The sequence below is a fragment of the Pseudonocardia sp. Ae150A_Ps1 genome (genome assembly GCF_001932315.1).
In the GTDB taxonomy this organism is placed as follows: domain Bacteria; phylum Actinomycetota; class Actinomycetes; order Mycobacteriales; family Pseudonocardiaceae; genus Pseudonocardia.
The window spans coordinates 1,992,369-2,105,639 of record NZ_MCIJ01000001.1 but is presented as its reverse complement, the minus strand read 5'-3'; the positions used below and the strand labels follow the sequence as shown (position 1 = coordinate 2,105,639).

Genomic DNA, 113,271 nt, shown 5'->3' with positions numbered 1-113,271 from the left:
AGCGGACGGGCGGCTCTCGGCGGCACCATCGGCGGTGTCGCCCTCCTGGCGCTGGTCGTCCCCGGAGTTCCCAGGACGCTGCTCGCTGCACTGTCGCTGCTGGTCATGGCCCAAGGGCTGGAGAAGTACTGCGAGACCAGGCTCGCGGTCGTCATCGCCGCCGACCTCGCCACGGCGGTCGCTACGTCGATCCTGCTCCGCCGTCTCGTGAGTTGCGCGGTGTTCCTGCTCCTGCTCGTCGCCGACGCGGGTCCGGGCACGATGCTGTACGCGATCGGTATGGCTTCGGGCGCCGCAATCGGATCGGTACACATCAGACAGCTGCTGCGGCGACATGGCGTCGTCGCTCGGCGAGCGACTGCCGTCGTAGACGTCTTGCGCAGATCGGTGCCCTTTGCGATCAATGACCTGTCCGTCCAGAGCCGTGCCCTGGACGTGTTTCTCGTGGCCGCACTGACCTCACCGGCCGGTGCCGGGTTCTACTCGGCCGCGTCGAAGCTGACGTCTCCGTTCCAACTCCTGTCCTCCACCTTGGCCGCGGTGGTGCTCCCGGCAACAGCGCGGGCGGACTACGGTGCTCGCCGCCGGCTGCTGCGCGCTGTCGTGGGACTCACCGCTGTGCTGACCATCCTGGCGGCACCTGTCGGATGGTTCGGCACCGAGGTGAGTGTCCTGCTGCTCGGCGATGCCTACGCCTCGGCCGGCCCCCTCGTCGCGGTGTTCGTCGTGACCTTCCCCGTCGTCGCCCTGGCCACTCCACTTGCAGCCTTGCTGCAGGGGATGGGGCGTGAACGATTCGTCGGGCTCCAGAGCCTTGTCAGCTCGGTCCTGCTCCTCGGCGCTGTCGCCGCTGGTGGATGGTGGTGGGACGAGATGGGCGCCGCGACGGGGTTCGCCGTCGCGGCGGTGGGGAAGTACTTGAGTCTCGCTCTGGCGGCCTTCGTCGGGACCCGTCGGGAGCGGTCCGTCGCCACACAGGCACGGGAATGACGTCGGTCGCTCGGAACTACCGGAGGCGCTCCCGTGCCAGAGCATCCCGCAGGCGCGACCACTGGCGGTCCGCATCGCCGACGCCTGCGCGGCTCCTCGCACGCTCTGCCGCGGATGAGCGCAGGCCGCGGAGCGCGGCCGGATCGCGGGCGAGCCGGCCCAGGATGCTCGCCATCGCGGCCGGCGCCGGCTCGATCAGGATCCCGCCGCCGTCGCGGAGGATCTCCCGCGTTCCCCCGAGGTCGTAACCGACGACTGGTGTCCCCACCAGGACCGATTCGATCGTCACCCTGTCTCGCGCCGGGTTTGATGGAGGGTGTCAAGCCAGGAGATGATGAGCAGCGATGGCAGCCCCACGGAAGCACCCCAACGAGCTGCGGGAACGAGCGATCCGGCTGGTCCTCGACGCCAAGGCCGACCCTGTCAACGCCGGCACGAACGTCTGCCGCCGTATCGGTGACCAGCTGGGAATCCTTCCGGAAACCCTGCGCGGCTGGGTGAAGCAAGCCGAGATCGACGCTGGATCCCGGCCTGGGACGACGACCGATCAGGCCGCTCGGCTGGCGGAGCTGGAGCGGGAGACCCGTGAACTCCGCCGGGCCAACATCATTCTCAAGTCCGCTTCGGCTTTCTTCGCGGCGGAGCTCGACCGCCCGCAACGGTAGTCACCGACTACATCGACAAGAACAGGAACGAGTTCGGGGTCGGGCCGATCTGTGCCGTGCTGAAAGACGCCGGTATCCCGATCGCCCCGAGTGCCTACTATGCGGCGAAGACCCGTCCACCCTCGGCCCGGGCGGAACGCGACATCCTCGTCTCCGCCGAGATCGCACGCGTGCACGCCGAGAACTACGGCGTCTACGGCGTCCGGAAAGTCTGGGCACAGCTGGGCCGCGAAGGCGGCGTGGACGACCGGCCGGTCGCGCGGTGCACCGTCGGCCGGCTCATGAAAGCCGCAGGCCTGCGCGGTGTCCGGCGGCAGCGGGTGCCGCGGACCACCATCCGTGCCGACAGCCCCGACCTGCGCCCGGACCTGGTCGAGCGCGACTTCACCGCGACGGCCCCGAACCGGTTGTGGGTCGCCGACATCACCTACATCTAGACGCATTCCGGTTGGGTGTATGCCTCGTTCGTCTTGGACGCGTTCTCCCGGAGGATCGTGGGTTGGCAGCTGTCACGTCATCTCTACACCGATCTCGCCCTAGACGCACTCAACATGGGGATCTGGATCAGGGAACGCAGCGGTGCAGATCTGTCGCGGTTAACGCATCATTCGGACCGCGGTGTCCAATACGTTGCCATTCGCTACACTGAGCGGCTCGGCGAAGCTGGTGTCGTCGCTTCCGTCGGGTCGGTCGGCGATTCCTATGATAACGCGATGGCGGAGGCATTCAACTCGTTGTTCAAGGCCGAATTGATCCGCAACAAGGGGCCGTGGGCGGGGATCAGCGACCTTGAACTCGCGGTCGCCGAGTACGTCGACTGGTACAACCACCGCCGACTACACGGCGAACTCGGCTTCGTCCCGCCGGTCGAGTACGAGATCCATAACGCCACCACCACGACCGCCCGGCAGCCCGCCGGAGCATGAGAACTCAGCCTCTACCAAACCCGGCACTTGACACCCTGCCGTATGCCTCGTTGCGTGAGCAGACCAGGCTGACGTCCACGCCGGCGAGAACACCGATCGGGTTGCTGCTCGCTCCCCGGTAGCGGAGCACGGACTCGACATCGGCATCCCAGATCATGTCGTGCAGTCGTGCAAGGTCGTCGGGGGCTGCGTCGCCGTACAACTCGATCCGCACCGGTGCACCGCTCGCGACGATTCGCCTCGCAGCCTCGACGAGATCGAACTGGCCTTTCTCCGTGGAAAGGGTGCCCAGTAGGACGGCCACCAGCATGTGCGGGGGCTCGTCGCGGACCTCGCTGACCGTCTCCGGGATCTCGATGGGCGGGTACTCGATCAACGTCGGCCGCCGGTACTGGGAGGCCGCATACTCCGACACGGCGATACTGACGTCGGACCAGGCATCGAGAGCGCGCACGATCAGAGCTTTCGGGATCAGCGAACGCAAGGTCGGGTTCGAGCGGATGCTCTCGCCGAGAATGATCGATCGGGGTGTGCCTGCGAGTACCGCAGCCAAGAGCGGCGCGGGGGTGACCGTCGACCCGATGACGACGACGGCGTCGGGTCTCGTCCGACGTAACAGCATGAGCCAGGGAACGAGCTGGGCTAGCGACTGGAGGGTCCGCAACGCCCCCGTGAAGGTCCGATGCCGGACTCCCATCCACCACTGGCAGGGCTGGACGATCACTTCCGCCCCCGGCAGCCGGTCACGGATCAACCGCTCGATGGGCCCCTTGCGTGGAATCGACACGGTGACCTGGTCTCCACATCGGACCGCGGCGGAGGCAAGGGCGACGAGTGTGCGTTCGGCTCCCGCCGTCGTCGACGAGTGAGCGACGAAGAGGACGTGCATGGGTGGTCCCTAGCCTGAGCTGATCTAGTCGGGCGGGCCGGACTGCGTGGGCGGCTCCGTGCATCTCATATCTGGTCGGCGACAGCCATGACGTATTCACCGTATCCGGATCCGGATTGTGCTCGGCCGAGGGCACGGCACTGTTCGGAGGTGATCCAGCCCATGCGCAGGGCGACCTCCTCGATGCACGCGATCCGGATGCCCTGGCGGTTTTCCAGGACCCGGACGTACTGGCCCGCCTCCATGAGGGACTCGTGGGTCCCGGTATCCAGCCATGCGAACCCGCGGCCGAGGTCGTGCAGGTGGGCACGACCCTGCTCGAGGTAGGCGCGGTTGACGTCGGTGATCTCAAGCTCGCCGCGGGCCGAGGGACCGATGCCGGCGGCGATGTCGACGACCTGGTCGTCGTAGAGGTAGAGCCCCGTGATGGCTCGGTCGGAGCGTGGCTCGACCGGCTTCTCCTCGATCGAGATCAGTGTGCCGTCGATGTCCGCCTCGCCGACGCCATAGCGTTGCGGATCCTTCACGGGATACCCGAACAGGACGCATCCGTACTCACCGGTCGCAACGCTGCGCGCAGCGCTCTGCAGGGTCGAGGAGAAGGACGGACCGTGGAAGATGTTGTCGCCGAGTACGAGTGCCGACGGGCCGCCGCGGACGTGGTCGGCGCCGATCACGAAGGCCTCGGCCAGGCCGTTCGGAGCGCGCTGCTCCGCATAGTCGATCTCGAGGCCGAACTGGCTCCCGTCGCCGAGGAGCCGCTGGAAGCCGGGCAGGTCGTGCGGGGTGGAGATGAGCAGGATCTCGCGGATGCCGGCCAGCATGAGAGTGGCCAGAGGGTGGTAGATCATCGGCTTGTCGTAGACCGGCAGAAGCTGCTTGGACACGGCCCGCGTGATCGGAAACAGTCGGCTGCCGGTCCCCCCGGCCAGGATGATGCCCTTCACGGTCGCGCGTTCCCTTCGAGTTCGTCCGAGGCTTCGGCGCGCTGCAGTCGAGACGGGACGTGTCTCGATGAGGTGGCGCGGAAGGGTCGTGGCTCAGCACGACCGGCTTCCCTCGTGTTCTGGCGACGAGTGTGCACAGGAGTGATGGTGTCGGGGCTCCCTAGAGCAAGTCGTCGATTGAGTCATGGAAAACTATCAGTAGTTCACCCGGCCGGGTGGATGAGCTCCACGATCGGCGAGGTGTGCATGCGACTGGTGGTCACAGGTGGTGCCGGGTTCATCGGCTCCCATTTCGTGCGAACCCTCGTGAATGGCGGCTATGAGCCGTTCACGGGTGCGGACGTGACGGTCCTGGACGCCTTCACCTACGCAGGTCGGGAGGAGAACCTCGACTCCGTCAGTGACTCTCCGCAGCTGCACGTTCAGCGAGCCGACATCCGTGACTCGGTCCGGGTCGCCGAGGTACTGGCGGGAGCGGACGTCGTCGTACACTTCGCGGCCGAGACCCACGTTGATCGATCGATCACCGGTGCCGCAGACTTCGTGACGACGAATGTCGTCGGGACTCAGGTGCTGTTACAGGCGGCGCTCGACCTGGGAGTGGGGCGTTTCGTGCACGTCTCGACCGACGAGGTCTATGGGTCGATCGACGAAGGGTCGTGGCCCGAGAACCATCCGCTGGAGCCGAACTCGCCGTACTCGGCGGCGAAGGCTGGAAGCGATCTCCTGGCGCGTTCGTACCACCGGACGCACGGACTGGATGTCGTCATCACCCGGTGCTCCAACAACTACGGGCCTTACCAGTTCCCCGAGAAGGTCATCCCGCTCTTCGTGACGAACCTGCTCGATGGGCAGAGGGTGCCGCTCTACGGCGATGGGCTGAACGTCCGGGACTGGCTACACGTCGACGACCACTGTCACGGGATCGCTCTCGCCGCAGCGAAGGGAGGGGCGGGCGAGATCTACAACATCGGCGGCGGCACGGAGCTCCAGAACCGCGAGCTCACTGCCCGACTGCTCACTGCTGTCAGCGTCGGCGAAGAGATGATCGAGCGAGTTCCGGATCGGAAGGGACACGATCGGCGGTACTCGGTGGACTGGTCCAAGATCCACGACGAGCTGGGCTACGAGCCGCGACGCTCTTTCGATGATGGGCTCGCCGAGACGGTCGCCTGGTACCGGGAGAATCGCGGCTGGTGGGAGCCGCTGAAGAGCGGGGTGGTCCGGTGAAGGCCACCGAGCTCGGTATTCCGGGGGCGTGGCTGTTCGAGCCGACCGTCTTTCCTGACCCACGTGGCAGGTTCACCGCACCGTTCCAGGGGCCGGTGTTTCGCGAAGCTCTCGGCTTCGACCTCTCCGTCATGCAGTCCAGCCAGTCGGTGTCGTCTCGCGGAGTCGTACGCGGCGTGCACTATGCCGACGTACCTCCGGGTCAGGCGAAGTACCTGTACATCGCGGCCGGCGCTGTGCGGGACGTCATCGTCGACATCCGTGTCGGGTCTCCGACATTCAGACAGTTCGAAGTCGTCGATCTGGACGCCGACTCGATGCGAGCCGTGTACCTGTCCGAGGGGCTCGGACACGCGTTCCAGGCGATGACCGACGGCACCGTTGTGGGATACCTGTGTTCCACGTCGTACGCGCCGGAACGAGAGCACGGGATCACTCCGATCGACCCGCAACTCGCTATCCCATGGGTGGCCGGTGTCGAGCCGGTGCTGTCGGAGAAGGACCGCGAAGCACCCACGCTGGCCGAGGCTGAGGCGGCCGGTTCGCTGCCGATCTGGGACGCCTGTCAGGACTGGTACGCCAGCCTCCGAGCGCCTCGCTGAATCTGGGTCGCGCCAGAGTCTGGTTGGTCCTGGAGTGACGGCCGGCATCGGTCGTTGAACTCGGGCGACGTGGTGGTCGGGTACCTGGACCGCCGCCGTACGGAATTCGGCGGCGTGGAGGCCGGTCCGGGCCTGATCGTCGTGGCGCCGAGGGTGTCGTGGGTCGCGATTCGGGACGGCGCTCCCGAGGGCGAGATCGGTCTTGCCTCCCATGCTGGTCGCCATGCCGTCGTCGAGGGAGGAACTCGGCGGCTCGGGCGCCTGGTCGAGCAGGCTCGTGCCACCCGGGCGGGAGGTCGGGACCGGTTCCGGCTGCTCGTGGCGCGCTACGGGCAGTACGTGTGGCTCGGCAGCTCCGGGAGTGGCGACGTCTGGCGGTCGGCGGGTCGGTGAGCATCCCGGGGAGTGGTGCTCCCGACGTTCCGGCTCAGGGCGACTCGTCGCGGTCGATGTACGGCCGGGCGAGCCCGTGAGCCGTCCCGAACGGGATGCCTGTCTGCTCTCCGAGTCGGGGCCAGGACATGCCTTCCCGCTGGTAGAGCGCCGCGAGCAGCCGCCCCAGCCGCTCCCGCGCCGCGTCCCGATCGGTGTCGGCGAGACGGACGGCCTGAATCAGTTCGTCGTCGCTCAGCTCGTCGGTCGGACGGGCGAGCAGGCTCGCGAGCTCGGCGAGCTGGTCCGGATCCACACCCCGAGTGTTTGCCGTGCTAGCTTTCGAGTATCCGAAAGCCGCATGGACGAGGAGTGCCACAGCAGTGACGGATGAGGTCTTTGCGGTTCACACAGCCCGACAGGGTTCGGTCGGTGCGGTCGAGGTCGTGTTCCGCTGCGAGCAGGAGGCGAGGAGGTACGCCGCAGACCGGTCGTGTGACCATCGGGTCCTGTCGGCGTCGGTGATGTCATTCAAGGTCGGGGTGCTCGGAACACGCTGGCCGGTGTGCTGGTTCCAGCTCGGCGAGGAGCAGGACATCAAGTTCGACCGGCCGGGGATGTTCGGCCGTTGACCGACCCCGCGATCGCCGCAGCGTTGCCGTTGAACGAGTTCCTCGCCGGCGAGGCAGACCGGTCCGTCCGGTCGGTGACATGCCCTGCCCGGCGGCGGTCGCGTGGTCAGTACGCGCCGCCGCCGCGCAGGACGGCGCCGACGGTGCGGAAGAGGACCTGCAGGTCGAACAGTGGGGACCAGCGGTCGACGTATTCGGCGTCGAGGCGGATCGACTCGTCCCAGCTCAGGTCGCTGCGGCCGGAGACCTGCCAGAGGCCGGTGAGGCCCGGCTTCACCGAGAGGCGGCGGCGGGCGACGGCGCAGTACTGCTCGACCTCCCGGCGGAGCGCCGGGCGCGGCCCGACGAGGGCCATCGTGCCGCCGACGACGTTGAACAGCTGCGGCAGCTCGTCCAGGGAGCACGTGCGGATGACCCGGCCGACCCGCGTGATCCGCGGGTCGTGCGCCATCTTGAACAGGGGGCCGGCGCCCTCGTTGCTCGCGGCCAGGGCGGCGAGGCGGGCCTCGGCGTCGACGCACATCGAGCGGAACTTGAGCATCCGGAAGTCCTGGCCGTCACGGCCGACGCGGGTCTGCCGGAAGAGGACCGGGCCTCCGTCGAGCCTGACCGCGAGGGCGACCGCCAGCATGACCGGCGCCAGCAGCACGATCAGCACCAGCGCGGCGACCGCGTTGAGGACCGCGTACCCGGTGCCTGCACGCCGGACCGCAGCCGCGTCGTCCGCGGTGACGGTCTCCGCCTGGACGCGACCCTCGGCCTCGACGACGGTCGAGACGGCGTCGGCGACGACGGCGGCGGCAGCGGCGGTGGCGCGAACGGCCTCGTCCACCGGGCCGGATGCCGTAGACGTCGTGCGCTGGGGAGCGGTCATGTCCCCTTCGTCGACGCCGCCGAACGGCCCATTAACGGGGCCGCGGGCGGATCGCCAAAGATGATGATCGGCCCGCCCCGGCCGGTTCGATCATCAACATTGGGGATGTGACGCGGTCGAGGCCGTTCGGCGGAAATGACGGCGCCTCCCGGTGCGACTGAACGGACGAGAGTCCGTGGTCGGGGAGGTTCGTGTGACGTCGTTGGTGGAGCGTGCGGTGCCGCAGCAGCGGGCGCAGCCGGTGCACGTCCCGGACCGGGCCGGGGTGCAGGCCCGCGGGCCGCGCCACGCCCGCCGGCCGGGACCGGACGACCGGTTCCGCGTGCTCGTCGTCTGCACGGGCAACATCTGCGGGTCCCCGGCCGGTGAGCTGCTGATGCGCCACCTGCTCGTCGGGCGTCTGGGTGGTCGTGCGGCCGGCCGGGTCGAGGTGTCGAGCGCCGGTGTCCGCGCCGTCGTCGGGCACGGGATGCACCCGCTGTCCCGGGCGCAGCTGGCGCCGTGGGGACTGGACTCCCGGGCGGACGGGTTCGTCGCGCGGCAGCTGGACGACGCCGTCGTCGACGGGGTGGATCTCGTCCTGGGTGCGAACGTCCGGCACCGCTCGGCCGTGCTGGAGCGTCACCCGCAGCTGCTGGACCGGACGTTCGCGCTGCGGGAGTTCGCCCGGCTCTCGGCCGCGGTGGACGCCGCGTCGCTCCCGGCCGACCTGGTCGGGCGCGGCCGGGCACTGGTCGAGGCCGCCCGTGCGCTGCGGGGCACCGTTCCGCCGGCGGACGACACCGTCCCGGACCCGATGGGTGAGCCGGAGCAGGCGCACCGCGACGCCGTCGGGCTGATCTTCGGGGCGATGCACGGGATCGTGGACGTCCTCGCGCCGCGGCAGCGGGTCGCCGCCGGCTGACGACGCCGCCGGGCCGTCGTTGGACGGGGGGTGGACCTTCGCGTCCGATGCTGGGCCCGGCATCGGACGTCGGGAGGACACCGGCATGGGCATCCCCCTCAAGCCCTCGACCAGCGGCCGGCAGTACGCGGGCTGGGAGCCGCGGGCCGCCGCGATGGAGGGGCTGGGCAACCGGATCCTGCCGGACCAGGCGATCCCGGTCCCCGGCGACGACGGCGCCGGGGTGACGCTGCACGCCGACGTCTATCTGCCGACGGCGCCCGGCCGGTACCCGGCGGTCCTGTTGTTCGGGGGCTACAACACCGACCTCGACACCGCGGGCGTCCCGTCCGGCGCCAACGAGATCGGCTCGCCGCCGGTGTTCACCGACCGCGGGTACGCACCCGTCGTCGTCGAGCGGCGGGGGGTGGGCCGGTCCACCGGTGAGCGGACCGACCTGTTCTCCGCCGCCGACGTCGACGACCACGAGCGGGCCATCGCCTGGGCCGCCGAGCAGCCCTGGTGCACCGGGGAGGTCGTGCTCTTCGGGACCTCGTACTACGCGATGACGCAGCTGATGGTCGCGGCACGCCGCCCGCCGGCACTGCGGGCGTTCTTCGCCAACGAGGTGACGACCGACCTGTTCCGGCACGTCCTCCGGTTCGGCGGGGTGCCGGGGAGCTTCTTCCTCGGGGTCTGGGTCGGCGCGAACTTCACCGACGCGGCGCTGGCCCGGCGGATGTCGCCGAACGCGCGGGCGGTCGCCAGCCACCTGACCAACGGCCCGCTGCACACGCTCCTGGAGAAGGCGGTGCACGGGAACGTCTCGCGGATGTTCGCGTCGTTCCTCCGCAACACCCCGGCCGCCGACGCCGCGCGGCAGTACTCGCGCTGGACGTACGACGACACGACCCGCGACGAGGCGGGTGTCTGGGAGACGACGCGGGAGATGCTCGCCGCGATCGAGGTCCCGTTCGTGACCGTCCAGAACCTCGGCTACCTCAACCTGCACCAGTTCGGCGCCTACGACCTGTTCGAGCACGCCGGTACGGCGGACGGGCGGAAGTGGCTGATCCTCGCCCCGCCGGCGTACGACCTGCCCGTGTACTCGTGGCAGGGCGAGGCGCTGGCGTTCTTCGACCACGTCCTGCGCGGCAGCGACAACGGCTACGACGGGCAGCCGCCCGTCCGCTACTGGGTCGACGGCGACGACGGCTTCGCGACGTCGGCGACGTTCCCGCCGCCGGGCGAGCCGCGCCGGCTGTACCTCGGTGACGGCACGCTCGGGCCGGAACCGGCGCGGCCGGGCGTCGTCAGGTGGGCGGCGGTGCCGTTCGGTGTGCCGGTCCTGCCGGGGACGGGCGACCCGCAGGTCGCGACGTTCGACCACCCGGTCACCGAGGACGTCACCCTCGCCGGGCCGGTGACGGCGCGCCTCACGTTCTCCTGCAACGAGATCGACAGCTACGTGCTGGCCCGGCTGTCCCGGGTGGACGCCGGCGGCACCGTCCACCCGGTGTCCCTCGGTGCGCTGCGGCCGGTCGCCCGCACCGAGGACGCGACGCGCGGCAGCGCTGTGGAGATCGCGATCGACTCCGGGGTCCGGGAGCCGCTCACACCGGGCGAACCCGTCGTCCTGCGGTTCAGCCTGACGCCCGGGCCGGTGCGGCTGCGTGCGGGCGAGACGCTCCGGCTCGACGTCGGCAGCCGCACCGATCTGCTGCGCAGGGACCCGGGCGAGGGCTACGTGCAGTTCGACATGCCGGTGCCGCCGTACCTGAGCCGGAACACGCTGCACGTGGGGGACGGGAGCTGGGTCGACGTCACCGTCGTCGCCGGTCACCGGGGTGCCACCCCGGGGTGACGCGCGGGCCCGGCTCAGCCGACGCCCGTCGGGAACTCCTGGGTGCCCAGCACCCGGAGCAGTTCGAGGCGCTCCCGCGTCGCGTCGTCGGCGGGGGTGAGGACCAGCAGCTGCTGCCCCAGGTCGGGGGTCACGAGCGTCTCGCAGTCCATCAGCAGCGCGCCCACGCGAGGATGCCGGAGCGTCTTGCGGTCGGCACGGCGGACCGCGACCTCGTGCTCGTCCCACAGCGTCCGGAACTCGGGGCTCGCGGCCGACAGACGGTCGACGAGCCCCTCGACCTCCGGGTCACCGGCCCGGCGGCCGGTCACGGCGCGTAGGTCCGCGACGAGCAGGCGGGCGTGCCGCTCCTGCTCCCCGGGAGGGTGGCTCGCCCGCGTCGCGGGCTCGGTGAACCAGCGGTAGGCGAGGTAGCGACGGTCGCCGGTGAAGCCGGTCTGGTCCCCCGCCACCAGCACCGACAACCGGTTCTGGGCGAGGACCTCGCCCAGGTCCGAGATCACCATCGCCACCGCGTCGTGGAGCAGGCCGAGCATCCGGACCAGGCCGGCACGGGCCAGGCGGGCCACCCCGTCGGCGGGCGTCGGCTGGTGTCCCGCGAGGTGGAAGAGGTGGTCACGTTCGTCGTCGGTCAGCGCGAGTGCCCGGGCGAGCGCGCCGAGCAGCTGGACCGACGGCCGGCTGCTGCGCCCCTGCTCGAGGCGGACGACGTAGTCGGTCGACATCCCGGCGAGCATCGCGACCTCCTCCCGGCGCAGGCCGGCGGTGCGGCGCCGGGGTCCTGCCGCGACACCGACCTCGGCGGGCCGCACCGACTCGCGGCGGCGGCGCAGGAAGTCGGCGAGCTGCTCGCGTTGCATGCGTCCATGGTGCTCGCGCGGCGGACCGCGAGCCAGGGAGCGGCTCTCCCACGATCGACGCTCCGTTCCGCCCGCGCCGGTCCCGGCGCAGGGTGGGGTCATGCAGACACGCACACTCGGCAGCACGGGCCCCACCGTCTCGGCCATGGGCCTCGGGGCGATGAGCATGTCCGGCTCCTACGGCCACGCCGACCGGGACGAGAGCATCGCGACCGTGCACGCCGCCCTCGACGCCGGCGTCACCCTGATCGACACCGGTGACTTCTACGCCATGGGGCACAACGAGCTGCTGCTGGCCGAGGCCCTCCGCGGACGGAACCGCGACGACTACCAGCTGTCCGTGAAGTTCGGCGGGCTCGCCGGCCCGGGCCTCCCGCCGCTGCAGCAGGACTGCCGGCCCGCGGCGGTCAAGAACTTCCTCGCCTACTCGCTGACCCGGCTCGGTGTGGACCACGTCGACGTCTACCGCCCGGCCCGCCTGGACCCCGAGGTGCCGGTCGAGGACACCGTCGGTGCGATCAAGGAGATGATCGACGCCGGGTACGTGCGTCACCTCGGCCTCTCCGAGGTCGACGCCGCCACCGTCCGCCGTGCCCACGCCGTGCACCCGGTCGCCGACCTGCAGATCGAGTACTCGCTGGTCTCCCGCGCCGTGGAGGCGGAGGTCCTTCCGACGCTGCGGGAGCTGGGCGTCGGGCTCACCGCCTACGGTGTCCTGGCCCGCGGTCTCCTGTCGGGCCACTACGTCCCCGGCAGGCCCGGCGACCACCGCGCGCACAGCCCGCGGTTCGCCGGCGGGAACCTGGACCACAACCTCGCCCTGGTCGAGCGGCTGCGCGCGGTGGCCGCGTCGGCGGGCTGCACGGTCGCCCAGCTGGTGATCGCATGGGTCGCCGCACAGGGTGACGACATCGTGCCGCTGGTCGGCGCCCGCACGCGGGAGCGGCTGGCCGAGGCGCTGCCCGCCCTCGACGTCGAGCTCGGGCCCGACGTGCTCGCGGCGATCGAGGAGGCGGTCCCCGCGGGCTCGGCCGCGGGTGACCGGTACCCCTCGGCGTTCATGGGCGCGCTCGGCGTGGGGAACTGAGACCCCGCGGAGGAACCGGTGCGCCGCGGCCTGCCGGAGCGGCCGGGACTGTCCCTCGCTAAGCTCCGGCCATGCGTGACGTGCCGCCGACCTCGCCGTCCATCGACCAGAGCGTGCCGAGCATCGCGCGGTGTTACGACTTCGCCCTCGGGGGCAAGGACAACTACGAGGTCGACCGGTCCGCCGTGGCCGCGGTCGAGAAGCTCGTCCCACAGGGCGGGGCGCTGGCCAGGGTGAACCGTGCCTGGCACATCCGCGCGACCCGGTTCCTGGCGACGCAGACCGGCGTCACGCAGTACCTCGACCTGGGCGCCGGCCTGCCCACCGTGGAGAACACCCACGAGGTCGTGCAGGCGATCGACGAGAGCGCGCGCGTGGTCTACGTCGACAACGACCCGTCGGCCGTCGCGTACGGGCGGGCACTGCTCGACGACGCCTCCACGGTCCGCTACGTCGAGGGTGACCTCACGCGGCCCGCGGACGTCCTCGGCGACCCGACGGTCAGCACCCACCTGGACCTGTCCGAGCCGGTCGCGCTCTACCAGAGCGCCACGCTGCACCACCAGACCGACGACGTCGACCTGCCCGGGATCATGGGCGCCTACGTCGACGCGCTCGCGCCGGGCTCGTTCGTCGTGCTGAGCCACTTCTGGGACCCGGGCGGCGAGGACGGGGCGCAGGTGCGCCGGATCCGGGACATCATGCTGGCCCAGGGGCTCGACGGGGAGCACTTCCGCAGCCTCGACGAGATCCGTGCCATGCTGCCGGGGCTCGACATCCTTCCCGGGAACCCGGGGGACACCGACGGGCTGATCCCGCTGCTGGACTGGTGGCCGGACGGGCCGGCCACCGACAGCGCGGTCGACCCGGTGCTGAGGTGCATCGTCGGGGCGGTCGGGCGCAAGCCCTGACCCCGGCCGCCGCCGCGCCTCAGCCGAACGGCTGGACCTTCTCCACCCGCGGACGGACGCGGCGCCATGTCGATGTCCGACCGTCCGTCGATGTGCCGGACCGGTCCGCACGTGCAGGGTCATGGTCGTGAACGAACAGGCAGACGGATCGCGGCGCACCGCCGGACGGCCGGATGTCTGTGCAGCGCAAGGTGTCACACCGGTCGCCGTGGTGGAGGTCCTCCGCTACGTTGCGCCGTGCACGCCTGCCGACCAGTGAGAGGATCTGTATGTCGATCGCGCGTTCCGTCGCCCGGGTCGTCGTCCCTGCGATGAGTGCCGTCGCGGTGGCCGGCGCCATGATCGCCGGGCCGGGAGTCGCCCTCGCCGAGTCCCCGGTCCCGCCGGGGAGCCCGGGCGACAGCAACGGCAACGGGATCCTGGACTCCAGCGAGCAGCCCGACAACCCGGACCTGCTGCCGGAGCGGCTGGGTTCGCCGGTCCTGCCCGGGAGCCCGGGGGACACCAACGGCAACGGGCTGCTCGACTCGAGCGAGCGCCCGGACAACCCCGACCTCTGAGGGTCGACGACGCGCCCCGGACCGGTCCGCCGGTCCGGGGCGTCGTCGTGTGTGCTGCGGATCGGCCGTCCGGCTGGTCCGGGCTCGTTCTTCGGGAGGAGGACGACGGGCCGGATATCGATCCGTACGGCGATGTGCGGGGCCGGGTGGCGCGGGCACGGTGATGGTCGTGGACGCACAGGCAGCCGGGTCGCTCCAGGGATTCCCGACGTCCGTCCGCTCCGCCGAGCCGTGCACGATTCCCGATCAGGAGAGAGGGCCAGCATGTCGATCTCGCGTTCCGTCACCCGGACCGTCGTTCCCGCGATGAGCGCCGTGGCGGTGGTGGGGGCCATGATCGCCAGACCGGCCGTGGCGAACGCCGCGACGCCGGTCCCGCCGGGAGGTCCCGGCGACGTCGACGGCAACGGGATCCCCGACCCGGGCGAGCGACCGGACACCCCCGACCTCTGAGATCGACTTTCCGCTGGTCGCACCCTTGTGGCCGGTCGTCGACGACCTCCACAGTTCGAACTGATGTTCGGATACTGTGGACCCCGTGGACGACGCCTGGGCGCACACCGACGAGGAGCTGCTGCTCACCGTCGGCTCGCTCCAGCGCGCGATCGACGAGGCGTCCGCGGCGCTGGTCCCGCTCGTCGCGGAGGTCGCGTCGCGCGGCCTGGCCGAGGCCCAGGGGTACCGCGACGTCGCGCACCTCCTGCGGTCGGTGCAGAACGTGTCGCTGCGGACGGCACGGGCGCGGGTCCGCGCCGCCGAGCAGCTCGCGCCGTCCGTGCTGATCACCGGGCAGCAGGTCGATCCGCGGCTGCCCGAGCTGGCGGCGGCCTTCGGGCGGGCGGAGGTGTCCGCCGAGCACGTGGACGTGATCCAGCGGGTGCTGGCGGCGCTGCCGCCGCACCTCGACGAGCACCGCGCGCCGCTCGAGGCCGATCTCGTCGAGCACGCGCGGGGACTGGACCCCGACGGCGTCGAGAAGCTCGGCCGGCGCGCACTCGCCCTGCTCGATCCCGACGGCCCCCGGCCGCGCGAGCCGCACCCGACCCGCAACCGGCTGACCCTCCGGCCGCAGGGGAGCGGGTTCGCGGCGCGTGGCTGGTTCGACACGGAGTCCGCGGCCGTGCTGCGGACCGCACTGTCACCGCTGAGCGCGCCGGTCCCGCCGGTCGAGGCCGGGTGCGACGACGCGGGCGAGCCGATCGGGCGCGACGAGCGCTCGGCCGCCGAGCGCAACGGCGACGGCCTGGTCGAGCTCGCCCGGATGACGATCGCGACCGGCGCGCTCGGCTCGGAGCGCGGGCAGGAGGTGCGGGTGACCGTCACCGTGCCGCTGGAGGCACTGACCACCGGCCGCGGGGCCGCACAGCTCGGGTTCGGCGACGGGCTCCTCACCGGAGCGGTCGACGCGGGCGCCGCGCTGCGGCTCGCCTGCGACGCGGAGGTCGTCCCGGTCGTGCTCGGCACGCACGGGGAGCCGCTGTTCGTCGGGCGGGGGAACCGGCTCGCGAACCGGGGCCAGCGCCGGGCGCTCGCCCAGCGCGACGGGGGATGCGCCTTCCCCGGTTGCGACCGGCCGCCGCAGTGGTGCTCCGCGCACCACGTCGAGCACTGGGCCGATGGCGGTCCGACCGATCTGGACAATCTGGTGCTCTTGTGCGGGCACCACCACTCGATGATCCACAAGGGCGACTGGACGGTCACGATGGACGGTGGGTTCCCGCTGTTCCATCCGCCGCCGTGGGTGACGGGTGGATCGCGACGGAACCCGGTGCACCGGGCGGAGCTGGTCGGGAGGGTGGCGGAGCTGTGTCCTCAGTAGGCGCCGCGGCCGCGCAGCACCGCGCCGAAGGTCTTCCAGACGATCAGCAGGTCCAGTGCCACCGACCAGTTCTCCACGTAGCGCAGGTCGAGCCGGACCGACTCCTCCCAGGTGAGCGAGCTGCGGCCACTGACCTGCCACAGACCCGTCATGCCGGGACGGACCAGCAGGCGGCGGCGGGCGTCGTCGGCGTAGGCGGCGACCTCGCGCGGCAGCGTCGGGCGCGGGCCGACCAGGCTCATCGACCCGTTCAGCACGTTCAGCAGCTGCGGCAGCTCGTCGAGCGAGTACTTCCGCAGGAGGGCGCCCACGGGTGTGACGCGCGGGTCGCGGCGCATCTTGAACAGCGGGCCGGCGCCGTCGTTCTGCCGGGCCAGGTCGGTCAGCCGGGCCTCGGCGTCGGTGACCATGGAGCGGAACTTGACCATCCGGAAGGTCCGGCCGTGGGTGCCCACCCGTTCCTACGTGAAGAACACCGGACCGCGGTCGTGCAGCTTCACCAGCAGCGCGACCGTGAAGAACACCGGGGCGACGAGCAGCAGGATCAGCCCGGCCGCGACCTTGTCCGTCGTGTGCTTGACCGCCTTCGCGATCCCGGAGAACCGCGGCTCGGACAGCCGCAGCAGGGGCAGCCCGTCGACCGGGCTGATGTGCATCCGAGGGCCGGCGATCTCCATCAGGCCCGGGTCGACGGCCAGCTCCGTCCGGCTGCCCTCCAGGTCCCAGGCGAGCCGGTGCAGCCGGGCCGGACCCCAGCCGGGCGCCCGGCAGACGGCGACGACGCCGTGCTCCCCGGTCGTGGCCAGCGCGGGCACCGAGTCCAGGTCGCCCACCACCGGGACGCCCTCCACGTCGTGACCGCCGCCGGTCCCGGTGCCGGTCGGCGTGCAGACCCCGGTGACGCGCCAGCCGAAGTACGGGTCCCGCCGGGTGCGGCGGATCAGGTCGGAGACGGCGTCGTCCGAGCCGACGGCGAGCACCGGCAGCAGTCCGCGGCCGCGTCCGCGCTGGTGGTGCAGGCACTTGCGCAGCACGAACCGGGACGCGAGCAGCGCCACCCCGGTGAGCGGGACGAGCAGGAAGACCCACTCCCGCGACGACTGCACCATCATCGACAGCCCGCCGAGGGCGAGGACGACGTCGGCCAGGACCACCGCGCGTCCCAGCCGGACGAACTCGGCCGAGCCCTGGCCGAGCACCCGGCCGTCCCACGCGCGGCAGACCGGCAGGGCCACCGCGAGCAGGCCCGCGGCGATCACCCCGCTCCACAGCCGGGCGCGGTCGGCCGCGTCGAGGCCGGTGAGCCCGGCGAGCACGCTGAGTGTGGCCGTCAGGGCGATCACCGCCAGGTCGCCGGACGCGACGGCGAGCGAGAACCGGCGCTGCCACCGCGGGGCGCCCGGCAGCACGGACGGGCGGCGCCGCTGCTGCGGCACCGTGATCCGGGTGACCCCGGGCCCGGGGGAGACGTCCGGAATCGCGCTCACGAGAGTCGGCTCCTCAGGGGCAGGGCCGGCGGCGCCGCTGGGGTCGGGCCGTCCGGCGGGCGCCCGTCCGCGGGCACCGTGACAGCCGGTCCATCGGCGTCCGGGATCTTCGCGTTACCCGGTCGGGTGATGACCGCGCGTTGCGCTCGTCACGATGCGGAGGGCGGATGCAACGGGTGGGTCCGGATGGGCGACGCTGAGGGTATGGACATCCACCCGACCCCGCTCCCCGGATCGGCGTTGATCGACCTCAAGCGCCTCGAGGACGACCGCGGGTTCTTCGCTCGCGCGTTCTGCGAGCAGGAGTTCCTCGACGCCGGGCTGGACCCGACGATCACCCAGTGCAACCTCTCGTACAACCACGAGGCGGGCACCCTGCGCGGCTTCCACTACCAGCTGGAGCCCAATGCCGAGGTCAAGGTCATCCGCTGCGTCCGCGGAGCCATCTTCGACGTGATCGTCGACCTGCGCCCGGACTCCGACACCTACCTGCAGTGGTTCGGGGCGGAGCTGTCCCAGGACAACTACAAGGCCATGTACGTGCCGCGGAACTTCGCGCACGCCTACCTGACCCTCACCCCGGACGCGACGACGATCTACCAGGTCTCGACGCCCTACACCCCGGGCGCCGAGCGGGGCCTGCGCTGGAGCGACCCGACGATCGGCGTCGAGTGGCCCGTCGAGGTCGCGCACATCTCCGACAAGGACGCCGCCTGGCCGCTCGTGTCCGAGAACCCGGACTTCGCCGGCACCCTGGCGGAGGCCCGCTGATGCTGATCCTCGACACCGCGCTCGCCCGCCGCGCCGCCGAGAACCGGCCGATCCGGGTCGGGCTGGTCGGCGCCGGGTTCATGGGCCGTGGCCTGGTCAACCAGATCGTCAACTCGACGCCCGGGATGGACGTCGTCGCGATCGCCAACCGGACCGTGCCGACCGCCGTCCGCGCCTACTCCGAGGCCGGGCTGGAGCCGGTCGAGGTCTCGACGACCGCGCAGGTCGAGGCCGCGGTCGCGGCCGGGACCCCGGCGGTGCTGGGCGACGCGTTCGCGCTGCTCGCGGCCGAGAACATCGACGTGCTCGTCGACGTCACCGGCGCGGTCGAGTTCGGCGCGCACGTCACCGTCGCCGCCATCGAGCGCGGGCTCCCGGTCGTCACCATGAACGCTGAGCTCGACGGCACCGTCGGGCCGCTCCTCGCGCACCGGGCGCGGGCCGCCGGCGTCGTCCTGACCGGGGCCGACGGCGACCAGCCGGGCGTCCAGGGGAACCTGCTGCGGTTCGTGAAGGGCATCGGCGTCACGCCGCTCGTCGCGGGCAACATCAAGGGCCTGCAGGACGAGTACCGCACCCCGACCACGCAGCAGGCGTTCGCCGAGAAGTGGGGCCAGGACCCCTACATGGTCACCAGCTTCGCCGACGGCACCAAGGTGTCGTTCGAGCAGGCGATCGTCGCGAACGCGCACGGCTTCACCGTCGGGCAGCGCGGGATGTACGGCCGCGACCACGCCGGCCACGTCGACGAGCTGACGCAGGTCTACGACGTCGACGAGCTGCGCGAGCTGGGTGGCGTCGTCGACTACGTGGTCGGCGCCAAGCCGGGCCCGGGCATCTACGTCCTCGGCACGCACGACGACCCGAAGCAGCGGCACTACCTGAACCTGTACAAGCTGGGCGAGGGCCCGCTGTACAGCTTCTACACGCCCTACCACCTGTGCCACTTCGAGGTCCCGAACACGATCGTGCGGGCGGTGGACTTCGCGGACGCCGCGCTGGCACCGACCGGCGGGCAGCGGGTCGACGTCGTCGCCACCGCCAAGCAGGACCTGAAGGCCGGGCACACCGTCGACGGGCTGGGTGGCTACGACACCTACGGCGTCGCGGAGTCCTCGCCGGTGACGCGGTCGGAGCGGCTGCTGCCGATGGGGGTCGCCGAGGGGTGCGTGCTCACCCGGGACGTCGCGAAGGACGCGGTGCTCACCTACGACGACGTGACGCTGCCGCCGGGGCGGTTGATCGACTCGTTGCGGGAGGAGCAGGAGAAGCTCTTCTCCTGAGTGCACGGTCAGTGGGTCCCCGGCCCGGCGCCGGGGACCTGACCAGCCGTCCCAGGGTCCTGGCGATGATCGTCATGTCGCCGCGGGCCGACCAGGAGCGGACGTAGCCGAGCTCGAGATCGAGCTTCGCCGGCAGCAGCTCGCCGAGGTAGTAGGCCTCGACGTCGTCCGGCCGGGCCCGTTCGATGAAGACCTGTTCGTCGCCGAAGTCGAGGTAGGCGACACTCGTCATGCCGGGGCGCACGGACCAGACGGCTCGGTGCCGCTCGGTGTAGGACCGCGCGTACCGCGGATCCTCCGGGCGCGGCCCGACAATGCTCATGTCGCCGCGCAGCACGTTGAGGACCTGCGGGAGCTCGTTGAGCTTCGTCGAGCGCAGGACGCGCCCGACCGGCGTGATCCGGGGGTCGCCCTCCCTCGTCACCCGTGGCCCCGAGTCGCCCGGCCGCATCGTGGCGAACTTGAACATGGTGAACCGGCGTCCGTGCAGCCCGACCCGTTGCGCACGGTAGAACACCTCGCTCCCGCTGACCGTCAGGACCACGGCGACCGTCAGCAGGACCGGCAGGACGAGTGGCAGCGCGACCACACAGAGCAGGACGTCCAGTGCGCGTTTGGCCGCTGCCCTGCACCGGTGGCGGAGCCCGGGGCCGCGGTGCCCCGGGACGTCGTGCGACCGGTCGGGCAGGTCGGCCGGGGCGAGCGAACGGACCAGCTCGGCGAGTGGCGGGACGACGAGGACGGACAGGCCTGCCGCGTCGGCGTCCGCGGAGACGGCCTGCACCGCGGTGTCGTCGGAGGTGGCCACGACCAGGAGATCGGCGCCGTAGCGCTCGGCCAGTGCCGTGGCGCCCTCACCCGAGCGAGCGGTGCCGAGGCCGGCGATCCGACGCCGCGTCCCGTCCCCACCGAGCGTGGCGACGGGGAGGATTCCCCAGCTCGAGTCGCGCAGCATCGACCGCACGAGGTAGTCGGCGTCGTCCCCGGATCCCACCACGACGGCTCGGCGCGTCCGGCGCGGATCGGTGGGATCGGGACGGTCGATCCGCGCGTGCAGCGCCGCCCTCGCCCCCACCAGTAGCAACGCCGCGATCGGGATCGCGATCAACGGTGTCGAGCGTGGCACGGGGGGGGGCCTGCAGCACCGTCAGGACGAACACGACGAGACCGACCGCGAACACCGACAGGATCAGCCTGCCGCCGTCGCCGGCGGCGGCGCGCCCCGCCGTGTACGACCGGCGGCAGACACCGACCAGCACCTGCACGCCGGCGGCCACCACCGACATCCACAGCAGACCCGAGAGGTCGATCTCCGCCAGCGCCAGCTCGTAGCGGAGGAGCACCGCGACCACGAGCGCCGCGCACCACCCGATCACGTCCGTGGCGACCGCCACCCCGACGTAGGCACGATCACCGGCGACGCCCCGGCGGGCGGGCGCGAGCGGTCCGATCAGGAGCTCGTTCGACATGACACCTCACGTACGGGCGTGCGATCTGCGTGACGGGAGGCGACTCGCTTCCCACGCATTCGTGTTACACAGTGGCCGGATCTGGATCGAAAAACCTCTCTCCCATGTCGACGAAAAGTAGTTGATCGACACTCGTAACACCTGCCGGTCAACTTTCGAGTGCCCCGTCGTCCGAGGATCCCCAGGGGAGGAAAGATGTCGAATCTCAGCGCCGTGATCCAGGCCGGTGGCCGCGGCACTCGTCTCGCTCCGTATTCGACCGTTCTGCCCAAGGCATTGATGCCGGTGGGGGACGGTTGTGTCATCGACAATCTGCTCGCGCAGTTCGCGGCTGCCGGGGTGAAGAGGGTGTCGATCACCGTCAGCGCCTTCGGGCCGCTGATCCGCAGCTACTGCGGCGACGGTGAGCGGTGGGGGCTGGACATCGAGTACATCTCCGAGGACGAGCCACTCGGGACCATCGGCCCGCTCAACGCATTGCGCCACACGGTCCAGGACCCCTTCTTCGTCACGAACTCGGACGTCTTCACCGACGTGGACCTCGATTCGGTGCTCACCGAGCACCAGAAGCAGGAATCCCCACTCACCGTGGCCGTGACGCGGCAGAGTGTGAACATCGCCTACGGGGTTCTCGAACACCGCGGCGGACTGGTCACCGACTTCCGGGAGAAGCCGACCGAGCAGTTCTCCGTCAGTACCGGCATCTACCTGATGGAGCCCTCCATCTTCGACTTCATCCCGGAGAGCGGACCGTTCGGCTTCGACGAGCTGATGCGGACCATGCTGACCATGGACATGCCGGTGCACGTCTACGAGCACTCCGGCTCGTGGATCGACATCGGACGGGTCGAGGACCTGCGCCGGGCGCAGGAGCACGCCGAGCTGATGATGCGGGCGCCCGCGTGACGTCCGTCGCCGACCTCCCGATGATCGAGCTCGGAGCACCGGTCCTGGGGGACGCCGAGAAGCAGGCGCTGCACGAGGTGATCGACGACGGCTGGCTCACGATGGGCGGCCGGGTCCGCAGATTCGAGCAGGCGTTCGCCGAGATGCACGGCACGGACGACGCGATCGCCGTCCACTCCGCGACGTCGGCACTGCAGCTGGCACTGGCCGCGGTCGGCGTCGGCCCGGGGGACGAGGTGCTCCTCCCGTCGCTGACCTTCGTGGCGACGGCGAGCGTGGTGCTGCACGCCGGCGCGACGCCGGTCTTCGTCGACATCGACTCGTCGGAGCGGCCGCACCTGTCGATCGAGGACGCGCGACGGCGGATGACGCCCCGCACCCGGGCCGTGATCGTCATGCCGTACGGCGGGTACGCGGTCGACGCCCCGGCGTGGCGCCGGTTCGCGGACGAGCACGGGGTGGCACTGGTCGAGGACGCGGCGCACGCGGCGGGTCTTCCCGGCCACGTCGCCCGCGTCGCCGACGCCTCGGCGTTCAGCTTCTTCTCGAACAAGAACATGACGACCGCCGAGGGTGGGATGCTCGTCGTCGCCGACCCCGACGCACGGGAGCGCGTGCGCCTGCTGCGCGCCCACGCGATGACGGCGAGCACCCTGGACCGGGACAAGGGTCATCGGACCGGCTACGACGTCGTCGACTGCGGTCACAACTTCCGGATGGACGAGCTGCGTGCTGCCCTGGGGCTCGTACAGCTCCCGCGGCTCCTCGGGTGGAACGCCACCCGGCGGGAGCTGACCGGGCGGTACCGCTCCGTCCTGGCCGAGGTCCTCCCGCAGTGCCGGGTCCCGTTCGAGCCGGACCATCCGACCGCCGCGCACCTGCTGCCGGTGCTGCTGCCACCTGGCACCGACCGGGCCGAGGTGGCCGCGGCGATGCGGGTGGCCCGGGTGCAGACCAGTGCGCACTACCCGCCCGTGCACCGGTTCTCGTACTACCGCGACCGCTACGGGGACGTGGTGCTGCCGAAGACCGAGGAGTTCCACGACCGGGAGCTGACGCTCCCGCTCCACCCGCGACTCACCCCGGGCGACGTCGAACGGGTCGTGGCGGCCCTCGCCGGGGCGCTCGACCCGGCGGAAACACCCGAGACACCCGGGACACCCGACCTGATCGGCACGACAGAGAGGAAGGCCGGATGACACCGGACCTCCACGACCGCACCGTCCTCGTCGTCGGCGGTGCCGGCTACGTCGGATCCGTCCTGAGCTCCCGGCTCCTGGACGCGGGTGCGCGGGTACGGGTACTCGACCAGCTGGTCTACGATAACGGGTTCGCCCTGCACCACCTGCTCGACCACCCCCGGTTCGCCTTCACCCGGGGGGACGTGCGGGACCGGGGAGCGGTGACCGCTGCCGCGACCGGGGCCACCGACGTGGTGCTGCTCGCGGCGCTCGTCGGGGACCCGGTCTGCAAGCGCTACCCCGAGCTGGCGGAGCAGGTGAACCACGACGCGGCGGTGCGGCTGCACGACTCGCTGTCCGATCTCGGGGTCCAGCGGTTCGTCTTCACCTCCACGTGCAGCAACTACGGGATCCACGACACGTCCACGTTCGCCGACGAGACCAGCGACCTCAATCCCCAGTCGCTCTACGCCGAGACGAAGATCGCGGTCGAGAAGCACGTCCTCGCGCGGGCGTCGCAGACGGCGACGACCGGCACGGTCCTGCGGGTCGCCACCGCGTACGGCCTCTCACCGCGGGCCCGGTTCGATCTGACGGTGTCCCAGTTCACCCGCGAGCTCGCCGCCGGGGGCGAGCTCGTCGTCTACGACGCCGACACGTGGCGCCCCTACTGCCACGTCCAGGACCTGTCGTCGGCGGTCCTGACGGTCCTCGACGCACCCCGGGACCTGGTGCACGGCGAGGTCTTCAACGTCGGGGACGCCGACCAGCAGTTCACCAAGAGGATGATCGTCGACGAGGTGCTCAAGCACGTCGACGGCGCGACGGTCACCTACCGCGAGGGCGACACCGATCCGCGCAACTACCGGGTCGCGTTCGACAAGATCTCCTCGACGCTGGGGTTCCGGACCCGGCACACCGTCCAGGACTACGTGGGTGCCCTCACGTCCGCGGTCCAGGCGGGCATCTTCACGGACGTGCGTGCCGGCGACCCGCGGTGCGGCAACTACGCCGTCGCGCACCTCGAGTAGCAGATCGCCGGCAGGGGAACGCGATGGGCGGGCGGGGTCACCGTCCGCCCATCGCCAGCTCCGCGAGGTCCGCGCGGGCCGCGTCCAGCGCCGCCGGGTCCCGGCTCCAGTTCCGCCAGTCCGGCGCCACGCGGCGTACGACGGCGTCCACCGCGGCGTCCCCGGCGACGCTGCGGGCCAGCTCGGCGTACCCGTAGTCCTCGATGCCGTCACGGATCCACTTGAGCCGCAACGACGGTGCGGCGCCGTCCGGGAGCCCGACCGGACCGCCGGGGTAGACCAGCATCCCGTCGCCGGGGTAGCGGCCGTCGTACATGACGGCCGTCTCCCACGGATCGCCGTCGCCCCAGTCGTCGACCCGCCAGTAGAGCGACCCCGTGTAGCCGAGGCCCTGGTTGAGGAACCCCGGCATCGCGCGGAAGCCGACGGGGTCCGCACCGATCAGCCATTTCGGCGAGTAGTCGTCCTGGGCGAGAGCGGTGTAGGACCAGACCTGCATGCCGCGGGCGACCGCCTCCGCGGCCGTCGCGGGGTCGTGGTCCATCGGCAGCGACGCCCACACGTCGACCACCGGTGAACCGGTGCCGTCGTCGAACAGGAGCGGGTCCGGCGCCATGGTGACCAGCTGACGGACACCCGCCCGGTGCACGGCCCGCGCCCAGTCGCGTAGCGCCGGGTACAGCGCCGCGACGTCGTCGCAGTCGTCGATCTCGTCCGCGGTGTAGTTGTAGAGCAGCGCCCCGGCGGGAGCCCGCCGTACGGTCTCGGCGATCTCCTCCGGCGGGGGCGGTGGCCGCATCGTGCACGTCTCGCGGTCGGCGCCGCTGTAGAACCCGGTGTTGGCGGCGTTGATCCGGCCCCCGTCACGCAGCGAAGGGTCCAGTTCGGTCACCGGGACTCCCGGCATGGCGCCGTGACGGAGCAGCTCCGCGTCGACCGACGCCAGCCCGCCGGCGCTGAGGAAGGCTCCCGCGAGCGCGGGCCGGGCGGGCAGAGTCAGGTCGAGGACGGTGAGCTCGACGTCACCGGTGCCGGTGCCACCGTCGGTCCGCAGCGTGTATCCGGTCCGGTAGACGCCCGGGGCCGCATCGCGGGGGACGGTGATGTCCACCCAGTACGGCTGGCTGCGGTGTGGCGGGACGGACACCCCCCGGGCGGGGACGTCCCCGCTCAAGGCCTCTCCGGTGACGGGATCGGTGAAGGGGACCAGACCGTCCGGGTACTCGCCGGGACCGTCGGTGCCGGACACCGGCAACGTGGCCGGGACGGTCACGAACTGCTCCCGGTACAGCGAGACCGACGTGTCCGGGAGCCTGGCACCGCCGGGGCCCGCCGGCGGTGCCAGCTCCAGATCGACCCCGTGCAGCGGCCGGCTCCCACCGGTGACGACGATCTGGAACGACTCGGTCTCACCGCGGGCCGCGGTCACCTCTGCCGAGGTCGAGGCGCCGGGAGGAGCATCGCCCGGCACCCGGGTGAGTGCGTCCTCCACCAGGCCGTGGGCGGTCCGGGTGGCGTCGGCGGTCCGGACGGGAGGGCCGTGACGAGTAGGACGCCGACGGCGCCCGCCGCGACCACTCCGGCACCGGCGATCAGTGACCGGCGCCGGACCGTCACCGGTCGATCTCACCGATGTAGACGATGCCCTCGGTCCGGCCGCCGGTCGCCCGCAAGGTCTCGTCCGCGCGCTGCAGCTCGTCGCGCCGGCTCCGCTCCGACACGACCAGGATGGTCGCGTCGGCCGACCGTGAGACCAGGGCGGCGCCCGGGTCCTCGCCGAGCGGGTCGCAGAGCAGGACCACCACGTCGACGGTCTTCTCGAGCTCCTCGAGCAGGCGGCCGAACGCCCGGCCGGACAGGAGGTCGACCGTCGAACCCGGGGCCTCGCCGGGGGAGAGGACCGACAGGCCCGGGGTGCCGTCCACCGGGACGAGAGCGTCCGCCAGGGTCGCCTGCCCCGCCAGCACGGTGGTGAGCCCCGGGGAGGATCCCTCCGTGCCGTCGAACTCGGCCCGCACCACGGTTGCCGTCGCGCCGGTGCGGGCGAAGCTGGTCGCGAGCCCGGTCGCCACCGCCCGCGCCTCGCTCCGATCGGCGGACCCGGTGGCGCAGACCAGCACGCTGCCACGGACCTTGTCCCGGTCGCCGGGCAACACGAGGGCGCGGATCATGGCGATGGACTCCCCACCGTCGGCCCGCCGGGGGCGCCGCCGACGCGCCCACCACCGGCCCGGCCGCCGTCCCGCGCCGGAGCCGGGGCCGGACGGCGGGACCGTCCCGAACAACGGGGCCCGCAGGCTGTGCGCGGCGTACGCCGCGGACGGCACGTGCGGGTCGAGGCCCGCCACCGCTCCGGCCAGACCGGCCCCTGCGACGAGACCGATCGCAGCAGCAGCGGCGGCGTACAGCCACACCATGGACGACGCAGGTGCATCCGCGACCACCGTGTCGAGCACGACCGGGCGGGGTCCGGACTGGATCGACGTCGACGTCGTCGCGGTCAGCGCGTCCTGATAGGTCGAGAGATCCTCCTGCAGCCGGGTCGCGGCCTGCGGAGGGGCCTGCGGGGAGAGGGAGTCCAGTGCGCTCCTGACCCCGGCGATCGACTGTTCCAGCTCCGCCTCGCTCGCCCGGCGAGCCGCCGACCCGGCCTGCTCACGCAGGCGCACGTAGGCGCCTGCATAGGTCGTCGCGACCCGCTCCGCCTCCTCGGGTGTCGGCGCCGACGCGGACACGGCGAGGACCCAGGTCGACTCGTCCGCCTCGACCGTGACGTCGGGCTGGTAGCCCAGCTCCGCCGCCACCGCCTCCTGGACGTAGCGGCTCTGGACGAACTGGACCTCGGGGCCGACGTCGGCTCCGGACACGAAGACCTCGGTCGAGGCCGAGTAGGCCGGTGGCCGCAGCAGGACGGCCGCGACCGTGACGACGACGAACAGGACCACCACGGCGGCGACGAGCCGGCCGTGCCTGACGAGCGCCCTGCGCCAAAAGGTGATCTCCAGCTCGTCGGGCGATGAGGTCGGGTTCATGCTGATCCGGATTCTGTGCGGTGGGTGGTGAGGATCTCGGTCGAGCGGCGCCGGCCGTTTCGGGTCAGGAGCAGTGACCAGGCGAGAACGCCACCGACCAGGTAGCCGCCGGCCAGGACGGCGGCGGTCCCGGTGGCGCCGTGTCCCGCGGCCACGACGAGCACCAGGACGAGGACGATCGGCACGGTCGTGGCCTGGACGAGCAGGGCCCGGCGCAGCAGGCCCAGCGCGGACGCGGCGACGACGGCCCCGACGAGTACCGCCTCGGCGACCAGCATCATCGCGAGGAAGAACCGCGGGCCGTACGTGCCGTCCCAGTTCGCCCCCAGGAGCCACCGCCCCACCGGGTCGGGCAACAGGACGATCCCGGTGCCCCAGGCCGCGGCGAGTGCGGCCTGGACAGCGGTGACACGGCCGACGAGCCTGCGGACCTCCCCGGCGGAGCCGAGCCGCGTCGCGTCGGGCAGCAGCATCGAGCGGGTACCGAGGATCAGCACACCGAGTGGCCCGAAGAACAGGAACGCCGCTCGCAGCGCGCCGACCTCGGGGAGGGTCGTCACCAGGGGCATCAGGAGGAACGACGCGTCCACCGGCAGACCCGTGAGCATGTGGGTGGCGAGCAACGGCGCGGCGACCGCGCGGTGGATCGCGAACCACCGGTGCGCCACACGGATCCGGAGCCGGACCCGGAGCCGGAACAACGCCATCAGCGCGGCGATGCTGCCGCCGGCACACCATCCGGCCACGGCCGCGATCTCGGACGGCCCACCGGACGCGGCGGCGGCGATCCCGATCGTGCCGAGCTGCAGCACCGCCCACAGGACGTCCGAGAGCGCGGCCTCCTTGGGGACGGCTCGCACCATCGCGATGCCGCGCAGCCCCTCCTGGAGCATGAGCAGCGGCATGGCGAGTGCCATGAGGAGGAACGGGCCCGTCCCGTGCCCGATGAGGAGCACGACCCCTGCGGCGACGAGTCCGAGCACCGTTCCGAACACGAGCGTGTGCGCGAGGGCTTCGCCCTCCTCCCTGCGACGGTCCGCGCTCCGGCGTCCACGCAGGACCGCGAGGACGTCGCTCGACGTGGCGCGCACGACGCCGACGCCGATCGTGTAGAGCACCATGACCACCGCGAACGCGCCGAAGTCGTCCGGCTCGGTCTCGCGGGCCACGAGCAGGGTCAGCAGGAAGTTCGTGCCGGTGTTGACCGCCTGCGACAGGAAATCCCAGTGGGCCTGGCGCAGGTTCGACGTGCCGCTCACCTGGCGGGAACCTCCACGGTCGCGGGCGCTGCGATGGGCGCGGTCGCCGCGGAACCGGTGGTCCGGGACCGCCGGGCGAGCACCGTCGCGACGCCCGCCGCGGCGAAGACCACCCACCAGTGCCGCTGGTAGAACGCCTCGATCCCGAGCGAGACGCCGACCATCACGGCATGCCCGCACAACAGCGCGAGCAGGATCGGCCGCAGCTCGACCGACGCGACGGGCACTGACGAGTACAGCCGCAGTGCCACCGAGACGATCAGCGCGAGGAACACCGCGAGGCCGGTCATCCCGAGGTCGGACAGGAACCACAGCGCCGTGTTGTGCACGACGATGCCGTAGTCGGAGACGTACACGCCGAGACCGATCCCGAAAACGGGGCTCTGGACGTAGTCGTGCAGGGCCTCCGCACCGATCACCAGCCGGGAGGAGATCTCGCTCGGCCGGGTCACCAGGGCACCGGCGTCGGGGATCTGCAGCAGCACCAGTGGCGCGAGCGCAGCGACCGGCAACACACCGAGTGCCAGCGTCCGGCCACCGAGACCCGGCCGGACCACGAGCAGGGTCAGCAGACCGAAGGTCAGCCCGATCCAGGACGAGCGCGAGAACGTCAGCAGCAACGTGGCCGGGAGGACCACGTACCCGACCGCCGCCCACCGGCCCGGCAGCAGGGCCGAGGGCGTCCGGGCCGTCAGATGGTGCAGCACCAGCGCCAGCGCGACGAGACCGCCGAAGGCGTTCGCGTCGAGCACCAGACCGGAGATCCGGTCGGCGGGCCACGGATCGTTCATCAGCGGGAGCACCGGCCCGCCGACCATGTTCAGCAGCCGTGCCCCGAGCGCGAGCGTCGCGTGCAGGAGCACGGCGGACACGAACAGCCGGAGGATCCGGTGGAGCCGCTCGGTGTCACGCATGTAGTCGATGAAGCAGGCTCCGGTGACGAGCAGGGCGATCAGCCCGACGTACTTCTGGAGCAGGGCGTACGAGGTCAGCTCACCGGTCCGGACGACGGCGACGAGGCAGCCGAGCCCGAGCAGTGGGACCAACGCCATGTGCCAGACGGTCCAGGCACCGCCCAGGTGCCGGAGCCGGCACGAACGCAGCACCACGTAGAGGGCGATGAACAGGTCGGCCGGAGCGATCTGGCGGTAGTCACCGACCTCGATCTGGATCGGCATCGTGAACAGGTAGGCCCCGAGCAGGATCAGGTCGGGGGACCACACCCGCCGTGTCGCCTGCGTGGTCCGGGCTCCGGCCTCATCCATGGACGTCGACGAATCGCAGCCATCCACCGGGGATCCGGTGGATGTCGGCATGGTGGCCCGTCCCGTCCGACCTACCGGACGGATGGAGCTGGATCTCGTCGGGCGACTCGCGGTACTCCAGCGGCCTCAGCGTCAGGATCGCACGGGCTCGGACGCCTGCGCCGTACGCCTGCTCGCACGACTGGGTCAGGCGGACCAGCCGTCCGTCCACCTCGACGACGCGGCCTGCCGGCCGGGCCGCGCCCGCGTCGTCCAGCACGATCGGGTTCGAGGGGTGCGGCCGCCAGGGGCCGCGCACCGACGGCGCGACGAACAGGTCCAGCCGGTCGTGGGTGTGGCTCACGCTGCTCTCGGTGAACAGGTAGTACCGGCCGTCGTGGAGCAGCACGGTGCTGTCCTTGTAGGGCTTTCCCTGCAGCAGGATCCGTTCGAGCTCCCAGGCGTGTGGGGTCCCCATGGCCCGGTAGAGCCGCACCGTCCCGTCGAGGCTGGTCTCCGGGATCATGACGATGTCGTCGCCATCGGCGAGGACGTGGGGATAGGACAGATGGAAGTCCTCGCTGAGCACCACACCCCGGTAGCGCCAGTCGGCGAGGTCGTCACTCGTGGCGAGCCCGATCTCCCCGCGCGCCTCGCCCCGCCGGACCTGCTCGAAGAAGAGGTGCCACGTGCCGTCCCGCTCGATCGCGAACGGGTCGGCGACCATGGTGATACCGAGCCGGTCGAGCTCCTCCTCGGAGAAGACCGGGTGCCTGTCCCGGCCGACCGGCGACAGCGGATCGGTGGTGCGTTCCACGGCGATCCGCCAGGGTGGGAGCCGGGTCGCCGGCCCGCTCAGCGCCGGGGGCACGACGCGCCTGGCGGTGGAGCGGAGCCGCGCCCTGGTGCTACGTGGGCGCCCCGTGTTCGAGGCCTCGATCCTGCGGTAGAGCGCGACGAGCGGGGCGACGGCGATCGAGGTCGCGTAGTGGTCCTCGACCCGGGCGCGTCCGGCGGCGCCGAGCCGGGCCCGCTCCTCGGGATCCGCGGCGAGCTTCCGGACGGCGGTGCTGAGCGCGGCCGCGTCCCGCGGAGAGACCAGGACGCCGGCCGCTCCACCCGCCACGGCCTCCCTGCTGCCCCGGATGTCCGTCGTCACCAGCGGGACCCCTGCCGACATGGCCTCCAGCACCGAGACCGGCATCCCCTCCCGGTAGGACGGCTGGACGACCAGATCGGCGGCCGCGAGAAGGTCCGGGACGTCGCGGCGCTGCCCGAGCAGCAGGGTCCGCGCGGCCGCCTCCGGGTCGCGCCGGTGCTCCTGTTCGATCCTCGCCAGGACGGACTGGTCCCGTTCGCTCGGCGACACGTCGCCGACGAGCACCAGCCACGCAGGTTGCTCCGCGAGCAGTTCGGAGAACGCGGTCAGGAGCTCCTGGACACCCTTCTCCGCGACCAGCCTGCCGACGAAGACGACGAGGAGCTCTCCGTCGGGGACACCGAGTTCGCGACGGACCGCGTGCCTCCGGGCGGACCCCGGGGCGAACCGTTCGGTGTCGATCCCGACGCCGGGGGTGGCGACGATCCGGGCGGGATCCCTGGCGAACCCGTTCCGGCGCGCGTGCTCGAGATCCTCCGAGTTGACGGTGACGACGTGGTCGGCCAGGTGCCGGTTCAGCAGGCGCTCCGCGGTCTGGTGCACCACCCGGGACGGTCGTGCCATGCCCTCGTGGAAGTAGAAGCCGTGCACGTGGTTGATGACGCACGGGACCGCCGCGAGACGGGCCGCGAGTCGTCCTTGGATCGACGCGAGCGGACCGTGCAGATGGACCACGTCGAAACGCTCTCGCCGCAGGTAGCGGGCCAGTGCGACGATCTCGGTGGTCAGGGCGCGCGCCGTGACCTTGCGGCTGACGCCGATCCTGTGGAGTTCGTGTGCGGTGCCGAGGTGGTGCCGTAGTACGTCGCCGTCGTGGTCCATGATGCTGGCCGCGACCACCTCGTGCCCGTCGCGGTCCAGGGCGTCGAACAGCGGGACCAGGAAGCCGAATGCGGACTCCACACTGGACAGCTGACAGATGCGCACCGGGACAGCTCCTTCGCTCCGGTTTCCGGGCCTGGACACCGGAGCGGCCCGTGCGCGGGCCGCGGCGTCGCCGGAACACTCGTCCCCCGGTGATCGGGTGTTAGCGACGGAGCGGTACGAAGCGGTCGGGGGTCAGCCCGAACCCGAGGTCGTCACCACCGTCGTCGCGGCGACCGTCGTCACCATCGCGATGACCGCCGCGTCGTACTGGGCCTTGACGACCGGATCGTCCTTCAGCCCCTTCGCGATCTCCTTCGCGCGCCGCTGTCTGCGACGTCGTGTGCAGGAGCGTGACCAGCAGCGCGTCGTGGGCGTCCGGGGTGCGGCCGGCGACGAGGATCCCCGCGAGCCGCTCCCGCAGTGCCCGCTCCGGGCCCGGGTCCGCCTCGGGCAGCTGGGTGGTGCGGAACAGCCCGAGGACCCGGCCCTCCTCACTGGTGAGGACGCCGTCGTCGACCAGTCTCGTGGCGACGAGCTCGCTGGGCTTCGTGTGCTTCCACGGCAGGGTGCTCACCCAGTGCGAGACGCTGCGCGGCTTCGCGTCGGCGGTGACCGTCTCCAGGACCGCCTGCAGGGCGGGGTGGTCGGACCGCTCGCCGGTCGGGACGACCTTCTTCGTCCCGTCGACGGTGACGAGGCCCCGTTCGATCAGGTCGCAGAGCAGCGCGCCGTGCAGCCGTCCGGGGTCGAACCACCCGTCGGGCTTGCCGGTCCCGTCGTGCAGGCCGATGAGCAGCAGTTCCTCGCTGAGCAGCAGATCCCCCATACCGGACGACCGTAGCGGGACCGGGCCTCCGGTACCTCCCGTGGCGGGGACGATCTCGTCAGGGCAGGGGCGGACCGACCTCCGGACGCCCCATCGCCTCGGGGCCCCGCCGGTCGGTCCGGAGCTCCACGCGCACCCGCCGGGCGCCGTCGGTGTTCCCGGCCGCCAGCGACGCGCGCAGGTGCAGCGACGCGGTCAGCTCGAAACGGTGCTCGCCGGGCCGGGCCAGCGACAGCAGCCCGATGCCCTCGGGGTTGCCGCGACCCAGGCCGGTCAGTGACACCGCGACCGGCTCGTCACCCGGTTCCGGCGCGCGGACGGCCCGGCTGCGCAGGTCCGGGATCCGGGCGAGCGGCGCGCCCGGCGCGTACTGGTCCCGGTGGGCCGAGCCCCCGGACATCGCGCGGAGCAGCTTCGCCGGCGCCGCGAACACCGTCTCGAACAGGGTCGAGCCGGCGACCAGCGACATCGGCGACGACACCACCTCCAGCAGCGGCAGCGACGGCGCGTGCCCCACGTAGCTGGAGTGGATGTCGCCGCCGACGGTGACGGTGGGGCGGCCGTCCCGGGCGGCGACGAGGCCGTCCCAGAACCGGGCGTACTGGTCGGGGTAGTCGGCGACCTGCAGGTCGATCGCCTTCTCCACCCGGGCGCCGAGCGGGCGCTCGCGCAGCCGCGTCCGGTACGGCGGCACCAGCATCGGCTGCGGGGTGACGAGCACGAGGACCGCGGCGTCGGCGGCGATCGCCAGCACCCGGTCGAGGTACTCGGCGTCGACGAACGCGGAGTGGCGGGGGTCGTCCGTGCGCCGGGTCCGGCGGGTGCGGGTGTCGAGCAGGACGATCTGCACCTCGTCGAGGTCGATGCGTTGCACGAGCTGGTTGAGCGGGCGGTGGACCTCGCCGGGCGGACCGTGCCGGGGCGGGCGGAGCGGGTCGGCGGCCGGGTCGTCGTCGAGCTCGCCGCGGGTGATCCGGCCGGTGTCGCGGTCGCGCACGCTCGGGGTCTGGAACGAGCCGTAGAGGTCGAAGGCGGCGCGGCCCCAGGTGTCCCACTCGTCGGGGTGCACCGGGTGGTAGCTCTGCACCAGCGGGTCCGTGGGCGGCGGGCCGGGATCGGCCGGGCAGGGCACCGGGGCGTCCGGTCCGGCGCGACGGTGCCGCCACACGGCGAGCCTGCGGAGCAGCCCGCCGCGACCGGCCCGGCCGATGTTGGAGTAGGAGTGCCGCGCGGTGACCGACGCGTGCGGCCAGTTGTTCCAGAACTCGTGGTCGTCGGGCAGGAACCAGTGCGGGCCGTGCCCCAGCAGCTCCCGCATGCCGAGGTGGCGGCGCTCGCCGTAGCGCTGCATGCCCCAGGACGTCCAGTACTCCAGCAGGCCGTAGGTGCGTGGCGTGCTGCGGGCCATCGTCGCGTAGAACTTCGCGGGCGCGTCGGCATAGACCTGGTCGCCGGTGAGCAGCGTGATGTCCGGCGCGGCGACGTGGTCGCGCAGGTGCCGGAACGCCGCGTCGAGGGCGTTCGTCGTGTCGGTGTCGGCGTCGTAGCAGGACCCGACGAGAGCGGTCAGCGACCCGCCGACGGCGATCCGCGACGGCAGCGTCCGCACCCGGCAGGACGCCCGGCGGTGCTCCTCGCGCAGCCCCGGCACCGGGGCCAGCTCGACGGCGGCCTCGCCCCACGCGTCGGGCGCCAGCCGGTCGACGACGACGTGGCCGTGGAAGAACCGGGTGCCCGCCCGCCAGCCGGAGACGGCGCGCTCGTCGTCGAAGCCGAAGCGCAGCAGCGTCGTCGTGACCCGGGCGTCGCCGGCCGCTCCGGAGACGGTGACCGTCGCGTCGAGCGTCTCGGCGTCGCAGCCGTGCACCAGCGCGCCGATCCACAGCCGGGCCTGCCGGGTCCCGGCGTCCTTGCCGACGACCGAGAGCCCCGGCTCGATGTCGTGCTCCGGGCCGCCGCGGTGCCCGAGCACCCACTGCCCGGCGCGGAACAGGGCGTGCTGGAAGCGCCGTACGGGCGTGGGGGCACCGCTCACACCCCCACCCTGTCAGCCCCGGCGGTCGAACTGCTCCGCCACGCCCACGACGTACTCGCCGTATCCGGAGCCGAGCTGGGCCTCGCCGAGCCGCCGGGCCTGGGCGGCGCCGATGTAGCCCATGCGGAGGGCGACCTCCTCGATGCAGGCGATGCGGACGCCCTGGCGGTTCTCGAGGACGCGGACGTACTGGCCGGCCTCCATGAGGGACTCGTGGGTGCCGGTGTCGAGCCAGGCGAAGCCGCGGCCGAGGTCCTGGAGGTGGGCGCGGCCCTGGTCGAGGTAGGCGCGGTTGACGTCGGTGATCTCGAGCTCGCCGCGGGGGGAGGGCTCGACGGCGGCGGCGATGTCGGCGACGTGCTCGTCGTAGAGGTAGAGGCCGGTGATGGCCCGGTCGGAGCGGGGGTGCTCGGGCTTCTCCTCGAGGGAGACGAGCCGCCCGTCCGGGTCGGCCTCGCCGACGCCGTAGCGGCGGGGGTCGCGGACGGGGTAGCCGAACAGGACGCAGCCGGCCTCGCCGGTGCTGACCTGGGCGACGCGGCGGCGCAGCAGGTCGCCGAAGGAGGCCCCGTGGAAGATGTTGTCACCGAGGACGAGTGCCGACGGGCCGCCACGGACGTGGTCGGCGCCGATGACGAACGCCTCGGCGAGCCCGTTGGGGTGCTCCTGCGGGGCGTAGGTGATCTCCAGGCCGAGCTGGGTGCCGTCGCCGAGGAGCCGCTGGAAGCCGGGCAGGTCGTGCGGGGTGGAGATCAGCAGGATCTCCCGCACGCCGGCCAGCATGAGCGTGGTCAGCGGGTGGTAGATCATCGGCTTGTCGTAGACCGGCAGCAGCTGCTTCGAGACGGCCCGGGTGATCGGCGACAGCCGGCTGCCGGTCCCGCCGGCCAGGACGATCCCCTTCACCGCGCCACCCCGAGGTACCGGTCCAGTCCGTCCCGCCAGGCCGGCATCGAGATCCCGGCCCCGGTCGCCCGGCTCAGGTCCAGGACCGAGTTCGCCGGGCGGCGGGCCAGGTGCGGCTTGTCCGCGGCGTACTCGGCGGTCGACACGGCGCGGACGTCGGCGGGGTCCCGGCCGCACCGGGCGAACACCTCGCGGGCCACGCCGTGCCAGCTGACCGGCTCGCCGTCGCCGGTGACGTGGTAGACGCCGTGCCCGTTCCCGGCCAGCGCGACCAGCGCGGCGGCGAGGTCGGGGGCGAAGGTCGGGCGACCGATCTGGTCGTCGACGACGGCGGGGGAGACGCCGTCGCGGGCCAGCCGGGCCATCGTCGCGACGAAGTTGCCGCCGTCGCCGGCCACCCAGCTGGTGCGGACGACGACGTGCCGCGGGGCGCCCGCCCGCACGGCCAGCTCGCCGGCGGCCTTGGAGGCGCCGTAGACACCCAGCGGCGCGAGCGGGGTGTCCTCGGGCATCGGGCCGGGCGCGGTGCCGTCGAAGACGTACTCGGTGGAGACGTGCACCAGCGTGAACCCGTACCGGGCGGCCGCCGCGGCGAGGTACGCCGGTCCGAGCGCGTTCACCCGCCACGCCGCCGCGGGATCGGTCTCCGCCCGGTCGACGGCGGTGTACGCGGCGGCGTCGAACACGACGTCGACGCCCGAGAAGTCGAACGCGGCGACGGCGGCGGCGTCGCCGACGTCCAGCCCGTCCCTGGTGAGGGCCACGGCATCGGGCAGCGCCGCCGTCAGTGCCCGTCCGAGCTGCCCGTTGGCACCCAGCACGCACGCGCGCACGCGCCCACCTCCTCGCCGTCCGACGGGGCGACTCTGACACGCTGACCGGGGCCGACGACGAGCGGGGAGGGCGTGTGCGGGTCGTGGTGACCGGCGGAGCCGGGTTCATCGGTTCCCATTTCGTGCGGAGCGCCGCCGCCGGGGCCTACCCGGCGCTCGCGGGCGCGGAGATCGTGGTGCTGGACGCCTTCACCTACGCCGGGCGGATCGAGAACCTGGCACCGGTGGCGGACCGGGTCACCGTCGAGCGCGGCGACGTCCGGGACCCGCAGCGGGTCGCCGGGGTGCTGACCGGCGCGGACCTGGTCGTGCACCTCGCCGCGGAGACGCACGTGGACCGCTCGATCACCGGCGCGGCGGACTTCGTGACGACCAACGTCGTCGGGACGCAGGTCCTGCTGCAGGCGGCGCTGGACCGGGGCGTGGGGCGCTTCGTGCACGTCTCGACCGACGAGGTGTACGGGTCGATCGAGCAGGGGTCGTGGCCGGAGAGCCACCCGCTGGAGCCCAACTCGCCGTACTCGGCGGCGAAGGCCGGGTCGGACCTGCTGGCGCGCAGCTACCACCGCACGCACGGCCTGGACGTCGTGGTGACCCGGTGCTCGAACAACTACGGGCCCTACCAGTTCCCGGAGAAGCTGATCCCGCTGTTCGTCACCCGCCTGCTCGACGGGAGGCGGGTCCCGCTCTACGGCGACGGGCTCAACGTGCGGGACTGGCTGCACGTCGACGACCACTGCCGCGGGATCGCGCTGGTCGCGGAGAAGGGCCGGGCCGGGGAGGTCTACAACATCGGCGGCGGCACCGAGCTGACCAACGCCGACCTGACGCGGCGGCTGCTCGCCGCGGTCGGTGCGGGCGAGGACATGATCGAGAACGTCGAGGACCGCAAGGGCCACGACCGCCGGTACTCGGTGGACTGGTCGCGGATCCGCGACGAGCTCGGCTACGCGCCGCGGTGGACCTTCGACGAGGGCCTGGCAGAGACCGTGGCCTGGCACCGGGACCACCGTGCGTGGTGGGAGGCGGTGCGGACGTGAAGGCCACCGAGCTGGGCATCGACGGCGCCTGGACGTTCGAGCCGGCGACGTTCCCCGACCACCGCGGGTCCTTCACCGCACCGTTCCAGGGGCCCGCGTTCCGCGAGGCACTCGGCTTCGACCTGACCGTGGCGCAGACCAACCGGTCGGTGTCGCACCGCGGCGTGATCCGCGGGGTGCACTTCGCCGACGTCCCCCCGGGCCAGGCGAAGTACCTGCACGTCGCCGCCGGCGCGGTCCGGGACGTGATCGTCGACCTGCGGGTCGGGTCGCCGACGTTCGGCCGGTACGAGGTCGTCGAGCTCGACGCGGCCGTGCCGAGGGCCGTCTACCTGGCCGAGGGGCTCGGGCACGCCTTCCAGGCGCTGGCCGACGGCACCGTCGTCGAGTACCTGTGCTCGACGCCGTACGCCCCGGACCGCGAGCACGGCATCAGCCCGCTCGACCCGGAGCTGGCGCTGCCGTGGGCCGACGGGCTCGAACCGGTGCTGTCGGACAAGGACCGGGACGCACCGACGCTGGCGCACGCGTCGGACACCGGTCTGTTGCCCTCCCGCAATCTGTGCGATGCCCGGTACGGCCGGCTCCGCACCACGGGTTAGCCTCCGCCCATGGCGGAGAGCGACCAGCCCCTGAAGATCTCGGTGATCGGTTGCGGGTACCTGGGTGCGGTGCACGCGGCGTCGATGGCCGAGCTGGGCCACGAGGTCGTCGGCGTGGAGGTCGACGCGGAGAAGGCGGAGGCGCTGGCCGCGGGCCGGGTGCCGTTCTACGAACCGGGATTCTCCGAGCTGCTGCGGCGGTCGCTGGACTCGGGCCGGCTGTCGTTCTCCTCGGACATGGCGACGGCCGCGGGTGCGGCGGTGCACTTCGTCTGCGTGGGCACCCCGCAGCGGCGCGGCGAGTACGCGGCGGACCTGACCTACGTGGAGGCGGCGACGGCGTCGCTGCTGGACGTGCTCGGCTCGGGTGAGCTGGTCGTGGGCAAGTCCACGGTGCCGGTGGGGACCGCGGCGCGGCTGGCGGAGCTGGTGGCCGAGCGGGTGCCGGGCGCGGGGCTGGCGTGGAACCCGGAGTTCCTCCGGGAGGGGTTCGCGGTGCAGGACACGCTGCACCCCGACCGCCTGGTCTACGGCGTACCGGGACTGTCCGGGGTGGAGACGGCCGTCGACGCCGAGGCGGTGCTGGACACCGTGTACGCGCGGATCGTCGCCGAGGACACCCCGAAGGTCGTGACGGACTACGCGACCGCGGAGATGGTCAAGACCGCCGCGAACTCGTTCCTGGCCACGAAGATCTCCTTCATCAACGCGATGGCCGAGCTGTGCGAGGCCACCGGTGCGGACGTGAAGCAGCTGGCCGACGCGATCGGGCACGACGACCGGATCGGCCGGAAGTTCCTCAACGCCGGGCTGGGCTTCGGCGGGGGATGCCTGCCGAAGGACATCCGGGCGTTCATGGCGCGGGCCGGTGAGCTGGGGGCCGACCAGGCACTGACCTTCCTGCGGGAGGTCGACAACATCAACATGCGGCGGCGGATCCGGATGGTGGAGCTGGCGCGGCAGGTGTGCGACGACTCGCTGCTGGGCAAGCGGATCGCGGTGCTGGGTGCGGCGTTCAAGCCCGACTCCGACGACATCCGGGACTCGCCGGCACTGAACGTGGCGGCGCAGCTGCAGCTGCAGGGCGCGAACGTGCGGGTGACCGACCCGCAGGCCGGGGACAACGTGCGCAAGCACTGGGCGCAGCTCGACTTCGTCGAGACCCCGGAGGAGGCGGCGGAGAACGCCGACGCCGTGCTGCTGCTGACCGAGTGGCGCCAGTACAAGCAGCTCGACCCGGCGGCGTTCGGGAAGGTCGTGCGCACCCGCCGCGTCCTCGACGGTCGCAACGCGCTGGACCGTGAGACCTGGGAGGCGGCGGGCTGGACCTACCGCGCGCTGGGGCGACGGAACGTCTGAGGCCGGCGCGATGAGCACCGACCTGCGGTCCCTGATCGACGACGCCCCGATGCGCCGCTTCCAGTGGCGCGCGGTGACCGTCTGCCTGGTCCTGAACCTGATCGACGGCTTCGACGTGCTCGTCATGGCCTTCACCGGCCGCGCGGTCGCCGCCGAGTGGGGGCTCGGCGGCGCCGAGCTGGGGCTGCTGTTGTCCGCCGGGCTGGTCGGCATGGCGCTGGGCTCGATCTTCCTCGCGCCTGCCGCGGACCGGATCGGCCGGCGCCCCGTCATCGTCGCCGGGCTCGTGGTGGCGGGCATCGGGATGCTGCTGTCGGCGGCCGCGCCGTCGGTGGTCGTCCTCGGTGCGTTGCGTGTGCTCACCGGCGTCGGTGTCGGCGGGGTGCTCGCCTGCAGCAGCACGATCGCCACCGAGTACGCCTCGCGCCGCTGGCGGCCGATGGCGGTGGGCCTGCAGGGGATCGGCTACGCCGGCGGTGCGACGCTCGGCGGGTTGCTGGCCGTCGCGCTGATCGAGGCGCACGGCTGGCGGACGGTGTTCCTGATCGGTGGCGTCGCCACCCTGCTCGCGGTCCCGCTCGTGCTCGGCGCGCTGCCCGAGTCGCTCGGGTTCCTGCTGACCCGGCGGCCCGCGGGCGCCCTGGACCGGGTCAACGCCCTGCTGCGCCGCCTGGACGCGCCCACCGTCACCGCGCTCCCGGATCCCGAGCCCGGCACCGAGCCCGGCACCGTGGCCGGCGGGCCGCGAGCCCTGCTGACACCCGCACTGCGCCGCACGACGGTCGGCCTCTGGGCGATGTTCGTGCTGGTGATGGCGGGGTTCTACTTCGTCACGAGCTGGACGCCGACGCTGCTGCTCGAGGCCGGCCTGTCGCCGTCGCAGGGGTTGACCGGCGGGACCCTGCTGAACGTCGGCGGGATCTTCGGGACGGTCGTGCTGGGCGCCCTGGCCGCCCGGTGGCCGCTGCGCGGCGTCCTGACCGGCTACCTGCTGGCGAGCGGCGCGCTGCTCGCGCTCCTGCTGCCCGCCCTGTCGGTGCTCGCCGTCGCGTTCGCCGTCGGGATGCTGGTCGGGGTCGTCGTGAACGGCTGCGTCGGCGGCCTGTACGCGCTCGCCGCGACGTCGTACCCGGACCGGATCCGGGCGACCGGGGTCGGCACGGCGATCGGCGTCGGCCGGATCGGGGCGGTGGCCGCGCCGGTCGCGGCGGGGGCGCTGCTCGACGCGGGGGCGTCCCCGCAGGCCCTCTACCTCGGCTCGGCGGTGATCTTCGTGCTGAGCGCGGTAGTGCTGCTGACCCTGCACCGCACGCCCGCGGCCCCCACGACGGCCCGTTAGCGGGTACAACACCGGGGTGACCTCGCATCCCGTGCTGGCCGGATCGGACCGGGAGTCCTTCGGCTCCCTGCACCGCCGCTCCACCCCGCGCGACGAGCGCTACCGGATCGGCAAGGGGCGGCGGGAGGCCGCGCCCCGGTCCACGCTCGCGTCGTGGTCGTCGGCGCTGCGGCGGGTCGACCCGGTCGATCTCGTCGAGATCACCAACTCCGGCCGGGTGCCCGAGCTCGTCCCGCTGCGCGTGCAGCGGATGAGCGCGTCGCCGCACGCGTTCCTGCGCGGTGCCGCTGCGCTGCACGCCGCCGACTTCGCGGTGCTGCCCGCCACCGGGATCCACCCGGTGATCTGCGGCGACGCCCATCTCGGCAACTTCGGCTTCTACGCCTCACCGGAGCGCGAGCTCGTCTTCGACCTCAACGACTTCGACGAGGCCCATCCCGGGGCCTGGGAGTGGGACCTGCGCCGGCTGGTCGCCTCCACCTGGGTGGCCGGGCGGGACTCGGGGGCGTCGGAGCGGCAGTGCGCCGAGGCCGTCGCCCGCTGCGTGCACGCCTACGCCGAGCATCTGCGCGCGCTGGCCGAGCAGCCGCTGCTGGCGCGCTCGTTCGACGTCATGGGCGTCGAGACGCTGCGCGACGACGCCGACCACAAGACCGCCCGCCGGGCCATCGACAAGGCCGCCGAGCGCGCCCGCAAGCGGACCAGCGACCGGGCCCTGCCCCGGTTCGTGAGCGAGGACGGTGGCGAGCGCCGGATCGTCACCGAGCCGCCGCTGATCACCCACCCCGACGACGAGCACACCGAGCGGATCCTCGCCGCGCTCGACGACTACCTCGCCACGCTCCCGCCGCACTGGGCGCGCATCCTCGGCGTCTACCACGCCACCGACGTCGCCCACAAGGTCGTCGGGGTCGGCTCGGTCGGGCTGCGCGCCTACCTGGTGCTGTGCGAGGGCTCCAGCCCGGACGACGTGCTGTTCCTCCAGCTCAAGCAGGCGCGGCGGTCGGTCGTCGGCCCGTACGTGCACGGCCACGAGGCGTGGCACTCGCACCAGGGACAGCGCGTCGTCGAGTACCAGCAGGCGCTGCAGACCGTCTCCGACCCGCTGCTCGGCTGGACGACGGTCGGCGGCCGCCAGTACTACGTCCGCCAGTTCCGCGACATGAAGGGCGCGATCGTGCCGGACACGCTGTCCGCGCCCGCGCTGGCGGACTACGCCGACATCTGCGGGAAGCTGCTCGCGAAGGGGCACGCCCGGACCTCCGGTGCGTCCATGATCGCCGGTTACCTGGGCAAGGGCGGCAAGGTCGCGGACGCGCTGTGCACCTTCGCCCGCGCCTACGCCGACCAGACCGAGGCCGACCACGACGCGTTGCTGCGCGCAATCCGGTCGGGGCGCCTGTCGGATCGGACACCTGAGCAGGTGCCCGGTGGGGCCATCGGCTAAATTCTGCCCCCGTGACCGTCGTCGAAACCCTGCTGGTCTTCGTGGTCGCGCCGGTGGTTCTGTACTTCGCGATCTGGACGTGGATCGCGCTGCGCAACCGGAGCGCCCGCCCCCGCTACAACGTGGGGGACCCGTGGACGTACGAGCCCCTGTTCTGGATCGCCAACCCGGCCGGCGCCGCGCACCACGCGGCACACGCCCCAGCCGCCGGCAGTGACGCACGAGGAGGTACCGGTGGCAAGTGGTAGCGGCGTCGCCGTCTTCCAGGGCAACGAGGAGGACCTGCCGGAGGGGTCGGTGGTCACGGCCTCCGGCCGTGTCTCCGTGGCCGAGCAGTTCCGCGAGCCCGACCGGTCCGACCTCCCGTTCTCCCCGGTGCAGCTCACGCGTCTCGACGACGCGCTGACCCTCACCAGCCGGGAGACCGGCCTGCGGTTCGCCCTGTACCTGGGTGACCTCGGGTCCGACGCGCGGGCGACCGCCGTCGACCTGCACGGCCGGATCGAGGGCTACGACGACGCCGTCCTGGTCGCCGTGAGTCCCGGGCAGCGGCTGCTGGAGATCGTCACCGGCGCCGAGGCCGCGGTCCGGCTGACCGACCGCGGTGCCAAGCTCGCCCTGATGAGCATGGTGGCGTCCTTCAAGGAGGGCGATCTCTTCGGTGGCCTGCTCTCCGGGCTGCGCATGCTGGCCGACCAGGCCGGTACCCGGGGCTGACCGGCCCCGACCGGGCGCGCGGCCGAACGGACCAGCCGCGTGTCCGGTAAGTGCACGACACCACGAACAGCCGAACGGTTTTAAGGTGTCACTATAGTGCATTCCCGCGAGGCGGTCCCGGAATGACCGGGGCGAGCCCGATCCTGATCGTCGACGACCACGAGCTGGTCGGTTCGGCCCTGGCGCTGAACCTGCGCGCCGAGGGTGAGGACGCGACGTTCCAGCCCGTGCGGTCGGCGGCCGGCGTCCTCGACCACGCCCGCCGCGGCGAGCCCGGGCTGATCGTGCTCGACCTGGACCTCGGCCGGGACCCGGACGGCAACCGGATCGACGGGGTGCGCCTGGTCGCGCCGCTGGTCGACCTCGGATGGCGGGTCGTGGTCCTGTCCGGCAGCTCCGACGCGGGCTGGGTCGGCGCCGCGCTCGACGCCGGGGGGTTCGTCTTCGTCCCGAAGAACGCCCCGTTCCCGGCTCTGCTCAACGCCATCCGCGAGGCCAGGGCGGGGCGGTCGGTGATGCCGCCCGGCCGCCGGGAGCAGTTCAGCAAGCTGCACCGCGACCGCGAGAGCGAGCGCCGCGACCTGCACGAGAAGCTGAACAAGCTCACGCAGCGCGAGCGCGAGGTGCTGGCGCTGCTCGCCGGCGGGAAGCGGGCCCAGGCCGTCGCGGACCATTTCGTCGTGTCGCTGGCGACCGTCCGGACCCAGATCCGCGCCGTCCTCACCAAGCTCGAGGTCGGGTCCCAGCTCGAGGCCGTGGCGCTCTACCGGAAGGCAGCAGGGCTCTGAGCCGTCCGGACCTGTCCCGCTGGGCCGTCCGTCCCTGCGCCTCCACCTGCGGTGATGGCCCGGGCGCGCTGCGTCGAAGGGCCGTTCGTCTGCAAGGGTGACCCTGTCTCCTGAGGTGTGGATCTCGGCCTATCATCCCTCCTCATCAGTTCCGATGACCCAGGAGGACAGCGTGGCGGCGGGCAGCTTCAGCGGCGTGCTCGGGCGGCATCTTCGCGCCCGGTTCTTCGCGGGGCACCTGGCCGACGCACTCGTCGTCGTCACCCTCTGTGTGGTCGTCGTGGCGGTCACCCGGCCCGCGGTCGTCACCGGCTGGCTCGACGTCGCCTCCTCGACCTCGGTCCTGACCCTGGTCGCCGCCGCGGTCGGCTCGGCGGCGGCGATCGTCGCCCTCGTCACCGGGCGGCTGTCGGGGGACCCGCGGCCGTCCTGGTTCGGGGCGGCGCTGCTGCTCTACGGCGTGGTCGTGCTGCCGCTGTCGGCGCTCGTCGTCCAGGGGCAGCCGGCCGGGGTGTCCCGGCTCGCGGTGCTGTCCATGCTCGCGGTGGGCATGTGCATCCTGATCGCCGCCCTGCGACCGCCGGCCCGGCTCGGGGCCTGGGGCGGCTGGGCGCTGTTCGTGGTCGCGATGGCGCTCGGCGGCGTGGTCGCGCTCCAGGAGGAGACGCCGTTCAGCACGGTGCTGGCCACCAGCCCGCTGCCGTCGATCCTGATCCAGGCCGGCTGGTCCGCCGTCGCGGTGCTGTTCCTGTTCGACGGCTACCGGCGGCAGAGCCGGGTCCGGTCCCGGCTCGGCCTGGGGCTGCTGGTCATCGCGGTGTCGCAGCTGTACCGGGCCGTCGTCCCCAGCGAGCCGGTGACCGGCCTGGTGTACCCGTCGCTGCGGATCCTCGGGATGGCCGTCGTGCTGTCGGCGCTGCTCAGCATGGCGCTGCGCGCGGTGACCCGGCTGCAGGACGAGTACGACCGGCTGCAGGAGACCCTGGGCGACGCGACCCGGCTGCTCGAGCGCGCCGCCGGGCAGGCCGCCGAGCGCGACCACGAGCTGCGCAACGGCCTCGCCGGCCTCGCGGGTGCGGCCTACCTGCTCTCGCACACCGACGGCGACGACCGCACCGACCAGCTCCGTGAGGCCGTGCTGTCCGAGCTCGGCCGGCTGCGCGTGATGCTGGAGAGCCCGGTGCTGGCCACCGGCGGGCCCGCGGAGGAGCCCGATCCCCTCGTCGACGAGCGGGACGCGGCACTGCTCGACCTGGGCCCGGCGTTCGCGCCCGTCACCCCGGCGCCGCTCGCCGCGAACGGGCACGTGCACGGCGTCGGACCGGTGCTGCACCAGCTGGTCGACCTGCGAGCCGACCAGCAGGGGATCACCCTCCGGGTCGACGACGGGCTGCCCGCCGTCGCGGCGCCGGAGTCGGTCACGCGCCAGGTCGTGACCAACCTGCTCGCCAACTGCGCCCGGCACGCCCCCGGGGCGTCGGTGACGGTACGGGGCCGCGACGCCGACGTCCCCGGTTTCGTGGCCGTCGAGGTCCGCGACACCGGGCCCGGCCTCCCCGGCGGGCAGGACACCATGGTGATCGAACGCGGGGTGCACGACGAGTCGGCGGGCGGATCGGGACTCGGCCTCCACATCAGCGCCCGGTTGGCGCACGAGCACGGCGGCGATCTGGTGCTCCACACGGCGCACGATCCACTGGGCTGTCTGGCAGTACTCACTCTTCCGGTTGCCCACTGATCGGGTCAGCTCGGCGTCCTGACCTGCGGATCTGTCACCGCGGGCAACGTTGTTCGCGCTGGGTCATTCCCCCGGAGCCCTTGGTGATCCCATACTGGGTGCCGTGACGGCGTGGTCCGGTGACGACTCCGGCCTCCGCCGTCCGCACGAAGGAGGTCACCATGGCGCAATCGCACGACGGCGCAGCCGCCCCGGGCCCGAGCGGGCGCCGGGCCACGCCTGATTCCTCGACCCCCTCGGCAGCGGTGCTCACACCGCCGACCGGCCTGCCCTCCGTCACACCGTCGGCGCCGCCACGCATCCCGCAGCAGCGGACCGCGGCCGAGCCCGTCGCCCCGGCCCCGCCGGCGCAGCCCGGCGTGGCGATGTGCACCTGCGGGCACCCGGAGGAGATGCACGAGCACTACCGGTCCGGCAGCGACTGCGGTGCCTGCGGCGCCCGGGCCTGCGGGGCGTTCCGCTCCGCCGACGAGACCGGGTCGCGCGCACGGCCGCGCAACCCGCTGCGGACGCTGCTGCGCCGCCGCGGCTGAACGTCCACCCACGCACAGCACGAGGGCCCCGGGAGCACGCTCCCGGGGCCCTCGCTCTGGGTCCTCGTGATCAGGGCTGCTCGACGGCGGTCGCCTGGTCCGGGGTGGAGGGCGTCGGCTGGCCGTCGAACTCCCGGGCGGCGAGCGCCCGGACGATCCCGGCGCGGCCCTCGGTCACCAGCCGGCGCAGGGCGGCCGGCTTCGACTCGTCGGCGAGCCAGGCGTCGGCGGCGGCGACGGTGCTCGGCTCCACCGCCCAGGACGGGAACAGCCCGACGACGACGTTCTGCGCCAGCTCCGAGGTCCGCCGTGCCCACACGCCGTCGATCTCGGCGAAGTAGCGGTCGACGTACCCGTCGAGCAGGCCGCGCTGCGCGGGGTGCGAGAAGCCCGCGATCGCCGACTCGTTCATCGAGTTGGGCAGCGAGTCGTCGTGCACGGCACGCTGCCAGGCCCGCTCCTTGGCCTCGGCGGTCGGGACCAGCGCGCGGGCCCGCTCACCCTGCCGGGCACCGGTCGAGGTCGCGTCGCGCTGCTCCTCCTCGGCGATCTCGGTCTCGCCCGCCCGTCCGTGCGCGACCAGCGCGTGCAGCAGCCGCCAGCGCAGGTCGGCGTCGACGGTCAGCCCGGCCGGGACCTGCACGTCGAGCAGCCAGCCCTTCATCGCGTCGAGGGTGACGTCCGGCAGCACCGACGAGGCCAGGGCGTTCACGACGGCGAGCTGGATGTCCGACCCGGCGGGGGCGGTGTCCAGCCGGAAGCGCAGCGCGTCGGTCAGCAGCGGCCAGCCTCGCCCGGCGGCCCACTCCGGGGTGCAGTACGACGCCGTCGCCGTCTGGGCCTGCATCAGCAGCCGCTGTACGACGCCGATCTCGGTCTCGGTGTCGAACCCGCCGGCGACGAGGGTGACGAAGTCGCGGGCCTTCAGCTCGGCCTCGCGGGTCATCTCCCAGGCCGACGACCAGCACAGCGTCCGCGGCAGCGGGTCGGCGATGTCGCCGATCCGGTCGACCAGGGTGGCCAGCGAGCCGGGGTCGAGACGCAGCGCACAGTAGGTGAGGTCGTCGTCGTTGACCAGGACCAGCTTGCCGCGGGGGAGGCCGACGAGCTCGGGGACCGGGGTCCGCTCGCCGGAGACGTCGAGCTCGACCCGGTGGGTGCGGACCAGCTTCCCGGTCGCCGGGTCGTCGTCGTACACGCCGACCGCGATCCGGTGCGTGCGCAGCTCGCCGGCGCCGGGGCGGGCCCCGCCCTGCACGACGTCGAACGAGGTGAACTTGCCCGCCTCGTCGACCCCGAACGACGGCCGCAGCAGGTTCAGACCGGTGGTGCGCAGCCACTGCGCGCCCCAGTCGGACAGGTCCCGCCCGGACGCCTTCTCCAGCGCGCCCAGCAGGTCGTCGAACGTGGCGTTGCCCCAGGCGTGCGCGGCGAAGTAGTCCCGCAGCCCGGCCAGGAACGGCTCCAGGCCGACGTAGGCGACGAGCTGCTTGAGCACCGACGCGCCCTTGGCGTAGGTGATCCCGTCGAAGTTGACCTCGACGGCCTGCAGGTCCGGGATGTCCGCGGCGATCGGGTGCGTCGACGGGAGCTGGTCCTGCCGGTAGGCCCAGGACTTCTCGACGTTCGCGAACGTCGTCCAGGCGTTGGTGTACTCGGTGGCGTCGGCCTGGCACAGCACGGACGCCCAGGTGGCGAACGACTCGTTCAGCCACAGGTCGTCCCACCAGCGCATGGTCACGAGGTCGCCGAACCACATGTGCGCCATCTCGTGCAGGATCGTCTCGGCGCGCCGCTCGTAGAGGGTGCGGGTGACCCGGGACCGGAAGACGTAGTCCTCCAGGAACGTGATCGCACCGGCGTTCTCCATCGCGCCGGCGTTGAACTCCGGGACGAAGAGCTGGTCGTACTTGCCGAACGGGTAGGTCACCCGGAAGTTGCGGTGGTAGAAGTCGAAGCCCTGCTTCGTCTCCGTGAAGATCCGCTCGTGGTCCATGTGCGGGGCCAGCGAGGCGCGGCAGTAGATGCCGAGCGGGATCTCCGCGTGTTCGTCGCGGTAGGTGTCGTGCCAGCTCGCGTACGGCCCCGCGATCAGCGCGACCAGGTAGGTCGAGAGGATCCCGGTCTGCTCGAAGCGGTGCACGCCGTCCTCGACGGCGGCCGGTGCGTTCGAGACGACCTTCCAGTCCTCCGGCGCGGTCACGGTGATCGTGTAGCGGGCCTTCAGGTCGGGCTGGTCGAAGCACGGGAAGAGCCGCTTGCAGCCGGCCGTCTCGAACTGCGAGTAGAGGTAGACACCGCCGTCGACCGGGTCGACGAAACGGTGCAGGCCCTCACCGGTGTTGGTGTACAGGCCGGTGGCGACGACCGTCAGCTCGTTCTCGGCCGCCAGGTCCGGCAGCGCGAGGCCGCCCTCCTCGGTCCATCCCGCGACGTCGAGTCCGGTCCCGTTCAGCGTCGCCGAGGTGATGTCCTCGCCGACCCACTCGATCCAGGTGCTGCCGCCCGGTTCCGCCGCGGCGAACCGCACGGTGGTGGTGACGGCGAACGTCCGCTCGGAGGGGGCACCGGCGCCGTCGGTGAGGTCGATCGTGACGTCGTAGGTCGACACGTCGAGCAGCGCTGCGCGCTCCTCGCCCTGGACACGGGTCAGGTTGGGCGGGGTCACGTCGTTCGAGGTCCTCTCCCGGGAGTGGGGTCGACCGGCATCCAATCACGGTGCCCGGTCCACGGCCCGCGGAATCCCCGGAGCGGCACCGGCGTTGCGCCCGACATGACGACTGCTGCTGCCGACGGCCGTGCCCGCGTCGACGTCTGGTTCGACCCGCTGTGTCCCTGGGCCTGGCTGACCTCCCGGTGGGTGCTCGAGGTGGAGAAGGTCCGCGAGGTAGACGTGACCTGGCACGTGATGAGCCTCGCGGTGCTCAACGAGGGCCGTGACCTCCCCGAGAAGTACCGCGACCTGATGGACCGCGCGTGGGGCCCGGTCCGGGTCTGCATCGCCGCCGCCGAGGCGCACGGGCCGGAGATCCTCGGTCCGCTCTACACCGCGATGGGCGAGCGGATCCACAACCAGCAGAACAAGGACTTCGACGACGTGATCGCCGGGGCCCTCAAGGAGCTGGACCTGCCCGGGGCGCTGGCCGACGCCGCGCACTCGACCGAGTGGGACGAGAAGCTGAAGGTCAGCCACCACGAGGGCATGGACCCGGTGGGGCTGGACGTCGGTACCCCGACCATCCACGTCGACGGCGTCGCGTTCTTCGGGCCCGTCATCTCCCGGGTGCCGAAGGGCGAGGACGCCGGACGGCTGTTCGACGGCGCCCGGCTGATGGCGGAGAACCCGCACTTCTTCGAGCTGAAGCGGACCCGCACCGAGGACCCGTCGTTCGACTACTGAGCGAATGGTGAGCCTGCCCTTGCCCCGCGTGTGAGGATCAGGGCATGAGCGAGACGACGCTGTCCCACGTCATCGGCGGCACCTCCCGCGAGTCCGCGGGCACCGACCGGATCGAGGTGGTGGACCCGGCGACCGGGGCGCCCGTCGGGTCGGTGCCCGCCGGGACCGCCGCCGACGTCGACGCCGCGGTCGCGGCCGCCCGTGCCGCGTTCCCGGGATGGTCGGAGACGCCGGTCGGGCAGCGCGCGGCCGTGGTGAAGGCGATCTCCGCCGGGCTGAAGGAGCGGGCGGGCGAGATCGCCGACACGATCACCGCCGAGATGGGCTCGCCGATCACCTTCTCGCAGAAGGTGCAGGTCGCGATGCCGATCGGGTCGTCGGCGACGGTCGCGGGGCTGGCCGACGGCTTCGCCTGGACCGAGGAGATCGGCAACTCGCTGGTCGTCCGGGAGCCGATCGGCGTGGTCGGCGCGATCACGCCGTGGAACTACCCGCTGCACCAGATCGTCGCGAAGGTCGCGCCCGCGCTGCTGGCCGGGAACACGGTCGTCCTGAAGCCGACCGAGGTCGCGCCGCTGACCGCGCAGATACTCGCCGAGGTCGCGGCGGCGGCCGGGCTGCCCGCGGGCGCGTTCAACGTCGTGCACGGCACCGGGCCCGTCGTCGGCGAGGCGATCGCGGCGCACCCGGACGTCGACATGGTGTCCTTCACCGGCTCCACCCGGGCCGGCAAGCGGGTCTCGGTGGTCGCCGCCGACACCGTCAAGCGGGTCGCGCTGGAGCTGGGCGGTAAGTCGGCGAACGTGGTCCTCGAGGACGCCGACCTGGCCAGGGCGGTCAAGGTGGGCCTCGGCAACGCCTGGATCAACGGCGGCCAGACCTGCACCGCGTGGACCCGGATGCTCGTGCCCGCCTCGAAGCAGGAGGAGATCGTCGCCCAGCTCGTCGCGGCGGCGGAGAAGTACAGCGTCGGCGACCCGACCGACCCGTCGACCCGGATCGGTCCGATGTCGTCGGCGGCCCAGCAGGAGCGGGTGCGCGGCTACGTCGAGCGCGGTGTCGCCGACGGTGCCCGGGTCGTCTTCGGCGGCCCGGGGCCGGTTGAGGGCCTCGACGGCGGTGCCTACGTCCGCCCGACGATCTTCGCCGACGTCGAGCCGGACGCCGTCATCGCGCAGGAGGAGATCTTCGGCCCGGTGCTGTCGGTGATCCCCTACGCCGACGAGGAGCAGGCCGTCGAGATCGCCAACAGCACCGTCTACGGCCTGGCCGGGGCGGTGTTCGGCGAGCAGGAGCACGCGATGGCCGTCGCGCGCCGGCTGCGGACGGGACAGGTGGACGTGAACGGCGGCGCCTTCAACATCCAGGCGCCGTTCGGCGGGTACAAGCAGTCCGGCAACGGCCGGGAGCTGGGCCGGTACGGGCTGGAGGAGTTCCTGGAGACCAAGTCGATCCAGCAGTAGGTCCTGTGGCGGACGGCCCCGCCCCGCCGGGCCCGGCGGGTGCGATCGCGAACGTCCGGGCCGCTTCGGCCGTGGCCGGGGCGCCGGACGTACAGGGTGCCCCGCCGTGGACACCTGGAACTCACGACGGTCGGCCCCGGTACTCGGCAGTGTTCTCGGCGGTGTGGTCGGCACTGTGCTCGTGCTCGCCGGGACACACCTGGCCGTCGCCGCGGCGGTCACACCGGCGGGGCCCGGCGCCGACCGTGTCGCCCGCACGGCGCTGAGCCCGTACCGCGACGGCGCGTTCACGGTCCGCGCGGCGGCCGTCGACCGGCGGGTCGGCGTCGCGAGCGCCGAGGACGGGTCCTACGTGCTGGGCCACACGCCCGCCGGGGGCGACGTCGTCCTCGACCTGAACCTCCTCGCCGGTGACACGGCCCGGCCGTGGTGGGTGGAGCCCGCCACCGGCCGGACGCTGGAGCTGGCCGTGCTCGCGAGCGTCGGCGTCGCCCGGTTCCCCGTGCCCGACGGCGGCGGACGGGAGTGGGTGCTGGTCGTCGACGACGCCGCGGCCGGGTACGGCGCCCCCGACGCGGACGCCGTCGCCGACACCGTCGCCGGGACGGCCGGGGAGACGGCGCGTCCGGCCCCGGGTTCCGGCGATCCGGCCTCCGGCGATCCGGCCTCCGGCGATCCGGCCTCCGGCGAGACGGGTTCCGGCGACCCGGACCGTGCCGGGGACGCCCCCACCTCCGGCACCGACCCCGAGCACCGCCGCTTCCCGGGCGACCCGGCCCCCGCGAAGCCCGAGCCGCCCGCGAAGCCCGGACCGGCCGCGAAGCCCGAACCGGTCACGACGCAGCAGCCGGACACCCCGGACGCCGCCGTCTGGGACCGCCTCAGCCGGTGCGAGTCCTCCGGCGACTGGCAGATCTCGACCGGCAACGGCTACTACGGCGGCCTCCAGTTCGACAAGGGCACCTGGAGCGACTTCGGCGGCACCCGGTACGCCCCTACCGCGGACGGCGCGTCCCGCGAGCAGCAGATCGAGATCGCCACGAAGGTCCGGGACGCCCGCGGCGGTTACGGATCGTGGCCGGCATGCGCACGCAGGCTCGACCTGCCGAGGTGACGGTCTCCACTCCGGAGTGGCCGCCGGACGCTGGATGCGCCGACGGTCGACGCGTAGTCTCGAACGTCCCCCGCCCGGTCGTCCGGACTCGGTGCCCTGCTGGCGTCGGCTCCGGCCCGATTCCCTACCCTTGGACCCCATGAGCTCGCCCACCCCCGAGGCCCACCGGATCGGGAATCGCTACCGGCTCGACGAGCGGGTCGGCGCCGGTGCGATGGGTGCCGTGTGGCGTGGCACGGACGAGTTGCTGAACCGCACGGTCGCCGTCAAGGAGCTTCTCGCGGCCGCCCTGCCGTCGCCCGACCAGCTCGAGGAGTCGCGGCAGCGGATCCTGCGCGAGGGCCGGATCGGCGCCCGTCTGCAGCACGCGCACGTGATCAGCATGTTCGACGTCGTCGTGCACGACGACCGTCCGTGGCTGGTCATGGAGTACCTCCCGTCCCGTTCGCTGGCCGCCGTGCTCGCCGAGAAGGGGCCGATCCCGCCGCGGGAGGCCGCCGCGATCGGCCGCCAGGTCGCCGACGGCCTGGCCGCCGCGCACACCGCGGGTGTCGTACACCGTGACATCAAGCCGGGCAACGTCCTGATCGCCGAGGACGGCCGGGCCAAGATCACCGACTTCGGCGTGTCCCGCGCGGTCGACGACGTCCAGCTCACCCGGACCGGCGTGATCGCCGGCACACCGGCGTTCCTCGCGCCCGAGGTCGCACGCGGCCAGGAGCCGACCGCCGCGTCCGACGTCTTCGCGCTCGGCGCCATGCTCTACGCCTCGGTCGAGGGCGAGCCCCCGTTCGGTCTGGACGACAACGCCTACGCGCTGCTCCACAAGGTCGCGACCGGCGCGATCACCCCGCCGTCCGAGGCCGGTCCGGTCACGGCGCTGCTCATGCGCCTGCTCGCCAACGACCCGGCCGAGCGGCCCAGCGCCGCGCAGGCGCGCGAGGCCCTCGGGCGGATCGCCGCGGGCCGGTCGATCGCCGGGCTGGCGACGCCGTCGTCCGCGACGGCCACGATGGACAGCCACGACGCCGGCGACCACGCGGGCGAGTTCGCCGAGGCGCAGGGCGGCGGCACCGTCGTCGACTCCCCGGCCGTGCCGGCCCCGCAGGTCATCCCGGGCGGCGGCAACGGCGGCCGCAAGCGCGGTGCCGCCGCGGCCTCCGGTGGGAACGGCGGGCGCGCCCGGCTCCCGGTCGTGCTGGCCGTCGTCGCCGCGCTGCTCGTCGTCGGCGGGGGTGTGGCCTTCGGGGTCTACAGCAACCAGTCGCAGCAGCAGGTTCCTCCGGTGGCGGCCCCGACGAGCGAGGCGCCGCCGCCTGCCGCGCCGACCACCACCCCGGCACCGACGACGACTCCCGGCCCGACCACCGGCAGCGGCGAGGTGCAGGACCCGGTCTCGTTCGTCCAGAACTACTACCGGATGCTGCCCGAGAACATCGACGGTGCGTTCGCGCGGCTCAGCCCGCAGGCGCAGGCACAGTCGCAGGGCATCGACGGGTTCCGCGAGTTCTACAGCGGGATGCGCACCGTCTACGCCGAGAACCTGCGCAACGCGGGCCCGAACACCGTCACCGCGACCGTGGTGTTCATGCGGGCCGACGGCAGCACGACCCGGGAGAACTACCGGTTCGTCGTCGGCACCGACGACCAGGGCCAGGAGATCATGCAGTCGTTCAGCTCGGCCTGATCCGGTCACGCTCCGCCACCCCGGTCACCCAGGACACGATTCGGGCGGTCAGCCGCGCACGGGTGTGCCGGTCGTGCACCTCGTGACCCTCGTCCGGGATGCGGATCAGCTCGACCGGGGCTCCGCGGGCGTCCAGCGCGTCGTGGACGGCGACGGCCTGCCCGATCGGGACGTTGCCGTCCTGCTCGCCGTGCACGACCAGCAGCGGCACGCCGATCCGGTCGGTCTCGCGCAGCGGTGAGATCGTCTCCAGCAGCGGCGCGTCGGTGCGCGGGTCGCCGTACTCGGTGACGGCGGGCCCGGCGATCCACGGCTCGGTGTCGGCGTAGAAGGCGACCATGTCGGACATCCCGCACACGTCGACCCCGCCCGCGAACAGGTCGGGATACCGGGTGAGCGCCGCGAGGGTCAGGAACCCGCCGTAGGACCGCCCGCCGACGACGATCCGGTCCGGGCCGACGTCCGGCACCCCCGCGAGCAGCCGGGTCGCCGCCCGCACGTCACCGACCGACGACGGCCGCAGCTCGCCGTCGTCCAGCCGGGCGAACGCCCGGCCCCGCCCGGAGGACCCCCGGACGTTCGGGGTCAGGACGGTGACGCCCGCGGCGACGAGTGCGTGCAGCAGCGGTGCCCAGCCGGGCCGCTCCTCGGACTCCGGGCCGCCGTGCAGCCAGACGAACCCGGTGCCGTTCGGAGCGACGGGCCGGTGCAGCCACCCGGCGATCCGCAGCCCGTCCTCGGCCGGGAACAGCACGCGCTCGGGCCGCGGCGGCACCGGCGGGACCGGTGCGCCGCCGATCAGTGCGGTCGCGTGCCCGCCACCCACCGGCATCCGGACGACGTGCGGCGGGATCCCGGGGCCGTGCCCCGCGACCAGGAGCTCCGCGCCGTCGCGGCCGAACGAGACCGTGGTGACGACGTCGCACGGCGCGACCAGACGCTGCGGCCGTCCACCCCGCAGGTCGGCGATCTCCAGCTCGCTGCGCCCGCCGGCGTTCCACACCAGCGCGGCCCGCGCACCGGACCGGTCCAGCGCGACGACGTCGAGATCGGCTCCGGGCCGGACGGCGACCGGCCGGGCGGGGGCGATCCGGTGGTCGGCGGCCGGGCCGAGCGCGACGGCGAGCAGGGCGGAGTGCTCCCGGTCGGCGTCGGTGTGCACCCACAGCGTGCCCGGCGCGCTGCCGAAGCGGGCGGTGGCGGTGAGCGCCCCGCCGGGGCCGCCGATCAGCCGGTCGCGCGCACCGGTCCGCAGGTCCACCAGGTCCAGGCCCCGCTCGCCGCGGCGCCCGGTGCGGAGCACGACCCGACGGCCGTCGGCGGAGATCGCCTGGACGGTGGCGGCCTGCCCGGTCCCGAGCACGACCGAGGATCCGTCACGGACGTCGACGAGGCAGGCGGTGCCGGTGCCGTAGTCGTCGGAGCCGGGGTCGCCGGTGTCGGTGAGGATGGTGACGCCCAGCCAGCGTCCGGTGGGAGCCCAGGCGCCGAGCGTGACCGCCGTCGCCGCCGGGGCGATCTCGACCGGCGGGCCGCCGTCGGGATCGAGCAGCGCGACCCGGGTGCGGTCGCTCCCGGACGGGGCGATCTCGACGGCGATCCGGCCGCCGTCCGGCGACCACGCCAGGGTCGTGACGTCGGGGTGCTCGCCGTCGGCGACGAGGACGGTGCTCCCGGCGGGATCGACCGGGCCGTGTTCGGGGAGCGGCGCGATGTGCACCCGTGGGCGGCCGGACAGGTCGGAGATCCAGGCGATCCGGGTGCCGTCCGGCGAGACCACGGGGGAGTGGTGCCCGGCGGCGGCCGCCGCGGGCTCGGCAGCGGGGACCGCCGGTCCGGTCGTCGGTTCCGTGCGCACCGTGTCCACCGGTGATCACCCCCTTCCTGCATCACATCCCATCGGCCGGCCGTCGCCGCAGACCGGAACGTACCCGGTCGCGGCGCGGGAGTCAGGCCATGATCCAGGTGTCCTTCGCGCCCCCGCCCCGGGACGAGTTGACGATCATCCCGCCCGGTGGGGCGACCCGGGACAGCGCCGACGGCAGGACGTCGATCTCGGGCGTCGCGCCGCGGCCGGAGGACTGGACGGCGAACACCCGGAGATCGACGGCCTGCGGCTGCAGGAGACCGTCGGTGAAGGTCGGGTGCGTCGAGATCCGCACCATGTCCTGGGCCACCCAGGACGCCGGGTGCGCGCGGATCTCGGCGGCCACCCGGTCCAGCTCGTCCGGCGTCGCGTGCGGGCCGATCACGATGCCCGCACCGCCGTAGCCGTCGACCGGCTTGAGGACGAGCTCGCCGAGCCGGTCGAGCACCTCGTCCCGGGCGACCGGGTCGGCGCAGGGCAAGGTCGGGACCGAGGCGAGCACCGGCTCCTCGCCCAGGTAGTAGCGGATCATGGCGGGCACGTAGGCGTAGACGAGCTTGTCGTCGGCGACGCCGTTGCCGGGCGCGTTGCGCAGCGTGGTCCGACCGCGGGCCATCGACGCGAGCAGCGCCCGCCCGATCGGTCGGTGGTCGGCGCCGCGGGCCGTCGCGAGCCCGGTCTCGTCCATCCGCCGGTACAGCGTGGTCAGCCGGCGACGGCGCCCGCCGCCCACCAGGAACACCGCGCCGTCGGTGACCTGCAGCCGCGACGGGGTGACCAGCGGGATCTCGAGGGCCTCGGCGAGCAGCCGGTGCTCGAAGAACGCCGGGTCGGACTCGCCCGCGGTGAGCAGCGCGGTCTCACCGTCCGGGTCCGACGGGTCGTCCACGAGAGCGGTACGCAGCCGGGCGGGGACGTCGTCGAGCCCCAGCACCTCCGACGGTGACTCCAGGTCCGGCAGCACGCTGCGGATCAGGCGCCTGCTCATCATCGAGAAGCCGATCCCGGACGGGACGCGCAGGTTGTCCTCGAGCACGACCCAGCCGTCGTCGGAGTCGCGGACCAGGTCGATCCCGGCGACGGCGATCCGCACCGCGTCCGGCGGGACGAGCGTGCCCGACCGCGTCCGGCCGGGCGCCCCGTCGACGACGGCGGCCGGCACGATCCGGTCGCGGACGATCTCGCGCCGGCCGTAGACGTCGCGGACGAAGTGCTCCAGCCCCCGGACCCGCTGGGCGAGCCCGGCCGACAGGTGCGCCCAGTCGTCCGCGGCCACGATCCGCGGGACGAGGTCCAGCGGGAACAGCCGCTCGCCGTCGTCACCGGGCACGACGCCGGGGACCGGGAAGGTGACGCCGCGTGCGCGCTGCTCGGTCCGCAGCGCGGACTCGGCGGCGGTGAGCCCGCGGGTGCCGAGCCGCTCGAGGGAGCGGAACAGCCAGCCGTACGCCGGGCGGATCGTCAGGTCGTCGTCGACGGCCTCGTCGTGCCGGGGCGGGACGTAGCCGGACAGCAGGTCCGCCGCGACCGGGACGGTCACCGGGAGGGTGCCGGGCACCTCCTCGCCCTGGGTGCGGGCGAGGAGATCGTCGACGACGTCGACCAGCGACCCGCGGTGGCCGAACGCCCTGCGCTGCGCGGCCGCACCCGAGCCGCGGGCCAGCACGGCCTCGGCGAGCTCCTCGACCTGCTCGGCGTCGCCGGTGTCCTCGAGCCACGGCCGCAGCTCGGCGACCAGCGTGCGCAGCTGCACCGCGGGCGGGGAGAGGACCGGTGCCGCGGGCTCGGACACGTCGACGAGGTCGCCCTCCAGGCCGGAGCGGGCGGCCCGCCACCCGGCGGCCCGCAGCAGCTCGTGCCGGACCCGGGGGAGCGGTCGTCCGGCCTCGGTGTCGGCGCGCGCCCGGGCGACCAGCGCCCGGAACAGGCCGGCGACCAGGACGACGTCGTCGACCTCCGGGCAGGCGTCGCAGACCCGGAGCTCGACGGTCGGCAGGTGCGCGCTGGGCCGGACGTCGAAGTAGAGCATCCCGGCGTCGCTGATCGTCCCGGACGTGATCAGCTCGTCGATCATCGCGTCGTACTCGGCGGCGGTGGTGACGTCGCCGGGCGGCCCGGCGGTGGGCCAGCGCTGCCAGATCATGCTGCGGTAGCTGGCGTAGCCGGTGTCGTGGCCGCGCCAGTACGGCGAGCTGGCGGTGATCGCGAGCAGGGCGGGGAGGGCGGGCGCGACCCGGCGGGAGACCTGCACCGCGGTGTCCCGGTCGGGGACGTCGGCGTGCACCTGCACCCCGCAGATGTGCTGCTCGCGGACGAGCATCTGGTACTCGTGCTGCATCCGCTCGTACCGGGCGCCCGCGGAGACGTCGTCGCCGGACAGGTCGGCCAGCGGGACGGTCCCCGCCGCGACCACGCCCAGCCCGAGCGGCTCGGCGGCCTCCCGGAGCCGGGCCCGCAGCCGTCGCACGTGCCGGCGCAGGTCGTCGAGCGACTCCGTCGCCGGGGTGTTCGTCTCGACCAGCGAGCGTTGCAGCTCGGGGAAGAACTCGGCGCCGTCCAGATGTTCCAGCAGCCGGTCCGCGTCGGGTGCGGCCCGGCGGTCGGCCAGGCCGACCACGTGGAACTCCTCCTCGACCCCCACCAGCGACACGTCCCCCACGGCGGTGACGCTAGGTCGCCGCTGTTACCGGCAGGTGTCGGGAGATGATCGGCAGGCTGCGATCGCCCGTCCGCTGCGCCGATCGGAGCAGTGATGCTGAGCTGTACGGACCAGTTCCCAGCAGGTGCCCTCGGTACCTTCCGTCGATGGTCACCCGTACCGGCCGGCACCGCCGCCGCGCCGATGGCGCGCCCACCGGCACCGGCCAGCGTGCGCTCGTCGCGGTCGTCCAGGTGCTCGGGCTGGCGGTGTGGTTCTCGGCGTCGGCCGTCCTGCCCGAGTTGCGTGCGGAGTGGGGGATCGGGACGACGGCCGGGGTCTGGCTCACCTGCTCGGTGCAGCTCGGGTTCGCGGCGGGCGCGGTGGTGTCGTCCGTGCTGACGCTGGCGGACCGGGTCCGGCCGGAACGCCTGCTGGCCGGTGGCGCCGCGGCCGCGGCCGGCTGCACCCTGCTGCTCGCCGCCGTCGCCGACGGACCACTGCTCGCGCTGGTGCTGCGCGCCGCGACCGGGATGTGCCTGGCGCTGGTCTACCCGGTCGGCATGAAGATCATGACGTCCTGGTCGGGGCCGGAACGCCGCGCCCGCGATCTCGGTGTGCTGGTCGGCGCGCTCACGGTCGGGTCGGCGCTGCCGCACCTCATCGGCGGCGTGCCGGCGTTGCCGTGGCGTGCGGTGCTCGCCGGGGCGACGCTCTGCGGGCTCGTCGCCGCGGCGCTCGCCTGGTGCCTCGTGCGCCCCGGCCCCGCGCACGCCCCGGCGCCGCCGCCGGACCCGCGCTACGCCGTCCGGATGCTCCGCGAACGCGGGCCCCGGCTCGTGGTGCTGGGCTATCTGGGCCACATGTGGGAGCTGTACGCGATGTGGACCTGGCTGGGCGCGGCGCTCGCGTCCGGCGACCCCGGCCCCGGCGAGCACCTGCTGGTCTTCGTCGCGACCGGGCTGGGCGGCGCCGCCGGCTGCGTCCTGGGCGGCCGGGCCGCCGACCGCTGGGGCCGGGTCCCGGTGATCGCGACGGCACTGGTCGCGAGCGGGCTCTGCTGCCTGCTGTCGCCGCTGCTCCTCGGCGCCGCACCGGTCGCGGTCGCGGTGTTCTGCGTGCTGTGGGGCGCGGCCGCCGTCGCCGACTCCGCCGTGCTGACGACGGCGACGATCGAGGTCGCCGACCCCCGCTACCCGGGCACCGCGCTCACCGTCCAGACGGCGCTCGGGTTCCTGCTGACCGTCGGCGGGATCGCGACCGTGCCGGTGCTGGCCGGGGCCGTGGGCTGGCAGGCGTCGCTGGCGGTACTCGCGCTCGGGCCGGTGCTGGGGCTGCCGGCGGTGCTGGCGCTGCGGGGGAGCCTGAAGGCCACGCCGCCCGCCGCGCCGCCCGCCGAGCCCTGGACCCGGCCGCTGCCGCTCGGGCCGGGCGGTCCGCCGGCCGACGACCGCCCGACTACCGAGCTGTACCGGCTCCGGCGAGTGGCGGGCGTGTCCGCGGACCCGTCGGGATTCGCCGGGGACGTGGCGCGGGCGCTGCCGGGCGGACGGTCGGATCCTGCGCAGATGGTCCCGCCGCGACCTGCGGAGCCGGACGAGGCGCGACCGGCGTCGCAGGGGCGCCGCAGCCGCACCCGGGGCGGAGCGCCCTGAGGTCGAGGTCGCGCGGCGGGTCCTGCCGAGCCGTGGGGATCCGCGCGATGGGCGGCACGAGCTCGCGCACGCCGCCGGAGGCGGGTGGGGTGTCGTGGAATCGCTTCCTCGGGCAGCGATTCCACAGCGCCACCTCCCTGCGCGAGAGGGACGCCCCCTCGTGGTGGCCACGCTTCCGGAGAAATCGCTGCCTGAGGAAGCGACTTCGTAGAAGACCCCGCTCCGGTGGCGGCTCCGGCGTGCTCGGCGGCCCGTCCCGAGGGTCCCGAGGGTCGCGCCTCCGGGCGCCGGCGATCACCGACCCGGCCCCGTGGCCCCACCGTCCGCGGCCCCACCGTCCGCCGCCCCAGCGCCCGCCGCCGCTGCCGCTCCTGCTGCCGCTCCTGCTGCCGCTCCTGCTCCCGCTGCCGCTCCCGCCGCCGCTCCCGCCGCCGCGAGAAGGCCCGCGTGCTGGGTCGCGGCCTCGCCCGGGCTCATCGGGTCCCCGTGCCCGGGCACGTAGGTCGCTGCGTCGCGGGCCAGCAGGAGCGCCAGGGCGTCCGGCCACCGGGACGGGTACGCGTCCGGCCCCACCGACGGCGGCGCGCCGTTCTCCAGCAGGTCCCCGGCGAAGAGCACCCGGGCGTCCGGCACGTGCACGGCCAGGTCGTGACCGGTGTGCGCGGGTCCGGGGTGGACCAGCTCGACCACGCGTCCGCCCAGGTCCACGGGGTGCGACGAGCCCGGGCGCGGGCAGACCGGGACGTCCGGGAGGACCGGAACGGTGGCGGCGAGGGCGTCGGCGGTGCGGTCGTCCCCGGCGTCGCGGTGGTGCCGCACCCACTCCGCACGCTGCGCGGCCGCGGTCACGGCGAGCGCCGCCGCGCACCCGGCCTGGGCGTACACCGGCACGCCGGGGAACGCCGACGTGCCGAAGCAGTGGTCGAAGTGCGCGTGCGTGATCGCGACGACCGGCGGCAGCGTCGTCACCGTGCGGACGGCGGCGGCGAGTTCGGCGCCCTGGACGTCGTCACCGCGGGTGTCGACCACCAGTGCGCGGTCCGCGCCGAGGACGAGCCCGGTGGTCAGGTCCAGCCCGTCGTGCCGGCGCGCGAACACGCCGTCGGCGAGTTCGAGCCACCGTCCGTCCACGGGCGTCGATCGTGCCCTCACACCGCGATCGCCGTCGACCGGCCGCGGTCGTCGGTGCCGGGCCCGAGGAGCTCCGCCGTCCCCCGGGCGACCCGCTCGGCGGTCCAGGCGCAGACGAGGGCGTCGAGGACGTCGTCGAGCCGGGCCGCGGACGGGAGGTCGCCGAGCAGCAGCGCCGGGTCGACCCACCCGGACAGCGCCGCGATGCGCTGCCCGGCCCCGCGTGCGGTCTTCTTCGACGCGAAACCGGTGCCGGGCGCGAGGGTCCGGAACGACAGCTCCGGGTGCGCCTCGACGACCGGCGCGGGCAGCGCGACGTCCTGGAACTCGCGGATCTTCGGCACGATGTTCCACGCCTGCACGCTGATCTTCCGTCCGGTGGCGCGTTGCGCGGCCGCGCAGGCGTCGGCGTACGACCCGGCGGCGAGGACCGTCGCGGGCGGGGTCGGGAAGAGCGACGCCCGAGCCGTCCCGAGCCGTGCGGAGGCCTCGACCTCGGCCGGTCGCCGCGTCCCGCCGGACGGCAGGGCGAGCGGGATGTCGATCCCGACGGCGTCGCACCCGGCGGTCGCCCGGAGCACGGCGGCCGCGTCCGGGACGACCGACCAGCTCACCCGGCGTGCCCGCCCGGTCCCGGACAGCACGCACACGACCCAGCCCGTGGGGACCCCGTCCACCCCTCCGATCCGCATGAGGGATGATCCTGCCCCGTGCGCGTCTACCTGGGCAGTGACCACGCCGGTTTCGAGGTCAAGGGCAAGCTCGTCGAGTACCTGACCGAGCAGGGTGTCGAGGCGGTCGACGTCGGGGCCCCGACGTTCGACGCCCTCGACGACTACCCCGCCTGGTGCATCGAGACGGCCCGCCGGGTCGTCGCCGACGAGGGCTCCCTCGGCATCGTGCTCGGTGGTTCCGGCAACGGCGAGCAGATCGCCGCCAACAAGGTGAAGGGCATCCGGGCCGCGCTGGCCTGGAACGAGGACACCGCGAAGCTCGCCCGCGAGCACAACGACGCCCAGGTCATCGGCGTCGGTGCGCGCCAGCACCCGTTCCCCGAGGTCGTCGCGATCGTCGACGCCTTCCTCGCGACCCCGTTCTCCGGCGACGAGCGCCACCAGCGCCGGATCGACCAGATGCTCGGCTACGAGGAGACCGGCGAGATCGACCTGCCCGGCTGATGCCCGAGGGGCACACGCTGCACCGGCTGGCGAAGCGGCACCGGTCGCTGTTCGTTCGCAGGCCGGTGCGGGTCTCCAGCCCGCAGGGGCGGTTCGAGGGCTCCGCGGCGCTGCTCGACGGGCAGGTGATGACCGGCGCCGAGGCGCACGGCAAGCACCTGTTCCACCGCTACGGGCGGGACCGGGTCGTGCACGTCCACCTCGGGTTGTACGGGACGTTCACCGAGTCCGAGCTGCCCGCGCCGGAGCCGGTCGGGCAGCTGCGGATGCGGCTCGTCGGCGAGTCGCACTACGCCGACCTGCGCGGCCCGACCGCGTGCGAGCTGATCACCTCGGCGGAGGCGCGGGCGGTGCGGGCCCGCCTGGGCGCCGATCCGCTGCGCCGGGACGCCGACCCGGACCGGGTCTGGGAGCGGGTCTCCCGGTCGCGCAGCCCGCTGGCGACGCTGCTGATGGACCAGGCCGTCCTCGCGGGCGTCGGGAACGTCTACCGGGCCGAGCTGCTGTTCCGGCACGGGCTCGACCCGCAGCTCCCCGGCCGGGGGCTGGACCGCGCGACCTGGGACGCCATGTGGCCCGATCTCGTCGCCCTGATGCGTGACGGCGTGCGGGTGGGCCGGATCGACACGGTGCGCCCCGAGCACGATCCGCGGCGCCGGGGCGAGCCCGGCCGCAAGGACCGGCACGGCGGCGAGGTGTACGTCTACCGCCGGGCCGGCCTGCCGTGCCTGGTGTGTGGCACGGAGGTCCGGCACTCCGAGCACGCGGCGCGGAACCTGTTCTGGTGTCCCACGTGCCAGCCGGATCACCGTTAGGGTCCGGTGTCGTGGTGGAGCACAAGCCGATCGACTGCTGGATGACCGACATGGACGGCGTCCTCGTCCGCGAGGGCAGCATCGTCCCCGGGGCCGACGCGTTGCTGTCCCGGCTGCGGGAGAAGGACGTCCCGTTCCTCGTCCTGACGAACAACAGCATCCACACGGCCCGGGACCTGCGGTACCGGTTGCAGGCCACCGGCCTGGACGTGCCGGAGGAGTCGATCTGGACCTCGGCGCTGGCGACCGCGGCGTTCCTCCACGAGCAGCGCCCGCGCGGCAGCGCCTACGTCATCGGTGAGGCCGGGCTGACGACCGCACTGCACGACGTCGGCTACGTCATCACCGACCGCAACCCCGACTACGTCGTGCTCGGGGAGACCCGCACGTACAGCTTCTCCTCGATCGCCACCGCGATGCGCCTGGTCGAGAAGGGCTCGCGGTTCGTCGCCACCAACCCGGACGCGACCGGGCCGTCGCCGGAGGGCATCCTGCCCGCCACCGGTTCGGTCGCCGCCATGATCTCGAAGGCGACCGGCGTGGAGCCGTACTTCGTCGGCAAGCCGAACCCGCTGATGATGCGGGCGGCGCTCAACCGGCTCGGCGCGCACTCGGAGTCCACGGTCATGATCGGCGACCGGATGGACACCGACATCCTCGCCGGGCTGGAGGCCGGGATGCGCACGGTCCTGGTGCTCTCCGGCATCACCAAGGAGTCCGAGATCGACCGGTTCCCGTTCCGGCCGAACCGGGTCGTGCCCTCGGTCGCGGACCTCGTCGACGACGTGTAGCCCTGATCGTCAGTCTGGGACGGACGTATGAGAGCACCGGCAGCGGTCAGCGACGGCGACCCGGCCCGGTCGCGGCGATCCGCACCTCCTCCTCGATCGCCCGGGCGAGCCGCGCCGTGAACGCCGCCGGCTCGTCGGCGGCGTCGGGGTGTTCCGGCACGATCCGGTCGACCGCACCGGCGTCGGCGAGGTCCGTGGCGCGCACCTGCTGCGCCGCCACGACCTCGGCGGCCCGGTCGGGTGTCCCGTGCACGATCGCGCTCGCGCCCTCCGGCGGCAACGGGGTCAGCCAGGCGTGCCCGGCCGCGATCCGGCGCCGCGCCCCGAACAGCGCCAGCGCCGCGCCGCCCGATCCCTGCCCGGCGAGCACCGACACACTCGGCACCGGCAGGTCCGCGAGCTCGGCCAGGCAGCGCGCGATCTCACCGGCCAGTGCACCGTTCTCGGCGTCGGCGCTCAGCTCGCCGCCGCCGGTGTCGACGACGGTGACGAGCGGGAGCCGTAGCTCGCGGGCCAGCGCGAAGCCGCGCCGGGCGACCCGCAGGTCGGCGGGCCCCGGTGGCCGCTCGGCCGCGCGGTCCTGACCGACGAGGACGCACGGCGTGCTCCCGATCCGGGCCAGGCACAGCACGGTCGCGGCCGCGGTCTCGCCGGCGCCGGTGCCGTGCAGCGGGACGACGTCGCCCGCCTCGCGGTCCAGCAGCTCGCGCACCCCGGGCCGGTCCGGCCGCCGGGTGGCGGTGATCGACGCCCAGGCGTCCGGTGCGGGGCCGCCGTGCGGCTCCGGGGACGGGGGTGCGGCCGGGGCGACCGTCGGCCGCCGCTCGACGACGGCGAGCAGCGCGTCCAGCAGCCGGGCGAGCCCGTCGGCCCCGGTGACGGCGTCGACGATCCCGCGCGCGGCCAGGTTCTCGGACCGCTGCACGTCCGGGGGGAAGTCCGTGCCGTGCAGCGCCCGGTACACCTTCGGGCCGAGGAAGCCGACCAGCGCCCCCGGCTCGGCGGTCGTGACGGTGCCGAGCGACCCCCAGGACGCGAACGCCCCGCCGGTCGCCGGGTGCCGCAGGTGGACGACGACCGGCAGCCCGGCCCGGCGGTGCGCGGCGACCCGGTCCGCGATCGTGATCATCTCGAGGAACGCGGGCGTCCCCTCCTGCATCCGGGTGCCACCGGAGGCCGGGGAGAGCAGCAGCGGCAGGCGCTCGTCGGTGGCCCGCTCGACGGCCGCGACGAGCCGCCGGGCCGCGGTGGACCCGACCGAACCGGCGAGGAAGCCGAACTCGCTGACGGCGACGGCCAGCCGCCGTCCTCCGACCCGTCCCTCGCCGCTGGCCAGCGACTCGTCGGTCCCGGCCGCGTCGCGGGCGGCGGCGAGCTCGCGGCGGTAGCGGGCGTCCGCACCGGCGGGCGGCGTGGCGGGCGCGTCCCACGACCGGAACGACCCGGCGTCGAGGACGGTCGCGAGCAGCTGCGCCGAGCCGGGGACGGCCCGGGCCGGGGCGCTCACCGCGGGCCGCCCGCGAGCTCGGCACGGACCGCGTCGCCGTGCTGGTCGAGCACCGGGGCGGCGGCGTGCCCGGAGGGGGAGGTCTCGTCGCCGTCCGGTCCGAAGAACCGCAGCGGCGGGCCGGGCACGGTCAGGGCCCCCAGCGACGCGTGCTCGACCTCCATCAGCAGGCCCTGGCTGCGGGTCTGCTCCCAGGCGTAGACCTCGTCGATCGAGCGGATCCGCCCGGCCGGGACACCGGCCCTGGCCAGCCGGGCGAGCGTCGCGTCCGCGGTGTCGCCGGCGAACGCGTCCTCGACGGTCGTCCGCACCAGGTCGGGGTGCCCGACCCGCTCGGGGTTGGTGCTCATGCCCTCCGCGTCGGGATCGAGACCGAACTCCGCGCACAGCCGGTGCCACAGACCCTCCGACCCGCAGGACAGCTGCACGGCGCCCTCGCCGCAGCGGAACATCCCGTACGGCGAGATCGACGGGTGGTGGTTGCCGCGGGCCTGCCCGGCGGTCCCGGCGACCGTCCAGGCGGTGCCCTGGAACCCGTGCACCCCGACGACGGCCGACAGCAGCGAGGAGCGCACGACCTGCCCGGCGCTGGTGGACTCCCGTTCGTGCAGCGCCGCGAGCACCCCGTACGCGCCGTACATGCCGGCGAGGATGTCGGCGATCGGGACGCCGACGCGCTGCGGGTCGTCCGGGCCGGAGCCGGTGACCGACATGAGCCCGGCCTCGCCCTGCGCGATCTGGTCGTAGCCGGAGCGGTGCGCCTCCGGCCCGTCGTGCCCGAACCCGGTGATCGACAGGACGACCAGGCGCGGGTTGAGCGCGAACAGCTCGTCGGTGCCGAAGCCCAGCCGGTCCAGCACACCGACCCGGAAGTTCTCGACCAGCACGTCGGCCCGGCGGACCAGCTCGCGCAGGGCGTCGCGGCCGTCGTCGGACTTGAGGTCCGGCGCGACGGACTCCTTGTTCCGGTTCGCGGACAGGAAGTAGGTCGACTCCCGCGCGCCCTCCGCGCCGACGAACGGTGGCCCCCAGCCGCGGGTGTCGTCCCCGGCGACCGGGTTCTCGATCTTGATGACCCGGGCGCCGAGGTCGCCCAGCATCATCGTGGCGTGCGGTCCGGCGAGTGCCCGGCTGAGGTCGACGACCAGGACGTCGTGCAGCGGGCCGGTGGCGGGGCGGGCCATTGGGGTGCTCCTTCCGAGCGGGACGGCGGTTCAGGCGGCGGGCAGGACGAGCAGTGCCCAGCTGACGAGCGGGGCGAGCACGACCAGGGACATCCCCCAGGTCATGAGGCCGCGGAAGACCGTGTCGCGGCGCTCCTCCGCGGAGTTGGCGACGACGAGCGCGCCGTTGGTGGAGAACGGGCTGGAGTCGACGACCGACGACGAGATCGCCAGCGCCGCGATCAGCCCGGTCGCCGACACCTGACCGGCGGCCAGGAACGGCACGGCCAGCGGGATGAGCGCCCCGAGGATGCCGGTGGTGGAGGCGAACGCCGACACGACGGCGCCGATGAGACAGATCAGCAGCGCGGCGAGCAGCGGGGCGCCGATCCCGGCGACGCCGGCGCCGAGCCGGTCGATCGTGCCGGTGCGCTCGAGCAGCGCGACGTAGGTGACGATCCCGCCGATCAGCAGGACGGTGCTCCAGCTGACCTCGTGCACGGCCCCCGCGCTGGTCCGTGGGAAGGCGAGGGTGAGCAGCACCGCGACGGTCACCGTCACGAACCCGACGTCCAGGTCGAGCACCAGCGAGCCGAGGATCAGCCCGAGCAGCCCGGTCAGGGTGGCAACGCCCTCGCGGCCCAGCCGCGGCGCGGTGTCGGCGGCCGGCTCGGTGGTGGCGGTCGCGGCCGCGGCGCGGGTCGGCCCGCTCCCGGCGAGTGTGTGCGGCGGGACCGGCCGGTGGGTGGCGGCCCGGGACGCGGAAACGGCCTCGCCGCCGAGCTCGTCGAGGTCGGTGCTGCCGGCGCCGCGGGCCAGCCGCAGGCCGCCGAGGACCAGGAAGGCCAGCACGCCGAGCACGGCGTTGAACCCGAACGTCGCGAGGAAGAGCACGGTCGGGTCGGCGGCGATCCCGTTGCGGGCGACGACGCCGTTGACGATCCCGCCGAAGATCCCGATCGGCGAGAAGCTCCCGGCCGAGGCGCCCTGCACGACCATGACGCCCATCAGCATCGGCGAGATCCGGTGCCGGTGCGCGAACCCGAGCGCGACCGGCGCGATGATCGCGACGGCGGCCGGTGACGCGGCGCCCGCGGCGGTGACGGCCGCGCAGACGACGAACATCACCCAGGGGATCAGCGCGGTGCGGCCGCCGACCAGCCGGACCGCGCGGGCGACCAGCCAGTCGACGGTGCCGTTCCGTTTCGCGATCGCGAACAGGTAGGTGACCCCGACCAGGATCACGAACAGGTCCCCGGGGAACCCGGCGAGCAGCTCGTCGGTGGACTCGCCGACGACGAACGTGCCGACGACGAACGCGGCGACCAGGGCGACCGCGCCCATGTTGACCGGTCGCAGGGTGGCGACCAGGAAGACGCCCACGAGGACGAGCAGGGCGACGAGATCCGGTGGCATCGCGGGAACCTCCAGGTCGGCGGTGACCTCGGCGGGATGTGGTGGACGGAGCGGACGGCCAGGTGGCGCAGGAGAGCAGTGGAACAGTGGAGCAGTGGACTGGTCACTGGCCCAGTGGACTATCCACCTCCGGTAGGGTGCTGTCAACCACGAACGGAGGTGGCCCGTGATCCGGGAGTCCGCACGGTCACTGCAGCCGCTGGCCCGCCCGCGCCTGTACGAGCAGCTCGTCGAGCGGCTCCTCGACCACATGACCGAGCAGGGGCTCGGCCCCGGCGACCGGCTCCCGGCCGAGCGCGAGCTGGCCGGGCTGCTCGGGGTGTCGCGGGCGTCGGTGGTGCAGGCACTCGTCGCGCTGGAGGTCCAGGGCGTGATCGACGTCCGGCACGGCGACGGCGCGGTGATCCGCGAGGTGCCCGCCGACCGGCAGGTGCTGCACGCGCTGCGGGCCCGCCGGCACCGGCTGCGCGAGGTGATCGAGGCGCGTCAGGCGCTCGAGGTGCGGATCGCGGCGCTCGCCGCCCGGCGCCGCACCGACGCCGACCTCGCCCGGATCGACGAGGCGGTGGCGGCGATGGCCGCCGACGTCGACGGCGGCGGCCGCGGCGTGCGCGGTGACGAGCAGTTCCACGCCGCGGTCACGACGGCGGCGCACTCCGGGCTGCTCGGCACGCTGATGGGCGAGATCTCCGAGCTGATCCGCGAGTCGCGGATCGAGTCGCTCAGCCAGCCCGGCCGCCCGGCCGAGTCGCTCGCCGCGCACCGGCTGGTGGTCGAGGCGATCCGCGCGCAGGACGCCGACGCCGCGGCCCGGACGATGGCCGAGCACATCGACGCCGTCTCCGACGTGGCGCTGCTGCAGGACCCGGACTGACCCGGGCCGGGCCGCTCAGACCCGGAACCCCAGCGCGGACCGCTCGCCGCGGCGCAGCGCGGCCACGTGCTCGTCGACGGTGGTCAGCCCGTGCAGCTCCTCGCCGCGCCGCATCGCCGCGACCAGCGCCGTCTCCGCCCGCTCGATCTCCTCGGCCGTGTCCACGATCCCCGCGAGCCGGTCGGGCGGGGCGACGAGCAGGCCGTCGTCGTCGCCGCACACGACGTCGCCGGGGGCCACGACGATCCCGCCGAACGCGACCGGCTCGTCGACGGTGCCCGGGTCCTGCACCGACCCGGACGCCGGGCAGGTCCCGCGGGCGAACACCGGCAGGCCGATCGCGCGCAGGCCGCGGACGTCGCGCACCAGCCCGTCGACGACGATCCCGGCCAGCCCGCGCCGCCGCGCCTCGGTGGCGAACAGCTCGCCGACCACCGCGCGGGTGCCGCCGGCCCCGGCGACGACCAGCACCGATCCCTCGGCGGCGGCCCGCAGCGCGGCGAACATCGGCAGGTGGTCGTCCACGCAGCTCACGGTGACGGCCGGGCCGGCCAGGGAGGTCCCGGGCAGGAGGGCGTGGATCGCCGGGTCCACCACGGGCAGCGACTTGTCGGCGTCGCACAGCGAGGACACCTGCAGCGCGCGGAGCCGGTCCAGGAGCTCGGTCATGATCGCCATCATCGCGCACCTACCCCGCGAGCGGGCTGCTCCGCGCCGCGGCGAGCTCCGAGCGGTGGACCTTCCCGGCGTCGTCGCGCAGCGGATGGTCGACGAGCTCGTACCCGCGCGGGTTCTTGGCGCGGCCGAGCCGCTGCGCGCAGTGCTCCCGCAGCCGGTCCTCCAGGCCGGGACGGGCCCCGGCCGCAGGCTGGACGATCGCGTGCACGATCCGGCCGTAGTCGTCGTCGGGCAGCCCGACGACGACGGCGTCCCGCACGTCCGGGTGCGCGACGAGCGCCGCCTCCACCTCGGCCGGGTACACGTTGGCGCCCCCGACGAGGATCATGTCCGAGCGCCGGTCGGCGAGGTACAGGTAGCCGTCGGCGTCGAGGGCCCCCATGTCGCCCAGCGACTCCCAGCCGTCCCGCTCGCGCGGGGTCGCACCGAGGTAGTGGTACGTCGGCGTCCCGCCGGAGCGCATCCAGATCTCGCCCGTCGCGCCGGGGCCGAGCTCGCGGCCGTCGTCGTCGCAGACCTTCATCTCGCCACGGGTGACCCGCCCGACGGAGCCGGGGTGCGCCAGCCACTCGCGGCCGTCGATCAGGGTGCCGGCCTGCGACTCGGTGCCGGAGTAGAGCTCGATCACGGTCTCCGGGCCGACCCGCTCCAGCCAGCCGCGCTTGACCTCCGGCGGGCAGGGCGCGCCCACGTGCAGCACGGTGCGCAGGCTGCCGAGGTCGGCGTCGTCCCAGTGCTCCGGCGGCAGGCGCAGCATCCGGCCCATCATCGTCGGGACGACGTAGAGCCAGGTCACGCCGTGCTCGCCGACCAGCTCCAGGGTGCGGGCCGCGTCGAACCGCTGCATCAGCACGACGTGGTGGCCCTGCAGCAACGCCATCAGCGCGAACATGTAGGGCGCGTTGTGGTGCAGCGGCGCGGTGCAGAGCATGACGCCGTCGCGGTCGATCCGCAGGCCGTCGACCCGGGCCAGCGCCTGCTCGACGCAAGCTGCCTGACCGGCGACGATCAGCTTCGGCCGCCCGGTCGAGCCGCCCGAGGTCGGCGCCTTCCAGGACGGCCCGACGACGTCGGGCAGCGGGCCGTCGTCGTGGCCGTCGCCGGTGATCCCGGACGCCGCGTCGACGACGAGCGCGGGCCGCCCGACCGCGAGCACCGCGTCGCGCTCGGCGTCGGGCAGCGCCGCGGACAGCGGCTGGGGCACCGCGCCGAGCTTCCACGCCGCGACCGAGCACTCCAGGTGCCGCACGGTGTTCGGCAGCGCGATCGACACCAGGTCGCCGCGGGTGACGCCGCGCTCGGCGAAGGCGCGGGCCAGCCGGTTCGTGCGGGCGTCGAACTCCGACCGGGTCAGCACCGTGTCGCCGTCGGAGGCCAGCGGCGCGTCCGGCGCGGCGGCGACGAGCTCGCGCAGCCGGGCGGCCAGCGGCGTCGACCCGGCGGCGATCACGGGTTCGGGGAACAGCGGTGTCACGACGTCCTCTCCGTGGTGGTGGTGACGCCCGCGGGCACCTCGTCCGGGACCGGCCCGCGGGCCAGCACGAAGCGCGCGGCGAACAGCGAGACCAGCACGATGACCAGCGAGTACACGACGACCGGCACGATCGACCCGGTCACGGCGAGCAGCGACTGCCCGATCAGCGGTGCGGTCCCGCCGAACAGGGTCCCGGCGAGCGCGTAGGACAGCGAGATCGCGGTGTAGCGCATCCGCGCCGGGAACGCCTCGGCCAGCATCCCGGCCAGGATCGCGTAGTACATGGTGTGCGGCAGGGGCGCGAGGGCCATGCCGAGCGCGGCGAGCGCGAAGTTCCCGGTGGAGATCAGCGCGAACATCAGCGGGAACAGCGGGAGCTCGATCAGCAGCAGCACGGTCACGACCTTGCGCGGGTTCCACCAGGTCGCCATGAACGCACCGAGCGGCTGCGTGCAGAACTGCACGAACGAGCTGATCAGCACGACGTTGAGGAACACCTGACGGTCGAACCCGAGGTCGTTGACGGCCCACGCCAGCGCGAACGTGTTCTTGAAGTAGGCGGCCGCGGCGACCAGCGCGCACGCCCCGACGGCGACGACGACCATCCCGGCCCGCTCCCGGAACAGGTCGGCGAGCGGGAACCGCGACGTCCGCCCGGTGGAGCGCAGCGCGACGAGCTCCGGGCTCTCCTCGATCCGCAGCCGGATCACCAGCCCGACGACGACCAGCGCCGCCGACACCAGGAACGGCACCCGCCAGCCCCAGGACAGGAACGCCTCCTCCGGCAGCATCGCGGCCAGCGCGAACGACCCGGTGGCGAGCATCTGCCCGGCCGGGCTGCCCTGCTGGGCGAACGCCCCGTAGAGGATCCGTTTGCCCTTCGACGCGTGCTCCGAGGCGATCAGCACCGCCCCGCCCCACTCGCCGCCGACGGCGAGGTCCTGCACCAGCCGGGCCACGACGAGCAGCACCGGCGCCATCACGCCGATCGAGGCGTAGGTCGGGAGCAGGCCGATCGCGAGGGTCGAGACGCCCATCAGCAGCAACGTCGCCACCAGCGCGTTCTTGCGGCCGAGCCGGTCACCGAGGTGGCCGAAGACGATCCCGCCGATCGGCCGCGCGAGGAAGCCGACCCAGAACGTCGCGAACGACGCCAGCACCCCGGCGGCCGGGGAGGCGTTCGGGAAGAACAGCGGTCCGAGCACCAGCGCCGCGGCGGTGCCGTAGATGTAGAAGTCGTACCACTCGATGGTCGTACCGACGAACGAGGCGATCCCCGCCTTCCGGCGCATGGCCGGTGTGCTCGTGCTCATCGCGTGCCCCCTTGCACTGGGATGCTGCACCCTGGGCCGGTGCCGCGGGCCACACCGGCCGCGATTACCGCGACGCAACCGTAGAACGTCATTCGGTCGTCGTCGGGACTTTCTGGGTTCCCATTCTGTCGTCCGAACGACATTGTGTACCGATGGAGCTGCGCCAGCTGGAGTCGTTCGTGGTGGTCGCCGAGGAGCTGCACTTCGGCCGGGCCGCCGCCCGGCTGCAGGTGTCCGGGCCACCGCTGTCCCAGCAGATCCGCCGCCTGGAACGCGAGGTCGGTACGGCGCTGTTCGACCGGCACACCCGGGCCGTCGCGCTCACCCCCGCGGGCGAGGCGTTCCTCCCGCTCGCGCGCCGCGCCATCGCCGCCGCGGGGGAGGCCGTGACCGCGGCCCGGCAGGCCGCCGACGGCGGCACCGGCACGGTGCGGCTCGGGTTCGCCGGGCCCAGCTCCAACCGGTGGCTGTACGCGACCGCCCGCCGGTTCCGCGAGCGCCACCCGCTCGCCCGGCTGGCGCTGTCCACCGGCCGGTTCTCCGGGGAGCTGGCCGAGGACCTGCGCGCCGACCGGATCGACGCCGCACTGATCCGCACCCCCGTCGACGACGAGGGCCTCGTCGTCCACGAGCTGGCCCGCCAGCGGCTGATGGCGGCACTGCCCGACGAGCATCCGCTGGCCGGGCGGGACGTGCTGGACCTCGCCGAGCTGGCCCACGAGCGGTTCGTCGCCTACCCGTCGGCGCGGATGGCGCTGATGCGCACCGCCGTCGACGCGGCCTGCCTGCGGGCCGGGTTCATGCCCCGGATCGAGCAGGAGGCGCCGGAGACGCACACCCTGCTGTCGCTGGTCGGTGCCGGCGTGGGCGTGGGGCTCGCCCTCGACGCCACCGCCGACCTGCGCACGCCCGGGGTGGTGCTGGTCGAGCTGGCGGACCCGCCGCTGGTGGCGCTGGCGCTGGCGTGGAAGCGGGAGGGGTCGAACCCGGTGCTCCCGGCGCTGCTCGACGCGGCGGGAGTTCGTGCATGATCGGCACATGACCGACCTGACCGGACTGCACGCCGTCGTCACCGGAGGGAACGGGGGCATCGGCCTGGCGCTGGCCACCGGCATCGCGCGGGCCGGCGGATCCATCACGATCTGGGCCCGGGACACCGCCAAGTCGGCGGCGGCCGTCGACGGATTGCAGGGGATCGGCGCCACCGCCCGCGCCGTCACCTGCGACGTCGCCGACGAGGCGTCGGTCGGTCGGGCGATGGCGGAGACGGTGGAGCGCGGCGGGCCGCTCGGCTGCGTCGTCGCGAACGCCGGGACCACCGACGCGCGGCCGATCACCGACACCACGCTGGAGGACTGGCACCGGGTCACCGCGACCAACCTGGACGGCGCGTTCCTCACCTGCCGCGAGGGTGCCCGGCGGTTCGTCGAGCAGGGCACCGGCGGCTCGATGATCCTGGTGTCGTCGATGGTGTCCCGCTACGGCGCCCGCGGCCAGGCCGCCTACGCCGCCAGCAAGACCGGCATGCTCGGGCTCTCCCGCACACTGGCCGTCGAGCTGGCACGGCACCGGGTACGGGTCAACGCCGTCGTCCCGGGCTGGACGCGGACCGCGCTGGCCGCCCCCGCCCACGACGACGACCGGTTCCGCGCCGCCACCACCGCGCGGACGCCGGTGCGACGCTGGGCCGAGCCGGATGAGTTCGAGCGCGTGGGCGCCTACCTCGCCGACCCGGCCCAGACCTTCCACACCGGCGACGAGATGGTCGTCGACGGCGGCTACTCGGTGTTCTGAGCCCGGCCCGCCCGACACGCCGGACGTCGCGACACGCCGGTCACGACATCACCCCGCCGGGTGGTGCGCTCCGCGCCCCGGAGCGCCGGAACGGTGACCCTGGGCGATCGGGGGTCGCGGCGACGAGACGCACCGTGTCGGGTGTCCTGGGAAACGCGGTCCGTGGCGACTCGCACCCACTCTTTCGGTGTCACCGCCCCACTCGTCACCCGACCGGGTCGCAGCCGTATCTCCGGCTGCGACCGACTGCCTACCGTCCGCAATGTCGTGACGCACAGGCGTCCCGATGGTGCCCACACGGCACGTCCGTCCCACCGGACACGATCGGGGAGAAAGATCATGCGCAGGAAACTCGCGGTCACCGGCGCCGCAGTCGTCGCGACACTCGTCGCGTTCAGCCCGCTGGCGTCGGCCGCACCGGCCGACGAGTGGGACGGCGACGGCGACTCGTTCGTCCAGGACGTCGGCAACACCCGGGGCGACCAGTTCGGCCTGGTGAACCTCGACGACGTCAACGTCCTCAACAACGCCAACGTCTGCCCGGGCGTCAACGCCGCGGTCGGCAACGTGCTCGGCATCCTCGGCGGAGGCGCCGCGCAGAACAAGGGGAACCCGACCAGCTGCGACTGACCCGCCGGTCGGAGTACCGGCACGCGTTCCGCCCCGCACCCCGCCGCCACGGGGCGCGGGGCGGATCCGTGTCGGGACCGGTCAGTGGAAGACGTAGTCGGCCGGCTCGACCCGCTTCGTGCGCGCGTCGTAGTCCCGCATGTAGCCGGGCCAGTTGGTGACGATCCGGCCCGAGTCGTCGCGGTACCAGGAGTCGCACCGCAGCCAGGCCGTACCGCCGAACCGGGCCTGGATCTCCTCGTCGTAGGCGCGCTCGACGTCGGCCCGCACCTCGACCCCGCTCGACCCGCGGCGTGCGGCCTCCTGCAGCGCCTCGCGCACGTACCGGGCCTGGTGCTCCAGGTAGCGGACGATGGAGCCACCCGAGGTGTTCGTGTTCGGTCCGTAGAGGACGAACAGCGACGGGAACCCGGGCACGGTCATCCCCAGGTAGGCGTGGGCGCCGTCGGCCCACTCGTCGGTCATGGACCGTCCACCGGGGCCGGTGATCTCCATCGGGAACATGAAGTCGGTGGCCGCGAACCCGGTGCCCCAGATGATCGTGTCGACCTCGTGCAACCGCCCGTCGCCGGTGCGGACGCCCTCGGGGACGATCTCGGTGACCCGCTCCGTCTCGAGCGTGACGTTGTCCCGCTGCAGCGCGGGCAGCCAGTGCGAGCTGAACAGGATCCGCTTGCAGCCGAACGTGTAGTCCGGCCACGCCCTGCGCCGGACCTCCGGGTCGCGCAGCTGCATCCGCATGAACAGCGTCGGGTAGAGCCTGCCGAGCCGGCCCCAGGTCGACGGGTGCCGGATCATCAGCGTCAGCGACTCGCAGTACTCGGTGATGAACCGCCGCCGCCAGCGCCGCAGCGCGGGGATCCGCCGGATCGCGCCCTGCCACCAGGCGGGGAAGCGCCGGTTGCGGCGCGGCAGGAACCAGTTCCCGGACCGCTGGAAGACGGTCATGTGCCCGACCTCGGGCGCGATCGCCGGCACGAACTGCACCGCGCTGGCCCCCGTCCCGATGACGGCGACGCGGCGGCCCCGCAGGTCGTGGTCGTGGTCCCAGCGTGCCGAGTGGAAGGTGTGCCCGGCGAACGAGTCCTTGCCGGGGATGCCGGGGGTGACCGGGGTGTTGAGCTGGCCGGTCGCGACGATCAGCACGTCGACCGTCCACGTGCGGCCGCCCTCGGCGACGACCGTCCACGGCCCGTCGGCGTCCGGCCGGTCCGCCGAGACGATCCGGGTGCCGGTCTCGATCAGGTCGTCGACGCCGAACTCCTTCGCCACGTCCTGCAGGTAGGCGAGGATCTCCGGCTGCGGGGAGCACAGCCGTGACCAGTCGCTGCGCTGCGCGAACGAGAACGAGTAGAGGTGGCTCGGCACGTCGCAGGCCGCACCCGGGTAGGTGTTGTGCAGCCACGTGCCGCCGAGCCCGGGCGCGGCGTCCACGATCGACACGTCGCGGATGCCGTGGGCGCGCAGCTCGATCGCGGCGGCGATGCCGCCGAACCCGGCGCCGACGATGAGAACGCTCGGTGCGTGCATGGGACCTCCCTGTCGCCGCGATCACCGTAGCCGCGGATCGGCGGCCCCCGGGTGCCCGTACCGGCCCCTGCGGGCCGCCGTCGCCCGGCCGTGTCCGTTTTCACCCTGCTGACCGCTGCGCCCGCCGCCCGGGCGGGAGCAGGGTGGAGACGAGCGGCCGGTTCGGGTGAGCCGGTCGGGAACGGAGCGGAACGATGGGTGTCGTCGTCGGTGTGGACGGATCGGACTCGGCCCTGGACGCCGTCCGGTGGGCCGCGCGGGAGGCCGCGGACCGGCACGCGGACCTGCTGCTGGTGCACGCGTTCGACGTCGCGGGGCTCTACGCGGACGCGGCCGTCGCACCCCTGCTCGACGACGTCGAGGAGCGGATGCGAGTCGAGGCCGAGGAGATCCTCGGGGCGGCCCGCGCCGTGGCGACCGGGACGGCCCCCGGGGTGACGGTGACGGCCCGGGAGGACCGCGGCGCGCCGGGCGCGGCGCTCGTCGAGGAGTCGCGGACGGCGTCGCTGCTGGTGCTCGGGTCGGCCGAGCGGGGCGCGGTCGGCAGCGCACTCGGCTCCGTGACACTGACGGTCGCCTCGCACGCGTCGTGCCCGCTGGTCGTGGTCCGCGGGAACACCGGCGCCGACGGCCCGGTGGTCGTCGGGGTGGACGGCGGCCCGCTGTCCGCGTCGGCCCTGGAGCACGCCTTCGCCGCGGCCTCCGCGCACGGCACCGGCCTCACCGCCCTCTACGCCTGGCACGACGGCCGGTCCCCGGCCCTGCGCGCGGCGGGCGCGTTCGACCGGTTGCGCGACGCCGAGGAGCGGTCGCTGGCCGAACGGCTCGCCGGGTGGTCGGAGCGCTACCCGGACGTCCCCGTCGAGCGCGTGATCGAGCGCTCCGAGCCGGGACGCGCGCTGGCCGCGCGCAGCGAGGGCGCGCGACTGGTCGTCGTCGCCACCCGGGGGCGGGGCGGGTTCACCGGCCTGCTGCTCGGCTCGACCGGGCTGTCGCTGATCCAGCGCGCGGACTGCCCGGTGATGCTGGTCGGCCCGTCGGCCCGGGACGACGGCTAGGAGCTGACGACCGGGTCCAGCGCGGCGGTGAGCGCGGCGACGGTGACGTCACCGCGGTAGCGCTCGCCGCGGACGTAGAGCGTCGGGGTGCCGCGGACGCCGCTGCGCACCGCCGCGTTGAACCCGGCCTCGACCCGGTCCTCGACGACCTGCGTCGCCGGCCAGACGACCCGCTCCGGCGGTACGCCGATCGCGGCGGCATGCTCGCGCAGGTCGTCCTGGCGCAGCCGTGGCGGGCCGGGGGCGAACAGCGAGGCGTGCATCTCCCAGAACCGGCCCTCCAGCCCCGCCATCTCGGCGGCTACCGCCGCGGCGAGCGCGTGCGGGTGCACCTCGTGCAGCGGGAAGTGCCGGAACGCGAACCGCAGCCGGTCACCGAACCGGGCGCGGACCTCGTCGATCACCGGGGCGGCGTCGCGGCAGTAGGGGCACTCGTAGTCGCCGTACTCGACCAGCGTGAGCTCGGCGTCCGGGGGCCCAGCACGTGGTCGTACGGTCCGAGGGGCGGGTCGAGCCTGCTCATGGACGGACCTCCGCGTTCCCTCGCCACCCGGCGGACGGCAGGATCCTCGCATGGCGGTCACCACCCTGGTCGAGCGCGGGGATCTCTCCGACGCGGCACGACGGTTCCTCGGCACGGAGTCGGGATCGGCGGTGCTGCTGGTCGGGGCCGCGGTGGCCGCCCTGGTCTGGGCCAACCTCGGCGACGGGTACGAGAGCTTCTGGCACACCTCGCTCGCCGTGCAGCTCGGCGGCACGGGGCTCGAACTCGACCTGCGGCACTGGGTCAACGACGGCCTGATGGTGCTGTTCTTCCTCTCGGTCGGCCTGGAGATCGCCCGCGAGACGACGCTCGGGGAGCTGCGCGGGTTCCGCGCGATCGCCGCGCCGGCGGCCGCCGCGGTCGGCGGGCTCGTCGTCCCCGCGCTGGTGTTCCTCGCCCTCAACTCCGGCAGCGAGGCCGCGAACGCCTGGGGCATCGCGATCTCGACCGACACCGCGGTGATGCTCGGCGTGCTCGCGCTGCTGGGGCCGCGCTGCCCGGACCAGCTGCGGGTCTTCCTGCTGGCGCTGGCGATCGTCGACGACATCGGCGCGGTGGCCGCGATCGCGCTGTTCTACACCGACGAGGTCGACGTGCTCGCCCTGCTGGTGGCGGTCGTGCTCCTGGTGGGGCTGCTCGCCCTGCGCTACGTGCGCTTCTGGCGGACGCCGTTCTACGCCGTCGTCGGGGTGCTGTGCTGGCTGGCGGTGCTGCGGTCCGGGGTGCACCCGAGCGTCGTCGGCGTCGCGCTCGGGTTGCTGGTCAACGCCTACGCGCCGCGCCGCGAGGACATGGCCGACGCGATGGCCGTCGGCAAGAACTTCCTGCTCGACCCGACGCCCGAGCGGGCCCGGACGGCGCGGATCGCCGCGGTCGGCGCGGTGTCGCCGAACGAGCGGCTGCAGCTGCGGATCCAGCCGTGGAGCAGCTACGTGATCGTCCCGTTGTTCGTGCTCGCCAACGCCGGGGTGGTGCTCGACGACGGGACGCTGTCCGCGGCCGCCGGGTCCCTGCTGACCTGGGGGATCGTGCTGGGACTGGTGGTCGGCAAGCCGATCGGCGTCGCGGCGGGCACCTGGCTGGTGCTGCGCACCGGGATCGGGAAGGTCCCCGACACCCTGCGCTGGGGGCAGCTGCTCGGCGGGTCGGCGCTGTCCGGGATCGGCTTCACGGTGGCGCTGTTCGTCACCGAGCTGGCCCTCGACGACGAGCTGCTGATCGCCGAGGCGAAGATCGGCATCCTGACGGGGTCGGTGCTGGCCGCGGTCGCGGGGTGGCTGGTGTTCCGGCTGGCGGGGGAGCGGGGCGGGCAGTGCTCGCCGAGCGGTTTGCCGACCCTGCCGCCGCGGCCCTGGCGCCCGGTCGACTGACCTACCGGCCGACCCGGACATCGCCGTCCGCACCGGCGGTGAGGAAGGCCCGCAGCCGCTCGCCCTCCTCCAGCACGTCGTCGTTCTCGGCCCGCGTCAGCGCCCGCAACGGCCGCACCGACAGGCCGGCGTCGCCCACCGGGGCCCAGGTGGCGGCGACCCGGCCGTCGACCAGCACGAACCGGGCGCCGGTGACGCTGAGGCCGCGGTGCTCGTCGTCGATGATCCGGCTGCGGTCGTCGAACCCGAGGACGGCGTTGTCGAAGGCGGGCAGGAACCGCGGTGGTGCGGGGGTGTCCGGATCGGGCAGCGGGGCGTCGGGGAGGTCGAGCAGCTCGCGTCCGCGCTCGTCGCGGAAGGTCCGCAGGCCAGGCTTCACCCGTGCGACGACGGCGGGTAGCCCGGTCAGCCCGCACCAGGCGCGCAGGTCGGCGCTCGCCGCCGGTCCGAACGCGGCCAGGTACCGCCGCACCAGCTCCTCGGCGCGCGGTTCCAGATCGGGCTCGCGGCCCAGCCAGGCGTCCACCGTGGTCAGCCGGGCCGGGCCGGCGCCGTCCCAGGTGCCGCGCGGCGGGACCTGCACCAGCGGGACCACGGAGACGGCGGCGTCGGTGAGCGCCGCGTGACCGGCTCCGGGGAACCGGTCCGCCACCATCCGCGCGACCTCGCCGCCGGTGCGCGGGGCCTCGGCGAAGCACGGCCGGACGGCCGCGGCGAGCGTCTCCGGCGTCACCCCGGGCAGTTCCGCCTTCCGGGCGCCCCAGGTCCGCTGGGTGATCATCGGCTGGTGCAGTGCCCGGTGTGCCAGGCAGTCGGCGGCGGTGACCAGGTGCACCGTGCGGCGCATCAGCAGCGTGCGGACGAGTGCCCGCCCGGTCAGTGCCGCCGACGCCGGGACCGGGTCGAACGCCGCGATGCGCGACCACAGCCCTGTGTAGGGGGCGCCGGGTTCCTGGGCCTGCATCCCGCCCAGGTGCGCCACGACCCCGGCCGCGCCGGTCCCGGGCGGCCGCCGGTCCAGCAGGTGCTGGCGGGCCAGCGTGGCCCGGTTCAGCGCCCGCCGGTCCAGGACGGTCACGCGCCGAGCTCGGCCACGTCGCCGACGAACCGCAGATGGCGTCCCTCGTTCGACTCCCGGCCCCAGTCCGCGACCGGGCCCGGCTCGGCCGTCCACCGGGACACGTCGCCGACCACGGCGAGCCGGACGCCGTACTGCGCGAACTTCTGCGTGATCGCACCGGCGAGCCCGCTGCGGAGCCGGAAGAACTCCGGGTCGAGACGCTCCACCGGGACGGCGACCAGGTCCGCGCCGTGCCCGAACGCCTCGCCGAGGACGTCGATCGCGTCGGCCTCGGAGGCGATCACCGGGCCGTCGGCGGGCAGGGTCAGGACCGTGGTCATGATGGGAGCACAGCAGGTCCGCAGCTCCGCGGCAACGGGGTTGCGGCGTCCGTGGAACCACGGAGGCGGCCACGCAGGCGCGCGTCCACGGTGGAGGTCATGACACTGCGCGACACCGCGACCGTGCTCGCCGCCGGCATCGCCGCGGCGGGCGCCACCTGGTACCTGGTCGGCGACCGGAGCAGCGCCGGGGCGTTCCCCGACGACCGGATCGTCGCACCGCCGCCGCCCCTCCCGCCGGTCGCCGGGCACGTCGCGGGGATCGGCGTGCTGGTGCTGCTCGGCGTGCTGTTCGTCGCGATCGTGCGACGGCGGCGGGAGACCGGCCCGGCCGTGCCGGGGGCCACGGCGCTGCTCGTCGTCGCCGGGGTGCTGGCCGGCCTGTCGTGGCGGGTCGTGACGGCCGCGACGATCGGCGCGAACATCGGCGGCGGGCTCGCGCTCATGATCGTCCTTCCGCTGGCGGGGATCCTGGTGCTGGTGGCGGTCGGCGTGCTCGTCGCCGGTGCGGTCCGTCGTCGTCGCGGGCCCCACGCCGTCGTCGGTCCGGAGTAGCTCGCGGATCACAGGGCGACGCAGGCACGACCGGCATATTGTTGAGAGCACAACCAATGCGGGTCCTGCAACGAGGAGAGGTGCCACCGTGCGCGCCGTCGTGTTCGAGAAGTTCCAGACGTTCCCGGTCCTGACCGAGATCGCGACGCCGGAGCCGGGGCCGGGCGAGGTCCTGCTGAAGGTCGCGGGAGCCGGCGCGTGCCACTCCGACGTCTCCGTCTACCGCGAGTTCGTCGAGGGCGCCCCCGGCTCGCAGCAGCCGCCCTTCGTGCTCGGTCACGAGACGTCGGGCTGGGTGTAGCGGATCGGGCCCGGGGTCTCCGGCGTGACCGAGGGCGCCGCGTACCTCGTCTACGGGCCGATCGGGTGCGGGGCCTGCCGGATGTGCTCGAAGGGGCAGGACACCTACTGCGAGAACGCCGCGACCAACCCGTACGCCGCGATCGGCCTCGGCCGCGACGGTGGCATGGCCGAGTACGTGACCGTGCCCGCGCGCAACCTCGTCCCGCTCGGCGACGCCGACCCGATCGCGGCCGCGCCGCTCGCCGACGCCGCGCTCACCCCGTACCACGCGATCCGCGGCGCGCTGCCGCAGCTCGCGGGCGGTGGGACGTTCGCGCTGGTCATCGGCCTGGGCGGGCTGGGGCAGATCGCCGTGCAGATCCTCACCGCGCTCACCGGCGCCACCGTGATCGCGACCGACACGAAGCCCGACGCGATGGCCCGGGCCGCGGAGCGCGGCGCCGTCGTCGTCCCGGGTGGGGACGGTCAGGCCGAGCGGATCCGCGAGATCACCGGCGGTCGCGGGGTCGACGCCGCGTTCGACCTGGTCGGCGCCACCCCCACGCTGAAGCTCGCGCAGGCGTCGATGGCGGTCGGTGGCCGGCTCACCGTCGTCGGGATCGCCGGCGGCACCACCGAGTGGAACTTCTTCTCGACGCCCTACGAGTCGACGATCACCAACACCTACTGGGGCACGGTCGAGGACCTGCACGACGTCGTCGCGATGTACCGCCGCGGCCAGATCGTGCCGGACGTCGAGCGGTACTCGCTGGACGACGCCCTGGAGGCGTACCGGAAGCTGGAGTCGGGGGAGCTGACGGCCCGCGCGGTCGTCGTCCCGCACTCCTGACCACCGGCCCGTCGGGGAGCAGCACGCGCGTCGATAGGGTCGGCGCCGTGACCGTCCCGGACGCCCTGTCCGCCGTCGCCGGGACGCTCGGCTCCGGGGTGCTGCTGGTGGCGGCGCTCGTCCTGGTCGCCGAGGCGGGGCTGCTCGTCGGCGTCGTGCTCCCCGGGATCAGCGTGACCGTCGGGCTCGGCGTGCTGGCCGGTACCGGCACGGTGCCGGTGCCCGCCGCGGCCGTCGCCGCCGTGACCGCGTCGGTCGCGGGGCCCAGCCTCGGCTACTGGCGGGCCCGCCGGGCGGGCGTCCGGACGCTGCACGACGACGCCCGGGTCCCGACACCCGCCCGCCGGGTCCTCCGGCTCGCCGAGTCCCGGCCCGCGGTGGCCGTCGCGGTCGGACAGTGGTTCGCGGTTGCCCGGACACTGGTGCCCAGGCTGGCTGGACACGTCCTGGGGTACCCGCGGTTCCTACTGGTCAGCGTGCCGGTGGCGGCGGCGTGGTCGTCGGTGACGTTCACGCTCGGCACGCTGCTGGCCGCGGGGTCGGAGGCGGCGGCGCGGATCGTGTCGGTGCAGGAGATCGTGGCGTGGGCGCTGCTGGGGCTGCTCGTGGCCGCGGCGGCCTGGACCGCCGTCCGGATGGTGCGGGGTCGCCGGTAGTCCGAGGTGTCGTTCCCGTGCCCGCCCTCAGGACGGCGGTCCGCCGGCGAACGGCGTCGCCCGCCACTGGTCGACGGCGGGGGCGAGGTACTCGGCCAGCACCGGCAGCTGCGGTACCAGCGCGAGCGTCGTGAGCGCCCGCAGCATGCCCACGGCGTTCACGAACGCCAGCACGTCGCGGTCCAGCGTGCGGACGCCGGCGCGGTGCGCGCCCCGGTCGTAGGCCTCCTCGAGGGCCGGTCCGAGTGCGGCCATGTCCCACTCGACCGGACCGAGGGTCACCAGCTCGAAGTCGGCGTACCGCATCCCCTCGACGCCGGCGAACACGTTGGCGGGCGGGCAGTCCCCGTGGATCGGCTGCAGCCCGATCCCGGGGAACCGCTCCTCGAACACCGCCCGCGAGCCGACCGCCGGCTCCAGGACGGCCCACTCCCGGCGCGCCCGCTCCAGGTCGGCGGCCGGCAGGAGATCGGGACGGCTGCCGAGCCGGTCGAGCGCCTCGGTGACGAACCACGGCTCGGCAGCGGACAGGAACGACAGCGGCTCCGGGTAGTCGCGCATCGCGGCGTGCAGGGCCGGGACGCTCTCCGCGTTCGCGACGTAGTCCGGCTCGCCGCCGCGCTCCTCCTCGACGAACTGCCAGAACGTCATCGAGAACCCACCACGCTGCACCGGTTCGCGCGGGACGAGCGGGCTCGGCGGGATCACCGGGACACCCTGCGCGTCGAGCCACGCCGTCACCCCCAGCTCCGAGCGCTGCCGGCGCGCCACGGCCCCGAGGTCCGCCGGGTCCGGCAGCACGACGGGGACACGGACGACGACCGGTGCGGGATCCAGCCGGACGACGACGGAGAACAGGTCGTGCAGCACCGTCGCACCGTCGACGGCGAGCCCCAGCCCGCGGCCCGCTCCGACGGCGGCGGCGACGGCGGCGGACGTGCGGCGGGCGAGGTCGTCCGCGGTCGCGAAGTCGGTCACGGGGTGATCGTTCCATCGTCGGCGTCGTCGCTCGCGGCGCCGTCCGATGTGCACCGGTAGCGTGGCCCGGCGTGAAGGTGACCTGGGAGGCACTGACCATCGAGGTCGGCGACCCCTCCGCGTCCGCGCGGTGGTGGGCGGAGACCCTGGGGTGGGACGTCGTCTCGGAGTCCTCGGCCGGCGTCGAGGTCCGCTCGCCGGACGGGACCGGGACCGGCCTCTTCTTCGTGCTCACCGCCGAGCCGAAGGCGGAGAAGAACCGGCTCCACCTGGACCTCTACGCGGAGGACCAGGACGCGACGGCGCAGCGCCTGGTCGAGCGCGGGGCGGAGCGGGTGGACGTCGGGCAGCCGCCGGAGGCGGAGTGGATCGTCCTCAGGGATCCGGACGGCCACGAGTTCTGCCTGCTGGAGCCACGGAACGACTGAGGCTCCCGCCGCTGCCGGACCGCGCGTCCGGGGTCACGGGCCCGCGCTGCCGACCAGGTGCGCGAAGACGATCGTGTTGTCCCGGTAGCTGCCGGTGTCCTCGGCGAACGAGCCGCTGCAGGTGATCAGCCGGAGCTTGGCACGGTCGGTCGCGCCGTACACGCTCTGTGACGGAAAGGCGTCCTTCGGGAACGACCGGACGTCGTCGACCCGGAATGTGGCGGCAATTCCGTCGTCGCGTTTCACGACGATTTCCTGACCGGGCTTGATCCGTCCCAGATCGTAGAAGACCGACGGACCCTCCGCTGCCGAGTCGACGTGTCCGAGAATGACGGACGGGCCGCGGAAACCCGGCGCCGCGGAACCGCGGTACCAGGCTGCCTGGTCGTACAGCGGTCCTGGCTGTGGCACCTCGAGGGTGCCGTCCGGGGCGAGGCCGACCTCGTTGACGACGGACTCCACCCCGATCGCCGGGATCGAGATCGACGCCGGAGGGGACGGTGGGAGGACCGCACCGGCCGGCCGGCCGGCCGGCCGGGCGTCGGCCGGGACGGCGCCGGCGGCGCCGACGGCACCGGAGTCCCGCGGGCCGGTCTCGGCCGCCGGGGCGGGCGGACCGCCACCGAGCGCGGCCACGACGACCAGTACGGCCCCCGCGACGGCGAGCACGGCCGCGACGAGCAGGGCGGTCGGGCGGCGCCGTGACGGTGCGGGAGGCATGACGGCTCCGATCGGTCGGGACGGGGAGTCCGGTGCCCCGGCTGCCGGGGCACCGGACTTCCGGGTAGGTCAGCCCTGCGAGCCGGACCGGCGCCGGACCGCGACCGCGATGGTCGCGGACCCGGCCAGGAGCACCGCGCCGGCCGCGAGCAGGCCGGTGTCGGTGCCGGACGTGCTGCCCCCACCGGTCTCCACGCCACCCTGCGGCATCGGCATCTCACCGCTCGTCGTGTTCACCACGATCGTCGCGATGCCGATGACGGTGCCGCCCTTCAGCGCGTCGGTCGAGAAGGCGCCGTTCAGCGCCTCGGCGGCGCCGGAGTTCAGGGTGACGGTGGTGCCGGTCAGCGTCGCGGTGCCCGCGGCCTCGTCCATCGTGATCGGCTTCAGGGTCGAGCCGTTGAGGTCGAACAGCGTGGTCGACTCGGCGACGGTCTGGCCGCCGGCGCGGACCCGGCCGGTCAGGACGGCCGGGTCGTCTGGGTCGATCACGAAGTTGTCCAGCGTGACCTCGGTGTCGCCCTTGGTCAGGGTCAGGCCGCTGCCCTGGTGCTCGATGCGCCCCTGGACGTAGGGCAGCACCTCCTCGGGCTTGTAGACCGAGACGTTGCCGCCGGTGATCGGGAACGACGCGGAGCCGTCGGCGATCGAGGCGTCGCCGAACGGGGCCGGGGTGACGCCGAGCGACTCCAGTGCGCCGGTGAAGCCGCTGTCGAGCTTCACCGAGGTGGACTTGCCGGTCAGGTTCGAGATCATCGCGATCGGCGGCGGCTGCTCCTGCGCGGAAGCCGCGCCGGCACCCACCACGGTCGCCGCCGCAGCGACCACCCCGATGGCGGTCAAGGTCGCCAAGCGTCGAACGGAACGCAACATCGGATTCTCCTCCGGCACCGGTCCACGGGCGGTTCCCGCGACCTTTCCCTCGTTCTTCGACATCGGGCCCGTGCCCGGTTCGGACGATTTCCACGAACCTGGCGAGTAATACGGAGAGTGGCGAGTTGTGCGGAGAGTGACGACGCTCGGGGTGTTCCGGTGGGCATCGTGTGCGGCGTCGAGAGGATCGGATCGGGCGTAACCCGGTGCCACGGCGCGTCGTTGTGGCGATCGAGGGTGCTGTTCCGGCACCTGCTCCCCGCCCGACCACCTCGCGGCGACCCCGGACCCGGTCGCCCTCCCCGTCGGGCCGGCACGAGGAGGCCTCGTGTTCCACGGTTTCACCAAGAAGTTCCTGCACGACTCGATCGATCGCAGCGCCGAGAACGGCATGGACCGCCGGCGCTTCCTCCGCGCAGCCGGCCTGACCGGCGCCGGAGTGGCCGGCCTGGGCGTCCTCGGCAGCGGCGTCGCCTCCGCCGGTGAAGGCGGGCTCCTCGACGGCATCCTCGGTGGCAGGGGCAGCGAGGACGAGTCCGCTGTGTCGGACGCCGCCGTGCTCAACTTCGCCCTCAACCTCGAGTACCTCGAGGCGGAGTTCTACCTGCGCGCGGTGACCGGCGAGGGACTCGCCGACTCCCAGGCCGACGGCCGGGGCGAGCTCGGCCGGGTCACCGGCGGGTACAAGGTCCCGTTCGAGACCAAGATCGGCCGCCAGTACGCCGAGGAGATCGCCCAGGACGAGAAGGCGCACGTCGACTTCCTGCGCACCGCGCTCGGCGATGCGAAGGTCGCCCGCCCGGAGATCGACCTCCAGGACGCCTTCACCGCGGCGGCGACGGCGGCGGGAGTGATCGGGCCGGGCGAGACGTTCGACCCGTTCAAGGACGAGACGAGCTTCCTGCTCGGCGCCTTCATCTTCGAGGACGTCGGCGTGACCGCCTACAAGGGCACCGCGCCGCTGGTGTCGAACAAGACCTTCCTGGAGGCGGCGGCCGGCATCCTCGCCGTCGAGGCCTACCACGCCGGCCTGGTCCGCACCCTGCTCCTCCAGGGCGGCGCCGCCGACGCGGTCGGGAAGATCTCCGACGCCCGCGACTCGCTCGACGGGCCGTCCGATCTCGACCAGGGCATCGTGGACCGCAACGGCAGCGCCAACATCGTGCCGGCCGACGAGAACTCCATCGCCTTCTCCCGGACCCCGGGCCAGGTGCTCAACATCGCCTACCTCAACCCGGACGCGGTCGGCTCCGGCGGCTTCTTCCCGGCCGGTGTGAACGGCGAGGTCAACACCAGCGACGCCAACGGCTGACGCACCCGGCTGTACGTCACGTGAGCGTCGCCGTCCCGGACCTGCCCGGACGGCGGCGCTCACCTCTGTGCGGCACGGAGGGGCGGAACCTACTGATCGGCGGTGAGCATCGCCGGGTCGATCTCGCGGCTCATGACCGCCGCGGCGACGTCCGTCAGCGAGAGCCCGTGGCGGCGCTCGTGAGTGCGCATGAGCTGGAAGGCCGTGTCGACGTCGACACCGGCCTGTGCCGCGAGGGCGCCCTTGGCCTGCTCGATCGGGATCCTGCTCCGCAGGGCGGAGCGGAGCTGGCGCCGTTCCCGGTCGACGCTGTCGAGTTCGTGCGCGTGGGTGAGGGCGGATGCCACGGCACCGGCGAGAAGCTCTGCGGTGTGGAGGTCCGGCGTCGTCCGACGGTGTCCGAGCAGGAGCAGTGCTCCGAGCGTGGTGCCGGGTGTGTGGTGGATCGGGACCGCCCACGCGCCGGTGACGCCGGCCGCGGCCGCCTTCGCGACGAACGCCAGCCACCGGGGCCGCTCGCGGGGCAGGTCGTCGCACAGGATCGGTCGCCCGCTGCGGGCGCACTCTCCTCCGGGGCCCTGGCCGAACCCCACGGAGACCACCGCACGTGCCCGATCCGACCCGGCCGAGGCGACACCGTGGACCGCGCCGTCCGAGATGAGCGCGGCACCCGCCGTGACGCCGAGGAGCGGGGCAGCGGACCCGACCAGTTCGAGGAGCGCGTCGGAAGGGTCCCGCGCGTCCGTCCCGGCCAGGGCGACCGCGGCCACGGCGACGTCGTGGCTGCTCGCAGGCTCCATTGCAGGTTCTTCGGTCGACCCGGGGTGTCCGGTTCTGTCCGCCTCCTGAGGATCGTCGGAAACTGGTCAGGGTGTGGTGGGCCCCTAGATCCAGCCGCGGCGGGCGGCGGCCTGGACGGCCTCGTGCCGGTTGGTGGTCCCGAGTTTGGTGATGACCGCGGCGAGGTGGTTGCGGACGGTGCCCGGTGACAGCGACACCCTCCGGGCGATCTCGTCGATGGGTGCCCCGTCGCGGGCCAGGGCGAGGACGTCGGACTCGCGCGGGGTCAGCGGGGAGTCGCCGGCGCTGATCGCCTCAGCGGCCAGCTCCGGATCGACGTAGCGCCCCCCGCCGGCGACCGTGCGTACGACCTCGGCGAGTGTGTGCGAGGACGTGGTCTTGGGCAGGAACCCGCACACGCCGGCGGCCAGCGCGGCCTTCAGATATCCGGGCCGGGCGTGCGAGGTCACGATGATGCAGCGGCACTGCGGCAGCTGCGTGGCGAGGCGGCGTGCCACCTCGATGCCGTCGGGGCCGGGCAGCTGCAGGTCGAGCATCGCGACGTCGGGCCGGAGCGCCAGCGCGGTGGCCAGTGCCTCGTCTCCGGAGGCCGCGCGGCCCACGATGTCGAAGTCGTCCTCGAGGTCGAGGAGCCCGATGATGGCGTCGCGGATGAGGTGTTCGTCGTCGGCGACGAGCAGGCGCGTCATGCGGACTCCTCCTCCGATGCAGCACGGTCGGCGTTCGAGGCGGGAGACGTGTGGGCGACGGGCCGGCGCTCGGGGGCAGGGACGGTGGCATCGACGACGAACCAGCCACCGTCGACTCGCGAGCCGAGCCGGCCACCGAGCGCGCCGAGCCGGTCTGACAGCGCGGTCAGGCCACTCCCGGTCCCGTCGGTGCGGCGGGCGGTGACGCCGTCGTTGGTGACGGTGAGCTGCAGCGTCCCGTCGCCGCGGGTGGTGCTGATCGTGACCTGGGTGGCCTGGGAGTGGCGCAGCAGGTTGGTGACGGCTTCGCGGACCACCAGACCGAAGGCCCGGGTGCACTCGGGAGGGACCGGGACGCCGGCGACGGTGCAGGCGATGCCGGCGGAGGCGAGCAGCGACCGTGCCCCGGCGATCTCGTCGTCCCAGCTGGTGTGGTGCTCGCCGCGCACGACGCGGCGCACGGTGGTGCCCGCCTCCTCGGCGATGCCGCGGATGGCAGCGAGCTCCTGCCCGGCCCGCTCGGCGCGCTCGCGGGCGAGGAGCTCGCCGGCCAGAGCGCTCTTCACCGCGATGGTGGCCAGGGTCCGCCCGAGGACGTCGTGCAGATCGCGGGAGATCCCCAGCCGCTGCTCGGCCAGTGCGAGTGCGGCGCGGTCGGCGTGGGCGGCCTGCAGCTCCCTCAGGACACGCAGCATCCAGGCGTTCGACCAGCAGGCCCACAATGCCCAGCTGAGCACGACCAGGCCCGCGATCAGCGCAGGGATGTCCGCGAACCCGACGACGAGGATGGTGACCACCACGACGGCCGCGTTGAGCAGCACCGTGCGGCCCACCCCGAGTGCGGGGACGACGCTCGCGGCGGCCGAGGCGATCCCTGCCACGACCGTGAGCTGTATCCCCGGCAACGGGGCCAGCGGGGTCACGACGACGAAGACCGCCAGGGTCGTCAACCACCCCACAGCGACCGCGAGTTCGCGCCGGGCCGGCCGCCGCCGGGCCGCGGTGACGGTGTCGATGCTCCACCGGGCCACGACGACGTTGCCGGCGGCCAGCACGAGCGCGACGGTGAGGACGCCGGCTTGGAGCAGCGGTTCCGCGGCGATCGGGCCACGCACCACCAGGGCGCTGCCGAGGAACGTCGCGACGGGCAGCGCGACCGCGCTGTAGGTCGACCAGCGCACGAAGGTCTCGAACTTGTGCGCCGCCGGGAGGGGGCGGTCGTCCATGGCCCACATCATCTCGCAGGCACCGGTCCCGGCGGGGTCGACGAGCCGATCGGGCGAGGACCGGGGGTCCGGGCAGGGCCGCTGTGGCGGGTGCACCACCAGACGGCTGCGGTGATCGCCACGACCGTGAGTGTCGGTACCAGCTGATAGGCGTTCACAGCTCCGGCCGACCGGTCACCCAGCTCGGCGGCGAGATCGGCACGCATGAGGGGGGCCATGGCCAGACTCACCGTGTTGATCAGTGCGTGCACCACGACCGCGACCTCGAGCCCACCGGTGCGCCATGTGATCAGGGCCAGCCCGGACCACCACACCAGGTACCAGAGGATGATGTACGGATCGCTCGAACCGTGCAGCGCGGTGAACAGCACGGCGGAGACCAGGACCCCGACGACGAGCCCGGCCCGGGCACCGCGTGCCCAGCTCCCGAGGACCCGGAACATCAGCCCGCGCACGCCGTACTCCTCCCCGGCGGCCTGCAGCGGTGTCAGCAGCAGGACCCCCAGCAGGACGCCGACCAGATCGGCCTGTGACCAGCCGGTCTCCTGAGCCGGGGTGAACAGCACGCCGATCACGTGGACGAACACCAGCACCGGGCCGAAGACCAGCAGTGCCCGTCCGAACACGTCGAACCGGAAGCGGGACACCACCGAGTGCAGCGAGGCGCCGCGTACTCCGTAGAGCCATCGCTGGATGCACATGCTCCAGGGGATCAGCAGGGCCAGCGAGAACATGCTGGCGGCGTTGTAGAGGGGTGTGTAGTCGGTACCGCCGGGCAGGATCGGCGGGGTGTTGCCCAGCCGGACGTCGATGATCGCCGCAGCCCGACCGATGACGGTCGGGAAGACGACCAGTCCGGCGAGCAGGAGCACGATCGCGAGGACTCCGCGCCCGATACGACGCTTCTCCCCGGCCAGCACCCGGTGGTACTCCACTCCGGGCGGGGGCCGGTCGGCGCCGGGGGCCGTGGGGCCCCGTCGGTGCGACGACCGGTCCCACCCCGGCGGTGGGGCCGCCGCGCCGCGTCGGGCAGGGCCGCGGGCGCCGGCCCACGGGATGGGCTGCGTGGCTCCGGAGCGAGGCTCGTCGGGGATCATGGTCACGACGCTAGGCCGGGCCACGCCCGTGACCGCGTGCCATCGATCATGAGTTTCCCGGTGGAATGCACGGTCGGGACATGACGTCTGTCATGCCTCGGCCTCCCGCCCGGCGGGGCAGGCCCTGCCTGATCACCCGGTCGGATCGTCCGTGGCTCGGTCGCCGAGTACCCGGGACAGGATGTCGTCGTTCCACTGCAGGTACTCGACGGTGACTCCCGCGTGGTGGACGTAGGCGCCGCGTCCGGTCTCGGCGACGAACTCACTCACGACGTCGGCGCCGCTGTCGACCAGCATGGACACTGTCGCATCGACGTCGTCGACCACGAGGGGGCCGATACCACTGCGGTAGCTGTCGGGACTCCCGGCGATGAGCAGCACGTCGCCCACCGCTGCCAGTTCGGCGCCGTCGAATGCGAATCGCAGGTCGGCAGGTCGGCCGTAGACCTGCTCCAGCGGCACCAGAGCGGCAGGGATGTCGTCGACGAACACGCGTGCGTAGGTCTTCAGAACGGTCATGCAGACATGCCACCGGTTCCCCGTCACGGGCAGCTCCCCGATGCGCGATCGGACCCCGACCGATACGGCCCGCGCATCGGCGGCCGGCCCTCGTGTGCGACCGCCTCGCCCGGGGCCGACGGCGCATCGCGATACCCTCGGCCGGTGGAACTGCGCCAGCTGCGCTACGCCCTGGCGCTGGCCGAGCACCGGCACTTCGGGCGAGCCGCACGTTCCCTCGGCATCACACAGCCCACGCTGTCGCGCCGGCTCGCCGCGCTCGAGCAGGAGCTGGGCACCTCACTGTTCGACCGGACCTCCGACGGTGTGTTCCCGACCGCTGCCGGCGAGGTGTGGACCGCCAACGCACGCCGGGTGCTCGCACAGGTCGACCGTGGCGCCGACGACGCCCGTCGCGCTGCACGGGGGCACCGAGGGACGCTGCGCCTGGCGTTCGTGGGGTCGGCGCTCGTCCAGTTGCTGCCCTCGCTGCTCGCCCGGTTCCGGGGGACGCACCCGGCGATCGGCCTCGAGTGCACGGAGCTCGCCAGCACGCACAGCACTGCGGCGCTGCTGGCCGGGATGGTCGACGTGGCGGTCTTGCGGGGCGCTCCTCGTGGCCGGGGCGCCGAGACCCTGACCTCGGTACCGGTCGGGCACGATCAACTCGTCGCCCTGTGCCACCGGTCCCACCCGTTCGCCTCACAGCCGGCGGTCACCGTCGATCAGCTTCGTGGGGAGCCCCTGGTGACGACCACAGGGAGCGAGGAGCCGGCGACCGTCGAGCATCTCGACGCCGTGCTCGACGGGCGCGACCCCATCCACCCCACGACCAGTGCCCGCGACATCCACACGATCACCGGCCTGGTCGCGTGTGGGGTCGGGATCGGATTGCTGCCGTCGTGCGCCCGCGCGCTCTGCCGGCCGGAGACCGCCGTCGTCGAGATCCGGCCCGCACTGCGGCTGCCTGATCTCTGCCTCGTGACGCGCACCGACGACGACTCACCCACGGTCGGTGCATTCCTCGACGTGACCGCCGAGCACTGCCCCGACGTGAGCACCGCCCTGCGCCGCCGCACTGCCGGCGGCGGCTGATCCCGAGGCCGGAACACGACCTGCTGTCGTGGCGTCGGCAGCAAGCGTGCTCATGTCGAGGCCGCGGGCCGCTCACGTATTGTCATGAGACCGTGCTCAAGGAATTGATCTGTGTCCGTCGTTCACGGCCGAACTCGGCGGCCCAGTCGCCCACTTGCGGCGTTGCCGAACAGCTCGGGTACCTTCCCGCGTGCAGCGCCTTGCGACCAAACCCCTGGATCCGCCGATCCTGACTTCAAGGTTATGCGACGAGGCGTGAGAATAGGCGTCTCGATCTCGGCTCGAGGCGCTCGGCGGCCTCCATGAGGCCGCTCGGCGGACGCGTTCCGACGCGCTCGTACTGCCTCTACGAATACCGACGCTCCTTTCCCACTGCAAGATTGCCTGCGACAATGCAACCATCGCCGATCACACGGGTCCCTGTCCGCTGGTGCAGCTGCGCCTGGGCTTGCTAGTATTCGACCTACTTGACTTTCAGAGGAGCTCGATGGAAAACGCTAGAGTGTGGGGGCCAGTCTTACTGCAAACTGCCGAATCTCTGCAATCATTCGGCTTGAACCCCGCAGATAGATCGGATAGCGACCTATACTGGGACATCGTCTTTGGGGCTGCACACCAACACTCGGTCGAGAATTTCACGGAACGCTCCGATATTAATCTCGATAAAATCGCTGATGTGCTTAATCAGCGCCTAGACTTGGGCTGGCTCGCTGGTTCTAATCTGGAGTCTCCACAGTCGGCGTTCACCGACCGCGGAAGGCTCACTCGTCCTAGGATCTCGAACCCATCTGAGAGTCAACTCGCCGCGGACAAGCCTGTGGGCGCATTCTGGACGTCCTCGTTCCTGCCGAACGGGCAGAGTGCGTGGGAGCGGTCAGAGCGCAGCGAGTTCGCGCAACTCAAGAGGCCCTTGGTTGAGGTGAGATTTGATGTCAAGGTCGACAGATATGTGCACATAATACGCGATGTAGCTGATTATGTTGAGCTAGTCGAGAGGTACCCTCGCGAGATTTCGTCCGATCGCGCAGCAGTCGACTGGAAGGAGTTGAGTCGCGACTGCGCTGCTGTGACGCTTGCGGCGTGTGGGCTGGCGAGGGCACAGAATTTTCGGGTCGAGACTGCGGTCGGTCTGGCCGAGCTCACCGGCTGGGACGCAGAATCTACAGCGTGGCTCGCCCTGCCAGGGGAGACCGAGTTGATGCTCCGATAGTTGTCAAGCGGTGGCGAGAAGCAGTTTCGGTTCCTTTGTGGGGTCACCAGAATTCGATAGATTTCGCGGATCAGGTGGTGCCTGAGACAGCGCAGGATCTCCTTCGTCGCGCGGTCTTCGTGAGTACGGCGCTCGACGTAGGCGATCGTCGGCTGGTGAAATCGCATGTGGCCGACGAGGATCCGGTGCAGGGCGGCGTCGCAAACACGGGTCTGACCGACCGGGCGACGAACACCAGCCTCGCAGTCGAAGGTGGACACGTATTTCTAACCGAATCGTACGTTGAATGAAGACGCCCCTCAAGTGGATTCGCTCGTACGGGTTGACTTCCTGGGGTCTCGCCAATGCCTTATGCTTAGATTGTCACGTCCAAACGGAAGGTGGCACTTGTGCGCATATGGCGTCTTCTTGCATGCACCTCGGTCACTGCGATTGCGGCAACCGTCTTGCTGGCCATCTCGCCGGCGGAAGCTCGCGCTGGCGAAAAGATTGGCGACTGCGAGATCCTCTTTGACCATCCTCACGGCTCCGTTCACTCCGGCGGAAACGTAAGCGCGGATATGCGCATTAAGTGCGCCACGCCGCAGCGATATCTAGGAGTGGAGTCGTTCCTCTATCGACCGTCTGAAAACCCACCAAATCAGTGGCAAATTGTGGGTCCTCCGGCAAATGGTGAGAATGTCAACTACATGAACTCGGTTGCCGCGGAACCCTGCTCGAAGGCGACTTACACATCTGAGGCCAACTTCCTGATCGTAGACGACAACGGTGTGCGACACGAGCGCTTCGGGGTGAAATCACCTCCGATCGCGAACCCGTGTAAGCGGCCTTAGCTGCTTCATGGGATTCGCTACAATCCTGAGCGGGCGCGGAGGCAGAACGGTGACGACGGCGAATCTGCGGACGTTGGATCGTGAAGATGTGCGTCGATCTGGCGCGTGCTCGGCATGGCGTCGGTTCGTTGTCTGATTGCCTCGGCTAGAAGCGCCTCGACCGGCTCGGCGCTGCCGACGTCCGCTCTGATTGGCGAAGCATAGGCACTTCTCCCGCATCCCGGCCATGAACGAGTGGGACGCGCACCGGCCTCCGGTGCAGCAGAGCTGGTCCTGCGCAACGTCGCCAAGCTCGTGCGGGTCAAGACGCCGGAGTACTCCGTCGGGAAGGGGCTTCCCGCCGACCGGTCGAACCGCGCGCGCTGAAACGCGACTTCGACGAGCTCCGTGTCCGCGCCGGCCTTCCTGTAGTTCGGCTGCACGACCTGCGGCACACCGTCGTCAGTTTGCTGCTGTCGCTCGGGGCGCCGCCGCACGTGGTGCAGGCCATCGCCCGGCACGCCGACGTCGACGTGACCGTGACGATCTACGCCCACACCGACATGGACGAGATAGGCCAGGCGCTCGATGCGATCGAGTGGGAGCGGGATGAGCTAGATGTCAGAGGCGTCGTGCGCGCGTCGCGCGGAACCGGAAGCTGTCCTGGGCCGGTTCGTGGTCGAACTCGACCTGGTCGCCCTGCTCGAACGCCTTGTAGCCCTCGGCCTCGATGGCGCTGAAGTGAACGAAGGCGTCGAGGCCGTCGGGCAGCTCCGGGCTGCTGATCGCGCCCCAGCCCTTCTCGGCCTTGTAGAACTTCACGACACCGGTTGCCATGCGTCGATCAGAGCAGGTCAGGTCGCCACGGTCCACGCGGTTGAGGGAGCCACTGCTGCAGCAACTGCTACATCTCGATCTTCGGGCGATGTAGCACCGACCTGTTTTCGCAGGTCGGATGTGGTCGGGGTGGCGGGATTTGAACCCACGGCCCCTCGCTCCCAAAGCGAGTGCGCTACCAAGCTGCGCCACACCCCGTCCCGCGCAGTCTAGCCCCGCCCCGTCGTTGCACCGCGGCGACGTCACCCCCGCCGCGCGTGCCAGGTGCAGGGCGGTGTGTCCCGCGTGACAGCGCTGAGCCGTTGATCGACCCGCGACCGCATTCCTAAGGTAAGCCTTTCCTAAATCATGGAGGAGCGCCGCTTGAGATCGCCGTCCTGCCCCACGGGGCTGCACGACCCGGCCGCAGAGCACAGCAGCTGCGGTGTCGGGTTGATCGTCCGGAAGGACGGGGTGCAGACCCACGACGTCCTCGTCCACGCCCATCGTGCCCTGTGCGCGGTCCCGCACCGCGGCGGCATGTCCGCGGAGGGCGTCGGCGACGGTGGCGGCGTCTCGGTCGATCTCTCGGTCCGGTTCTTCTCCGCGCTCGCCGGACGCGAGCTGGAGCCGGGCCGGTTCGGCGTCGGCAACTTCTTCCTCCCCGCCGACCCCGACCGGGCCGCGGCGGCGGAGAAGCTGGTCACGAGGGTGCTGGAGGACGACGGCTGCACGGTCCTCGCTGTCCGGGACGTCCCGACCGACCCGTCCGCCCTGCGTCCGGCGGCGGTCGCCGCGCAGCTCCCGATCCGGCAGTGGATCTTCACGGTGCCCGCGGACGCAGCCGAGCCGGAGCGGCTGACGCACCGCTGCCTGCTCGGCGTCGAGGTGACGGCGTACACCGAGCCGGACCTCGCGGGCCTGTACCCGCTGAGCCTGTCCACCCGCACCCAGGTCCTCAAGGGACGGTTGAACTCGTGGGAGGTGCTGCGCTGGTTCACCGACCTGCGCGACCCGGCGCACGAGGTCCGGAGCCTCTACTTCCACACCCGCTTCTCCACCAACACCGACCCGCACCCGACGATGGCGCAGCCGTTCCGGCTGATCGCGCACAACGGCGAGCTCAACACCGACCGCAAGAACCGGATCGCCGACGACGCGCTGGCCCGGGCCCGCGGCCGTCGCATCGTCCGGCCGCCGGGACAGTCCGACAGCGCGCGGTTCGACCAGACGCTGCACGGCCGCGTCGCCGAGGACGGGCTCGACCTCGTCGCCGCCGTCGTCTCGATGATGCCGCCGGCCTGGGAGAACGACCGCTCGATGGCCGGGCCGGTGCGGGCGATGCTGGAGTACTTCTCGCTCGCGGAGGAGTGCAACGACGGGCCGGCCGCGATCGTCTTCTCCGACGGCGACGTCATCGGCGCCCGGCTGGACCGGCTGGGCCTGCGTCCGCTGCGGACCTGCGAGACCGACGAGTACCTGACCGTGTCGTCCGAGGCGGGCCAGTTCGACCTGCCCGCCGACCGGGTCGTGCGCCGCGGCCGGATCGAGGCCGGCGGGATGCTGTGGTGGAGCGCCACCGAGCAGCGCAGCTTCGACACCGCGCAGACGCTGGATCGCCGCGCCGCGCGGGCCGACTACCCGGCCCTGCTGGAGCGGGCCCGCACGACGCTGGACGGCCTGGCCGCGGCCGCGCCGGTCGCCGTGCCGGACGCGTCGCTGGGCCTGCACCAGCGCTACGTCGCGTACGGCCTCGACCAGGAGGCATTCCGCTACCTCATGGACCCGATGCTCGACAGCGGCGCCGAGCGGATCTCCGCGATGGGCTACGGCAACGCGATCAACGCCCTCACCGACCGCGAGGGTGGCGTCGCACGGTTCTTCACCCAGCGGTTCGCGCAGGTCACGAACCCGCCGCTGGACCCGATCCGCGAGGCCGACGGGATGACGCTGCGCATCGCGCTCGGTGCCCGTCCGACCGGCCCCGGCGACGGCGGCACGCACCGGATCGTGCTCGGCTCGCCGGTCCTGGACGCCGGCGACCTCGACCGGCTGCGCGGCCAGGACCGGGTGCCGGTCGCGGAGTTCCCGCTGCTCCACACCCCCGGCGAGCTGGAGGCGGCGATCGAGCGGCTCTGCGCCGACGTCGTCGCCTTCGCCCGCGACGGCGGCGGTATCGCCCTGCTCGACGACCGCGCCGTCGGCACCACGCTCGCGCCGGTCCCGGCGGTGCTCGCCGCCGCCGCGGTGTACCGCGCGCTGACCGAGGCCGGTCGCGGCCCGTCGGTGTCGCTGGTCGTCGCGACCGGGCAGGTGTGCTCGGCGCACCACCTCGCCGTCGTACTGGGGTTCGGGGCGTCGGCCGTGCACCCGCACGCGGTGCGGCTGCGCGCCGAGGAGCGGTTCGGCGCCGACGCCGGCGCCGCGTTCGACCGGTTCCGGAAGGCCGCGGAGAAGTCCCTGCTCAAGACGATGGCGCGGATCGGGCTGTGCACCGCAGGCAGCTACGTCGGCGGCCGGTTCTTCGAGCCGGCCTACCTCGACACCGACGACCCGGTCCTTCGCCGCTGGTTCCCCGACCTGGACTCGCCGGTCGGCGGCGTCGGCTTCGCCGCCATCGAACGGTCCACAGCGGACTGGCACGCCCGCGCGCTCGCCGTCACCGGCGCCGAGGACGTCCCGCAGCTCGGGTTGTTCAAGGAACGGTCCGACGGCGCCGGGCACTCCTACGGCGTCGCCGCCGTCCGCGCCTTCGCCGGCCTGACCGACGAGGCGACCGGGCTGACCGCGACGCCGGTCGAGCCGTCGCTGCGGCTGCTCCCGCTCACCGGGCTGCACGACGCGTTCGGCCTGCACGACGAGGCCTACACCCACACCGGGCTGCGCGCGCTCACCGACGCCGAGATCGACGACTTCACGATCACCCCCGGCTACCGGGACTTCGTGTGCACCCTGCACGCCGAACGGGAGCAGCGGCCGTCCGCGCTGCGCGACGTGCTCGGGCTGCCGCCCGACCTGCGCCACGGCCCCGAGGTGCTCGACCGCGCCGACCCCGACGGCAACGTGTGCGTCGCCGTCCGCGGGCTGCGCGTCGACGGCGCGACGCTGGAGACCGACGGCGACCCCGCGGCCCTCGCCCGCTACCTGCGGGACCGCTTCGGCACGGACGTCGACGTCGAGCAGCAGGCGGGGAACGTGCTGCGCTGCACCGCCCGCGGTGCGGCCCGCGCCTGGCTCGACCTGCTGGTGCCGGCCCCGGAGCCGGTCGCGCTCGACACCGTCGCCCCGGCCCACGAGGTCACCCGGGTGCTCGCATCCGGCGCGATGAGCCACGGCGCGCTCGTCGCCGGTGCGCACGAGGCCGTCGCGCACGGCACGAACATGGTCGGCGGCCTGTCCAACTGCGGCGAGGGCGGCGAGGCCCGCTCCCGGTTCGGGACGATCCGCGGCTCCCGGATCAAGCAGTTCGCGTCCGGCCGGTTCGGCGTCTGGGCGGGCTACCTCGCCGACCCGATGCTCGAACAGATCGAGATCAAGATCGCGCAGGGGGCGAAGCCGGGGGAGGGCGGCCAGCTGCCCGGGCCGAAGGTCACCGTCGACATCGCCGCCGCCCGCGGTGCGACGCCGGGCGTCGAGCTCGTCTCCCCGCCGCCGCACCACGACACCTACTCGATCGAGGACCTGGTCCAGCTCATCCACGACTGCACCGCGGCCCGGGTGAAGGTCGTCGTCAAGCTGGTGTCGTCGGAGGGGATCGGCACGATCGCGGTCGGCGTCGCCAAGGCCGGCGCGCACGTCATCAACGTCGCCGGGAGCACCGGCGGGACCGGCGCCGCCGCCGTCACCAGCCTGAAGTTCGCCGGCCGGTCCGCCGAGCTCGGCGTCGCCGAGGTGCACCAGGCGCTGTCCGCGCACGGCCTGCGCGACGCCGTCGAGGTGCGGTGCTCCGGCGCGCACCAGACCGGCGGCGACGTCGTCGTGTCCGCACTGCTCGGCGCCGACGGCTTCGAGTTCGGGACGACCGCGCTGATGATGCTGCGCTGCGTCATGGCGAAGAACTGCAACGTCAAGTGCCCGGCCGGGATCACGACCAACGCCGAGGCGTTCGACGGCGACCCGCGCGCGCTGGCCCAGTACCTGCTCGACGTCGCGCACGAGGTCCGCGAGATCCTCGCCGGGCTCGGCCTGCGCAGCCTGCGCGAGGCGCGCGGCCGCTCCGACCTGCTGCACCTCGTCCGGCACCCGGCGATCGTGGCCCGGCTCGACCTCCGCCGGGTGCTGCACCGGGTCACCGCCGGGCAGGTCGCCGACCCGGTGCGGGTCGGCACCGACCACGACCACGACGAGGACTGGTCGGCCCGCGTCCGGGCCGCGCTGGCCGCCGGGGTGTCCGGTGTGGACGTCGACGGCGGCGAGCTCGGCAACCGGCACCGCTCGGTGGGCGGGCGGCTGTCGGTCGACGTCGAACGCATGCTGAACCACGAGCGGGTCCCCGGCCCGGCGCTCGCCGACGACCGCGACCGCCGCTTCCTCCCCGAGGCATGGGCGCGGATCCGGACCCGTGGTGCCGCCGGGCAGTCCTACGGCCTGCTGTGCAACGACGGCATCTCGCTGGAGCACACCGGCACCGCGAACGACGGCGTCGGCAAGGCCGCCTGCGGCGGGACGATCGCCGTCCGCTCGCCCGGCGGCGGTGGCACCGGTCCCGGCGGCAACGTGCTGATCGGCAACTTCGCGCTGTTCGGCGCCACCGGCGGACGGCTGTTCGTGCAGGGCGAGGCGGGGGACCGGTTCGCCGTCCGCAACTCCGGGGCGAGCGCCGTCGTCGAGGGGGTCGGCGACTTCGGCTGCGAGTACATGACCGGCGGCGCGGTGCTGAACCTCGGCGCGTCCGGCGTCGGGCTCGGCAACGGCATGTCCGGCGGGTTCCTCTACCAGTACGACCCGGCGGGCACCGCGCGGTTCAGCACCGACTCGGTCGACGTCGCCGCGGTCGACGGCTTCCACGACGTCGCCGTCCGGCAGCTGCTCACCCGGCACCACGACGCCACCGGCTCGCCGCTCGCCCGCCGGCTGCTCGACGGGTGGGAGCGCGAGCGGGCGCACGTCGTCGTCGCGACCCCGCGGGCGCTGCGGCTCTACCCGGACGCCGACGCGATCCTCGCCGCCCGCACCCGCGCCGAGCTGGTCGACGAGCTGGCCGAGGCGCTCGCGGCGCACCAGCTGCGCCGGCACAAGGTCGCCGCCCGCGACGGCGTCCCGGTCGCTCGCGGGATCGTCCCGGACGGCGCCACCGAGCAGATGTACGCGCTGCTCAACGCGCTGACCGTGCAGACCGTCGCCGAGGACGTCGCCCGGCGGCGCGGGGCGGACGCCCGGAACCTGCTGCTCACCGAGGACCACGCCGTCCGCGCCCGGCTGACCCGCTACGCCCGCGAGGCGCTGGCGGGCTACCCCGACGACGAGCTCGCCGTCCTCGTGTCGCACAAGCGGGTCGGCGACCTCAAGGCGGCACTGGCCCGCCGCGACGTCTACGGCACCGACAGCCCCGGCACGTTCGGCTGGATCATCGCCCAGGACCGGGCGAACACCGAACGGCTCGGGCGCATCCCCGGCTTCGAGGAGCTGTTCGCCGCCGAGGCCGCCCCGGACCTGGTGGGGACGCCGTGACCGCCGACCCGATCCTGACCGGCCTGGACATCGCGGCCGACGCGCCCTTCACCCCCGAGCAGCGGATCTGGCTGTCCGGCTACCTGGCGGGCGCCCGGTCCGCGGCGCGTCCGGCGACGCCCGGCCCGGACGCCGCGCACCCGCCGGTGCACGTCCTCTACGGCACCGAGACCGGCAACGCCGAGTCGATCGCCGAGGCCGTCGCGGGGCAGCTGACGGCGGCCGGTGCGCCGGCCGAGCCGGTCGAGCTCGACCAGGTCACCGCCGACGCGCTCGCCGCGATGGAGCGCGTGGTCGTCGTCTGCTCCACCTACGGCGACGGCGAGATGCCGGACGACGCCGACCTCTTCCGGCAGCTGATCGAATCCGACGACGCCCCGCGGCTGGGGGCGACGACGTTCGCCGTCTGCGCGCTCGGCGACACCGCCTACGACGACTTCTGCGCCGCGGGCCGGCTGATCGACGCCCGGCTGGAGGCGCTCGGGGCGACCCGGGCGCTGGAGCGCGTCGACTGCGACGTCATGTGGGAGGACCAGGCCGGGCAGTGGCAGGCAGCCGTGGTCGAGACCTTCGCGGGCGGTGCGGCCGGGTCCGCCACCGCGCGGACCCCGGACGAGAAGTCCACATGGGACCGCCGGAACCCGTTCGCCGCCGTCCTCGCGCACAGTGTGCGGCTGTCCGGGCCCGGGTCGGACAAGGAGATCCGCCACCACGAGCTGGCCCTCGCCGACTCCGGGATCACCTACGCCGCAGGCGACGCGCTCAACGTGCTGCCCGCCAACGATCCCGGGCTGGTCGAGGCGCTGATCGAGCACCTCGGCCACGACCGTGACACCGCCGTCGGCGACCGTCCGCTGCACGAGGCGCTCACCCACGCCCACGAGATCGTGACGCCGTCGAAGGACCTGCTCGCCGTGCTGGCCGAGCGGACCGCCGACGACGAGATGCGGGCCGCACTCGGCGACCGCGGCACCCGCGACGCGTACCTGTGGGGCCGTGACCTGCTGGAGCTGCTGCGCCGCGCCCGGCTCCGGTTCGAGGTCGAGGAGTTCCTCGGGCTGCTCCGCCCGCTGCAGCACCGGGCCTACTCGATCTCGTCGAGCCCGCTCGTGTCACCGGACCGGATCCACCTGACGGTCGCGAGCGTCCGCTACTCCTGCGGGGACCGCGCCACCGGCGGGGTCTGCTCCACCCACCTCGCGGACCGGCTCACCACCGGCGACACGACCGGCGTCTTCCTGCAACCGAACACCACGTTCCGGCCGCCCGCCGACGACGTCGACATGATCATGGTCGGCCCGGGGACGGGCGTCGCGCCGTTCCGTGCGTTCCTCCAGGAACGCGAGGCCCGCGGCGCCACCGGCCGCAACTGGCTGCTGTTCGGCGACCGGCACCGCGAGCACGACTTCCTCTACGAGACCGAGCTGACGGAGTGGGCCGGATCCGGCCTGCTCACCCATCTCGACCTGGCGTTCTCCCGCGACCAGGCCGAGAAGGTCTACGTCCAGACCCGCATGCGCGAGCACGGCGCGCGGCTGCACGCCTGGCTGGCGCAGGGCGCGCACCTCTACGTGTGCGGGGACGCGACGCGGATGGCCCGCGACGTCGACGCCGCGCTGCACGCGGCCGTCGCCGAGCACGGCGGAACCGACGCCGACGGGGCCGCGGCGTTCGTCGCGGACCTCAAGCGGGAGAAGCGCTACCTGCGTGACGTGTACTGACACTACCGATCCGGAGCACCCCGTGACCCTGCCCCGCACCGAGCTCGACGCGCTGCTCGCGCACCGTGTCGGCACCCGGCTCGACCTCGATCCCGACTCGCTGGCCCGGCACCTCCCGCTGCTCGACGAGGTCGTCGCGACCACCGCGAACGGCAGCGCCCTGATCAGCGACCTCGCCGCCTACGCCGAGCCGAGCTTCACCGGTGAGGCGTTCGCGGTGCGCACCGACCGGGTCACCGTCCGGCTGGCCCGGTCCGCGGTCGCCGCCCTGGTCCGCACCGACGCCGACGACGACGCCCGCGAGCCCGCCGGACTGTGGATGTTCGACGCCGACGGCACCGCCGTGCACCGCGCGCACCTGGTCTCCGAACCCGCTCCGATGGTGCTCGACGTGATGGCGCTGGCCCCGCGGGCGGAGCGGACCGAGACCGTGCCGCCGGAGCTCCCCGATCCCGACGAGCTGGACCAGATCGGCCTGCTCGACGCGATCCTCGCCGACGACGGCGACCTGCTCGACCGGATCGCCCGCCCGGCGTTCCCGGTGGGCGGGTTCCTCCCCGTCGTCGAGCTGCTGTGCCTGTTGTGCGAGCAGGGCGTCCCGGTCGGCATGGCCGTCCCGAACCGGGGCTGCCTGCAGGCGTCGGTCGGGTGGGTGGACCACGTCGAGACCGGCGACGTCGTCGGCGTCGTCTCGGGGCCGGCCCAGTTCGCCTTCGGCCCGGCCGACGTCGACGCCGCACGCGTCGTCCGGACGCACGGGCCGCACGGTCCGATGTCGACGGTACTGCTGACCGGCGACGACGGCCGCTGCCTCGCCCTGCTCGGCCAGCTCGGGCTGCCGCCGGTGAGCGCGGTGACGGCCTGGGAGCGGATGGTCGCCGACATCTTCGGAGGTCGCGGCTTCGGGGGTCGAGGCTTCGGAGGACGCGGCCGACCGACCGGGTGAACGGGTGAACGCGGTCACCACGCCGTCCGTAGAGACGGGCATCGAGGATGAATCACCCGGAAAGGACGCCCCGATGCGCCGTACCCTCCCCCGTCTCGCCGCCGTGACCGCCGCAGGCGCACTCGCCTTCGCCGCGACCGCGGGTGTCGCGTTCGCCCAGGAGACCGAGGTCCCCGAGCCGAGCAGCTTCACCAGCATGTACACCGTGGCCGCGTCGCCGGACACGATCATCAACAACGACAACGCCGCCGTCCCGGGCGAGCCGGGCGCGTCCGGCGAGTTCAACTTCCGGCTCAACAGCGACGACGAGATCATCTGCTACGACATCACCCTGCGCGGCGTGACCGGGGAGTACGAGAGCCCGGCGAAGACCGCCACGCACATCCACGAGGCCGCCGCCGGTGCGGCGGGCCCGCCGCGCCTGGCGTTCCCGGACCCGACCGGTGACGGCGACGTCCGGACGTCGTCCGGCTGCCTGCAGGGCCCCTTCACCACCGGTCTGGAGCGTGACGGCCAGGACACCGGCACCGGCTTCTCGCTCGCGCAGATCGAGGCCGACCCGTCGGCGTTCTTCGGGGACACCCACACCGCCGAGTACTCGGCCGGTGCCGTGCGCGGCCAGCTGACCGAGGTCCCGATGGGCGGCGTCGAGACCGGTGCCGGCGGTGCCTCCTCGAACGACACCGTGGCCTACACCCTCGGTGCCGCGGGACTCGTCGCGGCGGCCGGTGCGGGCGTCGTCCTGGTCCGCCGGAGCCGTGCGCAGGGCTGACACCGTGCCCGTCCGCGTGCGACGCCCGGGAGCCCTGGTGCTCCCGGGCGTCGTCGTGCTGGTGGTCCTGCTGTTCACCGGCTGCGCCGGGGCCGGTGTGGACGGTCCGGCGGCCCCGGAGCGGCCGGCCGGCCCGATCACCCAGGCGCCGGTCGTCGCGGCACCGGGTGAGGTCGTGCCGACGTCGGTCCGGATCCCGGCGATCGGGCTCGACGAGCCGTCGCTGGTCCGGCTCGGCGTGACCGGGGAGGGCACGGCCGAGGTGCCGCAGGACTACGACCGCGTCGGCTGGTTCGACCGCGGCGGCAACCCCGGCCCGGCCGTCCTCATGGGACACGTCGACTCCCGCGACGGGCCCGCCGTCTTCTTCGACCTCCGCGACCTGACGGCCGGGGACGTGATCGAGGTCGGCCGCAGCGACGGTACGACGGGCCGGTACGCCGTCGAGTACACCCGGCAGGTCCCGAAGGACGAGTTCCCGACCTTCGAGGTCTTCGGGGCCGCGCCGGAGGACGTGCTCCGGCTCGTCACCTGTGCCGGCGAGTTCGACCGCGGTGAGCGCAGCTACCTCGACAACCTCGTCGTGCACGCCCGCGCCGCCTGACGACCGCCGTTGCAGGACGCGCCGAGATGTCCGGTTACCGCCCCGGGGTCCGGCTCTGGCGGACACTGGACGGGTGACCGTGCCGCGAGCGAGGACGCCGTCCGGGCCGGACCGCCGGTCCGCGTGGTCCTCGCTCGTGTCCGGCGTGTCCCGGCTCGGGAAGGTCCCGCCGCTGCACGTCGTCCTGGCCGTGACCGGGATGCTCCTGCTGGTCGGCGTCGTGATGGTCCTGTCGGCGTCGGCCGGTGGACGGACCGTCGCGGACGGGATGGTGCTCACCGTCTTCGTCCGGCACCTGATCTTCCTGCTGACGGGCGTCGCCGCGTTCGCGGCCGGGATGACCCTGCGGCCGTCGGTGCTGCGGGCGTGGACGCCCCTGTTGCTGCTCGCCTGCGTCGTCGCGCTCGTGCTGGTGCTGGTGCCCGGCATCGGCGAGGTCCGCGGCGGCGCCCGCAGATGGATCTCGGTCGGCGGGTTCACCGTGCAGCCCGGCGAGGCGGTCAAGGTCGTGCTGCTGCTGTGGGGCGCGCACGTGCTCGCGTTGCGGGGCAGGGCCGTGCGGCACGCCCGTTACGCCGTCCTCCCGCTGGTCCCGGTGGTGATGATCGTCGCGGCGCTGCTGATGCTCCAGCCGGCGCTGAGCACGACGGTCGCGCTCGGCGTGGTCCTCGTCGCGCTGCTGTTCTTCGCCGGGGCGCCACTGGGACTGATCGCCGCGCTGTCCGGCGGTGCCGTCCTCGGGGCCACCGTCCTCGGGCTCACCGCCGGCTACCGGCGCGAACGGCTGACCACGTTCCTCGGCTCCGGCGACGAGCTCGGCGCCGGCTACCAGTCCCGCCAGGCGCTGCTCTCACTGGCCGACGGCGGACTGTTCGGCACCGGCCTCGGCCAGGGCCGCGCCAAGTGGGACTACCTGCCCAACGCCGCGAACGACTTCGTCTTCGCGGTGATCGGGGAGGAGCTCGGCCTGCTCGGCGGGATCGCCGTGCTCGGGCTGTACGCGGTGCTGGCCTGGGTGGGCCTGCGCGTCGCGGCCCGCACGAGGGACCCGTTCCTGCGGCTGGTGACGGCGGCGACCGCCACCTGGGTGGTCGTGCAGGCGGTGATGAACGTCGGCTACGTCGTCGGGCTGCTCCCGGTGACCGGGCAGCAGCTGCCGCTGGTCTCGGCGGGCGGCACGGCGCTGGTCAGCACCCTGTTCCTGCTGGGGCTGGTCGCCAACGCCGCCCGCCGGATCAGGTAGACCGCAGGTCCCCGCGCAGCACCGTCGCCCCACCGGTGTCGACCACGCGGAAGCCGGACGCGTCGGAGCGCAGCACCGACGAGTTCAGGTTGCAGACCATCGGGTTCTCGCCCGTCCCGATGAACTCGCCCGCCCCGACCTCACGGCCGTCCGACGCCTCGACGACGACGCGGTACGTCGAACCCGACCGGAACCCGTCGGCGTCCAGCACGATCTCCACGCCCCACGTGTGCGGGATCGCGACCGCGGTGGCCTCGACCGCCGGATCCATCGCCTGGACCGCCACCGGCTCGCGGGGGATCCCGTCGTGGTCGCCGACCGCGTATCCGACCGCGCCACCGACCAGGATCGCGACCGCCGCCGCGGACGCGACCGGGAGCCAGCGTGGACGCTTCCTCGTACCGGGCTCGCGCCCCTCGGCGCGGGCGGCCGCCACGATGCGGTCGCCCAGGTCCGGTGGGGGAGCGGGCGCCCGGTCCAGCTGCGCGGGATCGACCCGGCCCAGTGCCGGCAGGACCGACGAGATCTCCGTCAGCTCGGCCCGGCACTCGGCGCAGCCGTCCAGATGGGCCGCCACCGCGGCGGCCTCGTCGCGTGGCAGACGTCCGATCGCGTGGTCCCCCAGCGACTCACGTAGTGCCCGGTGCTCGTCCGGAGTCACGGTTCCACCCCCATCTCGTCCATCGCCAGTCGCAGTGCCTTCAAGCCGTAGAACACCCGGCTGCGGATCGTCCCGACCGGGACCCCGGCCTCCGCCGCGATCTCCGCGTGTGGACGACCGCGCAGGTACGCCTCCACGATCGCCTGCCGGTGCTCGGGGCGCAGCCGCCGCAACGCCTCCTCGACCAGCCAGGTGTCCACCAGCGCGTCGTCGGCGGGGCCGATCGAGTCCCTGCCGGACTCCGGCTCGTCGGTGAGCTGCCGGCGCCAGGGTCGCACCGTCAGCCGGCGGATCTCGTCGATGACGACGTTACGGGCGATCGCGAACAGCCAGACCCGCAGGCTCGCCACCGACGGGTCGAACGCGTCGGCCCGGCGCCAGGCGCGGAGGAAGACCTCCTGGACAGCCTCCTGTGCGCCGCCGTCGTCGCCGAGCTGGCGCAGGGCGTACCGGTAGATCTCGGGGCCGTGGGCGCCGTACGCGGCGCGGAGCCCGGCCTCGGTGTCGAGCCCGGGGTCCGGGGGTGGGGCGACAGCCCCTCCGCCCACGGACCGCAAGCCGCGTCTGCGCGCCGTCATCGGTGTCCGGAACCTCCTGAACATCCCCTGTCCGGGGTGGGTACGTACCCGGGGGCGGGGGTGTTCACGGGTTCGGTGTGGGATAGGCTCGTGGATGTCCGATCGACACGATCGGGCATGCGGGCGTAGCTCAATGGTAGAGCCCCAGTCTTCCAAACTGGCTACGCGGGTTCGATTCCCGTCGCCCGCTCACGCCGCACGACAGGCCGAAACACCAGCCCTAGTCGATCTTGAAAAGAGGTCGGGCAGGGACGTGCGACCGGTGTGCAAGGAGAGAAGGGGCGCCGATGTCTCAACCGAAGGTCGGGTCTGCGGCGTTGCTGCTGGCGCTCGGGGTGGTGGGGTCTCTCGTCGCTGGCTGTCAGAAACCCCTCGAGGATGTCGAATGGTGCGCGATCACCCAGGCTGACCTGACTGCACACGGCGTCGGCTGGCCCGTGGCGAATCAAGTCCTGACTCCGATCCAGCTCCACTCCATCCCCTCGATGATGGAAGGAGGAGCGCTAAATTTGAAGAATGGGGATCTGAAAGTTGCAGTTGAGGCGTGGGTGGTTAGCTACAAGGCGGTTCTGCCGTATCTTGCTGTAGATGATCCGAAAGGCTTCGACGTTCAAGTCGACGAGGGGATCAAGCGGCAGCTCCATTACGCCAACACGGCGATTACCAATATTTGCCAGTGGTGATGCGCTGCGGCGCCTATCTATGCCTGTTTAGTATTCATCCACCCTATGGGGGAGGTAATCAGTGAGGCGTTTTATCGGACTGGCCCTGGCTGCCGTATTCGCAGCGGTGGGGCTGGCTCATCCAGCACTCGCCAGTGAGTCGGGTCCTGACGAGAACTACCTGGACGAACTTCAGCGTATCGCGGGGCGGAGTGCTGCGTATCAACCATATCACGACACTGACCCTCGATCGGCTCAACCGATGGCGACCCTAGATCCGTTCCAATGCACATTGTATCCATCGGTCGTTCATCCCCGGACCTCCGCAGGCAAGAAGTCCGTCGGAGCTAAACCATACACAAGTTGCAAAACTGGCAGGCCGACAATTATTTCACAGACGAGCACTCTCTACATTGTGGAGTGGGCCGGCCTGCGCTACAAGCAGGTGGACAGGAAGACGGGAACGTCCCGCGGGGTAGCATCGCTCACGCAGAAGAATATCGAGTTCCACTGCAAGAGCAATAATACTTCGAGGTTCCAGCAGGAGACAAAGGGGTACTCCGTTCAGCTCGCCCGCACCTACCAGTCAGCTGTAATTACTCCCCGAGTAGACTTGCCCTGTGGCCACTAGTGCTGCGATGAAACTGACGGTCTGGATTGTTCTCGAGGAGGGCGTCGACTCCTGCCGAATCCTCGGAGTTTTTCGCGACAGTGCGACTGCCGATGAATTTATGATGCGAAAAGGTCGAGACCTTCCTGGGTCAACATTCTCCTACGGTGAATACGAAATTGGGTGGACTGAAGATCAGGGGGCGCAGCGATATCGCTCCGCTGACTGAGACGTTCTCCTCGGAATGATGCGCACGTGCTCGATGGAGAATATGGTAGCCGAGGGCTGAGCGCGTGGACAGGGATCAGGTATCGAGCGCGTCGTGGACTCCTGCGTTTTGTTCGTCGCGGCCGATGATAGGGCCTTGGCGGCCATGGTGGTGGCGTTCGCGGTCGACCAGCGTGGCGATCTGGGTGGCGATGCGGCGGTCGCGTTCGGTGGTGGCGTGTTGGTAGATAAGTGCGGCGCGCATGGTGCCGTGGCCCATGCGGTGCATGAGTTCACGGGTGCTGGCTCCGGCGGTGGCGGCGAGGTGGTTACCGGTGTGGCGCAGGTCGTGGAAGTGGAACCCGGCCGGTAGCCCGGTCTTGATGATGGTGGTGGGCCAGTTGGTCGCGCGTCCGAAGTTCCCGCGTCGGAGCATGCCGCCGCGTTGTCCGCAGAAGATCAGCCCGTCCGGTGGTGGGCCGGAGTAGGCGGCGATGTGGTTGTCGAGGGTCGCGACGAGGAACGAGGGGAGCGCGATGGTGCGGATCCCTGCGGTGGACTTGGGTGGTCCGGGGCGGAGTCCGCCTCGGCTGAGTTGGGCCAGGCGTCGCCGGACGTGGAGGGTGGCGGTGTCCAGGTCGAGGTCGCAGCGGCGGAGACCGGCCAGTTCTCCCCAGCGTAGGCCGGTGAACGCGGCGGACAGGATCAGGGCATGGAAGCGTGGTGGCATCGCGTCGGCGAGGTCGAAGACCTGTGTGATGGTGGCGGTGGGCCGTTCGGGGGTGCGGTGTTCACCGGCGCCTTTGATGCGGCAGGGGTTGCGTGTGATGCGGCCGTCGTCGACAGCGGTGGTGCAGATCGCGCGGACCAGGCGGTAGGCCTTCGCGGTGCGGTCTTCGGATCGTCCGGCGGAGAGCAGGGTGGTACGCCAGGTGCGGATGACCGCAGGGCTGAGCTCGGCGAGGTTGATCGGGCCGAGGAACGGGTCGATGTGGTGTCGCCAGATGCTGCGGTACTCCTCTCTGGTGCGGGCGCTGATTTTGTGTTCAGTGATCCACTGGTCGCCGTAATCGCTGAAGAGGGCCTTGCCGAGAGCAGGGTCGAGCCATTCGCGGCGCAGCATCTGGCTCTCGACGAGGATGAGCCACTGGTCGGCGTCGCCTTTACGGTCGAAAGTCTCCGGTGCGGTCTGGCGGTGCCCGCTGTGGGTGAGGTAGCTGGCCTGGTAACGCCCGGAGGGCAGGCGGCGGATGGAACCGAACCGACGTCGCTTTGTCGAGCAACTCTTTTGCCTCGTCATCATCGGCCTCCTCGGTGGTGCCGGGGCCGGTGTCGGTGGCGGGGGAACGGTTCGACTCGTCCTTCGGCGAGCCAGGTGTCGAGGTCGGTCACAGCGAAGCGGACATGTCGTCCGACGCGGTGGAATGCGATCCGCCGGGCTGCGACGAGGCGCCGCACGAACCGCGGGGAGGTGTTCAGGTACTGTGCGGTCTCGGCCACGGTCAGGTACTGCTCCATCGACCGGCCCCTCCTACGCGGCTTGATCGGTAGTTGTCGAACGCTCATCAGGTGGTGCGTTGCTGGTGGCGAGGAGGGCGGCGTCGTAGTCGGCTCGCCATCGTTGGCGTTGGTGGATGGCGTGCAGGAGCAGGACGGGGCGGGGTGGGACGTCGCTGTCACCGGGGCGTACGGGTTCCCAGTCGAAGGGCCCGTCATCGATCGCGTAAGCGGGTTTCACTCCGGCCTGGTCGAGGAGTTGCCGAACGAACGCCGTCCGTTCCGCGCGGTGGTCGGACAGGGACTTGTTGGACCACTTGCGGGAGACGAGGACGCGGCGTCCGGCGATGCCGAGGTGTTCGGGCTTGTGCGCTTTGCCCGTGCAATGCCCGGGTGTCGTTCCGGGTCGGGCGCCCTTGGGTTCGATGCCGTAGAGCAGCCAGATCGGGCAGCGCGGCGAGCACGGCGTGATCGCGAGTTCGGCGGCCAGGCGGCGGGCGTGCTCGCGCTGTCGTGACGTGGCGGACTCGTCGACGCCGGCGGCTTGCCCGACGCTCTTGGTGAGGTACTTGGTCAGGTAACCGATGTGCCGTCCGGCTTCTTCGGTGCCGCCGAGGATTCCCTTGACGTGGACCTGCGGCCCGAACACCACCGTGTGCGCCGGAGCCGCGAGGGCGTCGGGGTCGGTCGCCTCGTCCCAGGTGGGCAGCGGCTCGCGGGTGTCCGGGTCGACGAACGCCTTGTGGTGGTGGTCCCAGCGGGGGAGCCGGTCCCCGCTGTAGACGAGTTCGTCGTGGGCGGGCCACCAGACCTGGTGGTAGGTCGCGGCGGTGATCGCTCGGAGTTCGGCGCGGGGGATGGTGCCGCGGATGGCGGCGTGGAAGTGGGGTGCTCCGCGTTTCTGGGGTTCGACGGTGCCGAAGTACTGCACGTCCCAACCCACACAGCGCCGCGTGTTCTGCCAGAACCGGTCGAGCAGTTTCGGGAAGTGGACCGCATCCCGCGCCGCCCGGCGGTAGTCGTAGGTGTCGGGGTCGAGGGCGGCGCCGTGGCCGTCGACGCGGCCGTAGGTGTCGAGGGTGAGGGTGAGGAACGTGGAGGGTCGGTACTTCCCGCCGAAGACCCGGCCCACGGTGCGGTCCTCCACCGGGCGGCGTGGGAGGTTGGGTGCGTCCTGGCGTCGGCGGGTGGAGCGGCGCACGGTCTGGGGTGTCGGGTCGAGAGGGGAGAGGCGGCCCCGGACACCGAGAGCGCGGAGTTCGGTGTCGATGTCCTCGACGATCTCGCGGATCTCAGCGCACTCGGCTTCGGCACCTGCGGCGAGACAGTCGGTGTAGGCGGCGTGGAAGTCCGCGCGGGCGGCCATCAACTCTTTCTGCGCGTCGGTCGGGTCGGCCGGTTTCACGATGGGTTCGTTGTCGAGGTGCCAGCCTTCGCGGCACTGGACCATGCGTAGCCGTCGGGCTTTGTCCGCGCACGGGCGGCACTGATCCTCCCGTGTCGACCTGCACGGCACCGGGACGACCTCGACCCGGCCGCTGGACTGGTCGATCCGCCGCATCGCCAGAGGGCGGACACACACCCCGTGGTCTGCGGCGAGCTGGACCGCGACATCGTCGGACAGAGCGAGCATCGCCTTCTGCGCCCGGCTGAGCGTGTCCTGATCGACCGGCTCCCGGCCCGCTGTGTCGGTGGGGGGCATGCGGCGTCTCCGATCTTGCGGTGGGCCTCGGGCAGGGTGTCGGTGGGGGCGGGCAGGGTGAGTACCGGTGCCGCCATATCTGCGGGCGGGGCGGTGCGGGTGACGAACGTTTCGAGGTCTTTCACCGCGCCGTCGGACACCCACCCGGCCCGGACACGCAGGGGTTCACGGATGCCGTCGCCGAACAGATAACCCACGCCGGGTTCGTCTTCACCGATCCGGTTCGCCCACGCACCCTGCTCGTAGGCCTGGTCCCCCAGCACCATCGACACGTGAGATGTGGAGGCGACGCGTAGGCAGATCCGGCGGGGGAACAACTCCCGCACCGGGACGGTGTCCTTCGTCGGTTCCTGCACATACCCGCGCACTGTGAACCCCAACGCGCGGCCTTGGGTGGTCAACAGGGCGACGCGGTCGGTGATCGCCTCGCGGGTCTTGCGGTCCCCGCGGTAACGCAGCAGCGCACCGATCTCGTCGAACTCCACGATCTCCAACGGCGTCTCCGTCGTGATCGGGACCAGGCGGGTCGCACCGGCGTAGGCGCGTTTACGGGCTTCCATCTGCTCGACGAGGTCATCGAGCAGGGTGAGTGCGTCTTTCGAGGTGACGGCGTAGCGGTGGAACCCCCGCGCCCGTAGGCCAACTCCATCCCTTTGGGGTCGATCCCGTTGACCCGCACCAGACCGTCCCGGATGGCCGGGGCGACCGAGACCAGCGGCGCCCACATCAACGACCCCTTCCCCGCCCCCGTAGCCCCCGCAACCAGGGTGTGACCGCCGATCAACGACTGCCACCAATCCGTGCCGTACTCGGTGCGCCCCGACCAGACCTTCCCCAGATCAACCGCAGCCCCGTCGATCCCGGACAGCGTCTCGACCCCTGGCGAACGCACCAGAACATCGAGGAGGTTGCGGCGTTGGAAATCGATCGACACCACGTTCGGGGTGAGTTCACGGACCTGGCAGCGGCGCACACCCCGGGCCACAGCCAGAGCGCGGGTCGCGGTGTCGAACTCTTCGGGGGGGGGGGGGGGGGGGGGCTCCCCG

At 72.8% G+C, this 113,271-nt stretch carries 103 protein-coding genes, 2 tRNA genes, 5 pseudogenes and 1 other annotated feature (1 of these 111 cut by a window edge); of the genes and pseudogenes, 61 read left to right on the top strand and 49 right to left on the bottom strand.

Translation table 11 applies throughout. The annotated features are described in order from the left end of the window. Positions 1-990, top strand: the 3' portion of a protein-coding gene (locus Ae150APs1_RS09625) for a lipopolysaccharide biosynthesis protein (RefSeq protein WP_075297048.1). 234 nt of this gene lie to the left of the window's left edge; only the last 990 of its 1,224 coding nucleotides appear in the window; its start codon lies beyond the left edge, outside the window; it ends in the stop codon at positions 988-990. Between the two features lie 16 nt (positions 991-1,006). On the opposite strand, the gene Ae150APs1_RS09620 is transcribed toward Ae150APs1_RS09625, so the two are convergent. Continuing rightward, positions 1,007-1,279 (bottom strand): hypothetical protein, encoded by a 273-nt coding sequence (locus Ae150APs1_RS09620; protein ID WP_075297046.1) that lies wholly within the window; start codon positions 1,277-1,279, stop codon positions 1,007-1,009. A 55-nt stretch (positions 1,280-1,334) separates the two neighbouring features. On the opposite strand from Ae150APs1_RS09620, the pseudogene Ae150APs1_RS09610 reads away from it, so the two are divergent. Then, a pseudogene (locus Ae150APs1_RS09610) lies at positions 1,335-2,581 on the top strand (IS3 family transposase). Continuing rightward, positions 1,616-1,744 (top strand) — a sequence feature (AL1L pseudoknot). Its footprint overlaps the pseudogene before it by 129 nt. Before the next feature lie 4 nt (positions 2,582-2,585). Here the strand turns inward: Ae150APs1_RS09610 and Ae150APs1_RS09605 are convergent. Both Ae150APs1_RS09605 and rfbA (Ae150APs1_RS09600) read right to left on the bottom strand, forming a co-directional pair. Beyond that, positions 2,586-3,470, bottom strand: a complete 885-nt coding sequence (locus Ae150APs1_RS09605) for a glycosyltransferase (protein ID WP_075297044.1) — start codon at positions 3,468-3,470, stop codon at positions 2,586-2,588. 65 nt (positions 3,471-3,535) lie between these two features. Continuing rightward, positions 3,536-4,417 carry a glucose-1-phosphate thymidylyltransferase RfbA gene (gene rfbA, locus Ae150APs1_RS09600; RefSeq protein ID WP_075297042.1) on the bottom strand — a complete coding sequence of 294 codons (882 nt, stop codon included), beginning with the start codon at positions 4,415-4,417 and terminating at the stop codon, positions 3,536-3,538. 246 nt (positions 4,418-4,663) lie between these two features. Here rfbA (Ae150APs1_RS09600) and rfbB (Ae150APs1_RS09595) point away from each other — a divergent pair, with 246 nt between their 5' ends. The 3 genes from rfbB (Ae150APs1_RS09595) to Ae150APs1_RS09585 are packed head-to-tail and all read left to right on the top strand — an operon-like array spanning position 4,664 to position 6,642. After that, positions 4,664-5,647, top strand: coding sequence for a dTDP-glucose 4,6-dehydratase (gene rfbB, locus Ae150APs1_RS09595; RefSeq protein WP_075301912.1), 984 nt, complete (start codon positions 4,664-4,666; stop codon positions 5,645-5,647). Next, positions 5,644-6,249 (top strand): dTDP-4-dehydrorhamnose 3,5-epimerase, encoded by a 606-nt coding sequence (gene rfbC / locus Ae150APs1_RS09590; protein ID WP_075297040.1) that lies wholly within the window; start codon positions 5,644-5,646, stop codon positions 6,247-6,249. The genes rfbB (Ae150APs1_RS09595) and rfbC (Ae150APs1_RS09590) overlap by 4 nt, the downstream gene beginning before the upstream one ends. A gap of 54 nt (positions 6,250-6,303) precedes the next feature. Beyond that, on the top strand, positions 6,304-6,642 hold the full coding sequence (locus Ae150APs1_RS09585) for a hypothetical protein (RefSeq protein ID WP_139316853.1): 339 nt from the start codon (positions 6,304-6,306) through the stop codon (positions 6,640-6,642). 34 nt (positions 6,643-6,676) lie between these two features. Here Ae150APs1_RS09585 and Ae150APs1_RS09580 read toward each other — a convergent pair whose 3' ends face one another. Then, positions 6,677-6,937, bottom strand: coding sequence for a hypothetical protein (locus Ae150APs1_RS09580; protein WP_010241215.1), 261 nt, complete (start codon positions 6,935-6,937; stop codon positions 6,677-6,679). 67 nt (positions 6,938-7,004) lie between these two features. On the opposite strand from Ae150APs1_RS09580, the gene Ae150APs1_RS09575 reads away from it, so the two are divergent. Further along, positions 7,005-7,253: a hypothetical protein gene (locus Ae150APs1_RS09575; protein WP_075297036.1), complete on the top strand. Its 249-nt coding sequence runs from the start codon at positions 7,005-7,007 to the stop codon at positions 7,251-7,253. A gap of 106 nt (positions 7,254-7,359) precedes the next feature. Here Ae150APs1_RS09575 and Ae150APs1_RS09570 read toward each other — a convergent pair whose 3' ends face one another. Then, positions 7,360-8,085 (bottom strand): sugar transferase, encoded by a 726-nt coding sequence (locus tag Ae150APs1_RS09570; RefSeq protein WP_075297034.1) that lies wholly within the window; start codon positions 8,083-8,085, stop codon positions 7,360-7,362. A 235-nt stretch (positions 8,086-8,320) separates the two neighbouring features. On the opposite strand from Ae150APs1_RS09570, the gene Ae150APs1_RS32705 reads away from it, so the two are divergent. Both Ae150APs1_RS32705 and Ae150APs1_RS09560 read left to right on the top strand, forming a co-directional pair. Next, positions 8,321-9,031 carry a hypothetical protein gene (locus Ae150APs1_RS32705; protein ID WP_075329506.1) on the top strand — a complete coding sequence of 237 codons (711 nt, stop codon included), beginning with the start codon at positions 8,321-8,323 and terminating at the stop codon, positions 9,029-9,031. Positions 9,032-9,116: 85 nt separating this feature from the next. Continuing rightward, entirely contained in the window at positions 9,117-10,874 is a 1,758-nt protein-coding gene (locus Ae150APs1_RS09560; RefSeq protein ID WP_075297030.1) for a CocE/NonD family hydrolase, read from the top strand. A gap of 14 nt (positions 10,875-10,888) precedes the next feature. Here Ae150APs1_RS09560 and Ae150APs1_RS09555 read toward each other — a convergent pair whose 3' ends face one another. Beyond that, on the bottom strand, positions 10,889-11,734 hold the full coding sequence (locus Ae150APs1_RS09555; protein ID WP_075297028.1) for a helix-turn-helix transcriptional regulator: 846 nt from the start codon (positions 11,732-11,734) through the stop codon (positions 10,889-10,891). Positions 11,735-11,834: 100 nt separating this feature from the next. Between Ae150APs1_RS09555 and Ae150APs1_RS09550 the strand changes: the two genes are divergently transcribed. The 5 genes from Ae150APs1_RS09550 to Ae150APs1_RS09530 all read left to right on the top strand — a co-directional run bounded on the left by Ae150APs1_RS09550 (position 11,835) and on the right by Ae150APs1_RS09530 (position 16,111). Next, positions 11,835-12,821: an aldo/keto reductase gene (locus tag Ae150APs1_RS09550; protein ID WP_075297026.1), complete on the top strand. Its 987-nt coding sequence runs from the start codon at positions 11,835-11,837 to the stop codon at positions 12,819-12,821. 71 nt (positions 12,822-12,892) lie between these two features. Then, positions 12,893-13,732 carry an SAM-dependent methyltransferase gene (locus Ae150APs1_RS09545; protein WP_075297024.1) on the top strand — a complete coding sequence of 280 codons (840 nt, stop codon included), beginning with the start codon at positions 12,893-12,895 and terminating at the stop codon, positions 13,730-13,732. A 311-nt stretch (positions 13,733-14,043) separates the two neighbouring features. Beyond that, a complete protein-coding gene (locus tag Ae150APs1_RS09540; RefSeq protein WP_139317620.1) occupies positions 14,044-14,292 on the top strand; it encodes a hypothetical protein in 249 nt (82 codons plus the stop codon). Positions 14,293-14,556: 264 nt separating this feature from the next. Beyond that, positions 14,557-14,745 carry a hypothetical protein gene (locus Ae150APs1_RS09535; RefSeq protein ID WP_075297021.1) on the top strand — a complete coding sequence of 63 codons (189 nt, stop codon included), beginning with the start codon at positions 14,557-14,559 and terminating at the stop codon, positions 14,743-14,745. Positions 14,746-14,830: 85 nt separating this feature from the next. After that, a complete protein-coding gene (locus Ae150APs1_RS09530) occupies positions 14,831-16,111 on the top strand; it encodes an HNH endonuclease signature motif containing protein (RefSeq protein ID WP_139316852.1) in 1,281 nt (426 codons plus the stop codon). On the opposite strand, the gene Ae150APs1_RS33475 is transcribed toward Ae150APs1_RS09530, so the two are convergent. Further along, positions 16,105-16,566: a sugar transferase gene (locus tag Ae150APs1_RS33475; RefSeq protein WP_249266279.1), complete on the bottom strand. Its 462-nt coding sequence runs from the start codon at positions 16,564-16,566 to the stop codon at positions 16,105-16,107. The two genes, Ae150APs1_RS09530 and Ae150APs1_RS33475, sit on opposite strands and share 7 nt — an antisense overlap. 6 nt (positions 16,567-16,572) lie before the next feature. After that, positions 16,573-17,598, bottom strand: a complete 1,026-nt coding sequence (locus Ae150APs1_RS09525) for a hypothetical protein (RefSeq protein WP_249266278.1) — start codon at positions 17,596-17,598, stop codon at positions 16,573-16,575. A 204-nt stretch (positions 17,599-17,802) separates the two neighbouring features. Between Ae150APs1_RS09525 and rfbC (Ae150APs1_RS09520) the strand changes: the two genes are divergently transcribed. Both rfbC (Ae150APs1_RS09520) and Ae150APs1_RS09515 read left to right on the top strand, forming a co-directional pair. Continuing rightward, positions 17,803-18,369: a dTDP-4-dehydrorhamnose 3,5-epimerase gene (gene rfbC, locus Ae150APs1_RS09520; protein ID WP_010241240.1), complete on the top strand. Its 567-nt coding sequence runs from the start codon at positions 17,803-17,805 to the stop codon at positions 18,367-18,369. Next, positions 18,369-19,652 (top strand): SAF domain-containing protein, encoded by a 1,284-nt coding sequence (locus tag Ae150APs1_RS09515; protein ID WP_075297019.1) that lies wholly within the window; start codon positions 18,369-18,371, stop codon positions 19,650-19,652. Before rfbC (Ae150APs1_RS09520) ends, Ae150APs1_RS09515 begins: the two co-directional genes overlap by 1 nt. On the opposite strand, the gene Ae150APs1_RS09510 is transcribed toward Ae150APs1_RS09515, so the two are convergent. Beyond that, positions 19,573-20,760 carry a sugar transferase gene (locus tag Ae150APs1_RS09510; protein ID WP_075297018.1) on the bottom strand — a complete coding sequence of 396 codons (1,188 nt, stop codon included), beginning with the start codon at positions 20,758-20,760 and terminating at the stop codon, positions 19,573-19,575. The two genes, Ae150APs1_RS09515 and Ae150APs1_RS09510, sit on opposite strands and share 80 nt — an antisense overlap. 556 nt (positions 20,761-21,316) lie before the next feature. Between Ae150APs1_RS09510 and Ae150APs1_RS09500 the strand changes: the two genes are divergently transcribed. The 3 genes from Ae150APs1_RS09500 to Ae150APs1_RS09490 are packed head-to-tail and all read left to right on the top strand — an operon-like array spanning position 21,317 to position 24,239. Beyond that, a complete protein-coding gene (locus Ae150APs1_RS09500; RefSeq protein WP_075297016.1) occupies positions 21,317-22,027 on the top strand; it encodes a sugar phosphate nucleotidyltransferase in 711 nt (236 codons plus the stop codon). Next, positions 22,024-23,226: a DegT/DnrJ/EryC1/StrS aminotransferase family protein gene (locus Ae150APs1_RS09495; protein WP_212567192.1), complete on the top strand. Its 1,203-nt coding sequence runs from the start codon at positions 22,024-22,026 to the stop codon at positions 23,224-23,226. Before Ae150APs1_RS09500 ends, Ae150APs1_RS09495 begins: the two co-directional genes overlap by 4 nt. Beyond that, a complete protein-coding gene (locus tag Ae150APs1_RS09490; protein WP_075297015.1) occupies positions 23,223-24,239 on the top strand; it encodes an SDR family oxidoreductase in 1,017 nt (338 codons plus the stop codon). The genes Ae150APs1_RS09495 and Ae150APs1_RS09490 overlap by 4 nt, the downstream gene beginning before the upstream one ends. Before the next feature lie 37 nt (positions 24,240-24,276). On the opposite strand, the gene Ae150APs1_RS09485 is transcribed toward Ae150APs1_RS09490, so the two are convergent. From Ae150APs1_RS09485 to rfbD, 9 genes are all read right to left on the bottom strand, one after another. Beyond that, positions 24,277-25,668: a DUF4091 domain-containing protein gene (locus Ae150APs1_RS09485; protein WP_075297014.1), complete on the bottom strand. Its 1,392-nt coding sequence runs from the start codon at positions 25,666-25,668 to the stop codon at positions 24,277-24,279. Positions 25,669-25,852: 184 nt separating this feature from the next. Next, a complete protein-coding gene (locus Ae150APs1_RS09480; protein WP_075297013.1) occupies positions 25,853-27,271 on the bottom strand; it encodes a hypothetical protein in 1,419 nt (472 codons plus the stop codon). After that, positions 27,268-28,530, bottom strand: a complete 1,263-nt coding sequence (locus Ae150APs1_RS09475; protein ID WP_075297012.1) for a hypothetical protein — start codon at positions 28,528-28,530, stop codon at positions 27,268-27,270. The genes Ae150APs1_RS09480 and Ae150APs1_RS09475 overlap by 4 nt, the downstream gene beginning before the upstream one ends. Beyond that, complete coding sequence (locus Ae150APs1_RS09470) at positions 28,527-29,795, bottom strand: hypothetical protein (RefSeq protein WP_139316851.1); 1,269 nt, start codon at positions 29,793-29,795, stop codon at positions 28,527-28,529. Before Ae150APs1_RS09470 ends, Ae150APs1_RS09475 begins: the two co-directional genes overlap by 4 nt. Next, positions 29,788-31,860 (bottom strand): glycosyltransferase, encoded by a 2,073-nt coding sequence (locus Ae150APs1_RS09465; protein WP_075297008.1) that lies wholly within the window; start codon positions 31,858-31,860, stop codon positions 29,788-29,790. Before Ae150APs1_RS09465 ends, Ae150APs1_RS09470 begins: the two co-directional genes overlap by 8 nt. A 100-nt stretch (positions 31,861-31,960) precedes the next feature. Continuing rightward, positions 31,961-32,626, bottom strand: a complete 666-nt coding sequence (locus tag Ae150APs1_RS09460; RefSeq protein ID WP_075297006.1) for a GPP34 family phosphoprotein — start codon at positions 32,624-32,626, stop codon at positions 31,961-31,963. 58 nt (positions 32,627-32,684) lie between these two features. Next, positions 32,685-34,661 (bottom strand): hypothetical protein, encoded by a 1,977-nt coding sequence (locus Ae150APs1_RS09455; RefSeq protein ID WP_075297004.1) that lies wholly within the window; start codon positions 34,659-34,661, stop codon positions 32,685-32,687. Between the two features lie 12 nt (positions 34,662-34,673). After that, a complete protein-coding gene (gene rfbA, locus Ae150APs1_RS09450) occupies positions 34,674-35,567 on the bottom strand; it encodes a glucose-1-phosphate thymidylyltransferase RfbA (RefSeq protein WP_075297002.1) in 894 nt (297 codons plus the stop codon). Further along, entirely contained in the window at positions 35,564-36,400 is an 837-nt protein-coding gene (gene rfbD / locus Ae150APs1_RS09445) for a dTDP-4-dehydrorhamnose reductase (RefSeq protein WP_075297000.1), read from the bottom strand. The genes rfbA (Ae150APs1_RS09450) and rfbD overlap by 4 nt, the downstream gene beginning before the upstream one ends. Positions 36,401-36,474: 74 nt before the next feature. Here rfbD and rfbB (Ae150APs1_RS09440) point away from each other — a divergent pair, with 74 nt between their 5' ends. The 10 genes from rfbB (Ae150APs1_RS09440) to Ae150APs1_RS09395 all read left to right on the top strand — a co-directional run bounded on the left by rfbB (Ae150APs1_RS09440) (position 36,475) and on the right by Ae150APs1_RS09395 (position 45,963). Next, positions 36,475-37,440, top strand: a complete 966-nt coding sequence (gene rfbB / locus Ae150APs1_RS09440) for a dTDP-glucose 4,6-dehydratase (RefSeq protein ID WP_075296998.1) — start codon at positions 36,475-36,477, stop codon at positions 37,438-37,440. Continuing rightward, entirely contained in the window at positions 37,437-38,042 is a 606-nt protein-coding gene (gene rfbC / locus Ae150APs1_RS09435; protein ID WP_029239959.1) for a dTDP-4-dehydrorhamnose 3,5-epimerase, read from the top strand. Before rfbB (Ae150APs1_RS09440) ends, rfbC (Ae150APs1_RS09435) begins: the two co-directional genes overlap by 4 nt. A gap of 9 nt (positions 38,043-38,051) precedes the next feature. Beyond that, positions 38,052-39,401: a UDP-glucose/GDP-mannose dehydrogenase family protein gene (locus Ae150APs1_RS09430; RefSeq protein WP_212567191.1), complete on the top strand. Its 1,350-nt coding sequence runs from the start codon at positions 38,052-38,054 to the stop codon at positions 39,399-39,401. Positions 39,402-39,411: 10 nt separating this feature from the next. Continuing rightward, positions 39,412-40,740 carry an MFS transporter gene (locus tag Ae150APs1_RS09425; RefSeq protein WP_075296996.1) on the top strand — a complete coding sequence of 443 codons (1,329 nt, stop codon included), beginning with the start codon at positions 39,412-39,414 and terminating at the stop codon, positions 40,738-40,740. A 16-nt stretch (positions 40,741-40,756) separates the two neighbouring features. Beyond that, entirely contained in the window at positions 40,757-42,187 is a 1,431-nt protein-coding gene (locus Ae150APs1_RS09420) for a DUF2252 domain-containing protein (RefSeq protein WP_075296994.1), read from the top strand. 11 nt (positions 42,188-42,198) lie between these two features. After that, the gene (locus Ae150APs1_RS09415; protein ID WP_010241295.1) at positions 42,199-42,435 is read left to right on the top strand and encodes a hypothetical protein; all 237 of its coding nucleotides are present in this window, start codon (positions 42,199-42,201) and stop codon (positions 42,433-42,435) included. Further along, the gene (locus Ae150APs1_RS09410; RefSeq protein ID WP_010241297.1) at positions 42,422-42,904 is read left to right on the top strand and encodes a DUF5130 family protein; all 483 of its coding nucleotides are present in this window, start codon (positions 42,422-42,424) and stop codon (positions 42,902-42,904) included. Before Ae150APs1_RS09415 ends, Ae150APs1_RS09410 begins: the two co-directional genes overlap by 14 nt. Positions 42,905-43,026: 122 nt before the next feature. Beyond that, positions 43,027-43,692: a response regulator transcription factor gene (locus tag Ae150APs1_RS09405; RefSeq protein WP_075296992.1), complete on the top strand. Its 666-nt coding sequence runs from the start codon at positions 43,027-43,029 to the stop codon at positions 43,690-43,692. A gap of 154 nt (positions 43,693-43,846) precedes the next feature. After that, positions 43,847-45,430, top strand: a complete 1,584-nt coding sequence (locus tag Ae150APs1_RS09400) for a HAMP domain-containing sensor histidine kinase (RefSeq protein WP_075296990.1) — start codon at positions 43,847-43,849, stop codon at positions 45,428-45,430. Between the two features lie 161 nt (positions 45,431-45,591). Beyond that, positions 45,592-45,963 (top strand): hypothetical protein, encoded by a 372-nt coding sequence (locus tag Ae150APs1_RS09395; RefSeq protein WP_139317619.1) that lies wholly within the window; start codon positions 45,592-45,594, stop codon positions 45,961-45,963. Between the two features lie 70 nt (positions 45,964-46,033). On the opposite strand, the gene pepN is transcribed toward Ae150APs1_RS09395, so the two are convergent. After that, positions 46,034-48,631, bottom strand: coding sequence for an aminopeptidase N (gene pepN / locus Ae150APs1_RS09390; protein ID WP_075296988.1), 2,598 nt, complete (start codon positions 48,629-48,631; stop codon positions 46,034-46,036). Positions 48,632-48,736: 105 nt separating this feature from the next. Between pepN and Ae150APs1_RS09385 the strand changes: the two genes are divergently transcribed. From Ae150APs1_RS09385 to Ae150APs1_RS09370, 5 genes and pseudogenes are all read left to right on the top strand, one after another. Continuing rightward, positions 48,737-49,363 (top strand): disulfide bond formation protein DsbA, encoded by a 627-nt coding sequence (locus tag Ae150APs1_RS09385; RefSeq protein ID WP_075296986.1) that lies wholly within the window; start codon positions 48,737-48,739, stop codon positions 49,361-49,363. A 44-nt stretch (positions 49,364-49,407) separates the two neighbouring features. Further along, positions 49,408-50,826 (top strand): aldehyde dehydrogenase family protein, encoded by a 1,419-nt coding sequence (locus tag Ae150APs1_RS09380; protein ID WP_075296985.1) that lies wholly within the window; start codon positions 49,408-49,410, stop codon positions 50,824-50,826. A 106-nt stretch (positions 50,827-50,932) separates the two neighbouring features. Then, a pseudogene (locus Ae150APs1_RS34275) lies at positions 50,933-51,358 on the top strand (putative collagen-binding domain-containing protein); the annotation flags it as partial. Between the two features lie 306 nt (positions 51,359-51,664). Further along, positions 51,665-51,940, top strand: a pseudogene (locus tag Ae150APs1_RS33465) (transglycosylase family protein); the annotation flags it as partial. Between the two features lie 139 nt (positions 51,941-52,079). Beyond that, the gene (locus Ae150APs1_RS09370) at positions 52,080-53,627 is read left to right on the top strand and encodes a serine/threonine-protein kinase (RefSeq protein ID WP_075296983.1); all 1,548 of its coding nucleotides are present in this window, start codon (positions 52,080-52,082) and stop codon (positions 53,625-53,627) included. Here Ae150APs1_RS09370 and Ae150APs1_RS09365 read toward each other — a convergent pair. Both Ae150APs1_RS09365 and Ae150APs1_RS09360 read right to left on the bottom strand, forming a co-directional pair. After that, positions 53,614-55,485 (bottom strand): prolyl oligopeptidase family serine peptidase, encoded by a 1,872-nt coding sequence (locus tag Ae150APs1_RS09365; RefSeq protein WP_170918067.1) that lies wholly within the window; start codon positions 55,483-55,485, stop codon positions 53,614-53,616. The genes Ae150APs1_RS09370 and Ae150APs1_RS09365 overlap by 14 nt on opposite strands. Before the next feature lie 91 nt (positions 55,486-55,576). Then, entirely contained in the window at positions 55,577-58,153 is a 2,577-nt protein-coding gene (locus Ae150APs1_RS09360) for a carboxylate--amine ligase/circularly permuted type 2 ATP-grasp protein (RefSeq protein WP_075296981.1), read from the bottom strand. Between the two features lie 146 nt (positions 58,154-58,299). Between Ae150APs1_RS09360 and Ae150APs1_RS09355 the strand changes: the two genes are divergently transcribed. Beyond that, positions 58,300-59,787: an MFS transporter gene (locus Ae150APs1_RS09355; protein ID WP_075296980.1), complete on the top strand. Its 1,488-nt coding sequence runs from the start codon at positions 58,300-58,302 to the stop codon at positions 59,785-59,787. A 294-nt stretch (positions 59,788-60,081) separates the two neighbouring features. On the opposite strand, the gene Ae150APs1_RS09350 is transcribed toward Ae150APs1_RS09355, so the two are convergent. Then, the gene (locus Ae150APs1_RS09350; protein WP_075296979.1) at positions 60,082-60,918 is read right to left on the bottom strand and encodes an MBL fold metallo-hydrolase; all 837 of its coding nucleotides are present in this window, start codon (positions 60,916-60,918) and stop codon (positions 60,082-60,084) included. 17 nt (positions 60,919-60,935) lie between these two features. Beyond that, entirely contained in the window at positions 60,936-61,610 is a 675-nt protein-coding gene (locus tag Ae150APs1_RS09345) for a DUF429 domain-containing protein (protein WP_075296978.1), read from the bottom strand. Positions 61,611-61,628: 18 nt separating this feature from the next. On the opposite strand from Ae150APs1_RS09345, the gene Ae150APs1_RS09340 reads away from it, so the two are divergent. The 3 genes from Ae150APs1_RS09340 to Ae150APs1_RS09330 are packed head-to-tail and all read left to right on the top strand — an operon-like array spanning position 61,629 to position 63,702. Continuing rightward, the gene (locus tag Ae150APs1_RS09340) at positions 61,629-62,096 is read left to right on the top strand and encodes a ribose-5-phosphate isomerase (RefSeq protein WP_010225435.1); all 468 of its coding nucleotides are present in this window, start codon (positions 61,629-61,631) and stop codon (positions 62,094-62,096) included. Continuing rightward, positions 62,096-62,911: a DNA-formamidopyrimidine glycosylase family protein gene (locus Ae150APs1_RS09335; protein ID WP_010225437.1), complete on the top strand. Its 816-nt coding sequence runs from the start codon at positions 62,096-62,098 to the stop codon at positions 62,909-62,911. Before Ae150APs1_RS09340 ends, Ae150APs1_RS09335 begins: the two co-directional genes overlap by 1 nt. Before the next feature lie 50 nt (positions 62,912-62,961). Then, a complete protein-coding gene (locus Ae150APs1_RS09330; protein WP_212567296.1) occupies positions 62,962-63,702 on the top strand; it encodes an HAD-IIA family hydrolase in 741 nt (246 codons plus the stop codon). A gap of 46 nt (positions 63,703-63,748) precedes the next feature. Here Ae150APs1_RS09330 and Ae150APs1_RS09325 read toward each other — a convergent pair whose 3' ends face one another. From Ae150APs1_RS09325 to Ae150APs1_RS09315, 3 genes are read right to left on the bottom strand one after another with little or no spacing between them, the layout of a single operon-like run. After that, complete coding sequence (locus Ae150APs1_RS09325) at positions 63,749-65,209, bottom strand: carboxyl transferase domain-containing protein (RefSeq protein ID WP_075296976.1); 1,461 nt, start codon at positions 65,207-65,209, stop codon at positions 63,749-63,751. Then, positions 65,206-66,393: a CoA transferase gene (locus tag Ae150APs1_RS09320; RefSeq protein ID WP_075296975.1), complete on the bottom strand. Its 1,188-nt coding sequence runs from the start codon at positions 66,391-66,393 to the stop codon at positions 65,206-65,208. Before Ae150APs1_RS09320 ends, Ae150APs1_RS09325 begins: the two co-directional genes overlap by 4 nt. Positions 66,394-66,423: 30 nt before the next feature. Continuing rightward, positions 66,424-67,788, bottom strand: coding sequence for an SLC13 family permease (locus Ae150APs1_RS09315; RefSeq protein ID WP_075296973.1), 1,365 nt, complete (start codon positions 67,786-67,788; stop codon positions 66,424-66,426). A gap of 166 nt (positions 67,789-67,954) precedes the next feature. Here Ae150APs1_RS09315 and Ae150APs1_RS09310 point away from each other — a divergent pair, with 166 nt between their 5' ends. Beyond that, on the top strand, positions 67,955-68,662 hold the full coding sequence (locus tag Ae150APs1_RS09310) for an FCD domain-containing protein (protein WP_083680034.1): 708 nt from the start codon (positions 67,955-67,957) through the stop codon (positions 68,660-68,662). Between the two features lie 15 nt (positions 68,663-68,677). On the opposite strand, the gene Ae150APs1_RS09305 is transcribed toward Ae150APs1_RS09310, so the two are convergent. From Ae150APs1_RS09305 to Ae150APs1_RS09295, 3 genes are read right to left on the bottom strand one after another with little or no spacing between them, the layout of a single operon-like run. Beyond that, positions 68,678-69,331 carry an RraA family protein gene (locus tag Ae150APs1_RS09305; RefSeq protein ID WP_249266277.1) on the bottom strand — a complete coding sequence of 218 codons (654 nt, stop codon included), beginning with the start codon at positions 69,329-69,331 and terminating at the stop codon, positions 68,678-68,680. Between the two features lie 19 nt (positions 69,332-69,350). Continuing rightward, complete coding sequence (locus tag Ae150APs1_RS09300; protein WP_083680033.1) at positions 69,351-70,814, bottom strand: AMP-binding protein; 1,464 nt, start codon at positions 70,812-70,814, stop codon at positions 69,351-69,353. Further along, positions 70,811-72,127, bottom strand: coding sequence for an MFS transporter (locus Ae150APs1_RS09295; protein ID WP_075296969.1), 1,317 nt, complete (start codon positions 72,125-72,127; stop codon positions 70,811-70,813). Before Ae150APs1_RS09295 ends, Ae150APs1_RS09300 begins: the two co-directional genes overlap by 4 nt. 152 nt (positions 72,128-72,279) lie before the next feature. Between Ae150APs1_RS09295 and Ae150APs1_RS09290 the strand changes: the two genes are divergently transcribed. From Ae150APs1_RS09290 to Ae150APs1_RS09280, 3 genes are all read left to right on the top strand, one after another. Continuing rightward, positions 72,280-73,158 carry a LysR family transcriptional regulator gene (locus tag Ae150APs1_RS09290; RefSeq protein ID WP_060575105.1) on the top strand — a complete coding sequence of 293 codons (879 nt, stop codon included), beginning with the start codon at positions 72,280-72,282 and terminating at the stop codon, positions 73,156-73,158. A gap of 7 nt (positions 73,159-73,165) precedes the next feature. Beyond that, entirely contained in the window at positions 73,166-73,921 is a 756-nt protein-coding gene (locus tag Ae150APs1_RS09285; RefSeq protein WP_075296967.1) for an SDR family NAD(P)-dependent oxidoreductase, read from the top strand. A 339-nt stretch (positions 73,922-74,260) separates the two neighbouring features. After that, positions 74,261-74,551, top strand: coding sequence for a hypothetical protein (locus tag Ae150APs1_RS09280; protein WP_010228145.1), 291 nt, complete (start codon positions 74,261-74,263; stop codon positions 74,549-74,551). Positions 74,552-74,632: 81 nt separating this feature from the next. On the opposite strand, the gene Ae150APs1_RS09275 is transcribed toward Ae150APs1_RS09280, so the two are convergent. After that, positions 74,633-76,081, bottom strand: a complete 1,449-nt coding sequence (locus Ae150APs1_RS09275) for an NAD(P)/FAD-dependent oxidoreductase (RefSeq protein ID WP_075296965.1) — start codon at positions 76,079-76,081, stop codon at positions 74,633-74,635. Positions 76,082-76,275: 194 nt separating this feature from the next. Here Ae150APs1_RS09275 and Ae150APs1_RS09270 point away from each other — a divergent pair, with 194 nt between their 5' ends. After that, positions 76,276-77,139 carry a universal stress protein gene (locus Ae150APs1_RS09270; protein ID WP_075296963.1) on the top strand — a complete coding sequence of 288 codons (864 nt, stop codon included), beginning with the start codon at positions 76,276-76,278 and terminating at the stop codon, positions 77,137-77,139. Here the strand turns inward: Ae150APs1_RS09270 and Ae150APs1_RS09265 are convergent. Beyond that, positions 77,136-77,714, bottom strand: a complete 579-nt coding sequence (locus Ae150APs1_RS09265; protein WP_249266276.1) for a DsbA family protein — start codon at positions 77,712-77,714, stop codon at positions 77,136-77,138. The genes Ae150APs1_RS09270 and Ae150APs1_RS09265 overlap by 4 nt on opposite strands. Between Ae150APs1_RS09265 and nhaA the strand changes: the two genes are divergently transcribed. Beyond that, the gene (gene nhaA, locus Ae150APs1_RS09260; RefSeq protein ID WP_075296961.1) at positions 77,713-79,053 is read left to right on the top strand and encodes a Na+/H+ antiporter NhaA; all 1,341 of its coding nucleotides are present in this window, start codon (positions 77,713-77,715) and stop codon (positions 79,051-79,053) included. The two genes, Ae150APs1_RS09265 and nhaA, sit on opposite strands and share 2 nt — an antisense overlap. A 1-nt stretch (position 79,054) precedes the next feature. On the opposite strand, the gene Ae150APs1_RS09255 is transcribed toward nhaA, so the two are convergent. Then, positions 79,055-80,131, bottom strand: a complete 1,077-nt coding sequence (locus tag Ae150APs1_RS09255; protein ID WP_075296959.1) for a winged helix DNA-binding domain-containing protein — start codon at positions 80,129-80,131, stop codon at positions 79,055-79,057. Continuing rightward, on the bottom strand, positions 80,128-80,454 hold the full coding sequence (locus Ae150APs1_RS09250) for a DUF4180 domain-containing protein (protein WP_075296957.1): 327 nt from the start codon (positions 80,452-80,454) through the stop codon (positions 80,128-80,130). Before Ae150APs1_RS09250 ends, Ae150APs1_RS09255 begins: the two co-directional genes overlap by 4 nt. A gap of 99 nt (positions 80,455-80,553) precedes the next feature. Between Ae150APs1_RS09250 and Ae150APs1_RS09245 the strand changes: the two genes are divergently transcribed. The 4 genes and pseudogenes from Ae150APs1_RS09245 (at position 80,554) to Ae150APs1_RS09235 (ending at position 82,797) form a co-directional block, all read left to right on the top strand. Next, complete coding sequence (locus Ae150APs1_RS09245) at positions 80,554-81,009, top strand: hypothetical protein (protein ID WP_139316850.1); 456 nt, start codon at positions 80,554-80,556, stop codon at positions 81,007-81,009. Then, a pseudogene (locus Ae150APs1_RS33455) lies at positions 80,960-81,508 on the top strand (alcohol dehydrogenase catalytic domain-containing protein); the annotation flags it as partial. The gene Ae150APs1_RS09245 and the pseudogene Ae150APs1_RS33455, both read left to right, overlap by 50 nt. Beyond that, positions 81,488-82,141: a zinc-binding dehydrogenase gene (locus Ae150APs1_RS33450; protein ID WP_256385612.1), complete on the top strand. Its 654-nt coding sequence runs from the start codon at positions 81,488-81,490 to the stop codon at positions 82,139-82,141. The pseudogene Ae150APs1_RS33455 and the gene Ae150APs1_RS33450, both read left to right, overlap by 21 nt. 47 nt (positions 82,142-82,188) lie before the next feature. Then, a complete protein-coding gene (locus Ae150APs1_RS09235; RefSeq protein ID WP_075296953.1) occupies positions 82,189-82,797 on the top strand; it encodes a hypothetical protein in 609 nt (202 codons plus the stop codon). A 27-nt stretch (positions 82,798-82,824) separates the two neighbouring features. On the opposite strand, the gene Ae150APs1_RS09230 is transcribed toward Ae150APs1_RS09235, so the two are convergent. Further along, complete coding sequence (locus Ae150APs1_RS09230; RefSeq protein ID WP_075296951.1) at positions 82,825-83,775, bottom strand: phosphotransferase; 951 nt, start codon at positions 83,773-83,775, stop codon at positions 82,825-82,827. 71 nt (positions 83,776-83,846) lie between these two features. Between Ae150APs1_RS09230 and Ae150APs1_RS09225 the strand changes: the two genes are divergently transcribed. Continuing rightward, the gene (locus tag Ae150APs1_RS09225) at positions 83,847-84,203 is read left to right on the top strand and encodes a VOC family protein (RefSeq protein WP_075296949.1); all 357 of its coding nucleotides are present in this window, start codon (positions 83,847-83,849) and stop codon (positions 84,201-84,203) included. Between the two features lie 33 nt (positions 84,204-84,236). Here the strand turns inward: Ae150APs1_RS09225 and Ae150APs1_RS09220 are convergent, their stop codons facing one another. Both Ae150APs1_RS09220 and Ae150APs1_RS09215 read right to left on the bottom strand, forming a co-directional pair. Next, positions 84,237-84,923 (bottom strand): class F sortase, encoded by a 687-nt coding sequence (locus Ae150APs1_RS09220; protein ID WP_075296947.1) that lies wholly within the window; start codon positions 84,921-84,923, stop codon positions 84,237-84,239. A gap of 69 nt (positions 84,924-84,992) precedes the next feature. Next, the gene (locus tag Ae150APs1_RS09215) at positions 84,993-85,775 is read right to left on the bottom strand and encodes a hypothetical protein (RefSeq protein ID WP_075296945.1); all 783 of its coding nucleotides are present in this window, start codon (positions 85,773-85,775) and stop codon (positions 84,993-84,995) included. Between the two features lie 349 nt (positions 85,776-86,124). On the opposite strand from Ae150APs1_RS09215, the gene Ae150APs1_RS09210 reads away from it, so the two are divergent. Continuing rightward, entirely contained in the window at positions 86,125-87,108 is a 984-nt protein-coding gene (locus Ae150APs1_RS09210; RefSeq protein WP_249266275.1) for a ferritin-like domain-containing protein, read from the top strand. Positions 87,109-87,197: 89 nt separating this feature from the next. Here the strand turns inward: Ae150APs1_RS09210 and Ae150APs1_RS09205 are convergent, their stop codons facing one another. The 5 genes from Ae150APs1_RS09205 to Ae150APs1_RS09185 form a co-directional block, all read right to left on the bottom strand. Then, positions 87,198-87,908 carry a GAF and ANTAR domain-containing protein gene (locus Ae150APs1_RS09205; RefSeq protein ID WP_075296943.1) on the bottom strand — a complete coding sequence of 237 codons (711 nt, stop codon included), beginning with the start codon at positions 87,906-87,908 and terminating at the stop codon, positions 87,198-87,200. 84 nt (positions 87,909-87,992) lie between these two features. Next, positions 87,993-88,598, bottom strand: coding sequence for a response regulator transcription factor (locus Ae150APs1_RS09200; protein WP_075296941.1), 606 nt, complete (start codon positions 88,596-88,598; stop codon positions 87,993-87,995). Continuing rightward, positions 88,595-89,824 (bottom strand): histidine kinase, encoded by a 1,230-nt coding sequence (locus Ae150APs1_RS09195; protein WP_170918066.1) that lies wholly within the window; start codon positions 89,822-89,824, stop codon positions 88,595-88,597. The genes Ae150APs1_RS09200 and Ae150APs1_RS09195 overlap by 4 nt, the downstream gene beginning before the upstream one ends. An 8-nt stretch (positions 89,825-89,832) precedes the next feature. Beyond that, positions 89,833-90,921 (bottom strand): type II CAAX endopeptidase family protein, encoded by a 1,089-nt coding sequence (locus tag Ae150APs1_RS09190; RefSeq protein WP_083680415.1) that lies wholly within the window; start codon positions 90,919-90,921, stop codon positions 89,833-89,835. A 132-nt stretch (positions 90,922-91,053) separates the two neighbouring features. Beyond that, positions 91,054-91,467 (bottom strand): hypothetical protein, encoded by a 414-nt coding sequence (locus tag Ae150APs1_RS09185; RefSeq protein WP_212567190.1) that lies wholly within the window; start codon positions 91,465-91,467, stop codon positions 91,054-91,056. Between the two features lie 117 nt (positions 91,468-91,584). Between Ae150APs1_RS09185 and Ae150APs1_RS09180 the strand changes: the two genes are divergently transcribed. From Ae150APs1_RS09180 to Ae150APs1_RS34270, 4 genes are all read left to right on the top strand, one after another. Continuing rightward, positions 91,585-92,514: a LysR family transcriptional regulator gene (locus Ae150APs1_RS09180; RefSeq protein ID WP_075296933.1), complete on the top strand. Its 930-nt coding sequence runs from the start codon at positions 91,585-91,587 to the stop codon at positions 92,512-92,514. Between the two features lie 430 nt (positions 92,515-92,944). Further along, on the top strand, positions 92,945-93,724 hold the full coding sequence (locus tag Ae150APs1_RS31100; RefSeq protein WP_139316849.1) for a hypothetical protein: 780 nt from the start codon (positions 92,945-92,947) through the stop codon (positions 93,722-93,724). Positions 93,725-93,801: 77 nt separating this feature from the next. Beyond that, positions 93,802-94,014, top strand: a complete 213-nt coding sequence (locus Ae150APs1_RS31095; protein ID WP_139316848.1) for a hypothetical protein — start codon at positions 93,802-93,804, stop codon at positions 94,012-94,014. Positions 94,015-94,791: 777 nt separating this feature from the next. Beyond that, complete coding sequence (locus Ae150APs1_RS34270; RefSeq protein ID WP_256385579.1) at positions 94,792-94,923, top strand: hypothetical protein; 132 nt, start codon at positions 94,792-94,794, stop codon at positions 94,921-94,923. A 234-nt stretch (positions 94,924-95,157) separates the two neighbouring features. Here the strand turns inward: Ae150APs1_RS34270 and Ae150APs1_RS33445 are convergent, their stop codons facing one another. Continuing rightward, positions 95,158-95,373 carry a cold shock domain-containing protein gene (locus Ae150APs1_RS33445; protein ID WP_075296929.1) on the bottom strand — a complete coding sequence of 72 codons (216 nt, stop codon included), beginning with the start codon at positions 95,371-95,373 and terminating at the stop codon, positions 95,158-95,160. Positions 95,374-95,494: 121 nt separating this feature from the next. Further along, positions 95,495-95,571 (bottom strand) — tRNA-Pro (locus Ae150APs1_RS09160). Positions 95,572-95,805: 234 nt separating this feature from the next. Between Ae150APs1_RS09160 and Ae150APs1_RS09155 the strand changes: the two genes are divergently transcribed. The 6 genes from Ae150APs1_RS09155 (at position 95,806) to Ae150APs1_RS09130 (ending at position 106,308) form a co-directional block, all read left to right on the top strand. Then, entirely contained in the window at positions 95,806-101,022 is a 5,217-nt protein-coding gene (locus Ae150APs1_RS09155) for a glutamate synthase-related protein (RefSeq protein ID WP_212567189.1), read from the top strand. After that, positions 101,019-102,743 (top strand): sulfite reductase flavoprotein subunit alpha, encoded by a 1,725-nt coding sequence (locus tag Ae150APs1_RS09150; RefSeq protein ID WP_083703227.1) that lies wholly within the window; start codon positions 101,019-101,021, stop codon positions 102,741-102,743. The genes Ae150APs1_RS09155 and Ae150APs1_RS09150 overlap by 4 nt, the downstream gene beginning before the upstream one ends. 22 nt (positions 102,744-102,765) lie before the next feature. Beyond that, positions 102,766-103,689, top strand: a complete 924-nt coding sequence (locus Ae150APs1_RS09145) for a hypothetical protein (protein WP_075296925.1) — start codon at positions 102,766-102,768, stop codon at positions 103,687-103,689. A 73-nt stretch (positions 103,690-103,762) separates the two neighbouring features. Beyond that, positions 103,763-104,461: a CHRD domain-containing protein gene (locus tag Ae150APs1_RS09140; RefSeq protein WP_010228095.1), complete on the top strand. Its 699-nt coding sequence runs from the start codon at positions 103,763-103,765 to the stop codon at positions 104,459-104,461. A 16-nt stretch (positions 104,462-104,477) separates the two neighbouring features. After that, on the top strand, positions 104,478-105,065 hold the full coding sequence (locus Ae150APs1_RS09135; protein ID WP_249266274.1) for a class F sortase: 588 nt from the start codon (positions 104,478-104,480) through the stop codon (positions 105,063-105,065). Between the two features lie 73 nt (positions 105,066-105,138). Continuing rightward, positions 105,139-106,308, top strand: a complete 1,170-nt coding sequence (locus Ae150APs1_RS09130) for a putative peptidoglycan glycosyltransferase FtsW (protein WP_075296923.1) — start codon at positions 105,139-105,141, stop codon at positions 106,306-106,308. Here Ae150APs1_RS09130 and Ae150APs1_RS09125 read toward each other — a convergent pair. Together Ae150APs1_RS09125 and Ae150APs1_RS09120 are read right to left on the bottom strand one after the other, a co-directional pair. After that, complete coding sequence (locus Ae150APs1_RS09125; RefSeq protein ID WP_075296921.1) at positions 106,301-106,969, bottom strand: zf-HC2 domain-containing protein; 669 nt, start codon at positions 106,967-106,969, stop codon at positions 106,301-106,303. The genes Ae150APs1_RS09130 and Ae150APs1_RS09125 overlap by 8 nt on opposite strands. Further along, a complete protein-coding gene (locus Ae150APs1_RS09120) occupies positions 106,966-107,517 on the bottom strand; it encodes a sigma-70 family RNA polymerase sigma factor (protein ID WP_227012794.1) in 552 nt (183 codons plus the stop codon). The genes Ae150APs1_RS09125 and Ae150APs1_RS09120 overlap by 4 nt, the downstream gene beginning before the upstream one ends. A gap of 149 nt (positions 107,518-107,666) precedes the next feature. Between Ae150APs1_RS09120 and Ae150APs1_RS09115 the strand changes: the two genes are divergently transcribed. Together Ae150APs1_RS09115 and Ae150APs1_RS09110 are read left to right on the top strand one after the other, a co-directional pair. Continuing rightward, positions 107,667-107,737: transfer RNA gene (locus tag Ae150APs1_RS09115), tRNA-Gly, on the top strand. Positions 107,738-107,834: 97 nt separating this feature from the next. Further along, positions 107,835-108,230, top strand: coding sequence for a hypothetical protein (locus Ae150APs1_RS09110; protein ID WP_075296919.1), 396 nt, complete (start codon positions 107,835-107,837; stop codon positions 108,228-108,230). A gap of 893 nt (positions 108,231-109,123) precedes the next feature. Here Ae150APs1_RS09110 and Ae150APs1_RS09105 read toward each other — a convergent pair. The 4 genes and pseudogenes from Ae150APs1_RS09105 to Ae150APs1_RS33440 all read right to left on the bottom strand — a co-directional run. After that, positions 109,124-110,326 carry a site-specific integrase gene (locus Ae150APs1_RS09105; RefSeq protein WP_075296917.1) on the bottom strand — a complete coding sequence of 401 codons (1,203 nt, stop codon included), beginning with the start codon at positions 110,324-110,326 and terminating at the stop codon, positions 109,124-109,126. Continuing rightward, the gene (locus Ae150APs1_RS09100) at positions 110,326-110,544 is read right to left on the bottom strand and encodes a helix-turn-helix domain-containing protein (RefSeq protein ID WP_075296915.1); all 219 of its coding nucleotides are present in this window, start codon (positions 110,542-110,544) and stop codon (positions 110,326-110,328) included. The genes Ae150APs1_RS09105 and Ae150APs1_RS09100 overlap by 1 nt, the downstream gene beginning before the upstream one ends. A 13-nt stretch (positions 110,545-110,557) precedes the next feature. Continuing rightward, on the bottom strand, positions 110,558-112,156 hold the full coding sequence (locus tag Ae150APs1_RS09095; RefSeq protein WP_249266273.1) for a helitron helicase-like domain-containing protein: 1,599 nt from the start codon (positions 112,154-112,156) through the stop codon (positions 110,558-110,560). 167 nt (positions 112,157-112,323) lie between these two features. After that, positions 112,324-113,271 (bottom strand): annotated as a pseudogene (locus Ae150APs1_RS33440) (FtsK/SpoIIIE domain-containing protein); the annotation flags it as partial.

Bases quoted from the DNA above. Each gene is read 5' to 3' on its own strand.
- rfbC (WP_010241240.1), top strand. From the start codon at position 17,803: ATGGACATCCACCCGACCCCGCTCCCCGGATCGGCGTTGATCGACCTC.
- Ae150APs1_RS09275 (WP_075296965.1), bottom strand. From the start codon at position 76,081: ATGCACGCACCGAGCGTTCTCATCGTCGGCGCCGGGTTCGGCGGCATC.
- Ae150APs1_RS09560 (WP_075297030.1), top strand. From the start codon at position 9,117: ATGGGCATCCCCCTCAAGCCCTCGACCAGCGGCCGGCAGTACGCGGGC.
- Ae150APs1_RS09095 (WP_249266273.1), bottom strand. From the start codon at position 112,156: ATGCTCGCTCTGTCCGACGATGTCGCGGTCCAGCTCGCCGCAGACCAC.
- Ae150APs1_RS09395 (WP_139317619.1), top strand. From the start codon at position 45,592: ATGGCGCAATCGCACGACGGCGCAGCCGCCCCGGGCCCGAGCGGGCGC.
- Ae150APs1_RS09400 (WP_075296990.1), top strand. From the start codon at position 43,847: ATGACCCAGGAGGACAGCGTGGCGGCGGGCAGCTTCAGCGGCGTGCTC.
- Ae150APs1_RS09335 (WP_010225437.1), top strand. From the start codon at position 62,096: ATGCCCGAGGGGCACACGCTGCACCGGCTGGCGAAGCGGCACCGGTCG.
- Ae150APs1_RS09430 (WP_212567191.1), top strand. From the start codon at position 38,052: ATGGCGGAGAGCGACCAGCCCCTGAAGATCTCGGTGATCGGTTGCGGG.
- Ae150APs1_RS09205 (WP_075296943.1), bottom strand. From the start codon at position 87,908: ATGGAGCCTGCGAGCAGCCACGACGTCGCCGTGGCCGCGGTCGCCCTG.
- Ae150APs1_RS09140 (WP_010228095.1), top strand. From the start codon at position 103,763: ATGCGCCGTACCCTCCCCCGTCTCGCCGCCGTGACCGCCGCAGGCGCA.
- nhaA (WP_075296961.1), top strand. From the start codon at position 77,713: ATGGCGGTCACCACCCTGGTCGAGCGCGGGGATCTCTCCGACGCGGCA.
- Ae150APs1_RS09355 (WP_075296980.1), top strand. From the start codon at position 58,300: ATGGTCACCCGTACCGGCCGGCACCGCCGCCGCGCCGATGGCGCGCCC.
- Ae150APs1_RS09380 (WP_075296985.1), top strand. From the start codon at position 49,408: ATGAGCGAGACGACGCTGTCCCACGTCATCGGCGGCACCTCCCGCGAG.
- rfbB (WP_075301912.1), top strand. From the start codon at position 4,664: ATGCGACTGGTGGTCACAGGTGGTGCCGGGTTCATCGGCTCCCATTTC.
- Ae150APs1_RS09500 (WP_075297016.1), top strand. From the start codon at position 21,317: ATGTCGAATCTCAGCGCCGTGATCCAGGCCGGTGGCCGCGGCACTCGT.
- Ae150APs1_RS09515 (WP_075297019.1), top strand. From the start codon at position 18,369: ATGCTGATCCTCGACACCGCGCTCGCCCGCCGCGCCGCCGAGAACCGG.
- Ae150APs1_RS09320 (WP_075296975.1), bottom strand. From the start codon at position 66,393: ATGGCCCGCCCCGCCACCGGCCCGCTGCACGACGTCCTGGTCGTCGAC.
- Ae150APs1_RS09190 (WP_083680415.1), bottom strand. From the start codon at position 90,921: ATGATCCCCGACGAGCCTCGCTCCGGAGCCACGCAGCCCATCCCGTGG.
- Ae150APs1_RS09295 (WP_075296969.1), bottom strand. From the start codon at position 72,127: ATGAGCACGAGCACACCGGCCATGCGCCGGAAGGCGGGGATCGCCTCG.
- Ae150APs1_RS09195 (WP_170918066.1), bottom strand. From the start codon at position 89,824: ATGGACGACCGCCCCCTCCCGGCGGCGCACAAGTTCGAGACCTTCGTG.
- Ae150APs1_RS09405 (WP_075296992.1), top strand. From the start codon at position 43,027: ATGACCGGGGCGAGCCCGATCCTGATCGTCGACGACCACGAGCTGGTC.
- Ae150APs1_RS09315 (WP_075296973.1), bottom strand. From the start codon at position 67,788: ATGCCACCGGATCTCGTCGCCCTGCTCGTCCTCGTGGGCGTCTTCCTG.
- Ae150APs1_RS09200 (WP_075296941.1), bottom strand. From the start codon at position 88,598: ATGACGCGCCTGCTCGTCGCCGACGACGAACACCTCATCCGCGACGCC.
- Ae150APs1_RS09480 (WP_075297013.1), bottom strand. From the start codon at position 27,271: ATGAACCCGACCTCATCGCCCGACGAGCTGGAGATCACCTTTTGGCGC.
- Ae150APs1_RS09470 (WP_139316851.1), bottom strand. From the start codon at position 29,795: ATGGATGAGGCCGGAGCCCGGACCACGCAGGCGACACGGCGGGTGTGG.
- Ae150APs1_RS09605 (WP_075297044.1), bottom strand. From the start codon at position 3,470: ATGCACGTCCTCTTCGTCGCTCACTCGTCGACGACGGCGGGAGCCGAA.
- Ae150APs1_RS09550 (WP_075297026.1), top strand. From the start codon at position 11,835: ATGCAGACACGCACACTCGGCAGCACGGGCCCCACCGTCTCGGCCATG.
- Ae150APs1_RS09490 (WP_075297015.1), top strand. From the start codon at position 23,223: ATGACACCGGACCTCCACGACCGCACCGTCCTCGTCGTCGGCGGTGCC.
- Ae150APs1_RS09280 (WP_010228145.1), top strand. From the start codon at position 74,261: ATGCGCAGGAAACTCGCGGTCACCGGCGCCGCAGTCGTCGCGACACTC.
- Ae150APs1_RS09545 (WP_075297024.1), top strand. From the start codon at position 12,893: ATGCGTGACGTGCCGCCGACCTCGCCGTCCATCGACCAGAGCGTGCCG.
- Ae150APs1_RS09330 (WP_212567296.1), top strand. From the start codon at position 62,962: ATGGACGGCGTCCTCGTCCGCGAGGGCAGCATCGTCCCCGGGGCCGAC.
- Ae150APs1_RS09265 (WP_249266276.1), bottom strand. From the start codon at position 77,714: ATGCGAGGATCCTGCCGTCCGCCGGGTGGCGAGGGAACGCGGAGGTCC.
- Ae150APs1_RS09110 (WP_075296919.1), top strand. From the start codon at position 107,835: ATGTCTCAACCGAAGGTCGGGTCTGCGGCGTTGCTGCTGGCGCTCGGG.
- Ae150APs1_RS09555 (WP_075297028.1), bottom strand. From the start codon at position 11,734: ATGCAACGCGAGCAGCTCGCCGACTTCCTGCGCCGCCGCCGCGAGTCG.
- Ae150APs1_RS09220 (WP_075296947.1), bottom strand. From the start codon at position 84,923: ATGCCTCCCGCACCGTCACGGCGCCGCCCGACCGCCCTGCTCGTCGCG.
- Ae150APs1_RS09285 (WP_075296967.1), top strand. From the start codon at position 73,166: ATGACCGACCTGACCGGACTGCACGCCGTCGTCACCGGAGGGAACGGG.
- Ae150APs1_RS09270 (WP_075296963.1), top strand. From the start codon at position 76,276: ATGGGTGTCGTCGTCGGTGTGGACGGATCGGACTCGGCCCTGGACGCC.
- Ae150APs1_RS09345 (WP_075296978.1), bottom strand. From the start codon at position 61,610: ATGCGGATCGGAGGGGTGGACGGGGTCCCCACGGGCTGGGTCGTGTGC.
- Ae150APs1_RS09425 (WP_075296996.1), top strand. From the start codon at position 39,412: ATGAGCACCGACCTGCGGTCCCTGATCGACGACGCCCCGATGCGCCGC.
- Ae150APs1_RS09245 (WP_139316850.1), top strand. From the start codon at position 80,554: ATGACACTGCGCGACACCGCGACCGTGCTCGCCGCCGGCATCGCCGCG.
- Ae150APs1_RS09370 (WP_075296983.1), top strand. From the start codon at position 52,080: ATGAGCTCGCCCACCCCCGAGGCCCACCGGATCGGGAATCGCTACCGG.
- Ae150APs1_RS09250 (WP_075296957.1), bottom strand. From the start codon at position 80,454: ATGACCACGGTCCTGACCCTGCCCGCCGACGGCCCGGTGATCGCCTCC.
- Ae150APs1_RS33445 (WP_075296929.1), bottom strand. From the start codon at position 95,373: ATGGCAACCGGTGTCGTGAAGTTCTACAAGGCCGAGAAGGGCTGGGGC.
- Ae150APs1_RS09305 (WP_249266277.1), bottom strand. From the start codon at position 69,331: ATGACCGAGCTCCTGGACCGGCTCCGCGCGCTGCAGGTGTCCTCGCTG.
- Ae150APs1_RS09100 (WP_075296915.1), bottom strand. From the start codon at position 110,544: ATGGAGCAGTACCTGACCGTGGCCGAGACCGCACAGTACCTGAACACC.
- Ae150APs1_RS09290 (WP_060575105.1), top strand. From the start codon at position 72,280: ATGGAGCTGCGCCAGCTGGAGTCGTTCGTGGTGGTCGCCGAGGAGCTG.
- Ae150APs1_RS09535 (WP_075297021.1), top strand. From the start codon at position 14,557: ATGTCGATCTCGCGTTCCGTCACCCGGACCGTCGTTCCCGCGATGAGC.
- Ae150APs1_RS09460 (WP_075297006.1), bottom strand. From the start codon at position 32,626: ATGGGGGATCTGCTGCTCAGCGAGGAACTGCTGCTCATCGGCCTGCAC.
- Ae150APs1_RS09385 (WP_075296986.1), top strand. From the start codon at position 48,737: ATGACGACTGCTGCTGCCGACGGCCGTGCCCGCGTCGACGTCTGGTTC.
- Ae150APs1_RS09540 (WP_139317620.1), top strand. From the start codon at position 14,044: ATGAGTGCCGTCGCGGTGGCCGGCGCCATGATCGCCGGGCCGGGAGTC.
- Ae150APs1_RS09105 (WP_075296917.1), bottom strand. From the start codon at position 110,326: ATGACGAGGCAAAAGAGTTGCTCGACAAAGCGACGTCGGTTCGGTTCC.